The organism is Pallidibacillus thermolactis, from assembly GCF_025660415.1.
In the GTDB taxonomy this organism is placed as follows: Bacteria; Bacillota; Bacilli; order Bacillales; family Caldibacillaceae; genus Pallidibacillus; species Pallidibacillus thermolactis.
Map to the genome: position 1 here is coordinate 1 of NZ_JAOUSE010000005.1, position 115343 is coordinate 115343.

Below are 115343 nucleotides of genomic sequence, written 5' to 3' on the forward strand. Positions count from 1 at the left end.
AACTACTGTTTGTTTAAATTCTTGATTATACCGTTTTTGACTCATGATTCGGACACAACCTTTCGTTAGTTTAATATTAATGACTTAACCAAGTTGTGTCCATAAATCTATACTACATCTAATTATTCTATTTAGAATGTAGATTAATAGTAGAATTGATATGTTTTAGTTTGTTAAGTAATTGAGAAAAACCACCAATCAATTTCCTTCCTTTATCTTAACGGAGACCATGTTATCCCCATACAAAGCAAAGTAGAATAAAAGAATAAAAGTATTTGATCTTGCTTTAGAAGAGTATAAATAGATTTTTTTCAACCTTCATATTCATCTATAAAATAACCTATTCTTTTTTATAAAATCTATATTACCATTATTCCCTTAGCTTAGGCGATTAAACTTTTAGTGAATGATCAGTAATAGCTGTCTGTTCTTCAAAGACGAGTTCATAGGCGAACTTTCGTAAAAATCATCCCATTATTCAGGTGGATTCCTCATTCTCAACTGTTTTGCTAGATATTCCTTCCTTATATGAATAATTGTTTCCCTTATTCTTAAACTCTATTTTAATATTATGCATAACAAGCCCTGTACATTTATTTTGTATTTCAGAAATTATATGTATGAATGTGTAAGCGAATAGGTCTGATTTTATACTTAGACATAAAACTATATACACATATGTCATGGAAGTACTTCTATCATATCGTGTAATTCGTTGATAGATAATAGTGGATTTTTAGAAAACTAGGTTATTATCTAAGGCATGTCTAAAAGTGGATACATATAGATATAGTACAGAATATTAATAGGGTTAAATGGGGGGGAGTGACACGTGGAGATATATTTTCATAAAAGAGGAGAACACCTTTATGTTTAAATGGTTGGGATTGAAAGGAGTTAAAACTAAATATGGAACCCATGGTATTGATAACGAATTTGACATTTTTAACCTCGTTGGGTTTTATTTTATGGCGACCAAGAGGAATGAACGAAGCAATACCAGCAACGATTGGGGCAATGATTATTATATTTATTGGTAGTGTAACCTTCCAAGACTTAGGTGAAATAGTGAGTACAGTGACAGATGCAGCAATCACAATATTAGCAACGATTGTAATGGCAATCGTTTTAGAAAGTTTCGGATTTTTCCATTGGGTTGCTGAGAAACTAGCAGCACTAGCTAAAGGATCTGGGGTTCGTTTGTTTTGGTACGTCAACTTACTCAGTTTTTTAATGACGTTATTTTTTAATAACGATGGGAGTATTTTAATCACAACGCCGATATTAGTTATGTTGTTAAATAATATGGGTTTGAAAAATCACCAAAAAATACCTTATTTACTTTCGGGGGCATTAATCGCTACAGCATCAAGTGCTCCTATTGGGGTTAGCAATATTGTAAACTTAATTGCCCTGAAAATTGTTGATATGGATCTCTATTTACACACAGCTATGATGTTTTTTCCTGCAACTATTGGACTATTGTTTTTGGCTTGGCTGTTATTTTTACGATTTAAAAAGCATCTACCTAAAAAAGTTCCTATCAACGTAACCGGCCTAACACTACCTTCTTACCATCCACTTAAACCTGAAGTGATGCAGCATTCCTCAAATAAAGAACGAACAAAGTTAATGAGAAATATATTAATTTTTGTATTTGCTGTCCGTTGTAGTTTATTTGTAGCTTCCTATTTCAACATCCCCATTTCAATCATGGCCATTATCGGTTCTGTCGTTTTGCTTGGATGGAGATGGGCAAAGTTAAACACCTCTCCGACTGACATGCTGAAAAAAACGCCTTGGTATATTATTCTATTTGCCTTCAGTATGTACGTCATAATATACGGATTAAATAACATTGGCTTAACAGATGTCCTCATTCAAATAATAGAGCCACTTATGTCGGGTAGTTTACTGTTAGCAAGTATTTTAATGGGAAGCTTAATGTCTATCTTATCAAATATATTTAACAATCATCCCGCTTTAATGGTAGGTACACTGACCTTAACAAATATGGATTTGTCACCACTTGAGTTGAAAGTAGCATATTTGGCCAGTGTTATTGGAAGTGACATGGGATCATTATTATTTCCGATCGGGACATTGGCAACATTAATGTGGATGCATATCATTCGAAAGGGTGGGATTAAATTTAGCTGGTGGCATTATATAAAGGTAACGCTAATCATAATCCCGATTGCTACAATTTTTACGTTGGTAGTTTTATACTTCTGGGTTTCTTGGATTTTTACCGGAGCGTTACAATGATTTTCGTAGGATAAAGGAGATGTTGGAATGAAACATGACCTTGTTGATTTGATTGGCAAAGGTCTTGAGATCGAAATATCAGGATCAAAGCTTTGGAAAGGTATCCTTGTTGATGCAGGACAAGATATTCTCGTCATTTTTCATAGTGAAAAAAATGAATTTCTCTATATTCCCTTTTTACATGTTCAACGTATACGAGAATTAAATGAGATAGAAATAGAAAGTTTTCTGGAACCACCTTCTGAAAAACCAATTGAATTAGAATCCGTATCATTTAGAAAAATCTTAATGAATGCTAAGGGGGTATTTGTACAAATATATGTTACTGGCAACAAAGCGATTCATGGCTATTTAACAAGTATTATGAATGATTATTTTGTATTTCATTCACCAGTTTATAAGACGATGTACATTTCAATGAATCATGTAAAATGGTTGATTCCCTACCCTCATAATACGACCCCCTATTCTTTAACAAATCAAAATCAATATTTCACACCTCAAATCGCAACATTATCCAGATCCTTTGATGAACAGTTAAAAAAGTTTATCGGCAAGTTAATTATTCTAGATGGTGGTCACAATAAAGATAAAATTGGCTTATTACAAGATGTCCGAAATAACAAAATAGCTTTAATAACAGCTGAAAGTAACACGATGTACTGGAATTTGACTCATATTAAAACGGTTCAGTTTCCTTAAATAGGTTCTCTATCTCTATTAAAACATGGGCATAAACATATTTTTTACGCAATAGGTGATAGTTTAGTTGTTTTTTTATAAGGCACATATACTGTCAGTACAAGTGCATAAAAAAATTGAAAGGAGTTTCCATATGACGAAAACAGACTTCTTAGAAAATTTAATAGGCAGAGAAGTATATATAAACGGAAATGCAAATAAGAAGGGTCCGGATGCCCTATCAGGTACACTGTTAGATTGTAAAAAGGACTACATGGTTGTTTATACAGATAAAGGTGTCCAATATCTCCGTCGTGATCATATTAAAACAATTGCTGAAAACTTTAGTAACAGTAATAATCAACAGAACAATAGTAATGATGATGTAGAGTTTCTCAAGGCAAATAGCTTCCATGACCTATTAAAAAAATCAAGATATAAATATTGTGTTGTCAGCTCTGGCGGTCCGAACAAAGTCCAAGGCATTTTAGAAGATGCAGATGAAAACTTTGTAAGCATTGTAACTGAGGATGAATATGTACGGCTACCGCTATTCCATGTAAGAAGTATTAATTTTTCAGTACAAAACAATAACAAGAATGATAAAAACAATAAATAATATCAACGTTATTATAAAATGACAGGAGGATGTAAAATGTCGGAAAGAAGTTCAAATGGGAATTCTAAAAAGAAAAAAGTCGAAAAAAATAACTATGCGTCTTTATTGAATCAATATGTGACAATGAATGGAAATGGTCCAGAAAAAATTGAAGGTGTTTTATTAGGGGTAGGCAAAGAACACGTCGCATTAAAGTCTGATAATGGCATCATGTATTATAATTTAAGACACATTAAAAATATTTCGAATAATTTTCAAAACAATTCAAATGATACTACCTATGAATATGAAGTAGAAAGAGTCAATAGTTTTAAAGATGTGCTAAAAAAATTCCGTCATAAATGGGTAAAAATTAATGGTAGTAAAAAAGACGCGATTGAAGGATTCCTTAGTGAGGTTTTCGATGATCATGTAGTGATGATTAACAATGGAGAAGTATTTTATGTATTAATTTATCATATTAAAAATATTACTGAGGCAACAAAAAGCAATGACAATAATAATAACAATAATAATAACACACAACAACAATCCAATCAAAATAAAAATCAATCTAGTGAAAAACAATCTAATCCAAGTAGAAGAGCAGACTTCATCTTCAATAATCGAAATTTATTCAGACTATAAAATAAGCAAAATTTTAAGTTGTTTCCTCATTATAATTAAGAATACAAAAATAAGGCTCTGTATGAAACGTTTAAAGAGTATTCGGTACTCGATTATTATTCAGAGCCTTATATTGATGAATTTTATAGGCGGCATGTATTGTTACAGATCATCGAAAGGGGGGAATACACTTGAAAGATTTTAAGCAGTTTATCGGTAAGAACATGTATTTTAAATTGAACGGTGAAAATTCATTTGTCGGACGACTTGTCGATGCAGGAAATGATGTTGTTGTTATTTTTAATGGAGAAGATTTTGTCTATATATCTTTATATCATGTGCATAATTATCGTGTCTTAACAGATGTAGATTCAGAAATTCAAGAACCAAATTATCGTCCGACTATTCAAGATGAGTTACCGACGATTTCATTAAGGAAAATTGTGACGGCAGCAAAAGGAACTTTCTGTGAAGTTTATGTTGTAGGTAGATATCCAATTCAAGGATATATTAAAAGTATTATGAACGATTACATTGTATTTTACAGTCCAGTATATAAAGATGTCTACATCTCCTTCCGCCATTTAAAATGGTTAATTCCATATAATGCTTCAGAGACACCTTATGGTTTAGACTATGTGAAACTTTCTGCACCTGTACACAATCAGCCGCTATCAAGAACCCTAGAAGATCAGTTAAAGAAATTTATTGGAAAGTTAGTTGTTTTTAACTTTGGTGATCATGAAAATAAGATTGGTCGGTTATGCAGCGTTGAAAATGGACAAATTGAAATTATGAAAGCAAGAATGAGTAATTCTTATTTAAATATAAACCATGTCCAAACAATTCATTTTCCATAGGTTTGGTTTTTTAAATTAAGTGTTCTTTCCATTCCCAAAATTCCATAGAACATTGAAAGATAGATGATGATAAAACGACTGTATAATGAATCGTTAAAAAATAAGAAGGGAAGAATTGTAGACGCGTTCTCCCCTTCTTCTTGATAACTTAGAACTACTTTTAATGCGAAGTTGAAAGATTACTATTTCTTAATCCTAATTATATTATTTTAATAAATTACCACCAAAATCTTCTTCTACGACATTCGCAACGTCCAGTACCTCTGCGTCCAGTTCCGCCTCTGCCAGTCCCTCTTCTACCAGTGCCTCTTCTACCTGTTCCATGGTAGTGGTGATTGTAATGATCGTGGTAGTGATGGCCATGATGACGGTGCCCATGATGATGTCCAGTACCTCTGCGTCCAGTCCCTCTTCTACCTGTTCCATGGTAGTGGTGATTGTAATGATCGTGGTAGTGATGGCCATGATGACGGTGCCCATGATGATGTCCAGTACCTTTTGGCAATAAAAAGACCTCCTTTTTTAATAGAACTTCCTTATTAATAAATAAGGTGGGTTATACTATACGATATGAAATGATTGATTTCGTTGATTATACTCTTGTCCGTAAAGTTAACAATAATTTATTAATAGAACTAGAAATTATTGATCGTCATTGTTTAAAATTTTTAGCATCTTTTCTTGGAATCATTACATCTAGTTCCTTTACGTCCAGAACCCTTTCTACAGCAATTTTGACGTCCGGATCCCTTTCTACAACAACATTTACAATTAGATCCTCTTTTGCAACGACATTTACGTCCAGTGCCTTTCCCCGTACCTTTACCAGTGCCTTTTCCGTGTTTTTTACCAGTACCCTTTCCAGTACCTTTCCCAGTACCTTTACCAGTGCCTTTCCCAGTACCTTTTCCAGTACCCTTTCCGGTGCAAGATCCTTTTTTTCCTGAGAAAATAGTTTGTGTTAATAATGAATCAAGCCCTTTACTCTCTGCCTCTTTTATTAAATCTAGTACATTTGTGCTACTCAATTCCTTTCCCCTCCTTTAGAAACATCATCCTTTACAATAAAGGTACTATATAATATGGAATTGTTTTGTTGGTTGTATAAACTCTTGTCCATTTTTAGAAAAGTTATTATCAATTCTTTTAAACAAGACATAAAATGCAGTAACTATGAATAAAAGGGGAATAGTTGATGACACATGATATTCCTAAACTTAACCTGTTGATTAAAAATAGGCATTTAAGGAGACTGCAAAACGATGTTTGGAATGAAAGACTCCTTCCCTCTAAACTCGTGATAGATCACTATAAGTTTGATAGTGGGGTAACGTATCGGGGAGATCATGTCCGAGCTTTCACAAAAAAATCTTATCGCGTTGGTTTTAAACAATATAATGAAGTTTTTCAAGGTAATGAAATTCATCTAAATGCTGAATATCGTGACCCCTCGCTCATTCGTAATAAGCTGTCCTTCGACTTTTTTCATATAATAGGTGGACGTGCACCAAAAGCTCAACATGTTTTTCTTGAACTAAATGGAAAGTCACAAGGTATTTACTTACTAATTGAATCTGTTGATCGCCATTTTCTAAAGAACCGAAATTTACCTGATGGCCCAATATTTTATGCGACAACAAATAAAGCAACTTTTTCTTTATTTACAGCAGAAAACGAACCAAAAAAGTCACTACTTTCTGGGTATGAGTTAAAAGAAGGCAAAGAGAAGGATTTTGAAGACTTAGAGCAATTTCTGATAACACTCAATACGTATCCTCGAGAAGGATTTGGTCAGGAAATTGCAAGATATGTCGATGTACAAAAATATTTAACTTGGCTTTGTGGCATTGTATGTACACAAAATTTTGATGCTTTTATTCATAACTATGCATTATATAAAAATCGAGACACGGGTTTATATGAAATTATTCCGTGGGATTATGATGCTACATGGGGGAGGGATTGGGATGGTCTAAAAATGGAATATGATTATGTCCCGATAGAGGGATATAATACCTTGACTGCTCGGATACTTGATGTAAAACAATATCGTGAGCAATATCGCGATATGCTTGAAGAAATATTAAAAACGACTTTTACTACTGAGCGACTAGAACCAATCATTACTAATTTAATGAATCAAATAAAACCATATCTTCCATTTGATCCATATATTAATAGATTTTCAAATAAAAAATTAATGCGAGAACGAGACTATATTTTGCAGTTTATTGAAGATAGAAATCAATATCTTCGTGACGGATTAAAGAGTCTAACTTGAAAGGAGGAATAATGTTGAGACCAATTGTAGTAAAAGATACCAAAAAATATGGTAGAGGAGTTTTTGCCACACGTCTAATTAAAAAAGGTGAATTGATAGAAAGTGCACCGGCCATTATTATCCCTATGGAAGAATGGGAGAATATGAAAGATAGCATTCTATCAAACTATGTTTTTCGCTGGAAAAAAGATAAAGCAATCGTACTAGGATACGGTCTATTATATAACCATTCTTATTCCCCAAACGCTTATTATATTACCAATTTCGATCATTATTCAATCGATTTTTATGCAAGAAGAGATATTCATAAAGGGGAGGAGATAAAGGTAAATTATAACGGGGATCCATTAGATCAGACACCAGTATGGTTTGATGTAATTGAATGATTGATTCAAAAGAACAAACTTCATTAAAAAATGGGCCTATTAGCCTTTATGGATAGGCCCTAATCACATTTTTATAGTTTTATTCTTTCGACTGCGTATAATCCATCCAAGTAATAATTTCTGGTGTATATAACAAGGCTGAATTAATTTTCTCTTCTAACGTTAAGTTTTCTTCCTGTCGTAAGTCTTGTTGTTGATCACGTTCTTTTTTGGTTCGTTTTTCCAAAAGTTCTCCACCTTTCTATAAATGTCCTACGATTATTAGTCTTTCGTTTAGGTGGAAAAATAATCACAAAATTTTACGAAATTCATCTATAATGTTCGTTCGAATTTTTTTGGTGCTTTCTTAAAGCGATATAAGTAACGCCAATAAATAAAAAGATCATGATAACTGATAAAGCACTTGCATAAATAGCGGCTTTTGATTCGCCTCCAGGGCCACCATATTCAGAATGGGCAGTATGGGAATCGTGTGAACTAGTATCAGGATGATCTTGATGTTCTCCATGATGAAGTGGTTCATTATCCTCATTTTCCGAATGATTTGCAACAATGATGTCACCTTGATTGTGATGATTTATTGTTAATATCATTTCATCATTTATACGATATGTGTTTTCTTGATCTTTCATTTGAGCAAAAGTCGTCGAATTAGGAGAAACAAGTAAGATTAATGTTAGCAAAAAAAAGAGTGTCATAAATTTTCTCAAGAGTATCTCTCCCTTTATTCATTATTCATCTAACTGTACATATTTTAACATGTTTTCTTCATGGATTTTCTAACATATTTGTGTCCTTTTTCATTGCACAAATGTATATCATTGCATGTTAGAATTGGGGTGATGATAATATAAATGAACTGATCTTTTATTGAGGAGTTGAGAGCAGTTAATCGTTAACCTAAAAGAAAAAATGATTAAAGATATGTGCGGTACGGTCTCTTATAAAAAGATTTTTCCTTAATATCTATTGGACAAACGAAATCCGTACAAATGATTAAAATGGTTGCCAGAGGTACAATTAAAGAGAAGATTTACAACTCACAGAAGCAGATGTATTGAAAAATAAACAAATTAGTAAGCTCTTTAATCCATTAGATATAAATGGCAGGGAGCTTTTGAGGTGTTTCTGCTGGGAGCCTCGAGGTGGTGCCCAAACTTGCCTGCGGAAAGTTAGCGGTGCTACCTGCCAGATTGCATTTGTTTTTTGACACTATATTCATAATGTGTATACGCTTTCAACATTTAATACACTACTTCATTATTATTTTTTATATCCACATTTTTATCAGGGAACAATAGGCTAAATACAATACCAAAAAATGCTGCAATAAAGAACGTTGTAAAACGTGACGTTATGATTTCTTCCAATGGCGTACTAATCCATAGGATGGTGGCTAAAAAACCTGAAATAATCGTGGCGATTACACCTACACCTGAGTATTTTTTCCAGAAGAATGTCATTAAAATTGCTGGGGATAATGTACAACCGATTCCTGCCCATGACCAGCTTACAATGAGATAGACTAAAGAATCTGATACAAGTGCAATAATCATCCCAACAATCCCGAAAAAGGCAACAGATATTCTTGATAACCAGAGCAGTTGTTTTTCCGTAAGTTTTATCCCCATCGCTTTATGTATAATATCTTCAGTAACGGAACTAGTTACGACAAGAATCTGTGAGTTTGCTGTAGTGATAATTGCAGCTAACACTCCGGCTAGAATAATTCCGGCAATCCATGGGGGCATTAATTGTAGGATCATTGTTGGAAGAATGGTTTCAACATCTGCGAAAGATCCTTGATCATACATTGTAATTGCCGCTATACCAATGGAGAATGCACCGGTATAAGCAAGAAATGTCCAAATGGTGGCGACAGTTGTTCCCATATTGGCTTCTTTTTCGTTTTTTAATGCCATAAATCGCGCACTAAGCTGGGGTTGGCCGCCTAAAAATCCAAAAAACCATGAAAAGTTATTGAAAAATAAAACGCCTATCGAAAATCCTGTTAATCCGCCGAACCAAGAGTTAAATTCACTACCAGCCTCGGCTAAAGATTGGCTAACCGATAAATCATTTGTGGCGATATAAATGAAAGCTATAATGGGTAACCCCACTAATGTAATTAACATCATAATACTTTGAATCATATCCGTCCAAACGACAGAGATAAAACCTCCTGCAAAAGCGGTAAAAATAATGACGAACGTGGCAAGGATCACACCTGAAATAAAAGGCAATTCAAAGGTTGTAAATAACAGTTTTCCTGCTCCTGCCATTTGCGCACCGATGTAGAAGATCATCATTCCAGATATTAATAACCCTGCCAACCAACGAATGATCTTGGCTTTATCTCCGAATCGTATAGCTAAATAATCTGGAACTGTTAATACTTTATATTTTTCTTGTTCACGCATAAATCGTTTTGCTAAAAATAGCCAGGAAAAAATGATTCCAACAGCAATTCCAATGGCAACCCATATTCCTGCAAGCCCAGTCGTAAATACGAAACCTGTATATCCTAACAACAACCAGGCTGATTCACCGGTTGCCCTTTCTGAAAATGCCAAAGCCCATCCAGGTAACTTTTTCCCACCTAAAAGAAAGTCTTCTTGGTTCCTAACCTTTTTACTTAGCGTAAATCCAATAATAGAAATTACAACGCAATACAATAAAAATTCAAATAAGATGATATTCATTTCATTCCTCCTTTTATTTTGACTGAACTGTCAACGTATGAGCTCATATAATTCTAGTTTTATATTCAGAATATTCGGATATATAAATTTATTTTTATGTATCTTATCCAGTCTGTCTATAGGCAAAACAAACAAATAATAAGATATATCAATTGTTTGAACGAGGAATTTTCCACTATCTTAAAGGGAAAATTGAGAGGAATCGAAGGTTTTCATATTGTATAATTTGCATAAATATGAAATACAATAAAAATATAATAGACTTTCATAACCGTTATGGTAAGTTTCTAGCTTTTTATTAACTTGTTTGGAAATTTTCGTAATATTTAAGGACAAGATAAAAAAGAAGACAATGGTCAAAAGATTTAATATTAAGACCAGTGATCGTTTCTATTTTTTGGAGTCGGTAAATTAACGTATTGCGATGAATATATAGTTTTTTAGCTGCTTTTGACATATTCATATTCGTATCACAAAAGGTAAGGAAGGTTTTCGCTAATTCTGTAAAGTGATCATCTTCTGTTAAGGACTTTAACCGAATTAATAATTTATTAAAAAAATTCGTTTCTATATAACGAGGAAGGATTTCTAATAAAATTTTCCAGTTATAAAAGCTATAAATTCTAGGTTTAATACCTAATGATTTTCCATAGTTTAAAAGTCTTTCAGCTTCCTGATAGGAGTGATAGATTTCTTCAATCGAATGTCGCCAATTCCCAACGGCAACTGCTAGATTTTTGACTCCTAGTAAATGAGAATGGCTCATCAACTGATTGCTTTGCTTTTCAAAGTGGCTAATAAAGTCTAAATAATCTTCCTCACTTAACAACGGTTTTAATAAGATAATTCTTTCCGCATGAAGAAAAGTAAGAAGTACATTTTCATTACATTGATATGTTGTCTTTATTAACTCTAGTAACTTATTTTTTATTTCTTCAGATTGAACGTTCTGTTCGAGCCACATGGAATCCAATATATCGATGACGATACAACAATACTTAGAATCGAATTTAATGTTAAACATATTACAATACTGTTGAATTCGTTCTCTATTTGGTTGTTCATTTAACAATACGTATTGAGCAAAGGTTTCTAAAGTTTTTTTATGCATATATTTTGTTTGATTTAATACAGTATCTTGCCACTGCATTTCCACATATCGCTTAATTAACTGTGCATAAGGCTTTACTTGATCAGGGGGACCGATTATTCCTAAAACTCCTATTATTTTATGATTAAAATTTAATGGAACAGCAATGCCTGGAAGAACATTATCCATATCTTTAACCCGTTCTTCTTCAAAAACGATCGGTCGATTTTTCTTAATCACTTCTTTTGATGGAGAGTGAATTGTCCCGATTCGTTCTGGAATTGTTGAACCAATAATATTCCCTTCTTCGTCACTTAAACTGATCGGAAAAGGTAAAATATCAGAAGCTGCATTCACTACTTTTTGTGCAAATTGTACAAAAAACTTCATGCCATTTCCTCCTTGTTTCTTTATAAAACCTAACATTATAATACAATGGCATTTTAATTCTGAAAATAAAAAATATTTAATTTTTTAGTCAATTTGTATATAGAAAAATGAACGGAGAATGTTTATAAGTAAAATGAAGGATTCCCTTACTCTTCTTTAAAAAGGAGGTATATTTATTGTACCAAACCGATATTATTATTGTTGGCGGAGGCGTAATAGGTTCTAGTATTGCATATAATTTGTTAAATGATGGTTATTCAGGTGATATTACGATTTTTGAAAAAGATGCAAGCTATGAATATGCATCGACACCTAGAAGTGCTGGAGGTATTAGACAACTGTATACGACACCGATTAATGTACTAATTAGTCGTTATAGTTTAAGAAAATATTTAACGTTTGCAAACGATATGGCAGTAGGTTCGGAAAAAGCCGAAATAGATTTTAAACAGAGAGGGTACTTGTTACTTGGAAATAAGAAGAACATAGAGTTTTTAAAGAAGCAGCATTTGATGCAAAAAGAACTTGGTGTTCCTTCGGAAATTCTCACAAAAGAAGAAATGCAAGATATCATTCCTGAATTGAATGTTGAAGATTTAGAAGGTGGTCTATATTGTAAGGAAGATGGTTATCTAGATCCTTACTCCGTTTTACAAGGTTATGTACGAAAAACGAAACAGCTTGGGGGAAAATATGTATATGAAGAGGTAGATACCATTTTACGTGATGATGAAAAGATCATAGGCGTTCGTTTAAAAAACGGCGATGAGTTCTTTGCCCCCATAGTCATTAATTGTGCTGGGGCCTGGGCTCCGAAATTAAGTAAAAAAATGGGACTACCTATTCCGGTTGTTCCTTTAAAAAGAATGATTACTGTTTTTGATATTGCCGTTCCCTTAAAGAAGAAAACACCTTTAACTGTGGATCCAACAGGTGTGTATTTTCGTCATGAAGGGGAAGCTTTCATTACAGGATTTGCAGAAGAGGTAAAACCAGGAATTGATTTTCATTGGAATCGTTCGCTTTTTGAAGACAAACTATGGCCTATTTTAGCTGACCGTGTCCCAAATTTTGCACAGGCTAAAGTTGTTCGTGGTTGGTCTGGTCTTTATGATCATAATACAAAGGATCAAAATGCGATTATTGGTCAACATCCAGAATTGCGAGGATATTATTTGGCCTGTGGTTTCAGCGGCCATGGCATGCAACAAGCCCCGGCAATTGGGAAAGCGTTATCCGAATTTATTCGTCTAGGTAGATACGAAACGTTGGATTTATCACCATTATCTTTTGAACGATTTGCAAAAAATGAATTAGTTATGGAAGAAGGAGTTTACTAGATTAAAATTATCTTTCCATTAGGAGGAGAGAAAAATTTGTTATTTTTAAATCAGTGGGATATGAAAGAAGCTATGACAATGAAAGAAACTATAGATGCAATCGATCTTGCATATAAGATATATGAATCTAACAATTTTCAAATGCCTACACGGATGCAGGTCATTGAAGGAGAAAACACTTTAGTTTTAATGCCTTGCATGACCTCTAGCGCAATAGGGACTAAACTTGTTACTGTCTTTCCAAAAAATACTTCAGTTCCCACCTTACATAGTTTAGTCATTTTGAACAGTAGTGATACAGGAGAAATTAAGGCGATTCTTGACGGAAGTTTTTTGACAGGATTTCGTACCGGAGCGATTGGCGGATCAGCAGTGCGACATTTAGCAAAGGCAGATGTACAATCGTTAGCTTTAATCGGTACAGGAGTTCAAGGCTTATATCAAGCAATTGCTGTATGTACAGAACGGTCTATAACAGATATTTATTTGTATAACCGTACCAATGAGAAAATACCTCCATTTATTGAGCAATTGAAACAGTGGATTAAATCTTCGGTTAATTTTCATACATGTCAAACTGTTGAAGAAGCTATTGAAAATGCAGAAATTGTTGTGACAGCGACCACATCAGAAAAACCTGTATTGCCTGATAAACAAGAATTATTAATAGGGAAATTGTTTATTGGTATCGGCTCTTTTCAGTCTACGATGCGCGAGTTTCCTGATTCCCTCTATAAAGTAACTAAGCAAATCATTGTTGATAGTGAAGATGCCGTAAAAGAATCTGGTGATATCATTATGCCATTAAAACATGGCTGGATTGATGAAGGTTCTATAATTACGATGTCTCAATATCTATATAAAAAAGGAAAAAGGAACAATGATGGAAATAGTGTTGTATTTAAATCAACTGGTATGGCCCTCTTCGATGTTGTGACGGCAAATATGATTTATCAACGAGCAGTGAAAAAGGGACTTGGTACGAAACTAAATTTGGCATAGTTTTAAAGAGTATAGGTGGGGATGAACTTAACTTTTTGGGGGGAGTTTGATGGATGGTTATCTTTGGGCATCGGAACGGATAAAAACATTACCTCCGTATATATTTTCTGATTTTGAAAGAAAAAAGGTTGAGCTCCAGGCCAAAGGAGTCGACGTTATTGACTTAGGAATTGGTGCGCCCGATTTACCAACACCAGATTTTGTTTCTGATGTATTAAAAGAAGAAGCGAAAAAACCAGAAAATCACCGTTATTCTAGTTACAAAGGTTGCCGAGAGTTTCGACAGGCGGTCAGTGAATTTTATGAAAAAAGGTATGGGGTAAAACTGGATCCGGAAACAGAGGTGCTAACATTAATCGGATCAAAAGAAGGAATTGTTCATCTTATTCAAGCGATGATCAATCCCGGCGAAAAAGTAATTATACCTGACCCTGGTTATCCAGTTTATCAAACAGCGGTTCATTTGGCTGGAGGAGAAAGTATTCCTTTGCCATTAGATGAAAGGAAAGGATTTGTCCCACAATTTGAACGCTTAAAAGAAGCGGATATCAGGGATGCAAAACTCATATTTTTAAACTATCCGAGTAATCCAACTGCTGCTACTGTAGAACTTGATACATTTAAGAAAGCGATTACCTTTGCTGGTGAACATAATATCTTCCTTGCTCATGATGCGGCTTATGACCTTGTTACATTTAACGGATACAAAGCTCCAAGTGTTATGCAAGTGCCGGGTGCAAAAGATATTGCGGTGGAATTTGGTTCTTTATCAAAAAGTTATAACATGACAGGATGGCGAATTGGATATGTAGTTGGTAATAAAGAAGTCGTTCATTTGTTGACGACATTAAAAAGTAATGTAGATACTAGCCAGTTTTTGGCTATTCAAAAGGCTGCAGCTGCAGCATTAAAAAGCGATCATTCTGCTGTACGTCAAAATAATAACATTCTCCAAAAGCGGATGGAAAAATTTTATTCAGCTTTAAAAGATATCGGGTTTCAATTAGAGAAACCACGTGGAACAATCTTTTTATGGGTAAAAGTACCCGATCAGTACACGTCCATGACGTTTACAAACTTCCTTCTAGAAAAAGCTGGAATTATTGTAACTCCGGGAAATGTTTTTGGAAAGGGTGGTGAAGGATATATTAGAATTTCGTTATCGGTTAAAGAGGAGAGAATTGATGAGGCAATCAGAAGATTGAAGAGACTGCAGTTTTAGGGGGAGTGAGATGAACGAAAAAAGGGATCAAGTTGCCAAACAGATAAAACAAATGACCTGTGCTCAAGCTATCGTGGAATGTATGAAACGTGAAGGGATATCAAAAGTTTTTTGTGTACCTGGAGAAAGTTATTTACCACTGTTAGATGCTCTATATGACGAAGAATCAATTGATTTAATTTCATGTCGTCATGAGGGTGGAGCAGCGTTTATGGCTGAAGGATATGCGAAAGCATCGCTTACACCCGGCGTCGTAATGGCTACAAGAGGGGTAGGTGGTAATAATTTAGGAATTGGGATTCATACAGCGTATCAGGATTCGACTCCACTTGTCGTTTTCTTAGGTCAAGTTAGTACAAAGTTTAGAGGAAGAGAAGGTTTTCAAGAAATAGATTTAGATCGATATTTTCAACATATTGCTAAATGGACTGTTGAGATTCATGATCCAGAGCGTATTGTAGAACTTGTTACAAGAGCTTTCCGTATTGCTCGATCTGGAAGACCGGGACCAGTAGTTGTTTCACTTCCTGAAGATGTTCTTCCGGTACATGTAGAGATTCCATTTGGCCCTGTATCTAATATACCGAAGCCGGCTCCTTCTAAACATGAGTTAAACATATTTGCCAAAATGCTTTCTCAGGCTCAAAAACCACTTATTATTGCAGGAGGTGGTGTGAAACAGGCCAAAGCCGAGCACTTGTTACAAACTTTCGCAGAAAAACTTAACCTCCCAGTCCTTGCATCTTTTAGGCGGCATGATGTTTTCTCAAATAACCATCCCCTTTATGTCGGGCACTTAGGTTTAGGAACAGCGAAAGAAATATTAAATACTGTACATGAAGCCGACTTAATTATAGCGATGGGAACAAGGCTATCAGAAGTTACGACACAGGATTATTCCATCATTAACTTTGAGAAAAAGCTGATCCATATTGACATTGATTTTGACACTTTGGGAAAGGTTTTTCCTCCCGATTTAGGGATTGTTGCTGATATGAAGGAAGCTTTACATCTTTTATGTGAGCTAAAAATAGAACCAACATGGAAATCATGGGTTGAATGTAGGAGAAAAGCATACGAGTTTACTAGTAAACTAGAAATAAAGGCAAGTTCTGATATCAATTGTCAGGTAATATCGCTTTTAATGGAAAAATTACCTAGAGATGCTCTATTAACTAATGATGCAGGAAACTTTGCCGGATGGCTTCACAAGTATTATTCCTTCTGTGAAAGACATACTTATATTGGCCCAACTTCTGGGGCAATGGGTTATGGTATGCCGGCAGCTCTTGGTGCCAAGCTAGCTCATCCGGATAAAACAGTCGTTTCTTTATCCGGCGATGGTGGGTTTATGATGACCATTCAAGAGATTGAAACGGCTGTTCGTTACAAAATTCCTATTATCGCTTTAGTTTTCAATAATCAAATGTATGGAACAATTCGAATGCATCAAGAAATTCATTTTCCTGAGCGGGTCATTGCCACTGATCTAGGTCATGTGTCTTTTAAAGATGTCGCTATTCATATGGGTGCAGATGGATATTTGGTTGAGACAGCCGAAGCGTTTGCAAAAGCTTTAGAACTTGCGTTACAAGCAAATACGATATCGGTAATTGAAATCTTAATGGAAAGAGAAAAAATTTCTGTTACGTCTACGATTGAACAATTGAGAAATCAATAATTATTAAAGGGGAGGAGAAATGATGACTACATTATTAAATACAAAAAGTTTAACTAATTATATTAATGGAGAATGGATATCAGTAAATAATACTACTTCAGTTATTAATCCGGCAACCGGAGAAGAAATTGTTCAAGTCTCTTTATCAGATAAGGAACATGTCGATGCAGCTGTTCGTGCTGCTAAAGAAGCACAAAAAAGATGGGCTCATGTACCAGCTCCACAACGTGCAGAAGTTTTATATAAGGTTGGGAATATACTAAAAGAGCGAAAAGAAGAACTATCTCAATTATTAACGATGGAAAACGGAAAAGTTTTAGAAGAAGCACGCGGAGAAGTCCAAGAAGCAATTGATATGGCTTTTTACATGGCAGGTGAAGGTCGTAGGCTATTTGGACAAACGACACCATCTGAGTTAAAAGATAAGTTTGCCATGAGTGTACGAGTGCCCGTTGGTGTTGTTGGGATTATTACACCTTGGAACTTCCCAATTGCTATCGCTTCATGGAAATCTTTCCCTGCTATTGTTGCGGGTAATGCGGTGATATGGAAACCAGCAACAGAAACACCGATTATGGCATATGAGTTAACCAAAATTTTTGAGGAAGCAGGTTTGCCGAAAGGTGTACTCAATTTAGTTTATGGATCGGGCTCTACTGTTGGAAAAGCCATGGTCCATCATCCAGATATCCGAGTCATTTCCTTTACCGGCTCCAATGAGGTTGGAAGACAAGTTGCAGGTGAATGTGGACGCCAACTTAAAAAAGTTTCACTGGAAATGGGGGGGAAAAATGCAGTCATTGTTATGGATGATGCCGATCTTGATCTAGCTGCTGATGGCATTATATGGAGTGCCTTTGGTACAAGTGGTCAGCGCTGTACTGCATGCAGTCGTGTCATCGTCCATGAGAAAGTGAAAGCAGCATTGGAAGAGCGTCTCCTTAAAAAGATGGAAGAACTAACGATTGGAAATGGATTAGATGAATCTGTAAAAGTTGGACCGATTATTAATCGTCAAGGTTTAGAGAAAATAAAAAAATATATTGAAATTGGTAAACAAGAAGGTGCCAAACTGTTGGCCGGCGGTTACGAATTAACAGATGGTCAATATAAAAATGGGTATTACTTTGCACCAACCTTATTCACGGACGCAAAGGTGGATATGCGTATTGCTCAAGAGGAAATCTTTGGTCCTGTTGTTTCTCTCATTCCTGTTAAAAGTTTTGAAGAAGCAATAGAAGCAAATAATAGTGTAACATATGGTTTATCTAGTGGTATCTTTACACAAGATGTCAATCGTGTTTTTAAAGCCCAACGTGATTTAGATACTGGTATTGTATACGTCAATGCTGGCACAATCGGGGCCGAAATTCACTTGCCATTTGGCGGAACGAAAGGAACTGGGAATGGACATCGTGACTCCGGTGTGCAAGCTTTAGATGTGTTCACTGAATGGAGAGCTGTATATGTTGATTTTAGTGGGAAATTACAACGTGCACAAATCGATATTGAAGAATGAAATACGTTTAATTGCTAAATTGAAAAGTATAATGATATCGTCATTCTAAAATGGTAAGAATTCTTCTGCTATCTAGAGGTTCATTTTATTGAAATTCTAGATAGCTTTTTTATGTATATTAGGCCATAGCCTAATTTTAAAGTACAAGTTGATAGGCAACTGTCTAATGAATAAGATATGGTGAACAAAAATGGATTGGAGTGAATAGATTTGTATTATCACTACCCTCATGTATATGACTCCGGTGGATATCAACATGTTCCAAGTTATGTAAATGAAACTTATCCTATCCCATATCAAGGAAATGCGAATTATGATGAGCGGCAAATTGGATTTCCCCAATTATTTCCAGGAATTTTCGGTCCACCACAAGGTCCCCCTAGTTTTGGCCCGCCAGCTGGCCCACCATCTGGTCCACCAACTGGAGCACAGGGAGGCCCACCATCTGGACCGCCACCATCCTTTGTTCCACAACAACAGCAAGCAAGTTTATTTGCGGTTGACCCTGGAAGTATGAGGGGATGTTTATTCCGCTATACGTATGTTTGGTTAAATAATCGTCAGCAATTCTGGTTCTATCCAATCTTCCTTGGCCGACGGTCTGTGGCAGGTTGGCGTTGGACTGGATTTAGATGGGTATACTTTGGCATCGATTTGCGACAAATTCAATCATTTACGTGTTTTTAATGCCTATCGCTTTAGGCCATAAGTAAAAAAATCTCCCTCCAACATTTGGTTGAATCCTGTTGGAGGGAATTTTTTGTGTATAGGACTAATAGGTTTTTAGACAAAAAAGTTGTTTATGAAAATTAAATAAGATTAATGAATAATTCAAAGTTTTAATTTTTTTTAAAGGAAAGGGCAAGAAGAGAAATCTCCACTTGCCCATATTCTTTAAAATTTAATTTTTTCTTGTAGGAAGCTGACAACATCGGCAATTGGTAAACGTGTTTGTTCCATTGTGTCACGGTCACGGACAGTTACCATTTTATCTTCTAAAGAGTCAAAATCAAAAGTAATACAATATGGTGTACCGATTTCATCGTGACGGCGATAACGTTTACCGATCGAACCAGATTCATCATAATCAACATTAAAGTGTTTAGCAAGTTCCGTATAAACTTCACGAGCTTGTTCAGAAAGTTTTTTCGATAATGGTAGAACCGCAGCTTTAAATGGAGCAATTGCTGGATGGAAACGCATCACTGTACGTGTTGTTCCATCTTCCAACTGTTCTTCATCGTAAGCATCAACTAAGAAAGCTAAAGTAACGCGGTCTGCTCCTAAAGAAGGTTCAATACAATATGGAATATATTTCTCATTTGTTTCAGGATCATGATATTTGAAATCTTCACCAGAATATTCCATATGCCGTTTTAAGTCATAATCCGTTCTTGATGCAATACCCCATAGCTCACCCCAACCAAATGGGAATTTATATTCAAAATCAGTTGTGGCATTACTGTAATGGGATAGTTCTTCTTTTTCATGGTCACGTAAGCGTAAGTTTTCTCTCTTCATACCTAGAGAAACAAGGAAATTTTCCGCATATTCTTTCCAGTATTCAAACCATTTCAATTCTTCACCAGGTGTACAGAAAAATTCAAGTTCCATTTGTTCGAATTCGCGTGTACGGAATGTGAAGTTACCTGGTGTAATTTCGTTACGAAAACTTTTACCAATTTGGGCAATACCAAATGGTAATTTTTTCCGCATTGTACGTTGTACATTTTTAAAGTTCACGAAAATACCTTGAGCAGTTTCTGGACGTAAAAAGATTTCGTTCGCACTTGTTTCAGTAACACCTTGGAATGTTTTAAACATTAAATTGAACTGACGAATATTTGTAAAATTGTGGCTACCGCAATCAGGACAAGCAATTTCATGTTCTTTTATAAGTTCTTCCATTTTTTCGAAAGGAAGTCCGTCTACGATTAATTCAATGTCTTTTTCATGTAGAGCTTCTTCAATTAATTTATCCGCACGGTGACGGGCTTTACAATTCTTACAGTCGATCATCGGGTCGTTAAAGTTACTAAGGTGACCAGATGCTTCCCAAGTACGTGGATTCATTAATATTGCTGCATCTAATCCAACGTTGTATGGAGATTCTTGGACGAATTTTTTCCACCATGCTTGTTTAATATTATTTTTAAATTCAACACCAAGTGGACCATAATCCCAAGTGTTGGCTAGTCCGCCATAAATTTCAGATCCAGGGAAAATAAAACCTCTGTGTTTCGCATGCGAAACAATTTGTTCCATTGATACTGCCATTGTCAATGTCTCCTTTATGTTTATTTTTATAATGATTTTCTGATTTTATAAAGGCGATGTGCACCTTTTTTTAAATAAAAGAAAAAACTCCCGACTCTATGCCATGAAAGCATAGGGACGAGAGTTTACCCGCGGTTCCACCCTATTTGCTACAAATGTAGCCACTCTGAAAATAATTGCTCCGGAACGCCTTCCTTAGTGCTCTATACCCTAGCTCGCACCATCCTAGGTTCGCTTTTATAGAGCGCTCTAAGTACTCCTTTCCATCAATGCAATATATATGATTTTCAAATACTATATCCATTTACTTCAAAATATATAACTATAATATACCAAAAATCATAGCCGATACGTGTTGAAATGTCAATTTATAACTTTAAATTTGTAAAACAACAAGGATCTCAATTAAAAATATTGCCTTCTAATTTAAATGTATTCTCAAACAAAGTCTATATGACATTTGTCATCCCCTCCTCCTGACATTTATGTCTACCCATAAAAGGGTATTTATTCTATTGTAAATAAAGAGACTGAGAATATTGAGGAGGTCACAATGAATAAAGATAAGAAAAAGCAAATTCAATTGCGAAAAAGTGTTGCTCCCTTTGCAAAGACTAAAACAAAAAAGAGTATCTTTCAATTAATTAATTCGATTGTACCTTTCATAATGCTATGGTTTTTTGCCTATAAAAGTTTATCTGTTTCTTTTTGGTTAAGTCTTGTTTGTTCTATAATTGCCGCAGGTTTTGTTGTACGAATTTTTATCATTTTTCATGATTGTGCCCATATGTCCTTTTTTAAAAGTGGGAAAGCGAATCGAATTGTTGGGACCCTGACAGGTATTATTACCCACTTTCCTTTTGAAAAATGGAAACGAAGTCATGCTCTTCACCATGCAACGAGTGGAAACTTAGATAAAAGAGGTGACGGTGATATTTGGGTTATGACCATTGAAGAATACAGGGAAGCAGGTTTTTGGTTGCGACTTGGTTACCGACTGTATCGCAATCCGTTTGTTTTATTCGGATTAGGACCACTGTTCTTACTTTTTGGTTCGAATCGCTTTAATCGTAAAGGTGCACCAAAACGGGAGCGTTATAACACCTATCTCATTAATATTTCCATCGTTGCCATTTATGCTTTATTTATTTGGGGTATTGGTTGGCAAACTTTTCTAGCTGTACAATTTCCGATCATGTATTTAGCAGCTGCTGTAGGAATTTGGCTATTTTATATTCAACACACGTTCGAAGATTCTTATTTTGAAAATGAGGATGAATGGGATTATGTGAAAGCAGCTGTCGAAGGAAGTTCATATTATAAATTACCGAAAGTTTTGGAATGGATAACTGGTAATATTGGCTATCACCATGTTCATCATTTAGCACCAAAAATCCCGAATTATTATTTAGAAGAAGCACACGAATCAACACCACCATTACAAAAGGCAACAACGATTACCATTCCCGAAAGTTTTAAATCGATTCGTTTTCGATTATATGACCCAGATAATAAAAAGTTTGTAAGTTTCAAGGAATTTAAATCGATGGAGAGGGAAAGACAAGAAAAGACACAGCTGGGAAGAGTGCAAGTTAGTTTACCAAAAAAATAAGAAGAAAAATTAAATGGTGTTAGGGGGTCCAAAAGTCAATATTTTGACTAAGGACCCCCTTTCATCATATGTTGCAAATTAAATATCATGTGCAACAATATATATGACTTGTTAGATGTACTGAATTTTCTTATACTGACAAAAATGAACTGGAAAATGGGGAGATTTTATGCAAATTGGCTATCAACTAATTCCGAAAAATACGGGTTTGAGTATTTTTATTTGGATTGTGTTTTGTCTATTACCATTCTATTTCATTATTATAAATTCCTCACCATTAGAAATTGTTTTTGGCATTATCACCATCGTTTTATTTTTTGCTGCCTATCAATTAAATTTCATTAAAAAAGGCTGGACCGTTTATGTATCAGTTGCCATTGAAATGGTTATTAATGTCGGCATGACATTATATTTTGGTTATGTTTATTTTTCACTCTTTTTAGCGTTTTTTATTGGGAATATTCAAAATAGAGTTGGTTTTATTACTTTATATATTATTCATCTTGTCACATCCATTACGTCTGTACTAGTTGGTTTTTTTATCCAAACAGAAACATTTCTAACACAAATTCCATTTATTATCATTACGGTTGTCGGCGTTATTTTGCTGCCAATTTCGATGTATAATCGAAATAAACAGGCTCATTTGGAAAGCCAATTGGCAGATGCGAATAAAAAAATTGCTGAGCTTTTAATCATTGAAGAACGGGAACGTATTGCACGTGATTTACATGATACATTAGGACAAAAGCTATCATTAATCCGTTTAAAAAGTGACTTGGCTGAAAAATTAATGACAAAAAACCCAGACCGGGCAACGAAAGAAATTCAAGATATCAATCAAACTGCAAAAACAGCTCTGAATGAAGTTCGTGATCTTGTATCCATGATGAAAAGAACGAGAGTTAAAGAGGAAATCGTTAGAATTAAACATATGTTAGAACTTACAGAAATCGATTATAAAATAATCGGAGATCCAGATTTAAAAGAGGTACCTACTTTTTCAGAACATGTGTTGAGCATGTGTTTAAAAGAAGCAATAACAAATGTCGTGAAACATAGTCAAGCGACAAAATGTGAGATTGTCATTGAGCAGTTAAAAGGCGAAATAAAAATTAAAGTAAAAGATAATGGTATTGGTATTCAAAAAAACTGGAAACAAAGTGATGGAAATGGAATAAAGGGAATGAAAGAACGGTTAGAATTTGTCAATGGTCAATTAGATATTGAATCTAATCCTGGTACTACACTTCAGTTTCAAGTCCCACTTGTAGGTTATCAATGATGATTCGATATGCATAGTAATTAGAGGGGGAGAAAGATGATACGGATTGTATTGGCGGAAGATCAAGGGATGTTACTTGGTGCTCTCGGTGCTCTACTTGATTTGGAAGAGGATATGGAAGTTGTCGGAATGGCGAAAAATGGGGAAGAAGTGTTAAAACTTGTCCATGAAAAAAATCCTGATGTTTGCATTATGGATATTGAAATGCCTGTGCTGAGTGGCTTGGATGCTGCTGAATTGTTAAAAGATCACCCATGCAAAGTTATCATTTTAACTACCTTTGCTCGCGTCGGATATTTTGAAAGGGCAACAAAAGCAAAGGTGAATGGCTATTTATTGAAAGATAGCCCCAGTGAAGAATTGGCTCGTTCCATTCGCCTCATTATGGAAGGAAGAAAAGTGTATGCTCCCGAATTAATTGAAAAAGCGTATGATGAAGAGCCCAATCCTTTGACGGAACGGGAAGAACAAGTGATTAAATTAATTGCTGAAGGGAAAACGACAAAGGAAATTGCAAAAGAATTGTTTATTACAACAGGTACAGTTCGCAATTATGTATCAACGATTCTCGATAAGCTCCATGTAACGAACCGAATTGAAGCCATCAAGAGATTTCGAGAAAAAGGTTGGTTTAAATAACTGCATTGTGATCATATAGACATGCTATAATGAAAGCAAAAGGTGAGGGGAGAGACTATGTATAGTTTTAAAAATGATTATTGTGAAGGTGCCCATCCCAATATTTTGCAAGCGTTAATTGATACGAATTTTATTCAGGAAACTGGATATGGAAAAGACCAATATTCTCTAAAAGCCGTCCAACTAATTAAAAGACATATCGGGCGGGAAGATGTAGATGTGCATTTCATTCCAGGTGGTACACAAACAAATCTAATTGCCATTTCATCATTTTTGCGACCACATGAAGCAGTGATTTCGGCTGATAGCGGTCATATTAATGTCCATGAAACAGGCGCTATTGAAGGAACGGGTCATAAAGTATTGACAATGAATACGAATGATGGCAAATTAACACCAAAGCAGATTCAAAACATATTAAATATACATACTGATGAACATATGGTAAAGCCAAAACTAGTTTACATTTCTAATTCAACTGAATTAGGTACAATTTATAATAAAGAAGAACTTGTTGCTTTAAGAGCAATATGTAAAGAAAATGATTTGTTATTTTATATGGATGGTGCGCGTTTAGGTTCAGCATTATGTTCAAACGATAATGATCTAACTTTAAACGATTTACCAGATTTGTTTGATGCTTTTTATATTGGTGGTACAAAAAATGGAGCTTTAATCGGGGAAGCCCTAGTGATTTGTAATGATTCGTTAAAAAAGGATTTTCGTTATTATATTAAGCAAAAAGGTGCCCTTTTAGCAAAAGGTAGACTTCTTGGAATTCAGTTTATCGAGTTATTTAAGGATAATCTTTTCTTTGAGTTAGCTGAACATGCAAATCGTATGGCAGCAAAGATACAAAAAGGATTGAAAGAGGTCAACGTCGCATTTTTAACTGAGTCACCGACAAATCAAATTTTTCCGATATTGACGAATGAGCAAATTGAAGCATTAAAAAGAAACTATGATTTTGAATTATGGAAAAAGGTTGATGAAAGTCATACTGCGATTCGTTTCGTAACTTCTTGGGCTACTAAAGAAGAAGCGGTGGATCAGCTTATCAAAGATGTGAAAAATCTAATCTAATAATATTTTTCCTAAAGAAGCAGATACTTCATATAAGGAGTATTTGCTTTTTTTATTATTCAAGTAAGTCTGCTTAAAAAGATTCATTTTACACAAGCTAACGGTAAGAGGTGTTATTTTATGAATATTAAAAGACAGATAAACGATACGTATACCGTTGCAGGAACAAATATTGAAGAAGTAAAACGACAAAATATGAACTCTGGTATGTCCTACAATGAAGTGAAATTTTGGTTAGCGATGGCGAATGGTGGGCGTGGGACAAGAATATTTAGCAATATCGATATTGAGGCGATGAGAAGACAATATGCACATGAAAATGAATACAGATAGTTGTCATTTAGTTAGGAGTGATTCATTTATCAAAAAGTTATATTGAAGAAGACTTTCATAATATGCCTAAGTACTATAGAAGATCTGACCGATGGTGGCCAACGGAATAATAATCGAGCAAGATTTTTTGTAGTAAAGAAGTGGGGTGATGAAGTGAAAGATAAAGATTTTGAAAAAATTTATGAACAATATAAAGCTCAAAGCAATATGGAAAGTATGAATAACCACAATATCGATGATGGTAAAGAACAAATTGTTGCCGTCCGTAAAAATGATGATGGGGATCTTATTGCATTTAAAACAAATACGGGCCGAGAATTAGATTACTTAACTGCCTTAGAAGAGGCAAAAGCGGGTAATTTAGCGAATATTGATGTGTTCCACAAGTATGGTAGGGATATTATTCGTAGTGAACCCGATGGGATAAAGGATAACAATTTAGATCAATTACCAGAGTTTTAGTGAAAATTTAAAGCTTAATGGGGCTGTCATGAAGTCAGTCCCTTTTCATATTTTGTGGAAAATTTATCATTTATAATTCGCACATATTGATTGACTCGCAGTTATATTATCCGATATCGTAAAAGACGAAATAGAATTAATTTGGAGGATCATAATGGAAATTGGGATTACGACATTTGCTGAAACGACACCAGATGTCAAAACAGGAAAAACGATTAGCCATGCTGAACGTATTCGTGAAGTCGTAGAAGAAATCGTTTTAGCAGACCAAGTTGGATTGGATGTGTTTGGCGTAGGAGAACATCATCGGAAAGACTATGCCTGCTCGGCTCCGGCTATTTTATTAGCAGCTGCGGCATCAAAAACAAAACGTATCCGATTGACAAGTGCTGTTACTGTTTTATCTTCCGATGACCCTGTGCGTGTCTATCAAGATTTTGCTACCGTTGACGCAATTTCAAATGGTCGCGCGGAGATCATGGCAGGTCGCGGTTCGTTCATTGAATCGTTCCCGTTATTTGGTTATGATTTAAAAGACTATGATGAATTATTTAATGAAAAGTTAGAACTACTATTACAAATTAACGAAAATGAGATCGTGAATTGGCAAGGCAAACATCGCCCAGCGGTTCATAATCGCGGTGTTTATCCACGACCTGTACAGGATAAGTTACCGATTTGGATTGCAAGTGGTGGTACACCTCAATCAGTCGCTCGTGCAGGAATTCTTGGACTTCCTTTAGTGTTAGCGATTATTGGTGGCAGTCCATTACAGTTTGCTCCACTTGTAAATTTATATAAGCGGGCAGGGAAGGAAGCGGGACATGATGTTTCGAAATTGATCGTAGCATCTCATTCCCATGGTTTTGTTGCGGATACAACTGAAGAAGCGGTCGAGAAATTTTTTCCACCGACTCAATATGCAATGAATAAGTTAGGTAGAGAACGTGGTTGGGCACCATATACGAAAGAAACCTTTGATCATGCTTGCAGTTTAGAGGGAGCATTATATTGTGGTGATCCTGAAACGGTTGCTGAAAAAATTATTTTTCTTCGTAAAAATGTGGGGATTGAACGATTTATGCTTCATGTTCCTGTCGGATCCATGCCTCATGAAGATGTTATGCGCTCCATAGAATTGTTAGGAACAGAAGTTGCACCATTCGTCCGGTCTGAAATTGAACGATGGGAAAAGGAAGGAGGTAAACAATAAAGTATTGATAATGGTCTGCTTTGTAAGCAGACTTTTTTAAAACAAAAGTCTAGTCAAAGTTACACATATTAAATGATTACGCTATAAAGTTAAATCAAGGGAGAAAAAGAGATATGTTTCAGGCAGTTTTTAGCAATCAGCATGGAAAAGAAACTGTTTACCAGGAGAATTTAAACGATTAAAACAGCAGCTAGTCTTTCTTATCTTCCAAAAACATGGCATTTCAACAGAGAGCCACACAGTAAGCCACTGTTGCTGAACTTAATTCATTGTTTGTATTGGATATAAATTGCCATTTAATGCCAAGGAAATTTTACCAGTTTCTTCTGAGACGACAAGGACTAGGGCATCGCTGTGTTCTGTAAGACCAATAGCGGCACGGTGCCTTGCTCCGAACTTACTTCCCTCAAAAATTTCTGTTGCCATTGGTAGAAAATTAGCGGCAGAAATAATTTTATTTTGGCGGATCAGTACTGCTCCATCATGTAACGGACTTCCAGGATAAAATATTGATTCCAATAACGCCGGCGTTAGAATTGCCCCAATATCGGTCCCTTTTTGAATAAGCTGATCCAATGGATCTTCACGTTCGATGACAATCAGAGCTCCGATTCGTTGTGCCGACAGTTTCTCCATACAAGTAGCAATTTCCTCAAATTTATCAGTATAATTTGCTAAGTAACATTTTAAATAAAAGGATCCAGCAACCGATTCAATATGATTTAAAGTATCTTTAATCGATTCCAAATTGCAAAGAATACAGTTATCTTCACCATTATTAAGCAAATGAATACTCTGTTTAATTTCGTTTGACAAAAGGTTTAATCCATCTAATACAGCTTGTTTTAATGGAGATTCATTGCAATTAAAGGGTCTCAAATGAAAACACACCTTTATATCTCATTATTATTGTTAGTATATCTATTTCCATTTATTAAATGTGAGGAAATATTTATCAATGGGTGAAGGAGTAAAGAAGAGGAAATCACTCTTTAGAATATACATTGACATTCAGGAAACAAATGTTTAATATATGAGTATATAATCATATAAGAAAAAACAAAGAATAAGGATGAGGTACATGGTTGAAACGCAAAACAACGGTCAATCTGAACATAGTGAATTTAATGATTTAGACGAGGAAACATTATTTATTGTTTCACAAACATTTAAAGCATTAAGTGACCCAACAAGGATTCGAATCTTAAACCTCATATGTAAGAAAGAGTATTCTGTTAATGAAATTGCAGAACATCTTAATCTTCGTCAATCTACGGTTTCACATCAGTTGCGCTTCTTAAAAAACTTACGCTTAGTCAAATATCGTAGAGAAGGGACTACTTTATATTATTCCCATGATGATGAACATGTCATCAACTTATTAAAACAAACGATTGAACATGCTCACCATCACTAGCTTTACGATAAATGAAAAGAAGGAAGAACTGAAAGTTGGATTGGAAATAATATATATTAACTAAACACTTCGGAGGGCATGATTATGGGACATCACCATGGACACCATCATCACGACCATACCCATGGGGCAAATAAAAAGACATTGTTGATGGCCTTTTTTATCATAGTCACATACATGGTCGTTGAGTTTATTGGTGGACTTATTACAAATAGTTTGGCGCTATTATCAGATGCCGGTCATATGTTAAGTGATGCAATATCTCTTGGAATTGCTGTCTTAGCATTTCAATTAAGTGAACGTGCAGCTAATTATGAAAAAACATATGGCTATAAACGCTTTGAAATATTAGCTGCTGCTTTTAACGGTATCACTTTATTAATCATTTCCATTTTTATTATTATTGAAGCTGTACAACGCTTTACCCAGCCACCAGAAATCGCCACGACAGGCATGCTTACAATTAGTACAATAGGTCTATTGGTTAATATTATTGTTGCGGTGGTTATGTTTCGAGGTGGCGATACGGAAGAGAACTTAAATATGCGTGGGGCGTATCTTCATGTTATCAGTGATATGTTAGGCTCAATTGGTGCCATTTTAGCAGCTCTACTCATTATGTTTTTTGGTTGGAGATGGGCAGACCCGATTGCAAGTATTATCGTAGCGGTCCTCATTTTAAGAAGCGGATTTTATGTTACAAAAGATGCATTGCAAATATTAATGGAGGGGACACCCAGAGATATCGATCTTATAGACATAATTCAAACGATTGAAAAGGTACCAGGTATAAAAAGTATTCATGATTTACATGTTTGGACAATTACAAGTGGGCAAATTGCTCTTTCCTGCCATGCTGTAGTAGATATGAATATAACCATTGAAGATGGTCAAAGAATTCTTGATGAAGTTGAACATGAATTAATTCATAAAGGTATTCATCACATTACGATTCAAATGGAAAGTGAAAATCATGATCATCATGATTCTGTACTATGTAACCATCAGGGGTTGTCCAAAAAGTCATGAGCTTTGACTTTTTGGATGCCCCTTTTTGTCATTGCAAAAATATGCAAAAAAGAAGAAACCTCAACAAGAAAACTTGCCCCTACATTCAAACCATATGATAACCGACAAATTCAAGTTATTTATGACATTGAAAAACTATTACCTGAAAACCATCCAGCGCGAGTAGTCGATGAAATGGTGGATCTATATCTGATGAGCAACTCTTTGCTTATTATAAAGGCGGAGGCAGAGTCTCCTATCATCCCTAAAAAACGGAATATACACAGAAAGTTTATTCCTGTCGTGGAATTGAAAAATTGACAAAAGAAAATATTCCAACGATGTGGTTAGCCGCAATGCAAAAAAGCCAGACTTCCGGACAATAAATGAATTTCATGGAGTTCGAATGTAGGATTTTATTGATGAGTTATTTGAAAGCATCATCAAAAATTAATTGATGAGAACTCCATAACTATGTAGAATTCCTTCTTAGATGGAATCAAAATAGAAGCTAGCGCCAATAAGTATACTTTTGTTTGGAAAAAAGCTACTTCGAAGTTTAGGCAAAATTAAAGGAAAAAATCCAGGAAACTTTGAAACATATCTATGAAATTACTAGATTAGAAGAAACAAACCTAAGAGAATTATAGGAAAACGAAGAAGTTACCGAACAGAGTTAGAGCAAGTCGCTAATAAACTTGAAAAAAAGGTCGAACAGCTAACTGAAGAAGTAAATAACGAGACCGATCCTTCTGAACGTAAAAAAACACGCAAAGAGTGTAGCCAGTTAAAGAAGACTCTAAAACAAATAAAAGAAGATTTCATCCCGCGTATGGCTAAATATAAAGAACAACAAGAAACCTTTGGAGATCGAAATAGCTATTCAAAGAAAGATAAAGTTGCCACTTTTATGCGTATGGAAGATGACCATATGAAAAATGAACAGCTTAAACCTAGTTATAATGTACAGATCGGTACAGAGAATCAATTTATTGTGTCTTATATAGCATTCATCAACACCTTACAGACACATGTTGTTTTATACCATATGGAGAAACTGGCAACCAATGCTGAAAACAATAATTGCCGATGCGGGATATGGTAGTGAGGTAAATTACGTCTATACAGTAGGGGAAGATGAAGAAGAACGTTTTGAATTTCTTATTCCTTACGGAACGTATTTAAAAGAACAAACTCGTAAATATAAAAATGACATTATAAATGTGAAGAACTAGAACTGGCAATATATAGAGGAAGATGATATTTTTATCTGTCCAAACGGAAGGAAAGAGAGGTATAAAAATACCTAACAGAAGAAATCAATCGGGGTATGAGCAAAGTTTCAAAATATATGAATGTAAAGATTGTTCAGATTGCCCATTAAAACCACAATGTACAAAGGTAAAAGGGAATCGCCAGATTCACTGGAATCCAATATATGAAGTAATGAAAGCCAAGGAAAAAGCAGCCCTTGTGATTAGAAAGCCGCTATCTACGCACAACGAAAAATTGAGGTAGAAAGCGCGTTCGATCACATCAAGGGCAATCGGTCGTTCCGCAGATTTTTCTACGTGGACTAAATAAGGTTCACGTAGGATTTGGATTAGTGGCATTAGCCCATAACATACTTAAAGTAGCAGGCATACGCCAGCTACTTTCAGAAAAATATAAAAGGTAAGTGGAGAAAAAACAAATTTTCTTACCACTTGTTTTTTTAGGACTTATCAGACCCCCCCTTTTAGTTAAAGAATCTGCACTAGATTACATGGTGAAGGATATCGAGTATCAAAGGTTATCGGTGTGTAAGGGACCGTTAAAAAAGAGAAGGACTAATGTGTATAAAAAATCAAATGTAGCTACTAGACAATCCATTTACAAGTATTTACAACGTTTACATTTATACCGTTAATCTATAGAATTTAGACTTTAGTATATCCCCTAAAAATTCCCCAAAATAGTTTTAAATTTATTAATATTCGTTACAAAAATTATTCTGTGTTATAATTTATATTAATATTTGGAATATTCTATATTAAAATACAACTATATAATACTTAAAAGAAGTAAATGTTATAGCTTGAGTTGTTTATATAGAAATAAGCATATTTATTAGTAATAAACTACAAGATTATGATTATACCAAATAGTTTAATTTAACATTAAGGAAAGTGAGGGATTCAGTTGATAGAAGAAATGACTATAAAATCAAGCAATCAAAATGGATTACAAGTTCATCTATGTAATACAGAGAAATTTAAAACAATAAATATAATGTTGACAATGAAGATTCCTCTCAAAATGGAATTTACTACTGCAAGAGCTTTAATTCCACAGATTTTGGTTAATGGGTCAAAAAATTATCCAAATCGTAGGTTAATAAAACAAAGGCTTGACGAAATGTTTGGAGCAACACTATTTACAGATGTACAAAAAAAAGGAGACAATCATTATATTTCTTTTAGAATGGAGGTTCCAGGAGACCAATATTTGAATATTTCTAATTCATTACTAGAAAAATCTCTCCACTTTTTACATGAAATTGTCTATAAACCAGCATTGGAAAATGGAGCTTTTTATAACTCTATTGTCGAAAAGGAGAAACGTTTCTTAGAACAGCGAATTTATTCAATGTATAATGATAAGATTATATATGCCAATGACCGTTTGATTGAAGAGATGTTTAAAAATGACCCATATGGACTTTCTGCCCTCGGGAGAATAGAGGAGATTCCTTCTCTTAATGCTGCATTCATTTACAGTGTATATAAGGAACTACTTCAAAACGCTAGTCTAGATTTATTTATTGTTGGGGCTTTTAATGTGAAAGAAGTTCAACAAATGATAGTGAAAATTTTTTCCGAAGAATATAATAACAAACCAACTAAAAAAATCCACTTAGATGTGAAAAATGTATCTAATGTGAGGGTTATTCAGGAAAAATTGGATGTAGAGCAAGGGCAACTTCTTTTAGGTTATAGGACTTTTACAACCATACAAGATGATGATTATGAAGCAACATTGGTAGCAAATGCACTTTTTGGTAGATTTCCATCTTCGAAACTATTTGTTAATCTTCGTGAAAAGAAAAGTCTTGCTTATTTTATCCTATCGAGAATAGAAATTAATAAAGGTTTACTAATAACAATGGCAGGTATTGATTTCAAAAATTATGATTATGCAGTTCAAGTCATAAGAGAACAAGAGTATGCAATAAAAGAGGGACACTTTACTGATGCAGAAGTTGAACACGCCAAAGCGATGTTGATTAATTTATTGCTAGAATCACTTGACAACCCTCTAGGGATAATGGATATTACGATACAATCAATAGATAGAGGGTCATCTAATAATATCACTGATCAGATTAAAAGAATTAGTATGATAACAAAAAGCGACGTAATTCGGGTAGCTAATAAATGGGTTCTAGATACTATCTACTTTTTAGATAAAAAGGAGTCTGAGTAAAGTGAAATCTATTCATTATAAAAAAATAGGTGAGACCATTTATTATGAGGAACTTTCCAATGGCCTTGAAGTCTTCATACTTCCTAAGAAAGGTTTTTATAAGACGGTTACCACATTCACTACAAATTATGGTTCAGTTGATAATTTCTTCTCACCTTTAGGGAAAGGAATTCCGATAGAGTTCCCTGCTGGAATAGCTCATTTTTTGGAACATCAAATGTTTGAGAGTGAAAAGGGAGATGTTTTTAGTACCTTCGCAAGACAAGGGGCTTTTGTGAATGCATATACTAATTTTACTCGTACAGCCTATACAGTATCAGCCACATCTAACATAAAGGAAAATATTACTACTCTTTTAGACTTTGTTCAAGATGCATATTTTACAGATGAAACTGTAAAGAAAGAAAAAGGGATAATTGAACAGGAAATTAAAATGTATGAAGATAATTTAGAATGGAGAGCTCGGTTTGAGATTTTAAAAAATATGTATAAGTATCATCCAGTAAGAAATGATATTGCTGGAACAGTCAAATCTATAAATCAAATTACGAAAGAGGATTTATACACTTGTTATCATACTTTTTATCATCCAAAAAATATGTTACTTTTTGTTATTGGACCTGTAGATCCAAAAGATTTAATTGATTCCATAGGCAAAAATCAAGAGCAGAAAACTTTTCAAGGTAATGGAGAAAAAAAGTGCATATTTCCTGATGAGGATAAAAAAGTATATAAAAAATCAGGTGTTATGGAGTTTCCAGTACAAATACCTAAAGTTTTTATCGGGTATAAAAAGCCTAATTCTATAACGCAAGGTCAAGAGTTGCTTAAATATGAGCTGGCTTTAAAAGTATTGCTTGAGCTAATGTTTGGTGATAGTTCTGAAGCTAACGAAAAAATGTACAATTCTGGTCATATAGATGAGTCATTTACTTTTGAATGTACAATTGAGGGAAATTTTGGTTACTCCATAATTAGTGGGGAAAGTAAAGAGCCTCAAGAAGTTATTAATACTGTATATGAAACGGTTTCTAGATTTAAAAGGGATCCGATAAAAAGAGATAATGCACAACGTGTAGTAAATAAGGAAATTGGTTGCTTTTTAAGGTCTATTAATTCGCCTCAATTTATTGCAAATCAATTCACACGTTATCATTTCAATGGGACGAATTTATTTGACGTAATACAAATATTAGAAAAATTAACCGAAAAGGACCTAGAAGAAGTACTACACTTACATTTTTCTGATGAATCAAGTTCGACACTAATCATTAAGTAATGATACTTGTTATTTTTTTATAAATTTTTTTATTTAATGTAGTGTTAAGGTAGTATCCATCTATTAATTTAACATCAATCAATGGAAAAATACTATTTATTCTCTCCTATATTATTTTCATAACCTTGGATGTACAAACAAAAATAAGTAAAAACATAGGCTCTTAGACCTAATAAAAAAAACAAAACGATTCAAAAGCCCCTTTTAAAATGTATTATTCTACATTATTATTCTGAATAGAAAGATAATTTTTGAAAAAATAAATGATTTAACGGGTGTAAGTAGAATACATATATATACTAAGATAATATGTTGGAGTGAGAAAATGTCGTACTTATTAGATGTTCAAAATATTACAAAGCGATATGGCAATAAAGTTGTTTTAAAAAATGTTACATTCAATGTTCCGTCAGGATCAATAGTTGGCTTTATTGGTGATAATGGTGCAGGTAAATCTACCACATTTAAAACAATACTAGGTCTAGTTTCTCAGGATTCAGGTAGAATAAAAATCTTTGGCAAAGAAAATATACATAAACAGCCTAAGATGAAAGAAAAAATTGGAGTAGTGTTCGATGCTATGAATTTACCGGCGCACCTAACAGTCAAACAACTAAATAAAGTTTTTTTGAGAATATTTAATACTTGGAATCAAGATGATTTTTTCCGATTGGTTAATTCTTTTTCTCTCCCCGAAGATAAACAAATATATAAATTTTCTCGTGGGATGTCAATGAAACTTTCTATAGCTGTTGCACTGTCACATAATGCAAAACTACTATTACTAGATGAGGCAACAGGAGGGCTTGATCCCTCATCAAGAGAACAAGTCTTAGGTGAGTTAAAAAGCTTTGTGAGAGAGAGTAGTGGTGGGATATTACTTTCTTCTCATATTATGAGTGATATTGAGAAAATTGCTAGTCATATTGTTTTTATCAAAAATGGTAAAATTTTATTAAATGAGAGAAAAGACAAGATTCTTGAAAAATTTGCAATTGTTGATATCAAAAAGGAACAATTATCTTTACTAAATAGAAATATAGTTGTTGCAAAAAGGGACTATGGTTCTTATTCTAGAATACTTGTATCAAATAAAATGGAATTGCCAAAGGACCTTAGCTCTAAAAAGATTTCAATGGAAGAACTTAGTATCTTACTAACAGGGAGTGAAATTTAAGTGAAAGGTCTATTATTGACAAACTATTACCTAGTTTATCGAAGTATTTTTGCATATGTAGGTCTCGCATTATTGATTGCTGGTGTACTTTTATTTTTTGCAGGGCCTATGATAAGTGGTGTGGCCGCTATGTTAATTATATTATTAATGACTTTGCCTTCACTTGAAGTTATAAAAATAGAGAGTAAGTCTGGTTATGATAAATATGTACTTACCTTACCGGTTAGTAGGTCTAATATTGTCCGAAGTCACTATATTTTTTACTTATCGGTTGTGATTATCGGAGCATTTCTTTCATATATTGTTATTTATACATATGATCTAATTTTTGAAACACAAATAAATGGCATAATTAATATTATTTCTTCTGGTATTTTCGTAGTTCTTTTTGCAGGTGCGCTTATATACCCGTTCCTCTATATCTTTGGTGCAGACAAATCTGATGCATTTGTACTTGGAGGAGGATTTGTAGGTCTATTTGTTTATTATGGAATCAAATTCTTAGTAGAAGATTTAATAGTCAAATTACCGTTATCCATAGATTCGTCTTTATTAGTTCCGATTTTATTTATAGTACTTGGTATTACTGTATTTACTCTCTCATATTTAATTGCTGTAATTATTTATCGAAAGAAAGAATTTTAGATTATGTGATTAGTACATCAAGTAGGTAGAAGATTCATCTATAGTATAATTTCAGATTAATAAATTAATCTGTTATTTCTTGTTGTTAATAGAACTTGTTGTTAATAGAAAAGGAGGGAGACTATGAACGGTAATATGCTTTATCTTCAATATATGAAACCAGGGTCAGAATACTTCAGTAAAATGAAGGTAATAGAAAGAGATACAGAATATGAACTAAAAGGAGTACCTGATACATATACAATTATTTCAGAAGAAGACTCAGTTTGGAAACATTATCAAGTTAAGGGATTAATCCTTCCAGAGCAGGGTTGGAAAATCCACGTAACTGCAACTTTGGAAGAATCACAAAGTTTACTAGAGAGGGTTGCTCATATATGTATTGAACAAAAGGTAACGTTTAAACATCTTAAGGATAGAGATAGTTTTCTTCGAATGAATGCAAAGGACGCTAATCGTGCTTCTTCTGGGAAATTTATAACAATATATCCTATCAATAACAAACATTTTGTTGAATTGTTAGATATTATTTCAGACGCAACCAAGGATTTCAAAAAAGGACCGTATATTCTAAATGATAAGAGATGGAAAGATAGTAATGTATTCTATAGATATGGAGGATTTGGAGCTATATTAAATGAAAATGGAGAGCATTGTATTAGAGATTTGGAAGGAAATTTAATTAAAGATCAAAGAACTCCCTTTTATCATGTTCCAGATTTTGTAAAAGATTTTGATGATTATCTTAATTCTATAAATAAATACGTTGAAAAAGAAAAAATACAGGAAGGAAATTTAGAAAAATACGATATTGAAAATGCAATTAATTATAGTAACGCTGGTGGGGTATATTTAGCGACCAGGAAAAAGGACAAAATGAAAGTTATTATAAAGGAAGCTAGACCAAAAGCTGGTTTAGATGGGGCGGCCCAAGATGCTATAGCAAGACAAAAAATTGAATATGAGGCATTAATAAAACTTAAAGATATACCTGGTGTTGTTGATTTGATTGACTATTTCCAAGAATGGGAACATTGCTTTTTGGTTGAAGAATACATTGAGGGACAAGACTTAAGACAATGGACTGCACAAAATTTCCCTTTTATTGGGACTAGGAATAATATTAAAATATATACAGAAAAAGTTAAAGACATACTATTACAACTTTTCACCTTAATAGATAATATACATAAAAATGGAGTAGCTATGAATGATTTGCAACCCGCAAATGTAATAGTAACAGATGATTTAACTGTTAGGTTAATAGATTTTGAAACTGCTAAGCCTGTATATTCTGAAGAAAGAACTGGTATGGCTACAATTGGGTTTGTTTCACGGGATATCAAAGTGAGTGGTGCAAGAGATTGGTTTGGACTAAAAAGATTAATTAAATATTTAGCACTTCCAGTTACCTCCTCAGAAGACTTGGATGGATATCTGCAGAATAATCACTTTAATTGGATGAGGGAAAATTACGAAGAGTCATTTTTTAACTTTATTGTAAAATTACAAAAGAAATGTGATATGAGAATAAAATCCTACCAAGAGTATACCCCTAGAGAAATTAATCTAAATAATCACTCAAGTAACTATAACATCTCCTTTATTATCGATAAGCTGTTAAGAGGAATTAAAAAAAATTTGACAAATGATGAAAGATTCATAAATGGCGACATACGACAATTCGAGATGAGCGGTGGAAAATTTAACTTTTTGACTGGTGGAAGTGGGGCTGCTTTTACTCTTATTAAAAAACAAATCTGCTCTAAAGAAGTTGATAATTGGATTAATAATTATTTATTAGATAACTTAGATAAAATAGAAGACAATGGATTATTGACAGGAAAGACTGGTATATTGGCTCTACTTTATGAAAGTGGTTATATAGATGTTGTCAATAATGAGCTAATGAATATAAAAGAGAGTATTAATGAGAAAAATATTTCTTTACGCTCAGGTATTGCAGGAGTAGGTTTATTCATGATTAGTTTATATTTAGAAACAAAGGATAAAAAATATTTGGATATATCTGAAAATTTAGATAGATTAATTGACTTAAACAGAATGAATGGTGAGCCGTTAAAAACTAATGACTGGATGGCAGTAGATATAGGAGTAATTGATGGATTAGCTGGTGTATCTTTGTTTTATTCAGCTCTTTATTCAGCTACCAATAATGAGAAATATTTAGAAAAGGCTGAGTCATTTTTAAAGAAAGATTTAGAGAGAACACAGAAAGATGATACATCGGGAGTACTTCAAACACTTGATAATAATAATCGCTTATTGCCATACCTCTCTGGAGGATCTATTGGAATTGCTATATCAATATGGTTCTTAAATCATGTGAGTGGAAAAGACCTTTATAGGGAAGAGATGGACGCAATTTTAAAATTATACAAAACACGTTGCACAATTAGCGGCAGTTTATTTGATGGAGCAGGTAGTTTTCTTTTAATCCCATCAATGATTGAGTCTGGTAAATCGCGTGAAGAAATACTCTCTAGTGTATTAAGTCTACTTAATATATTTTTAATTGAGAAAGATGATTACTATGTCTTTCCAGGGCAATTTTCTTATAGATTGGCAGATGACGTGTACACTGGAAGTTCAGGAATAATTTTAGCATTGATGGCAATTGTTAAGGAAAATCCATTATACTGGTTACCTTTAATCAATGTTGACAAGTTTTTAGAAAGAACAAAAGCTAAGCAACTACTGGAACAGTAACAAAATCTAAATACTTTTTGCTAATCAGCAAGTAAACACTTGCGAATTAAGTACTTATTAAAAGGAGGTGAGGAAAATGAACAAGGTACTTGAATTACAAAAACTGGCCCATGATACAGAAGGAAAAGGTCAAGCAGCAGAAGCAACAATTACTACAACATGGACAGTGACAACAACTACAGGCTTTTGGTCCACATTAAGTCAAAGTTGTTAACTGAATTAACTTGTTATTAAAATTTAATAACTTTAAATTAACAAAACAAAACTCTATAAATGTACAAAAAATTACTTTGGGGCTTAGCTGAAGTGGAGTTCAGCTAAGCGCCTTTTAAACAATTCAATCATATTTTATAAAAAAATTCAACAGAAGGTGTTAGAATAATAGCAATCAAAAGATTATTAGAGATAGCAAAAACTCCCGAGCCGTTTAAGGAAGGGACACATGAGATTTGGCTTGATCAAGAAAGAGCAGATCTAGTCATGAAGTCATATTTTGATGAGAATATCCCTGGGGGTAGCAGGGGAAGTGGTTTTATTAATGAAGCTGTTGATTTTAGCGAATTAAGTACTTATTAAAAGGAGGTGAGGAAAATGAACAAGGTACTTGAATTACAAAAACTGGCCCATGATACAGAAGGAAAAGGTCAAGCAGCAGAAGCAACAATTACTACAACATGGACAGTGACAACAACTACAGGCTTTTGGTCCACATTAAGTCAAAGTTGTTAACTGAATTAACTTGTTATTAAAATTTAATAACTTTAAATTAACAAAACAAAACTCTATAAATGTACAAAAAATTACTTTGGGGCTTAGCTGAAGTGGAGTTCAGCTAAGCGCCTTTTAAACAATTCAATCATATTTTATAAAAAAATTCAACAGAAGGTGTTAGAATAATGGCAATCAAAAGATTATTAGAGATAGCAAAAACTCCCGAGCCGTTTAAGGAAGGGACACATGAGATTTGGCTTGATCAAGAAAGAGCAGATCTAGTCATGAAGTCATATTTTGATGAGAATATCCCTGGGGGTAGCAGGGGAAGTGATTTTATTAATGAAGCTGTTGATTTTATTCATAATGTTGCACCTGTTGAAAAGTACAAGAATATTGTTGATTTAGGCTGTGGCCCAGGCCTATATTCTCAAAGATTAGCAAAGTTAGGATATGAAGTTGTAGGAATTGATTTTAACAAAAATGCTATTGATTTCGCAATTAATGCGGCAAAAGAAGAAAACTTATCAATAGAGTATAGAAATGAAGATTTTACAAGTATCGAACTTGAACAAAAATTTGATATAGCTCTACTAATCTATCAAATTTATGGAGTCTTTGGACCTGAAAAAAGAAAAAAAATACTTCGCAATATCCACAGTGGTTTAAAATCTGAAGGATTATTACTAATGGATGTGTTATCTGAGAAGAGTTATGAGAATTATGAACAAAAATTAATGTGGTGGATAGCGGATAAAGGTAGCCCATTTTCTGATAAGGAACATTTGGTACTATATTCTTCAAAAAAATTCCCTAATAAAGTTACTTTGGCAAGTAATGTAATTGCTTTTGGGGATGGAAAATTAATAAATTATAACTACTGGAATCAACATTTTAGTATTGAAGATTTGGAAAAGGAAGTAAATGAAAGTGGATTTAAACTTGAAAAGGTTTATGCTGATGTTAATGGCGGGGAATATTCAGATGAATTAGATTCCTTTGCAGTATTATTAAGGAAAAAATAAAAACATTCTGCAGCTATGACTGATTGTAAAACTTACTTAATCTGAAACTCTATTTAGTATTCGGTTTAATAATAAAAGAGTAATCTAACATTATTTAATACTGAATCCTAGGTTATTATTTTAATAAGTTATATACTAAAAAGGATTTTACGTAAGCATTATTAGAAAGAAAATTTTTAAAATGAAAAGGATAATTCAAATATGAAAGGTTTATCTTTTAAGCAATTCATTGGTATTATAAATAGGTACAGGCCCTCACGTTTGTTACTTGGATTGGCATTTTTATTAACAATTATTCAAAGTGGTGTTTCGCTTTTCGTTCCATTGATTGCGATGAATCTTGTTGATTTATTAGTAATAGAGGAAATAAATGTATTAATTTTACTTGGTTTAGTTGCACTATTCATGTTTCAAATTGCACTTTCAGCTATCTCATATTATATGATGGTTTTAATTGGCGAGAAAATTATTGTACGATTAAGAGAAGATTTATGGAATAAAGTAATAAGATTTCCAGTAAGATTTTTTGATTCTAATAATTCAGGAGAGATTATGAGTAGAATTACAAATGATACATTTGTAATGAAAAGCTTTTTCGTTGATCAGTTAATACCTTTTATTACTGGTTTAATCTCTATTGTTGGTTCTGTTATTATCCTTTTCCTAATAGATTGGACAATGGCACTAATTTTCCTAATTGTATTTCCACTTGCGTTTTTAATAATAAATCCCCTTGGTAAAAAGATGTATGCTGTTTCAAGAAATTTGCAAAGTGAAACTGCATCATTTCAGGGGAATCTTAATAGGGTATTAAGTGAAATACGATTAGTAAAATTTTCTGTTGCTGAAGATGAGGAATCAATTCGGGGGAGTAACCATGCTAGAAAGCTATATAATTATGGTATACAATCTGGAAAAATCCTAGCAATAGTGTCTCCTGTTATCACATCGACAAATCTTATGGCTTTAATATGTATTTTTGGTTATGGTGGTTACCAAGTTGCAACTGGTGGTATGTCAGCAGGAGCATTAGTAGCGATTGTATTTTATATTTTCCAGATTGTTACCCCATTAACAAATATGGCTCAATTTTTTACTCATGCCCAAAGAACAATGGGAGCAACAGAGCGCATTAAGTCATTGTTAGAAGAAGAATCTGAAGAAGATATTGTAACAAATATTGATAATCTCTCTATAAAAACAGAACCTGGAATTACATTCGCAAATGTTAGATTTTCCTATTCTGCTGAAAAAGAAGTATTAAATAATATATCTTTTTCAGCTATAAAAGGTCAAAAAACGGCAATTGTAGGTGAAAGTGGAGCAGGAAAAACAACGATATTTTCTTTGATAGAGCGATTTTATCAAATAGATAATGGGGATATTCTTTATAATGGAAAATCTATTTATTCATATAACTTAAAGGAGTGGAGAGAAAAAATCTCTTATGTTAGCCAAGATACACCTATTATGGAAGGTAGTATTAGAGATAACTTGTTGTACGGAATAAAGCGAGACATAAGTGAATCAGAAATTATTAAGTCTTTACAGATTTCTGATTTAGAATCCTTTGTTTCTTCTCTCCCCCAAGGCTTAGATACAGAAGTAGGAGAAAAGGGGGTACGTTTATCAGGTGGTCAAAAACAAAGAATAGCTATTGCTAGGGCTATTATAAGAGATCCAGAAATCTTATTATTAGATGAAGCTACAGCTCATTTAGATGGTCAATCCGAATCTCGTGTTCAAGATGCGTTAAATAATTTAATGAAGAATAGAACGACAATCATTATTGCGCATAGGCTTTCAACTGTTAAAGATGCGGATTGCATTGTTGTTTTAGAGAATGGAATAGTGTCAGGATATGGTAAACACTATGAATTGTACCAATCAAATCAATTGTATAAAAAATTAGTTGACCAACAATTAATTTCTAATGAATTAGAGCTTCAGGTGAATAGTTGAGAAATATTTTTAAATAAAAATTATATAATAATGAAAAATTGAAAAGGCTACCGCGATTGATATGCTTCCCTTAAGGTAGACTGATAAAAAATAAAAATCAGCTTACCTCAGGGGGAGTTTTTGTGTCTAACAAATGTTATTCAAATGAAAGGCCGTTTATTCTTACTTGATATCTTCATTGTTTGAGAAGTAAATGTATTCTTCAATTGCTTATAAGAGTTCTTCAAATGTCTCACATTTATGTAAATCGTACTTCTCACATTTGAGTGCTCCCAGAACAATTCCATTGGTCCGTTATCAATACACTTTTCAACTCTTGACAAACTGTGCGTCATTCCTGCCTCATCTATTCTTCGTTAATTACTTCATACTTAAATTTGTGGAAAATTCCCCAATTTTCTTGCCTAGCAAATTGAGGATAGGCAGATATAAAGTTAATTATTATCGAAGCTTGGTCTAGATTAGGATATGCGTCGAATAAAAACCTATCTCCGTACCGAATCGCTGTTAATGCAAGTGGCAATTCACGTCTAAATACTTCATTGCGTTTTGCTATTACATTTAAATCATATTCCCCTTGATCTAAATATATATAAACATAGTAATATAAGAACTTACCACTTTGTTTCCATGTTCCTAATACTTCATCTCTATTAGAATTGATATTTCCCCATACATAATGAAGTCCAATTGTTAAAAAAAGTTCACCTGTAACATCGGAGTGAGTGAGTGTGTAACATCTTGGAAAGATGGGACCCGTAGCAGTAACACCATTGGCGTATGACACAAAGAGTCTCCCTGGATTGAAATTGCTCATGCAATAAACTCCTTTCTGCCAATTATTTATAAATATGCTTATAACTATTTATTTATTCGTAAGTAGTCATAAGTCTCCAATTCTGCACACACACTCCTCTAAAAATATAATTAGAAACTTTCCTACTCATGAGGCATTTGCGACGCTCCCTTTTTTATTTTCAAGTTAAATACATTTTCAATGATTTAAATCTATGTTATAATAAAATCAAAGTTGATATGATGTAGAGATAAGGAGACCAAAAAACGAGTCGAAGTATGCCCTTCGCCTTAGTTTTTTGGTCTTTTTGTTTGTTAACCACTAATTTTTAGGAGGCCAAAACTATGCAGTTTTCAAATAAAAATCGACAAAAAATTATTGATACATTTAAAAATAATGAATTTGATGTTGTTGTTATAGGTGGTGGTATTACTGGGGCAGGAATTGCCCTTGATGCAACAACTCGAGGAATGAAAGTAGCTTTAGTAGAAATGCAGGATTTTGCTGCAGGTACGTCTAGTCGTTCTACGAAACTTGTTCACGGTGGTTTACGTTATTTAAAACAATTCCATGTAAAACAAGTAGCAGAAGTAGGACGAGAGCGAGCCATTGTATATGAAAACGGGCCGCATGTAACAACACCTGAATGGATGTTATTACCATTTTTTAAAGATGGAACTTTCGGGAAATTTTTTACATCAATTGGATTAACTTTGTATGATCGCTTAGCAGGTGTTAAAAAAAGTGAACGAAAAAAAATGTTAACAGCAGAGCAAACATTACAAAAAGCACCGTTAGTAAAAAAAGAAGGTCTTAAAGGTGGCGGCATTTATGTTGAATATCGTACAGATGATGCACGATTAACAATTGAAGTCATGAAAAAAGCTGTTGAAAAGGGTGCAACAGTTCTAAATTATTCAAAAGTAGAAAAATTAGTTTATTCAAACGGGAAAGTCATTGGCGTTGAAGTTATAGATCAAGTAACGGGTGAAACATACAAAATTCGTGCGAAAAAAGTTGTAAATGCAACAGGTCCATGGGTGGATACGATCCGTGAAAAAGATAACTCTAAAAAAGGGAAGGTATTACAATTAACAAAAGGTGTTCATATTGTTATCGACCAATCAAAATTCCCATTAAAACAAGCGGTATATTTTGATACGCCGGATGGACGAATGGTCTTTGCTATTCCACGCGAAGGAAAGGCATATGTCGGTACAACGGATACTTTTTATGATTCAGATCCGATAAATCCGCAAATGACGAAAGAAGATCTGGACTATCTTTTAAAAGCGATTAATTTTATGTTTCCAGATGTAAAAGTATCGGAGAAGGATGTAGAATCAAACTGGGCAGGAGTCCGTCCATTAATTTGGGAAGAAGGAAAAGATCCTTCAGAAATTTCACGTAAGGATGAGATCTGGGAATCTGAATCTGGATTAATGACAATAGCAGGCGGTAAATTAACAGGTTATCGAAAAATGGCTGAAAAAATTGTTGATTTATTAGTTGATAAATTTGAAAAGGAATATGGAAAACAGTTCGGTCCATGTGTGACTAAACACACTCCGATATCTGGAGGAGATGTAGGCGGATCCGCTAAATTTAATGAGTTCATAAATGAAGCTAGTAAAATAGGCCAATCAAGCGGTTTATCAAAAGAAGAAGCAGAAAGTCTCGCATCGAAATATGGCTCGAATGTATATCGGTTATTTGATATTGTGAAAAATAACGCTGATACAGCAAAAGAATTTGAATTGCCTATCACACTTTTTGCAGAATTACAATATGCGTTAACTTATGAAATGGTTGTTACACCTGTAGACTTCTTCCTTCGTAGAACGGGAGCGGTACTATTTAATATTCATCTCGTTAATCAATATAAAGAAAATGTAATCCAATATATGCAATCTTATTTTAATTGGGATCCAGAAATGACAGAGCGTTATCAAAGGGAATTAGAGGAAATATTAAAACAGGCTCAATTTGTAAGTGAACATTAAATACAATAGATTTTCATTTTTGTAGTTCGAAGCCTATACCAATTTGAATGTATTTGGGTAGGCTTTGCTACTTTAATCGCCATACAATTTGTATTCAATCATAGGTCAAAGAATGTGGCACCTTAATCTGTTATTTCTTATAACTCTCCCTATTGGTGTCTTAGGTGTGCTCTTTTCTTCTTTTTATTCTTCGTCTACATTTTTTGTTAAAATAACAATGATATTAAAATGAAAAATTAACTAGATAAATTAGGTGAATAAGATGGATTTTACGAAGCAAACAATTATTCCTGTAATTGGTAATATGAAAGATGTAGATTCAATAATGACGAGTAATTATGAATATTATGCTGTATTAAATGCTCATATTTCTAGACTTAAACCTATTTTTAAACTGGCAAGTCAATATGAGAAAAAGATTTTAATTGATATTGATTTAATTAAAGGTCTAAAGGCTGATGAATTTGCAACTGAATATATTTGTCAAGAATTCAAACCGTATGGAATTATATCTACGAAGCCAGCTGTAATTGAAAGAGCTAAACAAAAAGGTGCTGTCACAATTCAACGTATATTTCTACTCGATACGAATTCGATGGAAAAAAGCAGTAAACTTATCCAAAGAACGGATCCAGATTTTCTAGAACTGTTACCCGGTTTAGTTCCGAAGCTTATCAAGCAATTTTGTCAACAGACTGAAAAGCAAATTATCGCTAGTGGCTTTATTGAGACGGTAGAGGAAGTGGAGCAAGCCATAAATGCTGGTGCAATTACGATTACGACATCAAGTAAAAACTTATGGGAATATTATGAACCGCAAGAATAATAAATTCCTTTTAATTATGGTTGTTTGAAGTAAGAACCCGAATATTTAACAACATATCTACGTTATTAAAGTTAAAATAGAGATTCATGTTGACAGCGTTTTCTCCTTGTGATAAATTCAATTTACAAGTTAATGATGAAGGTTATGTGAAAGAGAATAGGAGATCACAAACTTATCTTTATCGATAGGTTACGTGGTCTCTTTTTTGTATCTATTCGTAAAGGGGTGTATGGTAATGACATTATTTTTAGCAGAATTGGTAGGTACTTCGATCTTAATTATTCTAGGGGTCGGTGTATGTGCCGGAGTAAGTTTAAAAAAATCAAAGTCCAATAATAGTGGATGGGTTGTGATTACTTTTGGATGGGGGCTTGCTGTTGCAATGGGGGCATATGCTGTCGGTCAGTATAGTGGGGCTCATTTGAATCCTGCCTTGACTCTCGCCTTTGCACTATCAGGTGATCTAGCTTGGAATCTTGTACCAACTTATATTATCGCTCAAATAATCGGTGCTTTCATTGGAGCTGTTATTGTATACTTTCAATATTTACCTCATTGGAAAGAAACAAAGGATCAAGTTGCGATTCTTGATACTTTTGCAACAAGTCCAGCCATCCCGCATTTATTCGGTAACTTCATCAGTGAAGTTATAGGAACGTTCGTATTAGTGCTCGGGATTTTCGCAATAGGAGCAAATGAGTTTGCTAATGGTTTAAATCCTTTCATTGTAGGTTTTCTGATTGTTAGTATTGGGATGAGTTTAGGTGGTACAACAGGGTATGCTATTAATCCTGCAAGGGATTTTGGTCCGAGATTAGCACATGCTTTATTACCAATTCCAAATAAAGGTAAGTCAAATTGGGGTTACGCTTGGATTCCGATTGTAGGTCCAATTGTTGGAGCATTATTAGCAAGTGTATTTTATAATTGGGCATTTCAAAGTCAATTTTTAGCCGGCTCATGGTTTGTTTTGATTGGAAGCGCTATTATTTTTGTTGTAATATATGCAATAACAAAAAAGAATTCAGTTGAAAAAAGTGATATTAACATAGTTAAATAAGTATAGTTTTATAATTTAAGCATAGCCATATTATAAATCATAAAAAACGTATAAACGTTATGAAATATGAAAGTAGTAGATAAGTAGTATTATAGAGATGGGAGAGAAATCATAATGGAAAAATTTATGTTAGCGATTGACCAAGGTACAACAAGTTCACGGGCAATTTTATTTAATAAAAAGGGAGAAATCGTTCATATTGCACAAAAAGAGTTTACCCAACATTTCCCGAAACAAGGCTGGGTGGAGCATGATGCCAATGAGATATGGGGATCAGTTCTATCTGTTATTGCTACATGTTTAGCTGAGTCCAATATTAATCCTGAACAAATAGCAGGAATCGGTATTACGAATCAGCGGGAAACAACGGTTGTATGGGATAAAAATACGGGAATGCCTGTTTATCATGCGATTGTTTGGCAATCACGTCAAACAGAAGGAATTTGCCAAGACTTAAAAACGGCTGGTTATGAACAAACAATTAGAGACAAAACGGGATTATTAATCGATCCTTATTTCTCTGGAACGAAGGTAAAATGGATTTTAGACAATGTCGAAGGTGCAAGGGAGAAAGCGGAGAAAGGTGACTTGTTATTTGGTACTATTGACACTTGGTTAATTTGGAAATTCTCTGGTGGTAAAGTTCATGTAACCGATTATTCCAATGCATCACGCACATTAATGTATAATATTCATGAGCTTAAGTGGGACGATGAGCTTTTAGATATATTATCCGTTCCATCATCCATGCTTCCAGAAGTTCGACCATCCTCTGAAATTTATGGATATACAGTTGATTATCATTTTTTTGGACAAAATATTCCAATTGCGGGCGTTGCCGGTGACCAGCAAGCTGCCTTATTTGGTCAGGCATGTTTTCAACCTGGAATGGTAAAAAATACGTATGGAACAGGCTGCTTTATGTTAATGAATACAGGAGAAAAAGCAATCCAATCGGAACACGGTTTGTTAACCACGATTGCTTGGGGAATCGATGGTCGTGTTGAATATGCCTTAGAAGGAAGTATATTCGTTGCTGGGTCTGCCATTCAATGGTTGCGTGATGGATTACGTATGTTTAAACATGCTGGGGAAAGTGAAGAATACGCTACAAGTGTTGAATCAACGGAAGGTGTATATGTAGTCCCAGCTTTTGTAGGTTTAGGTACACCATATTGGGACAGTGAAGCTCGTGGAGCGATTTTCGGACTAACAAGAGGAACGACAAAAGAGCATTTTATTCGTGCAACCCTTGAATCATTAGCGTACCAAACAAAAGATGTATTAAATGTCATGGAGAAAGACGCAAAAATTCCTGTTAAGTCTTTACGGGTTGATGGTGGAGCAGTCGCTAATAACTTTTTAATGCAATTCCAAAGCGATATCTTGAATGTTGCGGTAGAAAGACCTTATGTAAAAGAAACTACTGCCCTCGGTGCAGCATATTTAGCAGGATTAGCTGTAGGTTATTGGGAAAATCAAGACGAAATTGCGAGACAATGGAATCAAGAAAAAGATTTCCAACCAAGTATGACGGAAGAAGTTCGTAACGAGCTTTACAAAGGTTGGAAAAAGGCCGTTAATGCAACAATGGCGTATAAATGATAAAGTTATTTAGTTTATAGTTGAGAAGGAAAGGATGGGTCCCATATAAAGTCTCTTTTGGGCCCACTTTTTTATATATTTATATCGCAACTAAAAAAATAAAAATTTAGCATTGACTTTTGATTGTTGAAATAATATATTATTAATTAATTTATTAAATAATTAGATTTTTAAAGTAATAGATAATTAAATAAAATCTTCTTATCAAGAGAGGTGGAGGGACTGGCCCAATGAAACCTCGGCAACGGGCATTTTTGTACCGTGCCAAATCCTGCAAGGTTTTTACCTTGGAAGATAGGAAGAGGTCTTATAATTATGATGCATTTAAACCTCTTCTTATTTCAGAAGAGGTTTTTTTAATTTAAAAAACATCAGTATTTGTACAACGTTTCCCATAACGAAATAGAGAAATCGATTAGTAAAAAATTTAGAACTTATTCATTTGTATAAAGGAGGATTATCCGTGATTGAGTTCATTAATCTTGAGAAGGAATATAAAAGTAAGGATAAGACAGTTCATGCTTTAAAAAATATTAATCTTAAAATTAACAAAGGAGAAATATTTGGAATTGTTGGGTATAGTGGTGCAGGGAAAAGCTCCCTACTCCGATGTGTAAATTATCTTGAGCCTCCTACATCTGGTCAAGTAATTGTAGATGGACAGGACTTAACTCAATTAACTGAAAAACAAATTAGAGAAGTAAAACGAAACATAGGTATGGTTTTTCAACATTTTAATTTGTTAAATTCAAAGACAGTTTATGCTAATGTAGCAATGCCACTTATTCTAGCTAAAAAACCGAAAGAAAGAATACGTGAAAGGGTTATTGAGTTACTGGAGTTTGTTGGTTTAGCAGATAATCTTAATGATTATCCTGATCAATTGTCAGGTGGACAAAAGCAACGTGTCGGTATTGCAAGAGCTTTAGCTACACAACCATCTATTTTACTCTGTGATGAAGCCACATCAGCACTGGATCCTCAGACAACAAGTTCCATTCTTCAATTATTGAAAAAAATTAATGAAGAATACAAAATTACGATCTTAATGATCACCCATGAAATGTCAGTTGTAAGTGAAATATGTGACCGAGTCGCAGTGATGGAATCAGGAAAGATCATAGAAGTAGGTACTGTATTTGAAGTATTTTCAAAACCAAAGACAGAAACTGCAAGGAAATTTGTAAGTACAGTAATGAATGATCAATTTCCTCCATCAATCAAAGAAATTTTAAAAGAGGGAAATCGTTCGAAAAGTATTTACCAAATCCGTTTCTTTGGTCAGCAAACAGAAAGCCCCCTTATTTCACAAGTGGCCAAAAAATTCAATGTCGATATAACGATCTTGTTTGGTAATGTTACAGAATTACAAGGGCAATCTTTTGGTAACTTGATCATTGAATTTATTGGTGATGATATAGAGATTCAACGAGCTATCAATTATTTGAATCATCAGCAAATACATCTAAAGGAAGTGACAAGTCATGCTAGTTAATGGAGAGCAAATTATTGAGGCATTAGTTGAGACGATACAAATGGTTAGTCTATCTTTATTATTCTCTGTTTTACTAGGATTGCCTCTAGGGATTTTCCTTTTTGTTACACGTAAAGGTCAAATATTAGAGAATATCCCAATATTTACTGTGCTTAATGGAATTATTAATATTTTTCGTTCGATCCCATTCATTATTTTATTGGTCGCTATCATACCGCTTACTAGATTAATCGTGGGTACTTCTATTGGTACTTCTGCAGCAATTGTTCCACTTGTCTTTTATGCTGGTCCTTACATTGCAAGATTAGTTGAAAGTTCACTTTTAGAAATAGACCCGGGGGTACTTGAAGCTGCAAAAGCGATGGGAGCAACTCCATTACAGACTATATTTCGATTTCTACTTCCAGAAGCACTAAGTTCATTAGTCGTAAATATAACAATTGCTACTATTGGTTTGATTGGAGCTTCCGCAATGGCAGGTACAGTTGGCGGAGGTGGAATTGGTGATTTGGCAATTACCTATGGTTATCAACGGTTTGACACTGTCACAATGGTGATAACAGTTCTCATTTTAATTATTATGGTGCAAGGAATTCAATCCTTAGGAAACATATTGTCAAGAAAAATTAGAAGAAGATAATGACAGAATTGGAGGAAACATATATGAAAAAAATACTAGTTGGTATATTCATTTTATTCATTGTTTTATTTACAGTTGCTTGCTCATCCGATGATGAGACGAAAAAAGTAAAAGTAGGAATTAGTGGGACTGACACGAGACAATGGGATTATGTAGCTGAAAAGGCAGCTAAAGAAGGAATTGAAATTGAAATTGTATCATTTAATGATTATGTTCAGCCTAATACTGCCCTTGCTGAAGGGGAATTAGACGCGAATGCTTTTCAAACCATTGCTTATTTCAACCAATTTATTGATGAACATAATTTAGATTTAGTACCAATTGCAACAACAGTTCTTGCTCCTATGGGACTTTATTCAGAAAAATATGAAGATGTAAAAGATATACCTGAAAATAGTACGATTGCGATTCCAAATGATGTATCAAATGGGGGAAGGGCGTTACTATTGTTAGAAGAAGCTGGGCTCATCAAATTAAGAGATGGGTATGATGGTAATTTAACAAATCTTGAGACCGATATTGTTGATAATCCTTTAAACTTAAAACTTGAACAAATGGTCGCTGCACAAACACCAAGGGTACTTCCAGATGTTGCTGCCTCTATCATCAATAATGGAATTGCCATTGATGCTGGATTTAACCCTGTTAAGGATTCCATTTATCTTGAAAGTGAAACAGCAATTAACTATTTAAATATTATTGCTGTACGTGCGGAAGATAAAGATAATCCAACTTTAAAAAGAATTGCAGAGTTATTCCAAGAAGAAGACACCGCTACATTTATTAAAAAAGAATACGATGGAGCATTAATTCCAACTTTTGTTCCGTTAGATAAAATAGGATGGTAAAAATCTATTACAGAGAAACAATGAAATAAAAGGGGTGGTCTCAGTGAAAGCAGTAAAAACAAGTTTAGTAGAAAAAATAAAAGAAAATATTGAAAAAAATAAAGAGCTTTATATTTCTACAAGCCATAAAATCCATAAAAACCCAGAAATTGGAAACCAAGAATTTTTTGCATCTAGTTTATTAACGGAATTACTAGAAAATGAAGGTTTCTCAGTCACAAAGGGAGTAGCAGGACACGATACAGCTTTTATTGCAAAGAAAACATCAAATAAAGCAGGTCCTACTATAGCATTTTTAGCAGAATATGATGCCTTACCTGGTCTTGGTCATGCTTGTGGTCATAATATTATAGGGACGATGAGTACAGCAGCTGCAATTGCATTAAGTAAAGTTCTTGAAGAAGTAGGTGGGGAGGCAATTGTATTAGGAACGCCTGCAGAAGAAGGTGGACCGAATGGTAGTGCGAAGGGAAGTTTTGTAAAGCATGGATTAGTCGAAGGGATCGATGCGGCATTGATGATTCATCCGAGTGGTAAAACTAGTTTAACGTCGCCATCTCTTGCAGTTGATCCTCTTGACTTTGAATTTTTTGGGAAATCTAGTCACGCTGCATCTGCACCACATGAAGGGATAAATGCACTTGATGCAGTTATTCAATTGTTTAATGGAATTAATGCACTTAGACAACATGTAACAGATGATGTCCGTATTCATGGAATCATAACCCATGGCGGTGATGCACCAAATATTATACCTGAATATGCAAAAGCTCGATTTTTTATACGAGCTTCCACAAGAAATCGTTTGAATGGAGTAACAAAACGTGTTAAAGCCATTGCAGAAGCTGCGGCATTGGCAACTGGTGCGAAAGTAAAAATTACAGCTTTTCAAAATGAAGTTGATAATTTGTTATTAAATGATCGCTTTAATAGAGTTTTTCAAGAAGTTATTGAAGAACTTGGGGAGACGGTTCATGATCTAAAACAAGGTATAGGTTCGACTGATGCAGGTAATATTAGTCAAGTTGTTCCGACCATTCACCCATATATAAAGATTGGGCCAGATGATCTTGTGGCTCATACAGATGAATTTAGAGAAGCAGCAGTATCTGAAAGAGGCGATTATGCTCTTATTACAGGTGCCAAAGCTCTTGCTTTAACAGCTTTACGTTTAATATATGAACCAAATATTTTGGCTGAAATAAAAGCTGAATTTCAACAAAGAAAAGAGCTAGAAAACTTTCATTAAAATTTTATTAAGGAATCTGTCTTCATTAAAAAGGATGGATTCTTTTTTTTTGTTAAGATCAATCCCTTTTTGAACTATGATATGATATAGAAGAAGTTTTTATATAATAAAAGAAAATTTTAAATATATATCGAGAGGATGACTCCCATGATTTTAAAAACAAAAACGAAAACCTATCATTTATTGGAACGAACCTATATTATGGGAATCTTAAATGTAACGCCAGATTCATTTTCCGATGGTGGAAAATATACAAGTCTTGAAAAAGCTTTAAGTCATGCGATGAATATGGAAAAAGATGGTGCAGATATTATTGATATCGGTGGTGAATCAACAAGACCAGGTCACACCCCGCTTTCAACGGAGGAAGAAATCGAGCGGGTCGTGCCTGTTATACAAGCTGTTCGAGACAAAATAAGTATCCCAATATCGGTAGATACATATAAAGCAGAGACTGCGCGAGCCGCATTGGAAGCAGGTGCAGACATGATAAATGATATTTGGGGTGCAAAAAAAGATCCTGAAATTGCAAATGTGGCGGCCGAATATGATGTTCCGATTATTCTAATGCATAATCGCAAAGAGGAAGAGGCTCATTATTCGAACATTATTGATGATATGAAAAGAGATTTAGAGGAAAGTATTGATATTGCCTTAACGGCAGGAGTTAGGAAAGAAAATATCATTCTTGATCCAGGTTTAGGATTTGCTAAATCAATGGAAGAACATTTGTATGTTATGAATCATTTGGAAGAGTTTCATACTTTAGGTTATCCGATTTTACTTGCTACTTCCCGTAAACGATTCATTGGTCATGTGCTTGATTTGCCACCGGATGAACGAGATATTGGAACGGGGGCAACAACTTGTCTTGGAATTACGAAAGGAATTCAGATGATGCGGGTTCATAATGTTAAGTTAAATGTTGAGTTAGCGCGGATGATGGATGCGATGTTAAGAGCGAAATAAAGAGAAGTTTTAAGGGGATGATATGAAAAAGTATCAAGAACATCCTTTCTCAGTGATTTAAAAGACAAAAATAAAATCGGAAAGGGGATAGTTACTCGTCCCCTTTTTCTATTCCCTCGTTTTGTTTTAATCTCTCATCTATATCCTTACTCGGATCAATATGAATGACCATATCAATGCCAAGTTCTAGTTTAATTTTTTCCTCCAGCTGATGGATTAAACTGTGTGCTTCTTCGACACTGATATGTGCTGGAACAACGACATGCATAGAAGCAAATTGTTTCCCTGGACCATAATCATGAATACGTAAATCATGACAATTGGAAACAATATGGCTTTTCGCAATAATATTTTCTATTTTTTCAAATATTACCGGTTCCGGTGATGGTCCTAAAAGGAAGTAAACCGAATCCTTTGCTGTAATAAATCCTGTATAAATAATTAATAGAGAAATGATAAATCCAATGATCCCATCAATTGGTAAGTTCACATACACTCCAATGATAATGCCAAGGATAACACCTGAGGTAGCAATCACATCATTTAAGCTGTCTTTTGCAGCTGCCATATTGAGTCCAGAGTTGATCGTTTTTCCAATATATCGATTATAGGAATACATCCAAACCTTAATTAGTATTGAAATCACAAGAATAACAATGGCAATTAAGTTAAATTCGATAGGTTCCGGGTTGAAAATCTTTTTAAATGAACTTCCTAACAATTGCCAACCTACGGCAAAAATAAGAAATGCTACTACCAGTGAGGCAATATATTCATATCGACCGTGCCCAAAAGGATGCTCCTTATCTGGTGGTCGGTTACTAAGTTTTGCGCCTATAATAGTAATTATAGATGTGGCCGAGTCTGTTAAATTGTTGAAAGCATCTGAAATGATAGCAATACTGTTGACGATTAGTCCAATAATCAACTTTATAGTAAATAATAGTACATTACAAATAATTCCAAGGATTCCCGAGAGAACACCGTATTTTTCCCTGACAGAAACGTTTGCTGTATTTTCATGGTTCGGAATCAAATGTTTAATTAAAAATTTAATCATAGATTTCAATTCACTCTTTCCAAGTCAATCAAATTACTTCATAGTTTATTTTATTTTAACAATTGGGATTTGTGTGGGTCTATCGCAACAATATTGGCATAAACCAAAATTCTTTCTATTCTATATCATTAAACAACAAAACTTCTCTTCTTGTTAATCTACTTTACAGTCATTATTCTTTTGGTTAACCTTAGTCTATGTCTCACCCCAAGAATGTTATAAGGAAGATTTCGCAAATAGTATGTTCAAATTCATAAAATTTTATTTTTGGTCGATCGAAAGATGTATAAGATGTATAAGCTGTAAAATTAATATAATGTTCAATTTTAATTAAGGAAAAATATACATTTTGCAGTACGCTTATATTAGGAACCTTTTATCTATTACATCTTGAATTATGAAAAAGGTGAATATTGTCATCAAAGAGAAAGGTGGAGTAATTGTTGAAAAAGAAGATTTGGATTTTTATAGGGCTATTTGTCATCGTATTCATTGTTGGCGGGGGCCTCTTACTATATAGTTGGGGAGTATTTGCTACTTCTTTTAAAAAAGCGAATAATGATACGTTAGTAACAAAGCAGCAAACATTACCTATCCCACCATTATTAGAAGATAAAAATCCAGCCCCAAACAAGGCGGAATTTGAAATTACGGCACGAGATGGGACAATGGAGTTTTTTGAAGGAATAATTACAAACACAAGAGGGTATAATGGTAATTTTTTAGGTCCTGTTATCCGTGTACGCACGGGTGAAGAAGTATCTGTAAAAGTAACGAATGAATTAGATGAATCAACGACCTTACATTGGCATGGGCTAGAAGTAGACGGAGAAAATGATGGTGGTCCTCATAATGAAATAAAACCAGGCGAGACTTGGAATCCAATGTTTACAATTAATCAGCCTGCTGCAACACTTTGGTATCATCCACATCAAATGCATAAAACTGGAAAACAAGTATATGAAGGTATGGCCGGCTTATTTTACATTGAAGATGAGGTATCTGATTCTCTAAAAATTCCTAAAGAGTACGGAGTAAATGATGTGCCATTAATAATACAAGACCGTCGCTTTGATGGAGATGGTCAGCTTGATTATGAATTAGGTATGAAAGACTCGATTGTCGGGTTTGAAGGCCATACGATTCTTGTAAATGGTGCCGTAAATCCATTTGTAGAAGCTCCACAAGGAATGATGCGCTTACGTATTTTAAATGGGTCTAATGGAAGAATTTATAATTTAAAGTTTAGTAACGGCCAAGAATTTTACCAAATCGCTAGTGACGGTGGCTTTCTTGAAAAACCGGTTCGAATGGATAGTTTAACCGTTGGATCAGGTGAACGGGCCGAAATTTTAGTTGATTTTTCAAAAGTTGCAATGGGAGAAACCGTTGAGCTACAGGACCAAGGAATATCTTTTATGTCTTTTGTAGTAAACCAAGCAAGTGACAAAGTATATTCAATTCCGGAAAAATTGACGACCATTGAAAAAATTGATGAAAGAAAAGCTACCACGAAAAGAGAATTTAATTTTCAAGGAACGGGTAGTAGTGTGAGTATTAATGGAGTTCAAATGGATATGGATCGTATTGATGAAGAAGTAAACCTAGGTTCAACTGAAATTTGGGAAGTAGGTAATTTTACAGGACAAACCCATCCTTTCCATGCTCATGGTGTCCAATTTCAAATTCTTGATCGTAATGGTAATCCACCGCCTGATAATGAAGCTGGATGGAAAGACACTTTTCTTGTTAAACCTGGTGAAAATGTAAGAGTGATTGCTACGTTTAAGCATGAAGGAATCTTTATGTATCACTGTCATATTTTAGAGCATGAAGATGCAGGCATGATGGGACAATTTTTAGTAGAGCCCTGAGAGAATCAAAAATCTTGAATTCATGTGACTATCCTATTACTATAAATAAGATAAGGCTTACAGTTTTTTGGAATTTCGAACTTAAGTCTGTAAGCAATGTATTCTATGGTATATTATAATAAGTATGGTTTTTTATTATGATATGATGTGAATTTGGGAGGGAAAAATAAATGGCTTTTGTTATTACAGCACCTTGTAAAAATGAACTGGCAGCCGAGTGTGTTGAAGTATGTCCAGTCGATTGTATAGAAAAGGGAGAAGATCAATATTTTATTGACCCTGCTATCTGTATAGATTGTGGTGCATGTCAAGCAGTCTGCCCGGTTGAGGCAATCTATTATGAAGAAGATCTTCGTCCAGAAGAAGAAGTTTATTTAGAAAAAGCAAAAGAATTTTTCAGTAATCGTTAATTCAATTATAGTAAGGAAAGGAATAGCAATGATGTGCTATTCCTTTTTTGATATTTAAACAACTATATGTTTATAAATTATAAATTCATTGCAATGAAGGTCGAATTATGATATATTTATCTCGAATTAGAAATAACTGAAACAGAATTAATTTGGAGGAACTTATAATGAAAGAGTTAAAAGGATTGCATCATGTAACTGCGATTACAAGCAGTGCAGAAAAGATATATGAATTTTTTACGTATGTGTTAGGTATGCGTCTCGTAAAAAAAACGGTGAACCAAGATGATATCCAAACCTATCATCTCTACTTTACAGATGATGTTGGTGCACCTGGGACAGATATGACATTTTTTGATTTTCCTGGAATTCCGAAAGGTGACCATGGAACAAATGAAATATTTAAAACTTCATTTCGTGTTCCAAATGATGCTGCTTTGGAATATTGGCAAAAACGTTTTAACCGTTTAGGTGTTAAAAATTTTGGTATAAAAGAGCAGTTTGGTAAAAAATCGTTATCATTTGTTGATTTTGATGATCAGAACTATCAATTAATTTCTGATGAAAACAATAAAGGGGTTCCTTCTGGCACGCCTTGGAAAAAAGGTCCAATCCCAGAAGAATTTGCAATTACTGGTCTTGGGCCAATCGTTGTTCGAGTGTCTTATTTGGATTATTTCAAACAAGTTTTAGAGTCGGTTTTCGGCTTTCGACAAGTTGGAAAAGAAGGGGATCTTTATAATTTTGAAGTCGGCGAAGGAGGAAATGGAGCCCAAGTATGGTTAGAACATAATACAACTTTACCTCCAGGCAGACAAGGTTTTGGTACGGTTCACCACGCTGCTTTCCGAGTTGATGAAAAAAAGATTTAGAAGAATGGGATAAACATTTAAGAGAGTATCGTTTTGGTACTTCTGGATTTGTAGAAAGATATTATTTCGGTTCCTTATATACCCGGGTTTCACCAGAAATACTATTTGAACTTGCAACCGATGGTCCAGGTTTTATGGGCGATGAGTCGTATGAAACATTGGGGGAAAAATTGTCGTTGCCACCATTTTTTGAATCTAAACGAGCAGAAATTGAAAAACTAGTTCGCCATTTCGATACAGTACGTAGCAATAAAGTTTTTGAAAAAGAGTATGAATAAATACTTACGCCATTCTCATTGAGAGAATGGTGATTTTTTTTGTAAGAATATGAAGGATGCGAGTTACACTGATTAGCAGTAACTCTATCGTAGGATTTTCATAAATATAATTCTTTAGTTTGCTAATACAGTAAATTTATTTATTGACTAAGATTAATAGAAATGTTACTATGTGAATGTAACACAAATATTTTAGTTTGTTAAAGAATTAAACAATGAAAGTTCGTTCGATAGAATCAAACGATTAAATAATTCAAAGTAGGTGACCTAGACATGAAACGGTTAACAAAAATTTTTCTTCTCTTCATTGTAATTCTAACCCTTGGAGCATGTTCCACGGATTCTTCTAGTACGGATAGCAATGATCAATTAATAATTGGGATAGATGATGCCTTTGCACCGATGGGATTTCGTGATGAAAATAATAATATCGTTGGTTTTGATATTGATTTAGCGAAAGCGGTTGGTGAACAAATGGATACAAAAGTTGTCTTTCAACCGATAGATTGGGGTTCAAAGGAAACAGAACTACAAAGCGGAAGAATCGATTTAATTTGGAACGGTTATACAGTAACGGAAGAACGGAAACAAAAGGTTCTTTTTACTGAGCCATATCTAGCCAATGCACAAGTCATTGTGACTTTAAAAGATTCAGAAATTAATAGTTTAAATGATTTGGCTGGTAAATCGGTCGGATTACAAGCCCAGTCTTCAGCAAGTAATGCATTAAACAATTCTGAAATTGCTTCAGAAATAAAAGATATCACGGAATTTAAAACAAATGTTCTAGCTTTACAAGATCTAGATAATGGGAGAATCGATGCAGTAGTTATTGATGAGGTAGTCATTGATTATTATATGACATTGAAACCAGATACTTATAAAGTTTTAGAAGAATCTTTAGCTCCCGAATTATATGCAGTTGGTGTAAAAAAAGGAAACAATGAATTATTAGAAAAAGTACAAAAAGCAATGGATGAAATTATTAAAAACGGAACTGCAGCAGAAATATCTGAAAAGTGGTTTGGCGAAAACAAAATATTGAATTAATACCAAATGGAAAGGGAATAATTAGGGCTGTCGTTGGACAGCCATTTTATCGTTATAAATCGCATTTAAGATGACTTTGTTTAGCATGAAACATGCTGGAATAAGGAGGATTTGTATGTCAATCGATTATTTTGAAATGATAATCATGCCAATGTTGGAAGGAGCTAAGATTACATTATTACTATTTGCTATTGTCATTTTGTTATCGATACCGATTGGCTTTGTTCTGACATTGGCTGTTCGAAGCCGGATAAAACCTCTATCTTGGTTAGTCCAAGGTTTTATATATGTCATGCGGGGAACACCTTTACTTTTACAACTATTATTTATTTGTTTCGGGTTACCATTAATACCGGTGATCGGGGAATACTTAGTGTTAGATCGCTTTGTAGCGGCATGTGTTGGTTTTGTTTTGAACTATTCGGCTTATTTCGCTGAGATTTTCCGTGGAGGCCTTCTAGCAATTGATAACGGACAATATGAAGCAGCCAAAGTGTTAGGTTTCAATCGTTGGCAAACGATGACAAAAATTATTATTCCTCAAATGATCCGTGTATCATTACCAACGGTATCCAATGAGTCTATTACATTAGTAAAAGATACATCTTTACTATACGCTGTAGCGGTACCCGAATTGTTGCATTTTGCGCAAACTGCCGTTAACAGAGATGCGACAATTGTACCCTATTTTGTAGCTGGTTTTATATATTTAATGATTACGCTTGCTTTGACTTGGGTTTTAAAACGAATCGAACGAAAATATCGATTCGAATAAAGGAGGGATCGACGTGTCTATTATTAAGGTAGAGAATTTGCAAAAATCATATGGGAAATTAGACGTATTAAAGCAAATCAGTTTTCAAGTAGAACGTAAAGAAGTAGTTGCCATTATCGGGCCATCTGGTTCAGGTAAAAGCACATTATTAAGAAGTATTGCTAATTTAGAAACAATCGATGATGGCAATATAGCCATTGACGGTGAATATTTAGTGAAAAATGGGCAATATGCAAAACAGAAGGATATTCAAAAAATTTTAAGTAAAATGGGCATGGTGTTCCAACATTTTCATTTATTTCCTCATTTAACAGTTAAGGATAATTTAGAGTTAGCACCGAAACTTGTAAAAAAAGAAGGTGCAAGTGTAGTTGAAAGGAGAAGAAGAGAGTTACTTGAAAAGGTAGGTTTAGCGGACCGTGCCGATGCTTATCCAGCTAAGCTTTCCGGTGGGCAAAAACAACGGGTTGCCATTGCGAGAGCGCTCATGATGAATCCGGATATTTTAATGTTTGATGAACCGACGTCTGCATTAGATCCAGAATTAACTGGTGAAGTTTTAAATGTAATGAAGGATTTAGCTGAGGAACAAATGACAATGGTTGTTGTTACTCATGAAATGGGGTTTGCTCGTGAAGTTGCCGATCGTATTATCTTTATGGACAAGGGTGAAATTGTTGAATCTGGTTCACCTGAAGAAATATTTGAAAATCCGAAAACGGAACGGACGAAGACATTTTTAATGAGGGTACAAAAATAGTATTTGTTATGTAAATATTATGATCAGTGATTCTATATGTATGTACTAATATTGACAAAATTGATTCCTTTACTTGATCGATTATTGTGCTATATTTAGGAAAACCCCTAAATATAGCTTTTTTATATCCATTCTTATATAACGTGGAATAGATTAAAAAAGTGAAGGTTTCTAAATAAGTGAAAGAGATTCATGTATAAAAATGTCAATAGATAAAATCATATAAATATGGAATTTTTCTAAGTAAAAGGAGAATGAAAATGACCCAGTTTTATAAAAAGTCCGTTCAAGAGACATTAGAAGAATTAGGGGTTACGGATCAAGGTCTAACGAATGAAAAAGTAAAAAAAAGAAGACAACAATATGGTTTTAACGAATTAGAGGAAGCGAAAAAGAAAAGCACAGTCCAAGTGTTTTTTGAACAATTTAAAGATTTTCTAGTCATTATTTTATTAGTTGCAGCACTTATTTCAGCTTTTATTGGAGAGTTTGAAAGTTCAATCGTTATCCTTGTTGTTTTAATATTAAATGCGATTTTAGGCACAATCCAACACGTAAAGGCTGAGCAATCTTTAAATAGTTTAAAAGCGTTATCTTCCCCTTCTGCGAAAGTATTACGGGATGGTAAAAAAATTGAAATTCCATCAAGGGAAGTTATTGTGGGTGATATTTTATTCTTAGAAGCAGGCGACTATGTTAGTGCGGACGGACGTGTTCTTGAAAGTGCCAGTTTACAAATAAACGAGAGTTCTCTTACAGGTGAATCGGAGAGTGTGAATAAAACCATTGAGGCGATTCCAGAAGAAGTTGGTATAGGTGATCGAACAAATATGGCATTTTCCGGTAGTTTTGTTACTTATGGAAGAGGAACAATAGTTGTCACCGATATTGGTATGCAAACGGAAATCGGAAAAATTGCCAATTTACTAGGTAGTGCTAAAGAAAAGAAAACACCGTTACAAGTAAGTCTCGATAATTTTGGTAAGAAACTTGCCATTATTGTTATTCTCATCGCTATTATTATTTTTGCTTTAGATATGTTTCGTGGACGAGAGCTTGTCGATTCATTTATGTTTGCTGTTTCACTAGCTGTTGCAGCGATCCCTGAGGCATTAAGCTCTATCGTTACAATTGTACTTGCCTTTGGCACGCAGAAACTTGCAAAGGAAAATGCGATTATTCGAAAGCTTCATTCGGTTGAAAGTTTAGGTAGTGTATCGGTTATCTGCTCCGATAAAACAGGAACATTGACTCAAAATAAAATGACTATTCAGAAATTATATATCGATAATAAAATCATTGATAAAAATAATTGGGATGCTGACAATGATTTTGGTAAAAAGTTTGTGACGATGTCTATTTTATGTAATGATGCCATAACCGAAGATGGGAAGGAAATTGGAGACCCAACGGAAGTGGCTATGGTTAATTTAGCAGAAAAAATCGGACTTGATGATGAGCTTGATTTACGAAAACAATATCCAAGGTTAGCGGAAGTGCCTTTTGATTCAGACCGTAAATTAATGAGTACGGTACATAAAATTAATGATGAGACTCGAATGATTACAAAAGGTGCACCAGATGTCTTATTAAGTCGTGTTGTAAAGATGGCCACATCTAATGGAATAAGAGATTTAACGGATGAGGATCGTCATAAAATTTTACAAGCAAACCTTGAATTTTCTAAAGATGGTCTTCGAGTGTTAGCTCTTGGTTATAAAATCCTTCCTGATCATCACAACGTATCAACAGATGATGAATCAGATTTAATTTTTGTCGGTTTACTTGCCATGATGGACCCACCTAGACCTGAGTCGAAAGAGGCTGTAGAGAAGGCGAAGGCAGCCGGTATTACACCGGTTATGATTACTGGAGATCATAAGGTAACAGCTTCTGCCATTGCAAAGCAAATTGGTATTTTATCTGAAGGTGGAGAAGCGGTGGAAGGTGCAGAAGTTGAGCAAATGAGTGACGAAGAATTACGAAGACGTGTCAAAAATATTTCCGTATACGCAAGAGTATCGCCAGAACATAAAATTCGCATCGTTCGTGCTTGGCAAGATACTGGCCACCTTGTTGCGATGACTGGTGACGGTGTCAATGATGCACCAGCTTTAAAACAATCAGATATTGGTATTGCAATGGGAATAACGGGTACCGAAGTTGCTAAAGATGCAGCTTCCATGGTTTTAACCGATGATAACTTCTCTACAATTGTTAAGGCAATTTCTAACGGCCGCAGTATTTATGCCAATATTAAAAATGCAATTAAATTTTTACTTTCTGGGAATACGGCGGCGATAATAGCAGTACTATTTGCATCATTAGGCGGCTTTCCAGTCCCATTTGCACCGGTACAACTATTGTTCATTAACTTGTTGACGGATAGCTTACCGGCAATCGGCATTGGCTTAGAGCCAATGGATGAAAGTTTAATGAAACAAAAACCACGTAATATTAATGAACCTTTATTAAATAAAAAATTTATGGCACAGGTCGTTATTGGTGGTGTAATTATTTCAATTAGTGTTATTGCAGCTTTTTTAATCGGTCTACAAGTAGATGATGGTGGTTTAACTGCCATGACAATGGCCTTTACTACTCTTTGCTTTTCTCGGCTTTTGCATAGTTTCAATTGTCGAACAAATCGATCGATTATTAAAACAGGTATATTTAAGAATAAATTTGTTTGGGGTGCAGTCTTTATCGGTGTCTTGCTGCTGGCCTTTGTTGTATTGACTCCAGGTGTAATGGGAGTTTTTGAAGTTGTGCCATTAGAGGCAACCTATTATTGGACGATTTTCGGTTTATCTTTATTCCCATTGATTAGCATCCAAATTTATAAATTAATTATTGAAAGATAAATACTCGTTCATAACTAACTTTTATCAGTTTTGCTTCTATTGAATTAGTTTGTGCATAACTTTTGGCAATTTATTATACCGTTTCAGACAGGTGTATTGTTAAAAAGTCCTACCTTGAGTTACATAGGTAGGTCTTTTCATTTCATGAAATTGACAAAGTTGTTAAAAACTTTATGCTTTAGAAGGTTCCTTTCGCTTTCCTTTTTATCATATTTTTGGTTTAATTAGAATAAATTGAATCTAAAAGTTTATTTTTAATGGGATATGATTATATATAGATTTTCAAAAAAGGATGATGATGTTGGATAACTTTTTAATGAATAGTTTTCCAGAAAATATAAAAAAAGAAATTGAGCAAATCCAAAAATTAATCCTTCCTCTTGCAAAGAAAACCTCGAAATATATGTTTTGGACGTTTCCGCTGATCGGCATTGCGGTTATTAATTTAGTCGTTCTACTCTTCTTTACGCCAAAGGATACGAATGTATATATTTTGTTATTTGTATTTGCCATTGTCGGTGCGGTGGGCTTTGCTTTATTAAAAGAAGCAAAAATTAACCGCAAAGAAATTCGAAACATCGGTCTTCGTTATATTATAGAGAGAATTAATAAAAGTTCGATTATGACAGATGAACGGAAAAAACATTATATCCGTATTGTTAATGATAAACCTATTTTGGCGATGGAAAATTTTGTTAAATTCCTTCAAGAGGAAGATCGAATGAAGCGAATGCGTTATTTTAATCAATTTAAAACAGATGAAGAATAAATGATTCTAAAATGAAACTCCGAATATAAGATTAGGGAGTTTCTTTATTTATGTCACATCGATTATGATTTAAAGAATAGAGTCAATTTTATGTGTTTTTAAGAAATATTTTCCTTTATTATATTCAGCAGTTCTTCTGGTTTCTCCGCATATATATACTTTTTGTTTAAAAGCGCATGAGGCTGGCAGGTGCATTCTTCACAGTAGTCCAAACAATCCATTTCCTTCGTGATTATTCCTTTTTCATCTATTATTTCCTCTAATTCTTCAATCATCTCGTCATCGAAAAATAAATTTAGATTATTCGTACATACTTGTAATTTTGCCGTTTTTTTCCGGATTGAAAATAGTCCCATTACCTATCACCGACCTTTGATTTTATAAAAAAATTATTTGATTCCTAAAACCGTTTTGTTCTTTTCCATTGGTGTATTTATTCTTTATTATACTATTTTTTGTAATGTTTTTTATAATGTTATGTTTCTGACTTTTTACACTGGTAAAAGATGATAATTCAATGTTTATATAATTATTAAAACTAGCAAATTATATATGAACGAATGATAAAATAAATATATATCGTGTGTTTAATCTCTAACTTTTAAAAAAATGAATTTAGTGCCGATAAATAATATACAGTTAATACATGAGAAAGCCGTTTTTTAATATAGCTACTGGAGGATTTGGGAAATGGAACATAGCAAGGAAGGAATTTTGTTACAAAGCGGGACTAATGAATTAGAAGTTATTTTGTTTCATATCGGTAGTCAAACTTATGCGATTAATGTCTTGAAGGTCCGTGAAATTATTATGCCGGCACCGATTACAAAAGTTCCGAACTCACATGAAGCGGTAGAGGGAATCATTAATTTACGCGGTGAACTAATTGCCGTTGTCAACTTGGCCAAAATGATTAATGCTCCGTCTAGTATTCATGATTCGGACCGTTTTATCGTTGCCGAATTAAATCAAACGAAAATTGCCTTTCGTGTTCATGGAATTGATCGCATTAGCCGTATATCATGGGAACAAATAGAAAAGCCGAACGATTTAACGATTAGTGACCAACCATATGCTACCGGGGTTATTAAGTTGGATGAAAGAGAAATGTCGATTTTATTGGATATAGAAAAAATAGTCGTAGAGATTAATCCAGCATTAGGTGGAAGTGCCGAGAGTATCAAAATGCTTGGTCATCGTGAACGTTCAACTAAAAAAATTGTTGTAGCAGAAGACTCAGGAGTTTTACGAGCTTTATTAAAGGATACCTTAACAGGGGCTGGCTATGACAACGTCACCTTTTTTCAAAATGGTAAAGAGGCTTGGGAATACTTAGAAAACTATGCGGAAGATGAAACCGTTCGTCCGACAGATAAGGTTCATTTACTTCTAACAGATATTGAGATGCCACAGATGGATGGACATCACTTAACATATCGAGTGAAAAACCATCCGAAATTAAAAGATATACCTGTCATTATTTTCTCTTCTTTAATCACAGAAGACTTATATCATAAAGGGGAATCGGTAGGAGCAAGTGCGCAAATTAGTAAACCTGATTTAGTAAATTTAGTAAAAGAAATCGATAAGTTTATTTTATAACTTTAGAAATTTAGATACTCATATTTCTATTGATTACAATAATTAGGGTTGTCCTTGATCTTCCGTTCGGACAACCCTTTTTTAATGGTTATGTTTGTGTTGGATTATTTGTTTCAAGTTCCCTCTTATAATTTCGGTGGAGTTTTATAAGACGGACAATATTTAGGGCGATTGTTTTACATACAGCGTATACAGGTACACCAAGAATCATACCGAGCACACCTGCGAGATTGCCAGCTACTAATAAGATGATGATAATGGTTGCTGGATGGGTGTCTAATCGTTTACCAATCACAAGTGGTGAAATGAGACTACTTTCAATTTGTTGAGCTATAACAGCAACAACAATCACTAACCCTACCATGATAGGGGAATCAAACATCGCCACAATCACAGCAGGTGCAGCCCCAAGAATCGGTCCAAGATAAGGAATAATATTGGTAACGGCTACGGCAATAGCTAAGATAAGTGCATAGTCCAAGCCGATAATTAAATAACCAATGTAAGATAACGTTCCGACACAAAGGGAAACAATCATTTGCCCTTGAATATAGGCAGCTAATGTGTCTGTTGTATTTTTTAGAATTGATAAGCCTTCTTTACGATAGGATGAAGGAATAAATTTTACAATTGCATTTGGCAATTTATGTCCATCTTTTAATAAAAAGAACAAAAGAAATGGAACTGTAACGATCACGATTGCGGTATTGGCAATGACACCAAAAATACCAGAAATACTACTCGTTATCGTAGAAGGAATGGCTGATAAATAGCTTGTTAATGTATCTATGACTTGGTCTATATCGACATATTGTTGGGTTTGTACCCAGTGAAATGCTTCTGAACGTAAAAATTGTTCAAAAAAGAACTGAATTTCATCAATATAGAAAGGGATATTGTTAATTAATTCTTTAATTTGTCGTGTAAGGATTGGGACGACAGTTGCAATAACAAAAACAAGCAGTCCAATGAATAGAAGGTAAAGTATGATAATACCTAATGTACGTGGGATCTTTAACTTATTTTGGGCAAGAGAAACGAGTGGATTAAATAAAAAGTAAAGAAACCCAGAAATTAATATAGGGAAAAACAAGGTTGACATAAACACAACAACGGGATCAAATAAAAATGATATTTTTGTCAGTATGTAGATAATCGCTACGATTAGTAAAATTTCTAACGTCCAGAATTGTAATTTTGACTTGAACAATACCGTTTACTCCTTCCCGATTTTCAATCTAACTTAATAGTAATGAAAAAATGTTTAGATTTCCACATTTTTATAAATTTGTATAGGAAAAGATAAAGAAAATAAGAACATGTAAATTAAAACTGATATTCATTCAGAAATTACCGATATTTTTTCGCATTAAAAAAAGGGGCTAAAATTGGCCCCTATTATTGCAAGTGTTGGTTGTGATATGGAAACTGGTTCGTATATCCTTGGAACTGTTGGTAAGATTGTTGTAATTTTTGCGTTTCTGCTGCCTCAAAGCTGTACCAACCTTTTTTAAACATGAGTTCGAACAGTTCACGTTGACAATTTTGTGTTTCGTTGTAAATCGACAAAATATCTTGATATAGAGAACGGTGACTCGCCTCATTTAATGCAGTGCTATAAGCATCAGTCATATATTTTTCTGTTGCGAGCATATCATTGGTAAAATCTCGATCATTCATTTGCGGAGTCTTTTCTATTTGGACAGCTGGATTTTGGATTTTATTTTGCTGGTTTTGTTGATTCATTCTTTTACCCCACCTTTATTCATATTTTTTTATTGTGTCTTGCCCATAGGCTGATTGTTTTGTTTATTTAAATGACGAAGAATTTGATTATAGTGCTTTTGATGCATCATCCCTACTTTATCTAATGCTGCTTTAATTTCTTGATCTTGGCATTGTTGAGCATAAAAATGAGCCTTTTTCATCGCTAGTAAATTCCAAGAAAGCATATCCGTTAAATATAAGGAATCTTTTACTGTGACAACTTCTGGTGGTGTCATCATGATCGGTTGCTGATTTTGATGGATAGGTTGTTGTTCCATTTTTAACCTCCTAAATGTAACTTTTTTGTCAAATATAGGTTTCCAATTAAACGAAATTCTATGTAAAAATATAAAATTTTCGTTTGTGTTATGTTTGCGACTATGATATTCTCATTGTTCAGTTTTTTACTTTTTTGTAATCGTTTTCATATCCATACTATCAAATTCATGATAAAATAATTTTTGAGAATACCTTTTGGAAAATTCTCTTAATTCAGCCTACTAAAGGGGGATGCAACATGGAGAATTTGATGCGGAATTGCTTTTTATTTTTATCCAAAAATAAAACAATAACAAAATTGGCCAAAAAATATGGGTTGCGACTGGGTGCATCACGATTTGTTGCTGGTGAGTCGGTTGATCAGGCTGTTCAAATTATAAAGAATATGAATAAGAAAGGGTTAGTGGTCACAGTTGATTATTTAGGGGAATTTGTAAATAGTGAAAATGAGGCACTCAACATGACAAATCAAACAATTAAGACAATTGAGGCTATAGGAAAGGAAAACTTAGATGCACAAGTTTCATTAAAATTAACGTCGCTAGGTTTGGATATTTCAGAAGAACTAGTAATGACTAATTTTAGACGGATTATTAATAAAGCAAGAGAATATCAAGTTTTTGTGACGATTGATATGGAAGACTATGAACGCTGTGAAAAGACATTAGAAATCTATAAAACTTTTAAAAAAGAATATGAACATCTTGGTACCGTTATTCAAGCATATTTATACAGAGCTGAAAAAGATATAAAAGAGTTGGATGCGTATGATGCAAGTCTACGCCTAGTAAAGGGTGCCTATAAAGAATCATCGGAAGTAGCCTTTCCAGATAAAAAAGATGTTGATGAAAATTTCAAGAAATTGATTCGTTTACACTTGGAAAACGGTAATTTTACTGCCATTGCTACCCACGATGATGCGATCATTGAGTATACAAAACAATTGGTAAAGGAATTAAATATACCGAAAGATCAATATGAATTTCAAATGCTTTATGGGATTCGTACCGATAGACAGTTTGAACTCATTCAAGAGGGATATCCAATGCGTGTATACGTACCTTATGGGACAGACTGGTATGGTTATTACATGAGAAGACTTGCGGAACGGCCAGCAAATGTGTGGTTTGTTGTTAAAAATATGTTTAAAAAGTAAAAAAAGGGGGATTCATCATTTCCCCCATTTATATAAATTAATTTGTATCTGTTCTTTCTGGTGTAATAGCAATATTTTTTATTTTTCATAAAATATAGTAAAAACAGAAACATTTTTATTGCATTGTTCTTAAAATTCTTATATATTTGTTTATGTAGAGTCAGATGGATTATTTTTTTAACATAAAATGAATGAGTATTCATTCAAGACGGCAAAGGGGGAAGAATTTTGACACTACAGATTCGAAAAGCGGCTGTGATCGGATCAGGTGTTATGGGGTCTGGCATTGCTGCACATTTAGCAAATATTGGAATACAAACTTTACTACTTGATATTGTCCCTAATCAATTAACTAAGGAAGAAGAATCTCAAGGTCTGACACTTTCAGACCGAAAAGTTCGCAATCGGATTGCTGATGCTGGTAGGCAAAAACTTTTAAAACAAAAACCTGCGCCACTAACTGCAAAAGAAAATATCGCATTAATAGAAACTGGAAATTTAGAAGATGACATAGAAAAATTAAAAGAAGCTGACTGGATCATTGAGGTTGTTACTGAAAGACTTGATATAAAAAGATCCGTATTTGAAAAAGTAGATCAATTCCGTAGACCAGGTTCTATCGTTAGCTCTAATACATCCGGAATTTCTGTAAATGCAATGGCTGAAGGTCGTTCGGAAGATTTTAAAAAGCACTTTTTAGGCACTCACTTTTTCAACCCACCACGATATTTGAAACTTTTGGAAGTGATACCAACAAAAGATACGGATCCAGAAGTTGTTTCTTTTATGCAAAAATTTGGCGAGGATGTGCTCGGTAAAGGTGTTGTTCTTGCGAAAGATACACCAAACTTTATTGCTAACCGCATAGGAACATATGGATTGTTAATCACACTACGTGAAGTTTTACAAAATGGTTATTCAATTGGTGAAGTTGATTCTGTTACGGGTCCAATCATTGGTCGTCCAAAAAGTGCCACATTCCGTACTTTAGATGTTGTTGGTCTTGATACATTTGTTCATGTAGCAAATAATGTTCGTGAACAGGTGGAAGGAGAAGAAAAAGAAGTATTTACTGTTCCTGAATTTTTACAAAAGATGTTGGACAAAGGATGGCTCGGCTCAAAAACGGGTCAAGGTTTTTACTTGAAAAAAGGAAAAGAAATTTTAGAGTTAAATCCTACTACATTAGAATATGAGCCACGAAAGAAAATGAAAACCTCATCCATCGAACTTGCTAAACAACAAAAAGGAACCAGTGCGAAATTAAAAACTTTAATTTATGCGAAGGATCGTACAGGTCAACTATTATGGAATGTGTTTGCACCAACATTAATATACAGTGCGTCACTATTAAATGAAATTGCCGATGATATCGTTTCTATAGACAATGCAATGAAGTGGGGCTTTGGTTGGGAACAAGGACCATTTGAAGCTTGGGATGCAATTGGCCTAGAAGCATCAATTGAACGAATGGAAAAAGACGGTCTTACCGTACCAGATTGGGTAAAAGAAATGGTAAGCTCAGGGTTTACTTCATTTTACAAAGAAGAAGATGGAACAATGTATTTTTATGACAGCGGTGAATATAAACCGGTCCAACAAAATGAAAAATACATCAATTTACAATTATTGAAAAAACAAAATCGAATTATTCAGAAAAATTCAGGCGCAAGTCTCATTGATATTGGTGACGATGTTGCCTTGCTAGAATTTCACTCGCCAAACAATGCTATTGGTTTAGATATTATACAAATGATTAATAAAGCGATCGATGAAGTTGAGAAAAACTATAAAGGGGTAGTTATTGCTAATCAAGGTAAAAACTTCTGTGTAGGAGCAAATATTGCACTTATGCTTATGGAAGCTCAAGATGGTAACTTTGATGAACTAGATTTTGTTATTCGACAGTTCCAACAAGCAATGATGAAAATTAAATATAGCGTAAAACCAGTAGTCGTTGCACCTCACCAAATGGCTCTTGGTGGTGGAGCAGAGGTTATTTTACCTGCGGCTAGAGTTCAAGCTTCACCGGAAAGTTATATAGGTCTAGTTGAAGTAGGTGTCGGATTAATCCCTGGTGGTGGCGGAACAAAAGAACTGTATATTAAACATTTAAATAGCCTTCCGAAAGGGGTCAAAATTGATTTACAAAATGTAGCGAATAAAGTTTTTGAAACAGTAGCGATGGCAAAAGTTTCGACTTCAGCTGCTGAAGCAAGAGAAAATGGATTCTTGAATAATTTAGACCGCATTAGTAAAAATCCAGACCATCGCATTCATGATGCAAAGCAATGGATTATTGACCTTCATGACAGTGGATATGTACCACCAATCCGGAGGAAAGTACCAGTTGTCGGTGAAACTGGTTATGCAACATTACTTTTAGCTGCTCAAGGGATGCATTTGTCTGGTTATATTTCGGATTATGATCTTCATATTGCGAAGAAATTAGCATATGTATTAGCTGGTGGGAAGTTACCTTATGGAACAGAAGTCGATGAACAATATCTATTAGATTTAGAAAGAGAAGCCTTTATTAGCTTAATTGGTGAAGTAAAAACACAACAAAGAATGCAACATATGCTTATGAAAGGAAAACCATTGCGGAATTGATAGACATTTCTGTTGACAGTGTGATGAGATTTCCAATCGAGGTATTTTCGAAGTGCTTTCGCGGACATAACCTCTAAGATCTAGCGTAAATTGTCCACGATAGGAGATATTGTAAATAAAACAGAGAGAAAAACGACGTGAAATGTCTACGATAGACGATATCGCGGACAAAATAGAGAGAAAGACAGGAAGAAATGTCCGCGATAGGCATTCTCGCGGACACAATAAGAGAAAATCAGTATAAATGTCGAAAGGAATGGCCTTAATAAAAGACATGAGTATAAAAATACCTACAGAACGCAACGACAAGTAACCAAAAACAATTGCAATTTACAAACAAAGGGGGAGCTAAAATGAGAGAAACGGTTATCGTCTCCGGTGCACGTACCCCTGTTGGACGTGCGAAAAAGGGTACACTTGCCCATGTTCGACCGGATGACTTAGGTGCACTAGTAGTGAAAGAAACGTTAAAACGAGCAGATAATTACGATGGGCCGATCGATGACCTTATAATGGGGTGTGCTATGCCTGAAGCAGAACAAGGATTAAATATTGCAAGAAATATAGGTGCTCTAGCTGGCGTACCATATACGACACCTGCTATTACGATAAACCGTTTTTGTTCATCAGGACTTCAATCAATCGCTTACGGTGCTGAAAAAATTATGCTCGGCGGTGCTGAAGCAGTACTTGCAGGTGGCGTAGAGTCTATGAGTCTGGTTCCGATGACGGGAAATGTTATTCGTCCAAATGCAACATTGGTAGAAACCGCACCAGAATACTACATGAGTATGGGTCATACAGCGGAACAAGTCGCAAATAAATACGGTATTTCTCGTGAAGAACAGGATGCTTTTGCTGTTCGCAGTCACCAAAGAGCAGCGGCAGCAATTGAAAATGAAAAGTTTAAAGAAGAAATCGTTCCAGTTGAAGTCACGCTCCGTTCGATTGATAAAAATAATAAACTAGTAGAAAAACAAGTTGTGTTTGATACTGATGAAGGGGTTAGACCAAATACAACGATGGAAATATTAGCAAACTTGCGACCTGCCTTTGCTGCTAAAGGATCGGTTACAGCCGGGAATTCTTCTCAAATGAGTGACGGTGCAGCAAGTGTGCTATTAATGGACCGTGAAAAAGCGGAGGCTGAAGGATTGAAACCTTTAGCAAAATTCCGTTCCTTTGCTGTTGGTGGTGTTCCGCCGGAAGTAATGGGAATTGGTCCAATTGTAGCTGTACCAAAAGCTTTAGAATTAGCTGGATTAGAATTATCTGATATTGGTTTATTTGAACTTAATGAAGCTTTTGCTTCCCAGTCCATTCAAGTTATTCGAGAATTAGGTCTGGATGAAGAAATTGTGAATGTTAACGGAGGCGCTATTGCCCTTGGTCATCCACTTGGATGTACAGGAGCAAAATTAACGTTATCGTTAATCCATGAGATGCGTAGAAGAGATGTTCAATTTGGTGTTGTGACTATGTGTATCGGTGGTGGCATGGGGGCTGCCGGTGTATTTGAATTATTATAAATTCTTAATTATTAACATATACAATATCTACCTTCAGCTCTATACACTCAAACACTCACGCAGTAGAAAAAATGTATTTTTTGGCTTTTTCTATAGTGGAGAAAGCCTGCCATTATCAACTAATTGCTTACGAACAAAGTAAAAATGAATAAGGGGGAAGTTTGTAAATGACAAAATCTATCGATCAAGTAGTAAAAGGTGGAAGTTTTATAATTGATGAAATTCTTCCAGAGCAGGTGTATACACCGGAAGATTTCACTGAAGAACATAAAATGATCGCAAAAACGACAGAAGAATTCGTTGAAAATGAAGTTTTACCTGTTATTGATCATTTAGAAAACCATGAATTTGAACATTCGGTTCGGTTACTAAAAAAAGCTGGTGAACTTGGCTTACTAGGAACAGATGTACCTGAAGAATACGGGGGTTTTGGACTAGATAAAATTACTTCTGCTTTAATTGGTGAAAAAATGGCACGTGCCGGTGGTTTTTCAATTACCCATGGTGCTCATGTTGGTATCGGCTCTTTACCAATCGTATTATTTGGAAATGAAGAACAAAAGAAAAAATATTTACCAAAATTAGCTACAGGTGAATTGTTGGCTGCATATGCATTAACTGAGCCTGGTTCCGGTTCTGATGCGCTAGGTGCAAAAACAACAGCAAAGCTTAATGCAGAAGGAACTCATTATATTTTAAACGGGGAAAAACAATGGATTACAAACGCAGGTTTTGCGGATGTATTTGTCGTATATGCGAAAGTGGATGGAGATAAATTTACTGCTTTTATCGTTGAACGCGACTTTCCAGGAGTTTCTACAGGTGCAGAAGAAAAGAAAATGGGAATCAAGAGTTCTTCAACTCGAACATTAATTTTAGAAGATGTACCTGTACCGGTTGAAAATGTACTTGGTGAAATTGGAAAAGGTCATAAAATTGCTTTTAATATTTTAAACATCGGCCGTTATAAATTAGGTGTAGGTGCTGTAGGTGGCGCAAAAACTGCCTTTGAATTAACAGTTAAATATGCAAATGAACGAAAACAATTTAATACACCTATTTCCAGTTTCAATTTAACAAAAGAAAAACTTGCGACACTCGCTTCCGAAATTTATGCAGCTGAAAGTGCTGTGTATCGTACGGTAGGACTGTTCGAGGAAAGAATGAGCCATTTAACTGAGGAACAGCAAAAAGATGGAAAAGAAATCGCTGCAGCTATTGCTGAATATGCCATTGAATGCTCGTTGAATAAATTTTTCAACACGGAAGTATTAGATCATGTTGTTGATGAAGGTGTTCAAATTCATGGTGGTTACGGTTTTATGCAAGAGTATGAAATAGAACGTGCATACCGTGATTCACGCATTAATCGTATCTTCGAAGGGACCAACGAAATCAACCGTTTACTCGTGCCAGGTACTTTCGTGAAAAAAGCTTTTAAAGGTGAATTGCCTTTACTTGAAAAAGCTCAAAGTCTCCAAGAAGAAATTATGATGTTAATGCCTGAAGAACCAGGTGACGAGCCACTAGCACAAGAAAAATATTTAGTACGAAATGCTAAGAAAGTTGCTCTAATGACAGCTGGATTGGCTTTACAAAAATATGGTCAAGAACTTGAAAAAGAACAAGAAATATTAGTAAACTTTGCTGATATCGTTTCTAACATATATGCAATGGAATCTGTTGTTTTACGTACTGAAAAAGCTGTTCATCGTGATGGTTTAGAAAATAGCAAACAGAAGTTACTTTATACTGAAATCTTCTGTCAAGAAGCATTCAACCGCATTGAGAATGATGCTAAAGAAACGGTTGTTGCGATTGCAAGTGGCGATAATCTGCGTATGACATTATCTGCTTTACGTAAATTAACTCGCCATACGCCAATCAATGTAATTGCGAAAAAGCGTGAGGCCGCTGCAACAATTATTGACAAGGAAAAATATGTTGTGTAACGACATCAAAATTGAAAAAGGTTAGCAATAAGAAACCCGAGAAAGATTATTTGACGATTCTCGGGTTTCTTTTATTTCGGGAATAGGAATTGTGAAAAAATAAAAGGATCGATTCATACGTTACTTAAAATTTAGAATTTACACTTATTCGTGATATAATAAATAGTAATTTAAGGAATTTCTATTATTGGTGGTGAATGTAATGTCGCTTACATTTTATTGGTATCCTAAATGTGGCACATGCCGAAAAGCAAAAAACTGGTTAGATGAACATCAAATTGAATATGAAGCTGTTCATATTATAGATAATCCGCCTTCAAAAGAACAGTTAGAAGATTTATACAAAAAAAGCGGTTTAGAATTGAAAAAGTTTTTTAATACAAGTGGTAAAAAATATCGTGAACTCGGTTTGAAGGACCGTGTAAAAACAGCAAGTGAGGAAGAGTTACTTGAGTTACTTGCCTCGGATGGTTATTTGATAAAACGGCCAATTGTTACGGATGGTCATAAAGTTACCGTTGGTTTTAAAGAAGAAGAATTTGCAAAAAATTGGTCCTAACACTTTTACATAATGATTGTCAGAAAGAGATCACATCTTGTATGATGGACTTGATACATATTTTCTTGGAGGGATGAACATGGCTTCGCCAAAGGAATTACGTTATTCTGAAGAACATGAATGGGTAAAAGTTGAAGGAAACATCGTGCGTGTCGGTATCACTGACTTTGCACAATCCGAACTAGGAGATATCGTTTTCGTAGAACTACCAGAAGTAGGTACTGAGTTAAAAGTGAATGAACCTTTTGGAAGTGTAGAATCGGTTAAAACAGTTTCTGAATTATATGCACCGGTTAGCGGTAAAGTTGTTGCTGTTAATGAAGAGTTAAATGATAGCCCAGAACTTGTCAATGAATCACCTTATGAAAAGGCGTGGATGATTGAACTTGAGGCAAATGATTTAAGTGAAGTGGATCATCTTTTATCTTCGGAAGGTTATGATAAATTAATTAGTGAATAATAAAGAAAAGGACTGATATATTTTTTATTTTATAAGTCCATATAAAAACGTCTGATTGGTCAGGCGTTTTTATTTTACTCGCATATAATAACATTAGAACAAATGAATCATTTTCGTTGAATCTCTCAATATTTTGCATTTATTGCATAGTTTATTAAGAAATAACGTTTTAATTATACTACAAATAAACAGGTGATAATTATGATTCGTTATGTTGAGAAGGTAATTATTGTGGAAGGCAAAACGGATAAGAAAAAAGTACAATCAGTTGTGAATGAACCAGTAGAAATCATTTGTACCAATGGCACATTAAGTTTAAGTCGATTAGATGAGCTTATCGATTGTCTTTATGACAAGGAAGTGTTTATACTTGTAGATGCTGATAATTCAGGAGAAAAATTGCGAAAACAATTTAAACGGGAGCTTCCTGAGGCAAAGCATTTATATATTGACCGTATGTATCGCGAAGTAGCAACTGCACCGGATAAACATATTGCTTCCGTTTTATTACAGGCAAATATACACGTTCACACAAAATATTTAATTAATAATATAAATTGTTAACATATTATCGTATTATTTTTAGAGTCGGGAATAAAGGATGAACATCATGGAACAATGGACGAAGGAATTGTTTTTTGAACATTTAAATTCTGGAAAAAAGGGTGCGTTTTATTTATACACTCCGATGTGCGGCACTTGTCAATTGGCAGGAAAGATGTTAGAGATTGTAAGCAATACAATGCCGGATTTCCTTATTGGCAAAGCGGATTTAAATTACTTGCCAGAACTTGCGAAATCCTTTCAAGTAGAAAGTGTGCCGTGCCTTTTAATCTTTTATGAAGGTGAAATTAAAGAAAAAATATATGCCTTCCATTCTGTTACTTATATTTATGAAAAGTTAAATGTAAAAAGTTAAACGAATCATCATTTCAAAAAAAGGATTTCCTACCTAAACGCAGAAAAAGATAACAAACTGGTTAGGAGGAATCCGATGATTGATACCGCTCGACTAAAAAAGACCTTGGTGAACCATAAATTTCGTGCCCTCTTATTTCCAAACGAATCAACATATTTGAAAATAAAAACAAAAGATCAGCTGTTTACTATCCAATTGTCAAAAGAATGTATTGAAATTATTGATAATTGGGAAGGAACATCGGATGTAGTGTTATCAGGGGATTCAACAGTATTAAATGAAATTTTATATGGACATATGAAATTACAAGATGCTAAAGAATTAAATTCTATTATCGTTGAGGGGAGCTTCCGTCATCAACTCATGATGGAAGCGATCCTTTGGTTTAACCAAAAACTACCATTAACAAGTCAATGATTTTAAAAAGGGCGGTGGTTTCTTATTGAAAAAATGAATAAAAAATGACGGAATATTAAAATTTATCAAACTGTAAAAACGTGTAAAAAATTGTTGACGTCTAAATAAATAGGTGCTACAATTCTAAACATAATCAATAATTGAATAGTTAGGTCTTGCTCTTATCAAGAGAGGTGGAGGGATGTGCCCTATGAAACCCGGCAACCGTCAATACAATGGTATTGAAATGGTGCCAAGTCACACAAAGCAATTTTTTGCTTTGAAAGATAAGAGAAAGGACATACGATATATATTCGCGTGCCTTTCTACTTATCTTAGTAGAAAGGTATTTTTTATTTTATTCATTCTAATCTTTTACTCAATGAAAATTGTATTTTTACATGTTGACTTTGTTGTTTTAGAGAAATAAAAGTAAGGACATCAGAGAAGGAAGGAGGAGCATGATGATCTCCTTAAACAATGTAACAAAAGTGTTTAAGACAAAATCCGGCATGATTACTGCGGTAGATAATGTAAAAATAAATATAAAAGAAGGAGAAATATTCGGAATTATCGGGTATTCTGGTGCGGGTAAGAGCACGTTAGTCCGGATGTTTAATGGTTTAGAAAGGCCAACAAAAGGGACCATTACAATTGACGGGAAAGAAATTTCAAAGATAAGAGGTGCCGAATTACGAAAGGCACGACAAGAGATTGGAATGATATTCCAACACTTTAACTTACTATGGTCACGTACGGTTCGAGATAATATTTCGTTTCCGTTGGAAATCGCTGGTGTTCCTAAGGCGAAAAGGAAAAAACGTGTTGAAGAGTTAATAAAATTAGTAGGACTTGAAGGGAGAGAAGACGCTTATCCCTCTCAATTAAGTGGAGGTCAAAAACAAAGAGTCGGAATTGCCAGAGCTTTAGCAAATAATCCGAAAGTTTTACTTTGTGATGAAGCCACATCAGCACTTGATCCGGAAACAACGGATTCTATCCTTGATTTGCTTCTTGACATTAATAAAAAAATGGGACTTACGATCATTCTCATTACCCATGAAATGCATGTCATTCGTAAGATTGCTCATCGTGTTGCAGTAATGGAGAATGGTAAAGTTGTTGAAGTAGCGCCAGTGATGGAGATTTTCAAAAACCCAAAAACTGACATAACTAAACGCTTTGTACAACAAATTACGGATGAAGAAGAAACGATGGAGGCTGTACAACATCTTCTTGAGAAATATTCTACAGGTAAGATCGTAAAATTGACATTTATCGGGGAAACTGCGGAGCAACCCATTATTTCAGAACTTATAAAAGAACAATCGATCTCTATTAATATTCTTCAAGGTAAAATTTCTCAAACACGTACTGGATCTTATGGAACATTACTTATCCAGTTAGTAGGAGATACCGAACATATTGATAAGGCAATCGAACAGTTAAAAAAACAACAAGTTGGAGTGGAGGTGATTAGTCATGATTGAGGCCCTCTTTCCAAATGTTGAAATGGATAAGTTTTGGGAAAAAACATATGAAACTCTCTATATGACGGGAATCTCACTTGTTTTTATTTTTATATTCGGTATATTACTAGGTTTACTATTGTTTTTAACTTCTAAAGGGAATATTTGGCATAATCAGTTTATTAATTGGATGATTGCGGCTGTTGTGAATATATTCCGCGCTATTCCTTTTGTCATTTTAATCATTTTACTAATTCCATTTACGAAAGGCATTATGGGTACAATGATTGGACCGAATGCAGCTTTGCCTGCATTAATTATTGGTTCTGCACCATTTTATGCGCGAATGGTGGAAATTGGACTTAGAGAAGTCAATAAAGGGGTTATTGAAGCAGCCCAAGCGATGGGAGCAAGAACAAGTACAATTATTTTTAAAGTATTACTTCCGGAATCAATGCCTGCGATTGTATCTGGTTTAACCGTAACCGCAATAGCATTAGTTGGTTATACAGCCATTGCTGGAATTATTGGAGCAGGTGGATTAGGGAATTATGCTCACCAATATGGATTTGTCCGTGGAAATAACGACGTGACGCTATTTGGGACAATTGCAATCTTAATTATTGTATTTATCATCCAATTTATTGGAGACTTTATAACAAAGAGATTAGATAAAAGATAAGAGGGGGAAATTCAAATGAAAAAACTATTAACATTAATATTTACAGCTTTTTTAACTGTTACGTTGGCTGCGTGTGGTGGAGACGAAGGGAATACGAGTGAATCAAGTGATGGAGAGTCTAAAAAAATAGTTGTTGGAGCAACAGCAGTTCCACATGCTGAAATTTTAGAACAAGCAGCACCTATTTTGAAGGAGAAAGGTATTGAATTAGAAATTACAGAGTTCTCCGGTTACGAATTAATTAACCAAGCCCTTGTTGAAGGGGATTTAGATGCGAACTTTTTCCAACATATTCCGTACTTAGAGCTTGAAAAAGAAGAAAAAGGTTATGATATTGTAAATGCCGGTGGTATCCATATTGAGCCAATCGGTATTTATTCAAAAAAATATGATAAATTAGAAGATGTTGAAGATGGTGCAACTGTATTAATTAGTAGTAATAAACCGGATCATGGAAGAATATTGGCCTTATTTGAAAAAGAAGGGTTAATTAAATTAGCAGATGGTGTGGAAAAAGGATCTGCAACATTAGATGATATTGTCGAAAATCCAAAAAACTTAAAATTTGATTTTGAATATGCACCAGAAATCCTTCCGCAAGTTTACAATCAAGGTGAAGGCGACCTAGTTGTCATTAATTCTAACTATGCATTAGAGTTTGATATTAATCCAATAGAAGACAGTCTTGCAATCGAAGAAGGCAGTCAGGATAATCCTTATGTAAACATCATTGCTGTGAATGCTGGTGATGAGGATAAAGAAGAAATTAAGACGTTAGTTGAAGTACTTCAATCAAAAGAGATTCAAGACTTTATTTTAGAAAATTATGACGGTGCAGTTGTGCCTGCAAGCGAATAATTTTCTCAAAAAGTGGTAAATTAAAAATCAATGTTGAAATTTGTAATTGAAAATTATTAAGTGTAAAATGGAAGGGACTAGGAATTTACCTAGTCCCTTATTCATTGCAAGTAACGATAAAAAGCTCTTGTACAGAAATATGTGTTTATATATAACTGACAAATATATGTTTTTTCAAAAAATAGTAAATGGGAAACAACTTTTAAAAATATTTATCATTTACTTTTCAAATTCTCAATTCAATTATATAGAAATCTTTTGAGAATCCTAATTTTTCAAGTTTCACAAGAGTTGATAATACTTTTTATTTGTTATAAGATAATAATGATAATAATTTGAGAATGAGTAATATTCATATACATAAAAAATGGAGGTATACAAAATGGCTGGATCAACTTTAGTTTTAAAAGATCTTCATGTATCAATTGAAGATAAAGAAATCTTAAAAGGTGTAAATTTAGAAATTAAACCGGGCGAATTTCACGCGATTATGGGTCCGAACGGTGCAGGTAAGTCTACTTTAGCATCTGCTATTATGGGACACCCAGCTTATGAAGTGACAAGCGGAAGCGTTACATTAGATGGTCAAGATGTACTTGAAATGGAAGTAGATGAAAGAGCAAAAGCAGGTCTGTTCCTAGCGATGCAATATCCAAGTGAAATTAGCGGTGTAACAAATGCTGATTTTATACGTTCATCGATTAATGCACGACGTGAGGAAGGAAACGAAATCCCATTAATGCAATTTATTAAAAAATTAGATAAGACGATGGAATATTTAGAAATGGATTTAAATATGGCGCAACGCTATGTGAACGAAGGATTCTCCGGTGGTGAGAAAAAACGTAACGAAATTTTACAATTAATGATGCTTGAGCCATCCATCGCAATTTTAGATGAAATCGACTCAGGTCTTGACATTGATGCGTTGAAAGTTGTTGCAAAAGGAATTAACTCCATGCGCAGTGAAGACTTCTCATGCTTAATGATTACACACTATCAACGTTTATTAAACTATATTACTCCTGATTACGTACATGTTATGATGAATGGCCGAATTGTTAAATCTGGTGGACCAGAATTAGCAAAACGTCTTGAAGAAGAAGGATATGAATGGATTAAAGAAGAGCTCGGCATTAAAGATGAAGCGGAATTAAACGCCTAAATACGTAATGTAAGGAGGATAATCATGACAACTGATACACAACATTCATTGGAAAGAAGCTACATCGAGTCTTACTCGAAAGCAAACAATGAACCAGAATGGTTTACAAATTTTCGGTTGAGTGCATTAGAGAAAATGGATACGTTAGAAATGCCAAAACCGGATAAGACGAAAATTGACAGATGGAATTTTACTAGTTTTAAACAACATACAGTAACAAACCAAGCGTATAATTCTGTAGATGAATTGCCTGAAGAAGTAAAGGCTTTACTAGATTTAGAAGGAGAAGTGACAAACTTATATGTTCAACGGAACCAAACGCCGGCTTTATTAAAAGTTTCTGAAACATTAAAAGAAAAAGGTGTTATTTTCACTGATCTTCTAACAGCAGTTAAAGAACATCCAGAGCTAGTACAAAAATATTTGATGACTGAAGCTGTAAAAGTTGATGAACATAAATTAGCAGCATTCCATGCAGCTCTTGTCAATGGTGGAGTGTTCTTATATGTTCCGAAAAACGTACAAGTTGAAGAGCCAGTTCAAGCTATTTTTGTTCAAGACAATGCAGATGCGCCATTAATCAACCATGTCTTAATCGTAGCTGATACAAATAGTTCGGTCACATACGTTGAAAACTATTTATCCATTGACGTAGAAACAGAAGGTGTCGCTAATATTATTGCAGAAGTTGTAGTTAACGAAGGTGCCAATGTTAAATTCGGTGCGGTTGATACGTTAGCAAGTGGGATTACAACTTATGTGAATCGAAGAGGTTATACGGAAAAAGATGCGCGCTTAGAATGGTCTTTAGGTTTAATGAACGACGGAGATACGATCTCTGAAAATATTACAAACTTATACGGCGATGGTTCAGTTGGTGATGCTAAAACTGTTGTTGCTGGTACAGGTAAACAGACGGAAAACTTCACTACAGCGGTCATCAACCATGGTAAAAAATCCGAAGGTTACATTTTAAAACACGGGATTGCGAAAGAGAACTCCACAATTATCTTTAACGGAATCGGTAAAATTGAACATGGTGCAAGTGGAGCAAATGCACAACAGGAATCTCGAGCATTGATGTTAAGTGAAAAAGCACGTGCAGATGCAAATCCAATCCTTCTCATAGATGAAGATGATGTGCAAGCAGGACATGCTGCATCCATTGGACGTGTTGATCCGATTCAATTATATTACTTACAATCAAGAGGAATTCCAAAGGATGAAGCAGAACGCTTAATTATTCATGGTTTCCTAGCACCGGTTGTTACTCAATTGCCAATTGAAGGTGTTAAAAAACAATTAACTGAGGTAATTGAAAGGAAAATCCGCTAATGGATATGAAGAACATTCGTAGCCAATTTCCAATTTTAGATCAAGAGGTTAATGGTCGTCCACTTGTCTATTTGGATAGTGCAGCTACTTCCCAAAAACCGTTGTCCGTTATTGAATCAGTGGAAAGGTATTATAGAGAGTACAATTCGAACGTCCATCGAGGTGTACACACGTTAGGGACGAAAGCAACGGATGGATTCGAGGGAGCCCGCGATAAGGTACGAAAATTTATTAATGCTGCTTCACGAGAAGAAGTGATTTTTTCGAGAGGAACAACAACTTCCCTTAATATTGTTGCGACTAGTTATGGGCGTGCTTTCTGTAAAGAAGGCGATGAAATTGTCATTTCATATATGGAACATCATAGTAATTTAATACCGTGGCAACAAGTTGCAAAGGTCACAGGGGCAACTTTAAAATATATTCCACTTCAAAAAGATGGGACATTAAATTTAGAAGATGTTGAAAAAACAATTACAGACCGGACAAAAATTGTTGCTATTACTCACGTTTCTAATGTACTTGGAACAATTAATCCGATTAAAGAGATTGCTAAAATCGCACATGCAAAAGGTGCTGTCATTGTAGTTGACGGTGCCCAGGCTGCGCCACATATTAAAGTTGATGTACAAGATTTAGATGTAGATTTCTATGCGTTTTCTTCCCATAAAATGTGTGGACCAACAGGAATTGGTGTTTTATATGGGAAAAAAGATTTGCTAGAGCAAATGGAACCAGTCGAATTTGGTGGGGAAATGATTGATTTTGTGAATCTTTATGATTCAACATGGAAGGAATTGCCATGGAAATTCGAAGCAGGAACTCCATCAATTGCTCAAGCTATAGGTTTAGGAGCTGCTATTGATTTTCTTGAAGAAATTGGAATGGATAACATTCATCAACATGAATATGATCTAGTAGAATATGCTTTGAAAAAGTTGTCTGAAATTGAGGGCGTTACTATTTTCGGTCCTCTTGATGCCTCGAAAAAAGGTGGTGTTGTAACCTTTAATATTGATGGTGTGCATCCTCATGATGTTTCAACGGCACTTGATATGGAAGGGATTGCTATCCGTGCAGGTCATCACTGTGCACAACCATTAATGAAGGTTTTAAATCAGACAGCAACTGCAAGAGCAAGCTTTTATCTCTATAATACAAAAGAAGATATTGATGCTTTAGCAGATGGACTTGTAAAAGCAAAGGAGTTCTTCAGCAATGTCTTTTAATCAATTAGATAGCTTATACCGACAAGTAATCATGGATCATTTTAAAAACCCGCGTAATAAAGGTGTATTAAAAGATAGTAGTTTAATAATCGATATGAATAATCCAACTTGTGGAGACCGGATTCGTTTAACAATGAAAGAGGAAGACGGTATTATTAAAGATGTTATGTTTGAAGGAGAAGGATGTTCTATCTCGATGTCATCAGCATCTATGATGACAAGTTTAGTTAAAGGTAAAGATGTCGAAACTGCTCTAAAACTTGCTGCTATTTTTTCAGAAATGATCCAAGGGAGAGAATACGACGCTTCTATTGACTTAGGCGATATTGAAGCTCTTCAAGGAGTATCGAAATTTCCAGCACGCATAAAATGTGCAACTCTAGCTTGGAAAGCCCTTGAAAAAGGTCTTCAACAAAATGGCAACGATGAAGAGAATTAAGACGTGTTACTATAAATTTAATTTTTAGAAAGAATGGAGGAAGGAAAATGGCTAAAAAAGCACCGGAAATTGGCGAATACCAGTACGGGTTTCGTGAACGTGACATATCTGTTTTTAAAACTGAAAAAGGCTTAACGAGAGAAGTCGTTGAAAAAATTTCTGAAATGAAAAACGAGCCCGAATGGATGCTGAAATATCGCTTGAAAGCTTTAGACCATTTCTATAAAAGACCCATGCCTACTTGGGGTGGAGACTTATCTGAATTAAACTTTGATGATATTACGTACTATGTAAAACCGACTGAGGAACAAGGACGTTCTTGGGATGAGGTTCCTGAAGAAATTAAACGTACATTTGATAAATTAGGTATCCCAGAAGCGGAACAAAAATATTTAGCTGGGGTATCTGCCCAGTATGAATCGGAAGTTGTTTATCACAACATGAGAGAAGAGTTAGAAAAACAAGGCATTGTCTTTAAAGATACAGATTCTGCTCTTCAAGAAAATGAAGATATCTTTAAAGAATACTTCGGCACCGTTGTGCCATATAGTGATAATAAGTTTGCGGCATTGAACTCAGCAGTTTGGTCTGGAGGTTCATTCATTTATGTTCCTAAAGGTGTAAAAGTCGAAACACCTCTTCAAGCTTATTTCCGTATTAATACGGAAAAAATGGGACAATTTGAACGTACATTAATTGTGGTTGATGAAGGAGCTTCTGTAAACTATGTAGAAGGATGTACTGCTCCGATTTACACAACAAGCTCACTCCATGCTGCAGTTGTTGAAATCGTTGTTAAAAAAGATGCTTACTGCCGTTATACTACGATCCAAAACTGGTCAAATAACGTATACAACCTAGTTACAAAACGTGCTGTTTGTGAAGAAAACGCGACAATGGAATGGATCGACGGTAACTTAGGTTCAAAAGTAACCATGAAATACCCATCTGTTATGTTAAAAGGAGAAGGTGCACGTGGGTACACATTGTCAATTGCCTTTGCTGGTAAAGGACAATTCCAAGATACAGGATCAAAAATGTATCATTTAGCACCTAACACTTCCTCAACCATTATCTCGAAGTCAATTTCACAACATGGCGGTAAAGTTTCTTATCGTGGTCTTACTCATTTCGGACGTAAATCAGACGGTTCACGTTCAAAAATTGAGTGTGATACGTTAATTTTAGACAATGAATCATTCTCTGATACGATTCCATATAATGAAGTATTAAACAATAATATTTCATTAGAGCATGAAGCAAAAGTATCCAAAGTATCTGAAGAACAATTATTCTACTTAATGAGTCGTGGTCTATCTGAAGAAGAAGCAGCGGAAATGATTGTAATGGGCTTTATTGAACCATTTACAAGAGAGTTACCAATGGAATATGCCGTTGAGATGAACCGATTAATCAGTTTCAATATGGAAGGTTCTATCGGATAATCAATTATTTATATTACATTTATAATAGGTTGTCTGTATAATGTTTGTTATACAGGCAACCTTTTTTTGTTTATCCATATATATCGTTCGTGTTTTATGTGAGTTTTGTCCCTTTTATCAGTTGTTAGGAAATAATTTTAATCAAATCACAAACAATAGGTAGAAAAATTTAATGGATATGATATACTATACTTTATTAAAAGGATAAAGGATAGGAAGAGGCGATTATAAAGTGGATAGAGTATACAATTTTTCAGCTGGACCTGCACAGCTTCCGTTATCGGTATTAGAAAAAGCGCAAAAAGAATTTCTTTCATTTGAACAATCTGGAATGTCTGTAATGGAATTGAGTCATCGTTCAAAGTTATTCGAGACAATTTTAGAACAAACAGAACAGTTACTTCGTGAGGTTATGGAAATTCCAGACAATTATAAAGTTTTATTTGTTCAAGGCGGTGCATCTTTACAATTTTCAATGGTTCCCCTTAATCTTTTGGTCAAGGGTGGGCATGCTTATTATGTTCACACTGGTTCTTGGTCGAAAAAAGCGTTAAATGAAGCGAAAAAAGTGGGAAAAACACAGGTGCTTGCATCTTCAGAAGATCAAGATTTTACGTATATCCCGACAATTGATGTGAGTATTTTAGATGAGAATACAAAATATGTCCATATAACCACAAATAATACGATTGAAGGAACAAAATTTACTGATATCCCAAACACAGGGGAGGTTCCTTTAGTTGCCGACATGTCATCAAATATATTATCTGAACAAATTGATGTTTCAAAATTCGGGATTATATATGCAGGGGCACAAAAAAATTTAGGAATTGCAGGATTGACCATTGTTATTATTCGTGAGGATTTAATCGGCCATGCTCCAAGTGATTTACCGACAATGTTAAATTATTCGACATATGCCAACAATCGCTCTCTTTACAACACACCACCTACATTTGCAATCTATATGACGAAATTAGTTCTCGAATGGTTAAAGGAACAAGGTGGAGTAAAACAAATTGAACAACAAAATCGTGAAAAAGCTAGTTTACTATATAACTATATTGATGAATCTCACATGTTTTTCTCAAAAGTAAAACGTGAAGATCGCTCTTTGATGAACATTCCTTTTCTAACGAAATCAGATGAACTGAATGAAATATTTATAAAAGAAGCTGCGAATGTCGGACTCGTCACGTTAAAAGGTCATCGCTCCGTAGGTGGAATGCGGGCTAGTCTTTATAATGCGATGCCGATTGAAGGTGTAAAGGCTTTAGTCCAATTTATGCAAGAGTTTGAGAACAAAAACGGGTAAGGAGAGGAAAATCAATGTACACGATCAAAACATATAACGAAATTGCACAAAAGGGCTTAGATGTTTTTACAAATGACTATAAAATTAATACAGGGGAAAATCCAGATGCTATTCTTTTAAGAAGCTATAATTTACATGATGAGTTGATTCCATCATCGGTGAAAGCTATTGCTCGTGCTGGTGCGGGTGTAAATAATATTCCAGTCGATCGTTTAACAGAAGAAGGGGTCGTTGTCTTTAATACACCAGGAGCGAATGCGAATGCAGTAAAAGAATTAGTTATTATGAGTCTAATTGCCTCTTCTCGAAATTTATTTTCTGCAATACAATGGACGAAAACGCTAGCCGGAGGCGGTGAGCAGGTACCAAGTTTAGTAGAAGCTGGTAAAAAACAATTTGTTGGAACTGAAATTACAGAAAAAAAACTCGGAGTAATCGGTACAGGTTCTATTGGAGTATTAGTCGCCAATGATGCATCCTCCCTTGGTATGGATGTGATGGCTTATGATCCTTATATTTCCGTCAATGCAGCTTGGCAGTTATCTAGAAATGTGAAACGCGCAATGACAATGGAAGAAATTTTTAGAGAATGTGATTATATTACTGTACATGTACCTTTAACAGAGGAAACGAAAGGAATTTTAAATAGAGACAGTTTTGAAATCATGAAAGAGAATGTGCATATTCTTAACTTTTCCCGTGGTGAATTAGTTGTTGAAGATGACTTAGAAATTGCCTTGAAAGAAGGGAAAATAAAAACGTATATAACAGATTTCCCAACAGATCGGATTTTACAAATGGAAGGTGCTATTGCGTTACCACATTTAGGTGCTTCTACGAAAGAAGCTGAAGAAAATTGTGCGGTAATGGCAGCGAAAGAAATTAGGGAATACCTTGAAACAGGAAATATTCGCAATTCCGTTAACTTCCCAAATACGGTCATGCCGTATATAGGTAAAAAACGGTTTACCGTCATTCATAAAAATATACCAAATATGGTCGGACAAATGACAGGGTTGTTAGCAAATCATCAAATTAACATTGCCAATATGTCCAATCGTAGTAAAGGTGCTTGGGCGTATACAATAATTGATGTTGATAATGGAATTCCTGTTGAAGTCGTACGTAATATTGAAGAGAATATATTAAAAATTGATGGTGTTAAACGAGTGCGAGTAATTGGTTAAATTGCTGAATTCCATTGGCTTCAAATGTTTTATTAAGCGTCTAAAAACGGATGAACACGTTTTTAGGCGTTTTTCTTGTTTAGCAAATAAAAAGTAGGATCGCCTCGTCTAATTTATTATTTCTATCTATGCTAAAATAGAGAGAGATGATATATAATGTAAGATAAATGAAATTTAATGATGAGTTAGGGGTTCGATTATGATTTATATCGGTTTGACTGGATGGGGAGATCATGATTCATTGTATACACGACCAAATACGAAAAATAAACTATCGGTTTACGCATCTCATTTCCCTGTCGTCGAAGTCGATACTGCCTTTTATGCGATTCAACCTGAATCTAATGGTGAAAAATGGGTTCGTGAAACACCAGATTCTTTTCAATTTATTGTTAAAGCATATCAAGGAATGACCGGCCATTTGCAGCGAGACATTCCTTTCGATTCATGGGATGAAATGTTCAAGAAATATAAAGAATCGCTACAACCGTATATTCGGGCAAATAAATTAGCAATGGTATTGTTTCAATTTCCGCCTTTTTTTACATGTACACCAAAAGCGATTCGCTATTTACGTTGGTGTAAACAACAAATGGAAGATATTCCTTGTGCCTTGGAGTTTCGACATCAATCATGGTTTGCTCCGTCCGTCCGCAAAGAAACATTGCAATTTATGAAAGAAGAAAACTGGATCCATAGCATTTGTGATGAACCTCAAGCGGGTTCCACATCTGTACCATTAGTTTTAAAAGCAACTAGAAAAGATAAAACATTAATTCGCATGCATGGACGAAATATTCATGGATGGAATAACCAAGGCCAAAAAAATTGGCGCGATGTGCGCTACTTATATCGATATAATGACCAAGAGCTAAGTGAGTGGATTCGTTATTTATCCGAACTACAAAAACATACAAATACGATTTATATGTTATTTAATAATAATTCAGGCGGAGATGCTGCAAATAATGCAAAACGTATGATTGAACTTTTAGGAATTGAATATAAAGGACTTGCCCCTAGGCAATTAAGTTTATTTTAAATGCAACCGACATTTTATTGGATGTTGTGATTTTGAAATTGAGGGAAGATATGAATGATAGAAAAAATTGTTATTTACCACACAAATGATATACATAGTCATTTTGACACTTGGCCAAATATTAAACATGAAGTGATCAGAAAACGTAAGATTCATCAAGAAAATGATGAATCCATGTTTTTATTTGATATCGGAGATCATATTGACCGGTTTCATCCATATACAGAAGCATACCTTGGGAAAGGAAACATTCGTTTATTAAATGAGTGCAATTTTGATGCTGTTACAATTGGAAATAATGAAGGAATAACACTGGCTCAGGACGATCTATTAAGTTTGTATAATGAGGCCCATTTTGATGTAGTTTTAGCAAACTTATACTTTAAAAACGGTATGAGACCGGAATGGGCAAAACCATATCAAATCTATGAAACGAATAACGGTGTAACAATCGGGGTTATCGGTGTCACTGTAAACTTTACAAACTTTTATGAACCATTGGGTTGGAATGTGACCGATCCGTTTATGGAATTAGAACGTCTTGTTCCAGAAGTTCGAGCTCAAAGTGATATTTTAGTTGTATTATCCCATCTCGGGTTATCTGAAGATGAGCGGATGGCAAAATTATTTCCACAAATAGATGTTATTTTAGGTGCACATACTCATCATGTATTGGAAAATGGGCAATTAGTAGAAAATACATTGTTATGTTGTACTGGAAAATACGGAATGAATCTTGGCAAAGTAGAATTACAATATGACCTAGAGAAGCATAAAATAATTTCGAAGCATGCCACTTTAATTCCAGCTCATGAATTGCAAGCTGTAGAAACAAGTTTTGCAGAAGTTTTATATGAAAAGGGAAAGCAAAAATTATTAAATCCAGTAGCCTTTTTACCAGAAAAATTAGAAAGGGACTGGTTTAATGATTCACCTTTGAATGAGTTATTGGCAAGTACTCTAACTGAGTGGTGTAAAGCTGATTGTTCTTTTCTCAATGCTGGGGTTTTGCTAGATGATTTACAAGCTGGCATCGTTACAGAATACGACATTCACCGCATCTGTCCACATCCATTAAATCCATGTACTGTTGAATTGTCTGGAGCAGAACTAAAAGAATTACTTGTTCAAACTGTTGATGATCAATATATGACATTACAATTTAAAGGATTTGGTTTTCGTGGTGAAATCTTTGGTAAGATTATTTATGATCAAATTTCCATCACTGGGGAAGGTTCAAATATCCAAATCGAAATTCGTGATGAGATGTTGGACATGGACCGAATATATAAAGTAGCAACACTCGATATGTTTACTTTTGGACGTTTTTATCCATCGTTAACGCGTGCAAAGAAGCGATTCTTTTTACCAGAGTTTTTACGAGATTTATTAAAACACTCCTTATCTAAACATTATCCTTTGGATCTATAATTAGACATTTGTCATAACACGTCAAAACCCCTTTTTCATAATGTAATATAAGAAAGGGGCGGACGATAGATGATGAATGTTAAACCTATAAAAATTGAAGATCGTACGTTTATTGCCGTCGAAGTTAAATTACCGAAAACAAATTTACTCGCTGTTATGAGTGATAAAGGATATATAATGTGTGGAGCTTTAGATGTTCAGTTATTAAATGATAAACTAAAGGATCGAAAAATTATTGCAGGCAGAGCAGTGGGTGTTCGAACGATTGATGAACTTTTAAATGCACCACTGGAGTCAGTCACTTTAGAAGCAGAAAATTACGGGATTAAAAAAGGTATGATTGGTAAAGAAGCTTTATTACGCATGTAATATGTAAATAAATAGCATTTAATATAGTAAATCCCTCCAAACGAGCATACATTTTATTTGTAAGGGGGGATTTTTTTTCATGGTCAAGTTTCGACGTTACCCAAAGGGATATTTTTTTAAAAAGCTTAATCCTATGTTTGGCAAGTCAAATATTAGCTATAAACAGAAAAAGTATAAGCGGAAAGAAGGAAAACCTCTTCCATTTAAATATGTACTATTATTATCATTCGTTTTCTTTCTTATCTCTAGTTCCATCGGTTTATGGGTTGTTAATAAAGGTATTCGCCCAACTTTAGAAGCTTATGCTAAATCTTATTCCATCAATTTAGCAACTTCGTTAATGGAGCGGGCAGTAAACGAAGAACTTGGTGCGGGTTTAAGTTTAGATGAGATTATTACCGTCGTACCAACTGGTGTAGGTAATGGTACACTGACTGCTTTTGATACCCAAAAAATATTAGAAGTGTCAAATAGTATTACTAGTAATATTTTAAATAATATTAATCGAGTCGAAGATGGACACACTTCAACAAAAATTGTTTCAGAAGATGGTGAAGTTGTAGAAATTCAACCAAGTTCTGAAAAAGGAATTCACTTTCGTGTCCCCTTTGGACGTATAACGGATAATGTAATACTCGCCAATCTCGGTCCGGATATTTCCATTGAATTTCAAGCAATTGGTGATGTGAAAACAGATTATGAAGCGGTTGTGAAAAATAATTCCATTAATAGTTCTTGGTATGAGATTTGGCTACATATTGAGGTTGGTGTGCAAATGCTTGTTCCTTTTAATTCTGAAGTCCAGTATATTCCTAAGAGTATTTTACTTGCATCTGGTGAAGTGAAAGGAGAGGTACCACAGTTTTATAGTAATGGTCAGCTTTATCCATCAATCGTTGTTCCACAAGATGAGAAGAATAGTCAATCTAGTGAGGAATAGTATGTTGATTGAAAGACTGAACGTAGAAAAAGGAGATGGATTTTGAAAAAACTGTGTTCATAGACGGGATGAACGCAGAAAAAGTCGATTGATTCTGGAAAACTGTGTTCATAGCCGGGATGAACGCAGAAAAATGGAGTTCGATTCCGAAAAACTGTGTTCATAGAAGGAATGAACGCAGAAAAATGGAGTTAGATTCCGAAAAACTGTATTCATAGCCGGGATGAACGCAGAAAAATGGAGTTTGATTCCGAAAAACTGTGTTCATAGCCGGGATGAACGCAGAAAAAAGTCGATTGATTCTGGAAAACTGTGTTCATAGACGGGATGAACGCAGAAAAATGGAGTTTGATTCCGAAAAACTGTGTTCATAGAAGGAATGAACGCAGAAAAATGGAGTTTGATTCCGAAAAACTGTATTCATAGCCGGGATGAACGCAGAAAAATGGAGTTTGATTCCGAAAAACTGTGTTCATAGCCGGGATGAAAACAGAAAAAGCACATATATTTAAAAGCGGTGGTGAACTGTAACATCTGTTAGACATAAAATCAAGGGGATATGACGCCAATGATTTGCATGATAGTAAACAAAAAAGGGAGTCTAAATTGACTCCCTATAGTCTTTTTAAATTACGCGCCACCTAAATATGCCTCTTTCACGAGTGCACTTGTCTGTAGTTCCTTTGCATCTCCTGATAACACTACACTACCTGTTTCTATGACATAGGCTCGGTGTGCGATAGACAAAGCCATATTGGCATTTTGCTCAACGAGTAGGATCGTAGTTCCTTCTTTATTAATCATTTCAATGATATTAAAAATTTGTTTTACAAGTAAGGGGGCAAGACCCATGGAAGGTTCGTCAAGCAACAATAACTTTGGTTTTGCCATAAGACCACGTCCAATTGCAAGCATCTGTTGCTCACCACCGGACAACGTTCCAGCTGATTGCTTTCTTCTTTCATATAGCCTTGGAAACAACTCAAAAACATGTTCTATATCTTTTTGAATGGCCTTTTTATCTCTACGTAAAAAGGCACCGAGCTCTAAATTTTCTGTCACAGACATGGTTGGAAACACACGACGACCTTCAGGTACATGGGAGATCCCAGCTTTGACGATGGCTTGAACTTTTCTTTTTACGATCGATTTCCCTTCATATTCAATAGTTCCATTTTTCGGTCGTATCAGACCAGATAATGTTTTTAATAGTGTACTTTTTCCAGCACCGTTTGCACCGATTAGTGTAACAATTTCTCCTTCCTTTACTTCTAATGAAACGTCTTTCAATGCATGAATAGCATCGTAATAAACATTAATATTTTCTACTTTAAGCATGTTCTTCACCTACTTCTTCCCCTAGATAAGCCTCAATCACCTTCGGATGATTTCGAACTTCTTCAGGGGTGCCCTCTGCTATCAGTAAACCGTGATCCAAAACAGATATACGTTCACAAATGCCCATCACAAGTTTCATATCGTGTTCAATTAAAAGGATCGTTAAATCAAATTGTTCTCGGATAAAGGCCATTAAATCCATTAACTCTGTCGTTTCTTTTGGGTTCATTCCAGCTGCTGGTTCATCTAACAATAGTAGTTTTGGTCCCGTTGATAGCGCACGGGCTATTTCTAATCTCCTTTGCATACCATAAGGTAAATTTTTAGCTTTTTCATCTTTTAAATGATCTAAACGGAAAATTTTTAAAAACTCAATTGACTTTTCTTTCATCTCTTTTTCATTGGAAAAGTGAGGAGGTAATCGTAAGATAGAACTTAATAATGAATTTTTTGCTAGCGTATGATAGCCAATACGAACGTTATCTAATACGGAAAGGTCTGCAAATAAACGGATATTTTGGAATGTCCTACTAATTCCTCTTCTCGTTATTTTATAAGGGGGTAAACCGTTTAGTTTTTTACCATCAAATATAATTTCTCCTTCTGTCGGTACATAAACACCAGTAAGCATGTTAAAGACAGTTGTTTTCCCCGCACCGTTTGGACCAATGAGGCCGACTAATTCTCCTTTATGTAAAGTAAGATTAAATTCTGATACAGCCTTTAGCCCTCCAAACTGAATGCCAAGATGATTGACTTTTAGCAACGGTTTAACTTCCAATGTTTTCAAATTGTTGCCCCCCTTTTCCAGGCTTTTTCTTCAAGAATAGGTCGGTAATTTCTTTTGAACCCATTAAACCTTTAGGTCGATAAAGCATGATGATGATTAAAACTAAACTATATAAAACCATGCGGATTTCTGGAAAGTTTTGAAAATAAGTAGACACAAGTGTCAATAAAGCGGCTGAAATGATGGCACCAGACATGCTTCCAAGACCGCCTAATACAACATAAATTAAAATATCAAAGGACTTTAAAACACCAAAATTAACAGGTTGTAAAAAATAAAAGTTATGGGAATATAAACCACCAGCTATACCGGCAAAAAATGAGCCAATGATAAATGCAAGTACTTTATAATATGTTGTGTTAATTCCCATGGCATCAGCTGCAATTTCATCTTCACGAATAGCAATGCAAGCTCGGCCGTGTCTGGAATTTGTAAAATTTGATATGACGATAATGGTGAGCATTAAAAAAATGAAGGAATATTGCCAAGTTGTCATTTTGGTAACAACCATGCCGCTAGCTCCACCGACATACTCCCAGTTTAAAAGTATGATTCTTATGATTTCAGCAAATCCGAGAGTAGCAATAGCTAAGTAATCGCCTCGTAACCTTAATGAAGGCATACCTACGACAAAACCAGCGATTGCGGCAATGATACCACTTAAAATGAGTGCTACAGGAAAGGGAACAGCGAAATTCATCGTTAAAATAGCGGAAAAGTAGGCTCCGATTGCTAAAAAACCAGCATGACCAATGGATAGTTGTCCAGTAATACCGATAATTAAGTGTAGACTAACGGCTAAAATAATATTTATCGCTAAGGTGATTAGTAAATTTTCATAAAAGGGATCAATTCTCCCGTTTGCGATTAAAAATTCACCGATTCCGTATATGATGAGTGCTGATACGAAAAAAATCCAAAAGTGACGACTTTTCATGCTTAATCACCTACACTTTCTCCCGAGTATTTTTGCCAAATATTCCGGAAGGTTTAAAAATTAATATAAGGATAAGAATGATAAAAGCTGCAGCATCTCTCCAGTTAGAAAAACCAATCGCACTTACAGCCGTTTCTACGATTCCGAGAATAAAACCTCCAATCATTGCTCCTGGAATAATTCCAATACCACCTAATACAGCAGCAACGAAAGCTTTAATTCCCGGCAAAAGTCCCATAAGAGGGTCAATACTTGTATAATACATACCAAATATTACGCCTGCGGCACCTGCTAACGCCGATCCGATGGCAAATGTGGCTGATATCGTATTATCAACATTTATTCCCATTAATCTAGCAGCATCCATATCTAACGAAACAGCACGCATGGCTTTTCCAATTTTAGTACGGTGAACAATGAATTGTAAAAATATCATTAATATAATGGTTATGAGTAATATAAAAAGTGCTTGTGAACTGAAGGTAACCCCAAAAATTTCAATTTTTTGTTTTGATACAACTTCTGGATAAGCTTCCGGTGTAGCTCCTCTAAAATAAATCATGACATATTGAATAAAAAGTGAAACACCGATAGCGGTTATTAAAGCAGCAATCCTTGTTGATGAACGAAGACGTCGATATGCAACGCGTTCTATAAGCATACCGAGAATCGAACAAACAACCATGGCTAAAATTAGTGCCGGTATAAAGCTTAAATTTAAAATGGTAATGGCATAAAAACCGGTAAATGCACCGATCATAAAGACTTCTCCATGAGCAAAATTAAGTAGTTTGATAATTCCGTATACCATTGTGTAACCAAGTGCAATGAGTGCATAGATACTTCCTAAAGAAATGCCATTTACTAATTGCTGTATCCATTCCAAGTTTCTCACTCCTTTTCTCTGGTGAATTTTATATGTTCCTTATGAGATGAAAAAGGGAGGAAAGCACCTCCCATGTTTTTATGGATCAACTTTTGTACGGAAAGTTTGTTCTCCATCTTTATATTCTAATATTGTGGCTGACTTGACCGGATTATGTTTTTCATCTATTGTAATCGTACCTGTTACGAGTTCAAGGTTTTCTGTTTCTTCTAATGCTTTTTTTATGGCTTCAGGATCTGTATTTCCTGCACGTTCAATCGCATCCGCTAAGAAATAAACTGTATCATATCCTAAAGCATTAAAAGAGTCTGGAGACTTGCCATACTTTTCTTCAAAGTTTTTAACAAAGTCTTGAATTTTCGAATCAGGGTCTTGAGAGGAATAATGGTTTGTGATAAAAGTGTTATTTAAATTTTCTGCACCTGCAAGTTCAACAAGTTTTGGAGAATCCCAGCCGTCAGCACCCATTAGTGGTACGGTTATGTCTAATTCCCGGGCTTGCTTAACGATTAATCCAACTTCTTCGTAATAACCAGGTATAAATATAAATTCCGGATTGGCTGATTTAATATTGGTTAATGTTGAACGGAAATCCGTATCACCAGCCACATAAGATTCTTCAGCTACAATTGTACCTCCACCAGCTTCGAAAGTTTCTCTAAAGGCATCTGCTAATCCTTTCGCATAGTCACTGGCATTATCATTATAAATTGCAGCGGTTTTAACTCCTAGTTCATCTAAAGCAAAGTTTGCAGCTACAGTACCTTGAAATGGATCGATGTATGAGGTCCGGAAAACATATTCATTGATTGAACCATCTTCATTTTCTGTCACATTTGGTGCTGTACCTGACGGTGTAAGTAGAAGTGTTTTTGTATCATTGGCGATTTGGACTTGGGCAATTGTGTTCCCACTTGTAGCAGAACCAATAATGGCAAGTACTTTATCTTGACTTGTTAGACGTGTTGCAATCGCTACTGCTTCTTGCGTTTCAGATTTATTATCTTGTTTAATGACTTCAATTTTTTTACCTAAAATTCCACCATTTGTGTTGATTTCCTCAATTGCAAACTCAGCACCCTCAGCGTCAGACGAACCATAAGAAGCAACAGGACCTGACAATTCGAAATTCAAACCGATTTTGATTGTATCACTGTCACCAGAATCTGATCCTGAGTCTGAGCCAGATGAACTATTTCCCCCTCCTGTCGTACTTCCGCCACACGCTGCTAACATTCCTACTAGGAAAATAGACATTAGGAGTAGTAAAAGTTTCTTTCTCATACTTATCCCCCTTCTTTTTAAAATGTTTGAACCTTCTGATAATTTATTTTAGTATTATAAAATGTTCAGAAGGTATAAAAAATAAAAATAATAGAATTCAAAGATATTTTAAAACAAAAACACTGTTTCGTCCATATTTATATTTTTAAAAATTAGAAATATTTTTATATATAAAATATTTTTACAAAATAAAACAAAAAATTCTACAGTTATGTCAAAAACTGTAGAATTTATAAATACAGGGTATCAATTGTTTATTTTTTCTTTCTAGTTTCACGTTCCCATTTTTTTAGATGTGGAAATGGGTCAAAAGACCATTCTGTTCTTCCGTTATATTTATACATGCCGTAATGTAAATGAGGTGGAAATTTACCAGAAGTTCCCGGTGGTCCATAGCCAGAGGCTCCCACACTACCAATTAACTCTCCTGGTTTTACAATTTTTCCGAGGTATAAATCCTTAGCAAATCCATTTAAATGGGCGAAGTAGTGATAAGTGTTATTTACATCTCGTATACCGATACGCCATCCACCGTATTTATTCCATCCTTTCATTTCTACAATTCCATAACAAGTAGAATATACATTCACACCGTAGCCAGCAAAGATATCTGTTCCTTCATGAATTCTGCGACCACCCCAGCCTCTAGCATCTCCCCAAGTATTTCGATAGCTGTAATTTGCATGAAGTGGTAAAGGGAAATGACGTTCATCGAGGTCAACGGTTTGAAAATGGCCGTAAATTTTGGCGTAATTGGTGATCAGAAAGACGGCCTTGTCCTTTTTGTAATAGTCCCATAATCCGATTTTGATACTATCAAGATCGGTTCCATAATCTAATAAATAATTTGCAAATGAAAAAAGGACGTCGATATCATTTGTTGGCTCTGCTTTATTATCACCATCACCATCACGTCCCATTCCACCAAAAAATTGAATGCTTGCTGGGTTTGTATCCTCTTGATTTGGATTTAAAGGACCATTCCATTTTTCTGGTGGAAAATAAATACCTGTTAATCCGTTTGGTTCAGGTAAATCTTTGCGTACATAGCGAAGATTTCTTTCGTATTGATCGATTGCTGCAATATAATTCCAAGGAATATTCGTTACCTTTTCTATAAATTGGTAAAGCTCCATCCGCTTTTGATATATTTCTTTTTGGTCCATTTCAGCTGCTGATTGAGCAGGAAAAAGGATTAGGAAAACAAATAAAACACATGCACTATGTAACAATCGTCGCAATGGTTTTGTACCTCCTTTAAGAGAAAGAAAACAAATGCACATTATGAAAAAATGCAGAATCTTATATTTAAAATTAAGAATGTAAGTAAAGTTTTCAAATCTGTCATCTATAGTCTGTGATATATTGTAAAAAACATAATTATTATATTTTGGAAAAAAACTTTTAGTTGATAAACTTACATATTAATGCTTGAATGTGTAAAATAAGATATAATCTCATTAACCATAGTTTTTATATTGAGTTGGAAAAAAGAAAAGGTGATACAAGTGGTTTGTATTCAAAATAATTGTTATGAATTAATCGAAGAAAATAAAAATGGCTTTAACGAACAAGCCTTTCGGGAGCGTTTCACGGATATATTGGCTCGTTATGACTATATCGTTGGGGATTGGGGATACGGTCAACTAAGATTAAAGGGATTTTTTGATGATCAAAATCAAAAGGCAACATATGATACGAAAATTAGTACACTATCCGAATATTTATACGAATACTGTAATTTTGGTTGCTCCTATTTTGTGTTAAAAAAAGTGAATAAGTAACTGGAAATGGATATGTAGGGTGGGAGAGACTCACCCTTTTCGTTTATGGAAAGGAACATACTAGTAATAAAGCGATTACAAAAAAGGCGCTACTCTACTAAAATTATGGTATGATTAAATAAGAATTACAAAACACACGAACAGCATTGAGAGGAGAGAGACTTCATGTATTTTGTTGATCGGGCAAAAATCGAGGAAACTTTAGTCTTTTTAGATAAGAATATTGACATTTTTATGCAATTAAATGATTTAGATCATACTTTCCAAAAAGCAACCCTCGAACGTGTTGCGCATATGATGTTAGATTCTGTGTTGGATGTAGGGAATATGATGATTGATGGGTTTATTATGCGAGATCCGGGTAGTTTTGATGATATAATTGATATTTTATTGGATGAAAAGGTAATTACGGAAGAAATGGCAGAAAGTTTTATGAAAGTGATTCCATATCGAAAGAGTCTTGTTCAATATTATACAAATATTGATCATAAGAAAGTCTATACTACTTTTAAAGAGAATCTTACTGCTTTTTCTCAATATCCAGATAAAGTCCGGACATATTTAGAGAAGGAACTTGGACCAGTATCTGCCTTCAAAGCATAGACTTATATAGAAAGCGGCGGGATAAAATGAGGAAGTATAAAGGTTATTTGATTGACCTCGATGGGACGATGTATCGTGGATCAGAAAAAATCGAAGAAGCAGGCAATTTTATTCGTGAGTTAATCCGGTTAGAGATCCCTTTTTTGTTTGTTACGAATAATTCCACACGCACACCGGAACAGGTTGCGGGTAAACTACAAAGTTTTGATATCCCTGCTCTACCAGAACAAATTTTTACGTCGAGCATAGCAACTGCCAATTATATTTACGAATTGGATAAGGATGCGCGGATCTTTTATATTGGTGAGGAAGGTTTACAAGTTGCCCTTAATGAAAAGGGCTTTCGTTTTGCAAAGGAAGATGCGGATATTGTTGTAATTGGATTAGATACGAAAGTGACCTATGAAAAATTAGCAATTGCTTGTATTGCCATTCGAAATGGTGCGAAATTTCTTTCAACAAATGGGGATCTTGCTATTCCAACAGAACGTGGCTTAGTACCTGGAAATGGTGCTTTTACACAACTGATTCAATTTTCAACAAGAGTGGAACCAACGATCATTGGAAAACCTGAAACAATTATTATGGATCAGGCTCTAAAAGTGTTGGGCACAAAAAGAGAAGAAACCGTTATGGTTGGCGACAACTATGATACAGATATTTTAGCGGGGATTCGTGCAGGCTTGGATACATTAATTGTCCATACGGGTGTTACCACAAAGGAAATGATAAAACATTATGAAAAACAACCGACATACTCCATTGATAATTTGGCAGAATGGCCTTTTTTATAATGGCCTGTATTTGAGAATCTAAGAAACGGAGATGTTGTTCACGTTTATATTTAAGTGGCGATCCAGTAATGGAATCGCCACTTAAATTTTATTCTGTATTTGCTACGCGGTGGGCAAGTCGACTTGCAGCTGCAGCTGCAATCGCTCCAACAATATCATCTAAAAAGGTATTTACTTTTCCACTCGATTTATCATTTAAGTATTTTAAAATTCCAGGTTTAATTTTGTCAATATATCCATAATTTGTAAACCCGATTGAACCGTAAACATTGACGATCGAAAACGCCAGAATTTCATCTACTCCATATAATCCTTCATCGGTTTGAATAATGGAAAGGAGAGGTTCTTCTAATTGTCCATTTTCTGCTAATTTGTCAATTTGAATACCCGTAATAACTGCATTTTGCACTTCGCGTTTTGCTAGTACCCCATTTACATGTTCAAGACAATCTTCAATTTTTAGTTCGGGATGATAATCTTTTTGTAAAAAATAAACTAACTTCGCGATGTCCATTATTTTAACACCACGTTCTTCTAAAAGTTTCTTTGATAATTCATCAATGTCAGGAAATATAATTTTGTTTTCTTCTGTCATTTTTTTCACCTTTTTCTTTTTATCGCTATTTCAGGTTTTGTGGTTTTTCATATACTTGTTGGTTCATCTTTTATAATTATAAAAAATTAAAATGCACTTATCTGCTAATGTCAAGTCCAATAAAAATAAAAATAGTCTGTCCATCAGGATAATCATGTCATTGCAATCATAGTATTAATTATAACGTATAATTCCTTATTTTCTAAACATTAATAGGGAGCGAAGATTATGATGAATACGATTCAAGATTTATTTCAAATACATCCACAACAAATGTTACGAATTGGTGATTATGATGCAGTTTATGATGGATATTATTTATATGTGATTGTCCAAGTTTCTGAAAATGAAAAGGATGAATTGCCCGAACGTCATGAAATAACCAAGTTTTTACGTGGTTCAGGTGTCCGATTTGTTCCCGCATTTTTCCCTGCAAAGGATGGCAGCTTTGTTCAGCAATGGGACAAAGGATATTTCTTGTTATTATTCCTCGATCAATGGAAAAATACTCCGTTCAAATCTTTACCTAAATCATTAGCTAATTTCCACCTTAAGGGCATGTCTTTTCAGAGTGAGATAAAGAGTTTAAAACGTCTTGGTGATTGGCATCAATTGTGGGAAGGAAAAATAACACAGTTGAAGTCATTTTGGGAGCAAGTTGTAACGAACCGTCCTGCTAATGAGTTTGAACGGTTATTTGTCGAATCCTTTCCATATTTTGCTGGTTTAACTGAAAATGCGATTCAATATTTTGTTGATACAAGAATGGATGTTCAACCAGGAATTTATGATATAGGGACAGTAACCCATGAACAATTCACAAATGAGACGTGGAGTGGAGAAATTATTTGGAGAAACCCATTCGATTGGGTTATTGACCATATTAGCAGAGATTTAGCCGAATGGACACGTGCCTATTATCTTGAATATAATCGTTTAAATTATATTCCATACATCCAGTCATTTTTTCAACAATATGAAGAAAAAATGCCTCTTTCACCATTTGCGTGGCGGTTAATTTATTCACGGCTCATTTTACCTACCCACTATTTTTCAGCTGTGGAATCATACTTTTTTAGTACAAAAAGATTGTCAAATAAAAGAATGATTCAATATTTAAGAAGAATATTGGATAACGTTGATGACTATGAATTGTTTTTAAAACGCTTTTTTGAAATTACTGGCGTACCTACTCGCTCAGGACAGATTCCACAACTGGACTGGTTGAAAAACAAGTAAATAAAGCCTTCTAATATATATTCTTAATATAATTTGATAAAATAGTATTTGAAATAAAAGGGGTAGGAGCGAAGGAATGTTATGGCAAACAAACCTTATATATACGTTACAAGGAAATTACCAGAATCTGTGATTTCAAGACTCAATAATTTTGCTGAAGTTGGTATGTGGAATCGTGAAGAAACACCAGTTCCGCGGAATATTTTGTTAAACGAAGCAAAGAAAGCGGATGCATTATTAACAATGTTGTCTGAAAAAGTGGATACCGAATTGTTTGAAGTTAGCACAAATTTAAAAGTTGTTGCAAATTTAGCGGTTGGTTTTGATAATATTGATGTGGAAGAGGCAACAAAAAGAAAAATTGTTGTATGTAACACACCAGATGTATTAACCGATACGACAGCGGATTTGGCCTTTTCTTTATTATTAATGACGGGTAGACGTTTAGTTGAGGCGGTGGATGTCGTTCGAAATGGGGAGTGGAAAAGTTGGAGCCCATACTTTTTGGCTGGATCGGATATTCATCATAAAACACTAGGTATCGTCGGAATGGGAAGTATCGGTGAAGCGGTTGCAAAGCGAGCTTTAGGGTTTGATATGCAAGTACTTTATCATAATCGTAATCGTAAACCGGAAACGGAGACAAAACTCGGTGTAGAATATGCCTCCTTTAATAAATTAATTGAACAATCTGACTATGTTCTTGTCTTAACTCCGTTGACAAAAGAAACGAAAGGTATGTTTACAAAAGATGTTTTTAAAAAGATGAAAAAATCTGCGTTCTTTATTAATGTAGCAAGGGGACCAATTGCAGTAGAGTCTGATTTAATTTGGGCATTAAAAGAAGGAGAAATTGCCGGAGCTGGTTTAGATGTATTTGATCAAGAACCAATCAGCCAAGACCATCCGTTATTACAACTCGACAATGTTGTTGCTTTACCACATATCGGAAGTGCCAGTGTGGAAACTCGAACAGCTATGATGAAACTTTGTTGTGATAATATTTTAGCCGTATTAAATAATGAGAAACCAAAAACGCCGGTAAATAAAGATCTTTTTCAAAAGATTTAAGAAAAGGAATTATAAGAAGTGTATTTACGAAAAATTTATTGGAAAAGATAGGGTGATCGTAAAATTTCATCGCTTTTTTCCAAGGGCTTGTCCATTCTTATAGGGAAATATAATTCTCGCTTTTCCATATAAAAAACATGCATGTTTTGAAAGCAAGACATGCATGTTTTAATTATATATCTCATCTATATTCTTCACAGTGATCTTTTTCAACCATTTAAATCTATGACCATAAAGCCTTCTAACCCTTCAATCGTATCTATTAGGCTTTTATTGAGTATTTCACCAACAATATTTAAAGTGGTTTAGAACACTTGCTCAACTTCTACAACACCTGGAACTTCTTCAAACAAGGCACGTTCGATTCCAGCTTTTAACGTAATTGTTGAACTTGGGCAAGTTTGACAAGCACCTAGTAAGCGAAGTTTGACAACGCCATCTTCAACATCGATAAGTTCACAGTCTCCGCCGTCCCGTAAGAGGAATGGACGTAATTTCTCTAATACTTCCTCAACTTGTTCCTTAATATCTGCCATCAAGAGCACTCCTTTCATATTTCCATTATAATAAGGAAAATATAAAAAATCCATTAAGTTTCCTAAACAAATTTATACCTATTTATCATTTTATTATTTCAACAGTTTTTTGTAAAATAAAAATAATATTAAGGGAAGGGGGAATGGTGTGTTGGCCATTCATGAACCTGCGGTCATAACAATATATGGGGCCGAACAAATTTGTGCTAGTTGTGTAAATTTACCATCTTCAAAAGATACGTTCGAATGGTTAGAGGCAGCAGTGAAAAGGAAATTCCCTGATCAAACCGTCATAATGGATTATGTCGATATTATGAATCCACCAAAGGAGGCCAAGAAACAACAGTTTGCGAAAAAAGTCCTTGAAGAAGATATGTTTTATCCGGTAGTATTAATTGGCGATAAAGTTGTTGCTGAAGGAAATCCTCGCTTAAAAACAATTTTTAAAGAATTAGAAAGATACGGTTATCAAAGTATAGATCACACAAAAAATGAATAAAATTTTTCTTTTCCAATCTCATCATATAACAAAATTGAAAATAAAAAGGAGCCAACATCGTTAGCTCCTTTTGGTGTTAACTATTTTGGACTTTATACATCCATAAGACACCGGATTTTAATAAGCGAGGCACTTTCCCGGTCAGCGACTTATCAGCTACAAGTCCAAAACCATGTTTTTTTCCGAGTGAACCAAGGGTACCTTTCAGTTTGATTGTTGGAAGTGTTTTTGGTAGTGGCTCATTATTCCAACGCATTTGCAGTACTTTAACAATTTGATCTCCTTGTGCTTCAGCCAGTTGTGCAGTCGGTGCATAAGGGAGATGAGCACAATCACCGACTACGTAAACATTTTCGTAACCAGGTATATTATGATATGGAGTTAAGTACACACATCCTTTTTTATCTTTTTTCACTGGTAAATCTCGGACTACTTTATTTGCACGGATACCAGCAGTCCAAACAATGGCATCAAATTGTAATGGTTCACCATGGTTGTATAGGATACCTTCTTCTACTTTTGTAATATTCGATTCGTTTACAACGGTTATTCCTCGTTCTTCAAACCATTTTTGAACATAGTTACCGATTTTAACAGATAATGAGGATAGGACCATTTTTCCGCGGTCAAATAAACTAATATTTAAATCTGGTCTTGATTCGTACAGTTCACTGGCAATTTCCACTCCACTAAGGCCAGCGCCGATTATAGCGACCTTTGAGCCTTTTGGTAAATTACTTAAAGCATTATATGTCTTTCTTGTCGCTTCAATCGATTGAATACCGTATGTATATTGATCGGCACCTGGTACATTATGGTAATTGTTTTCACAACCAAGTCCGATAATGAGATCATCGTATGAAAGATCTTCATGATCTTTAAGGACTACTTTTTGATTATCTAAGTCAATTCCAGTTACCCAATCGTTGATAAACTTTAAAGGTGAATGATTGGGAAAAGTCAGCCGAATTTCCACATCTGGTACAGTTCCTGCCGCTAATGCATAAAATTCCGTCTTAAAGCAATGATAAGGAACTTTATCTACTAAATAGATTTCAACATCTTTCGGCACTTTGTTCGGTAGTAAACGTTGTAAAATGCGCATACCACCGTAGCCGCCCCCCAGTATGACAAGCTTTCTCATTTGTGAATCTTCCCCTTTTTGTTTTGTAAGTAACAATGTGTCGTTTTACTAATATTATTTTAATAAAAAGGAAAACCTGATCTATTCCCAATTATCATTATATTTGAATTGTAAAAAAATAACAATATAATGCATGTACTGCCAAGCGTAAAAAATTAATTCAGGCAGTACCATTGAATATCATAAATATTACGTTTATACTAAAAATATATTGCCAGAGTATTTTTTGGTTAAAAGGAGGTAAGGAAGATGGAAGCTGTACTCCAATTGACAGAGGCTGCAGCCTTTCAAGTGAAAGATATGATGAAACAAGCAGAAGAATCAGATAGTTATTTACGTGTTGCTGTCAATGGCGGTGGATGTAGTGGTTTGTCTTATGGCATGACTTTAGATCAAACGGTCCAGGAAGATGATATTGTCTTTGAACAACACGGCATTAAAGTTGTTGTAGATAAAACGAGTGCTCCTATTTTAAAAGGAACAAAAATTGATTATAAACAATCCTTACTTGGTGGCGGGTTTACGATTGATAATCCAAATGCTATTGCTACTTGTGGTTGCGGTTCTTCATTCCGTACTGCAAATGTGGCAGGAACACCAGGTGAATGCTAATCATTAGATTAAAAGGAACCCTAGAAAGGTATAACATTCTAGGGTTCCTTTTATTTGTATATCTGTTCCGTTTTAAGCTATTCAAATAATGAAGTACTATGTTTAGGTTGCAGTCGTGCAGTAGGGTCAATGTATGCTTTCGCATTGCTGACCGCTGTTGGAGCTTCACCGAAACCAGTCGCAATTAACTTTACTTTTCCTTCGTAGGTTGTAATATCACCAGCGGCATAAACGCCTGGGATATTCGTTTCCATCTTGGAATTGACAACGATCGAATTCCGTTCAATTTCTAAGCCCCATTCTTTAATAGGTCCTAATGAAGACACAAAACCGTAGTTCACGATTACTTCATCGACATCAATTGTTTCCGTTTCTTCTCCTTTGGTAGTTTGTAAGACTACTTGTTTAATATTTTCTCCATTACCAATGAGTTCAACTGGTACATAAGGTGTTTTAATGTCCACATCCGATTGTTTTAACATTTCGACACTATGTTCGTGGGCACGGAATTTATCGCGGCGATGAACAATTGTTACCTTTTGTGCAATCGGTTCCAACATTAAAGCCCAATCAACAGCAGAGTCACCACCACCGAAAATCACAACGTTTTTATCTTTAAAATATTGCATATTATCCACAAAATAGTGGAGGTTTTTTCCTTCATATTCACGAGCGTTTTCTAAATCTAATCGACGTGGTTGGAATGCCCCGACTCCTGCCGTAATAATGACGGCTTTAGAATAATGGATTTCTTTATCTGTAGTTAATTTAATTGTACCGTCTTCCAATTTTTCTAGTTTTTGAACAGCTTGCTCTAGACAAATGGTTGGTTCAAATAATTTAATTTGTTCTTTTAAATTTTCAACAAGATCCCGCGCGCGTACCTTTGGAAAACCTGCAACATCATATATATATTTTTCCGGATATAAAGTGGCTAATTGACCACCCAATTGTGGAAGACTTTCAATAATTTTAACAGAAGCATTCCGCATACCACCGTAAAAAGCAGTAAATAATCCGGTAGGACCACCACCGATTACTGTTATATCATATATTTGTGTATCTTCTTTCAAAGCGATCCCTCCATTGAATTCATCATCTTATTTTACCATAAAACCTTTTATAGGAAAAAGTGTATAATCAGAGGATTCGATAAATATCATCAAATATCTACGTTTGAACATTGAAGAAGTATTCTATTTTAAACGTAAAAGAGGAACAATAAAGTACCCTTCTTTTTCTTTTCGTTTAAATAAACCTACCGAACATTCAATATAAAATAGGTTTTCTTTTTTAAATTTAATAGTATCAATATATAATGAGACTAGAAAATTGACCTATTATTTAAAATTTTAGTAAAATAATTACAAAGATTTGGAAAGGATGACGATGGGGATGCAATTTACGATCATTCATTTAATGATTTCAATTGTCTTGTTTTTTGTATTATTCTTCGGTATTGCCTTTATTTTGAACATGTTACTGCGCATGACTTGGTTTATGGCATTTATTTATCCGATCGTCGTATTGTTTATTGTAAATAAAATACAATTACTCGATTATGTTCACTCTACGGGAAAATCTTTCCAACGTCTATGGACAGATCTTACAACATTGGCTGTTGCTGATATTATTATCTTATTTAGTGGATTATTAGGGACAATTGCTGCTGGTTTTACGATGAAGACTTTACGAAAAAAAGGATATAGAATGTTTTAAAATCTAAACTAGCTAAATCATAGTAAAAAGAGCATTATATTTTTAATATAGAAAATTCTATATTTTACAAAAATTACTCCTTCCGATGAATAATTTTTCCTTAATTGGGAAAGTAATAGAATCGGGAGGAGTGAAAATATGGCAACAATCAAAACTTGGACAAAACGTATTGTCATGATTATCTTATTTACCATTGCTTTATTTGTTACTTATCAAACGGTAACAGGTGTGCATGCACAAGGAATCAGTGGAGGAAAGCCCGAATTAAAGGGGACTACAAATCGTACAGGAAAAATTGCCAATTCACTACATTCGTATAAATCATTGGAAATTGGGTATAAATCTTTAAAAATAAAAGAAAAAGAAACAACGAAAATTTCATCAAGTGAAGAAATCCAAGGTAGGGTTCCGAAACTAGAAGATGCTTTTGATTGGGAAAAAGCATATCCGAGGAAAACAGTGGTTGCAACAGGTTATACAGCAGGATTTGAATCAACTGGTAAAAATCCTGGTGATCCTTCTTATGGAATTACATACTCAGGTATACAAGTGAAGCGAGATTTATTTTCAACCATTGCCGCGGATATTAATGTGTTTCCCATTGGGACGATATTATTTATACCTGATTATGGTTTTGGTGTTGTAGCAGATACGGGTTCAGCTATTAAAGGAAATAAAATTGATTTGTATTTTGAAACTGTGGAAGATGTTTATAATGAGTGGGGGAAACGAACTGTTGATGTTTACGTAGTTAAAATGGGTGACGGAAATATTACAAGTGAAGAATTAGAAAGCCTTAATCAAATGGAAACAATGCAAGTTTTTAGAAATCAATATACGTCAAAAGTAAAAAAATAAACAATCCCTATTATTGTCCTTGAGTAAAATATCAAGGACTTTTTATTTTAACAATGAACAAGATTGTGTGTTTTATGGTAGCTTCTATTATAATGGAAGAGGGGGGGTTCAATGTTTTCAGTAACCAATGAATTTGATATTTATAAAAAAGAAGAATTTGTTGTCCTGGGGGTGTTTGATGAAGAGGATAAGTTTGGTCCATGGTTACATGAGAGTGATCAATTACTACAAGAGCAACTAGTAGAATTAGTAAAATCTGGGGATATATCTACAAAAAGAAAAGCCATTTCTGTTGTTCATACATTAGGATTGATAGGACCTAAACGATTATTGTTCGTCGGATTAGGAGAAAAGGAAAAACTAACACAGGATCAATTGCGAGAAACTTTTGGGAAAGTTTTTCAAAAGATACAAAATTATCAAGTTTCATCGGCTTCCGTATACCTTGACTCCTTTCTTTTTGAAAAAGTTCAAAGAGATGACATTTCAGAACTTTTGGGTGAGGCTTATTCCCTAGCTTTATATTCTTTTGAAGGGTATAAACAAAAGGAAGAATCGGAGAAAAAACGGTTAGAGAACTTAACTATTATAACGGAAAAAGAGTGTGTAGCAGTTGAAGAAGGCTTAAATATTGGTTATATTTATGGCCGTGCTACAAATTCAGCAAGGACGCTAGTGAATACACCGAGTAACAAATTAACAGCATCTGACCTTGCAAACTATGCGAAAGGTTTAGCAGATAAATATGGCTTTGATGTCGAGATTTTAGAGAAAGAAGATATGATTAATTTAGGTATGGGTGCAATTTTAGCTGTTAATCAAGGGTCAGACAACCCACCGAAACTCATTGTATTAAAGTACAAAGGTAAACCCGAATGGAAAGATGTCATTGGTTTAGTTGGTAAAGGAATTACATATGATACCGGTGGATATTCATTAAAACCGAAAGCCGGAATGGTAGGCATGAGCACAGATATGGGTGGAGCAGCTGCTGTTTTAGGTGCTATGGAAATTATCGGTGAATTAAAACCTGAACAAAATGTAATGGCGGTAATCCCATCTACCGATAATATGGTTGGAAGTAAAGCATTCAAACCAGACGATGTCATTACAACATTAAGCGGGAAAACTATAGAAGTTACAAATACAGATGCAGAAGGTCGACTTGTTTTAGCTGATGCCATTACTTACGCTAAACAAAAAGGAGCAAATTATATAATTGATGTAGCGACATTAACCGGTGGAGTCATCGTTGCCCTTGGTACGGATAAAACCGGTGCAATGACAAATAATGAGGAATTAATGGAAAAAGTACTTGAAGCCTCTGTTGAAACGGGAGAGATGATTTGGCGTTTGCCAATTACAGAAAAAGATAAGGAAAGGGTACGAAGCAGTAAAGTAGCTGATCTTGATAATTCACCATCACCATCCAGTGAAGGTCATGCAATTATGGGAGGAGCTTTTATTGGTGAATTTGCCGAAGACACTCCGTGGGTACATTTAGACATAGCCGGAACTTCAACGATAGAAACGAAGCATGATTTAGGTCCTTCTGGAGCAACGGGTGTTATGACGCGTACGCTTGCATTAGTTGTTGAACGGTTTTAAGTTTTAAAAAAGAGGGGCCAATAAGTTTTGGGCCCCTTCTATGATTAAAAGTTGAAAAAGTCATACCCATTGATCAGCCTATTGATTATCCCTTCTAATATCGTATTAAAACCAATGATTTGAATGATAGCAAAAATTGCTATTGCAATGAACATGCTATAGAAAATATCAATTTTAGAATTTGTTTTGAAGCTTAAAATAGTGAGTGAAATTGATAAGATAAAGATGCCTTGAATCATTGTTGTTATGAAAAAGATAATGTTTGGTGAGTCTAAAAATGTGACGAAAAAGAAAATAATAAATAATAGGGTAGGAATTGTAGCATAAGATCCTGCACGGACGAGAACATCTTGAAAGCGAATATCGGCATGGTTTATAAGTTTAACAATACTAAATATAACAATAAGGACAAGTACAGAAAAAATGCCCAAATATAATAAACCTTTAAAGAAGACATTCCAAAATGAAAGGCCAAGAACTTTGTCGGCTCCAAAAAAACGAAGTCCTGATATTTCCATAATTCTGCTAAAATAGTTGGCGATACTTAATGAGAAAATCATGATAGATAGAATAAGTGTGATTAAACCATTAATCCAGTAGTTTCCATTCACTTTACTAGCATATTCAACAGGATTTTTTAATGAGTTTGCAAAAAAACTAAAATATTGTATCTTTTTTCTTTCCTTAACATAATACCCATTAGGGTGATCTTGATATTGGTAGTACGTCTCACCATAAGGTTGTTGAACATTTTGTTGGTTCAGATGATATGGATGTTGATTATGACTTTGTTCTGATGGTGATTGTTGATGAGAATTAGCTGGGTGTGTAGCAGCCACTTCTTCCCGTTGTAATGGATTTCCACATTTTGTACAAAACTTTCCCGCTTCATGTTCACTTCCACAAACGTGACATTTCACTTTTTGATCGACTCTCCTTCTTCAGAACTTGAAATAATAGGTTTTATGGTCACATTTATTAGCAATATAACGGCTAATCAAAAAAGAACAAGTATGATGGAAGCTACTAATACTGTTGAAAATATTAACACAATTACAGTTTTATGTATATCAAATACAAATTATGAGTGTTTGTTAATACAATTTTAAATTTTGAGGTTTAATATTTTAAATTCAGGTAGACAATCAAGAATCTTTGTGATATATTAAACTCTGTTAAAAATTTTTCATGTGTGTAAATAATTACTTGCGGGTGTAGTTTAGTGGTAAAACCATAGCCACGAGCGAAACTTCGCTGAGTAAACGACGAGTTGCCTCGACGCATCCAACTTCATTGATTATACATGTAGAGGAAGAGGTATGTAAGGCTGCTCATTAACAAATCCAGGCTATTCTTATGTTCATAATTAAATATGCGGGTGTAGTTTAGTGGTAAAACCACAGCCTTCCAAGCTGTTGTCGTGAGTTCGATTCTCATCACCCGCTCCATACATACTAGCCAACGCAGTATTTCGTTTCTAGGAGAACGAAGTATTGCGTTTTTCTATGTATGTTAAAATTCATTTATTGAAGATCTTTATGGCATCATTAGATGGAACTGATCGGTAATATAAGTGTGCACACAAAAATAAAACAAATTAGACTTCTCACATTTACGTATGTAGTTTTTGATCTTGGATATATTTTAATAAAGGAAGAACAGGGATAAGAGGAGGGCAGTCATTGTGAATTTTGACCAATTAAAACAAGCAATCATTGAATATAGTAAGGAAATTGGTATCGATAAAATCGGATTTACGACTGCTGATCCGTTTACAACATTAAAAATGCGTTTAATCAAACAACAAGAATTGAACTATCAATCTGGTTTTGAAGAGTCTGACATTGAAAAAAGAACAAATCCTGCTCTCCTTCTTGATGGTGCTGCTTCAATTATTTCGATCGCGGTTGCCTACCCAACTCGGATGAAAGAAAAGCGTAAAGGGAAAAAAGGAGCTCGTCGTGGCTTATTTGCAAGAGCTTCTTGGGGTGAAGATTACCATACAGTTTTAAGAGAACGACTACAAAAACTTGAAGAATTTATAAAATCAAAATATCCAGAAGCTCGGCTAAAGTCAATGGTTGATACGGGTGAACTTTCCGATCGAGCCGTTGCTGAACGAGCGGGGATTGGTTGGAGCGGCAAAAACTGTGCCATCATTACTCCAGAATTTGGTTCCTTTGTTTATCTTGGGGAAATGATTACAAATATTCCTTTTGAACCAGATCAACCGATTGAAGACTTATGTGGTGACTGTAACAAATGTTTGAAAGCTTGCCCAACTGGGGCACTGGTTCAAGGAGGACAAATAAATGCAAAAATATGCATTTCTTATTTAACACAAACCAAGGATTTTTTACCAGAACAGTATCGTTCCATTATCGGAAATCGTTTGTACGGTTGTGATACATGTCAAATCGTATGTCCATATAATAAAGGAGTAGATTTTCATTTCCATGAAGAATTAGAACCGGAACCTGAGATTGCTAAGCCTTTATTAACACCATTACTATCGATTAGTAATCGTGAGTTTAAAGAAAAATTTGGTAGAACAGCCGGTGCATGGCGTGGGAAAAAACCAATCCAGCGCAATGCCATTATCGCACTTGGTCATTTTAAAGAAGAATCAGCAATTGATGATTTACAAAAGGTATTAAAGGACGATCCGCGCCCGGTTATTCGTGGAACAGCCGCTTGGGCTCTTGGGAAAATAGGTACTGAAAAGGCAAGGCAAGTTTTACGTAGTGCGCGTAAAAAAGAAAAAGATAAAGATGTATTAAATGAAATTGAACATGCTTTAGCTGATTAAGCAATTCAAATTTGGCCATGTTCACACCCCTTTTTTCTTAACATACAAATAATAAAAAGGGGTGTTGTGCTATATGGATCGTCAAATTAAAGAAATTTTAGAAAGTAAAGTACAACAATGTGTTCGAAACGATGTTGAGCTTTCTGAAAAAATGAAAAGAAAAAAAGCGAGTTTATTGAGTCGGGATGCTGAAATCATTAAAGCAAAAGCGACTGGTAAAATTATTGAGCAGGTGGAGAGAGAAGATTACTCTGATATATATTATCAAGCACACTTTCAATATTTAATTAAACAACATAAACGTTTCTATATCGAAGAAGAAGTTGAAAAAAGAAAAGCCTCATTTTATAAAAATTCACTTATTTCAGATGATGAAGTGACTGACAACCTTCACTCTCAATCGCCTGATCTAGAACTTGTCACCGATGAATCGAGGGATATGGAAACAAGGACACCTTATCGTTATGATCGAAGAAAAGCCGTTCAATATGCTGAACGTTGGTGGAATGATTACAATCCTGCTTACAAGAAATTTACCGATGATTGTACAAATTATATTTCTCAATGTTTGCATGCTGGGGGAGCACCAATGCGAGGTTTTCCGAACAGAAACAGTGGATGGTGGTATAATAATAATAATTGGAGTTATAGTTGGTCTGTTGCACATGCATTAAATTTGTATTTAGGAACATCTAAAACAGGATTAAGAGCAAAAGAAGTAGAAGATCCTCGCGAGTTACAACTAGGTGATGTTATTTGTTATGACTTTGAAGGTGATGGCAGGTTCAATCATAATACGATTGTGACTGGCAAAGATGCATACGGTTATCCGTTAGTCAACGCCCATACGTACAATAGTCGGATGCGATACTGGGCATATGAGGATTCCTCTGCCTATACCCCAAATATTCAATATAAATTTTATA

At 34.6% G+C, this 115343-nt stretch carries 111 protein-coding genes, 1 tRNA gene, 1 pseudogene, 2 riboswitches and 1 other annotated feature (1 of these 116 running past the window's edge); of the genes and pseudogenes, 88 read left to right on the top strand and 25 right to left on the bottom strand.

All coding sequences use genetic code 11. The features are described from left to right. Positions 1 to 918: 918 nt before the first annotated feature. The 5 genes from OEV82_RS02965 (at position 919) to OEV82_RS02985 (ending at position 5034) form a co-directional block, all read left to right on the top strand. Entirely contained in the window at positions 919 to 2268 is a 1350-nt protein-coding gene (locus OEV82_RS02965; protein ID WP_407672735.1) for an arsenic transporter, read from the top strand. A 27-nt stretch (positions 2269 to 2295) separates the two neighbouring features. Continuing rightward, positions 2296 to 2970 (top strand): DUF2642 domain-containing protein, encoded by a 675-nt coding sequence (locus tag OEV82_RS02970; RefSeq protein WP_263060960.1) that lies wholly within the window; start codon positions 2296 to 2298, stop codon positions 2968 to 2970. A 133-nt stretch (positions 2971 to 3103) separates the two neighbouring features. Further along, positions 3104 to 3568, top strand: a complete 465-nt coding sequence (locus OEV82_RS02975) for a hypothetical protein (RefSeq protein ID WP_263060961.1) — start codon at positions 3104 to 3106, stop codon at positions 3566 to 3568. Between the two features lie 36 nt (positions 3569 to 3604). Beyond that, on the top strand, positions 3605 to 4195 hold the full coding sequence (locus OEV82_RS02980; RefSeq protein ID WP_173660633.1) for a hypothetical protein: 591 nt from the start codon (positions 3605 to 3607) through the stop codon (positions 4193 to 4195). Between the two features lie 170 nt (positions 4196 to 4365). Next, positions 4366 to 5034 (top strand): DUF2642 domain-containing protein, encoded by a 669-nt coding sequence (locus OEV82_RS02985; protein ID WP_263060963.1) that lies wholly within the window; start codon positions 4366 to 4368, stop codon positions 5032 to 5034. Between the two features lie 217 nt (positions 5035 to 5251). On the opposite strand, the gene OEV82_RS02990 is transcribed toward OEV82_RS02985, so the two are convergent. Then, on the bottom strand, positions 5252 to 5539 hold the full coding sequence (locus OEV82_RS02990; RefSeq protein WP_263060964.1) for a hypothetical protein: 288 nt from the start codon (positions 5537 to 5539) through the stop codon (positions 5252 to 5254). 163 nt (positions 5540 to 5702) lie between these two features. Further along, positions 5703 to 6062 carry a hypothetical protein gene (locus OEV82_RS02995; RefSeq protein ID WP_263060965.1) on the bottom strand — a complete coding sequence of 120 codons (360 nt, stop codon included), beginning with the start codon at positions 6060 to 6062 and terminating at the stop codon, positions 5703 to 5705. Positions 6063 to 6229: 167 nt separating this feature from the next. Between OEV82_RS02995 and OEV82_RS03000 the strand changes: the two genes are divergently transcribed. After that, positions 6230 to 7315, top strand: a complete 1086-nt coding sequence (locus OEV82_RS03000; protein ID WP_263060966.1) for a CotH kinase family protein — start codon at positions 6230 to 6232, stop codon at positions 7313 to 7315. Positions 7316 to 7329: 14 nt separating this feature from the next. Then, complete coding sequence (locus OEV82_RS03005) at positions 7330 to 7701, top strand: SET domain-containing protein (protein ID WP_263114915.1); 372 nt, start codon at positions 7330 to 7332, stop codon at positions 7699 to 7701. 79 nt (positions 7702 to 7780) lie between these two features. Here the strand turns inward: OEV82_RS03005 and OEV82_RS03010 are convergent, their stop codons facing one another. From OEV82_RS03010 to OEV82_RS03025, 4 genes are all read right to left on the bottom strand, one after another. Next, positions 7781 to 7927 (bottom strand): hypothetical protein, encoded by a 147-nt coding sequence (locus OEV82_RS03010; protein ID WP_173658950.1) that lies wholly within the window; start codon positions 7925 to 7927, stop codon positions 7781 to 7783. A gap of 82 nt (positions 7928 to 8009) precedes the next feature. Continuing rightward, the gene (locus OEV82_RS03015; protein ID WP_263060968.1) at positions 8010 to 8411 is read right to left on the bottom strand and encodes a hypothetical protein; all 402 of its coding nucleotides are present in this window, start codon (positions 8409 to 8411) and stop codon (positions 8010 to 8012) included. 534 nt (positions 8412 to 8945) lie between these two features. Further along, positions 8946 to 10403, bottom strand: coding sequence for a sodium/proline symporter (locus OEV82_RS03020; RefSeq protein ID WP_263060969.1), 1458 nt, complete (start codon positions 10401 to 10403; stop codon positions 8946 to 8948). Between the two features lie 298 nt (positions 10404 to 10701). Further along, the gene (locus OEV82_RS03025) at positions 10702 to 11883 is read right to left on the bottom strand and encodes a CdaR family transcriptional regulator (protein WP_263060970.1); all 1182 of its coding nucleotides are present in this window, start codon (positions 11881 to 11883) and stop codon (positions 10702 to 10704) included. 176 nt (positions 11884 to 12059) lie between these two features. On the opposite strand from OEV82_RS03025, the gene OEV82_RS03030 reads away from it, so the two are divergent. The 6 genes from OEV82_RS03030 to OEV82_RS03055 all read left to right on the top strand — a co-directional run bounded on the left by OEV82_RS03030 (position 12060) and on the right by OEV82_RS03055 (position 19334). Continuing rightward, complete coding sequence (locus tag OEV82_RS03030) at positions 12060 to 13223, top strand: NAD(P)/FAD-dependent oxidoreductase (protein ID WP_263060971.1); 1164 nt, start codon at positions 12060 to 12062, stop codon at positions 13221 to 13223. Between the two features lie 36 nt (positions 13224 to 13259). Further along, the gene (locus OEV82_RS03035; RefSeq protein WP_263060972.1) at positions 13260 to 14225 is read left to right on the top strand and encodes an ornithine cyclodeaminase family protein; all 966 of its coding nucleotides are present in this window, start codon (positions 13260 to 13262) and stop codon (positions 14223 to 14225) included. A 49-nt stretch (positions 14226 to 14274) separates the two neighbouring features. Next, positions 14275 to 15447 carry an LL-diaminopimelate aminotransferase gene (locus OEV82_RS03040; protein WP_263060973.1) on the top strand — a complete coding sequence of 391 codons (1173 nt, stop codon included), beginning with the start codon at positions 14275 to 14277 and terminating at the stop codon, positions 15445 to 15447. A 10-nt stretch (positions 15448 to 15457) separates the two neighbouring features. Next, entirely contained in the window at positions 15458 to 17128 is a 1671-nt protein-coding gene (locus tag OEV82_RS03045) for a thiamine pyrophosphate-dependent enzyme (RefSeq protein ID WP_263060974.1), read from the top strand. Between the two features lie 22 nt (positions 17129 to 17150). Next, on the top strand, positions 17151 to 18647 hold the full coding sequence (locus OEV82_RS03050) for an aldehyde dehydrogenase family protein (RefSeq protein ID WP_263060975.1): 1497 nt from the start codon (positions 17151 to 17153) through the stop codon (positions 18645 to 18647). Positions 18648 to 18857: 210 nt separating this feature from the next. Next, entirely contained in the window at positions 18858 to 19334 is a 477-nt protein-coding gene (locus tag OEV82_RS03055; RefSeq protein ID WP_407672730.1) for a hypothetical protein, read from the top strand. 207 nt (positions 19335 to 19541) lie between these two features. On the opposite strand, the gene OEV82_RS03060 is transcribed toward OEV82_RS03055, so the two are convergent. Then, complete coding sequence (locus OEV82_RS03060) at positions 19542 to 20924, bottom strand: glycine--tRNA ligase (protein ID WP_263060976.1); 1383 nt, start codon at positions 20922 to 20924, stop codon at positions 19542 to 19544. A 110-nt stretch (positions 20925 to 21034) separates the two neighbouring features. Beyond that, positions 21035 to 21203: a binding site (T-box leader), on the bottom strand. Between the two features lie 274 nt (positions 21204 to 21477). On the opposite strand from OEV82_RS03060, the gene OEV82_RS03065 reads away from it, so the two are divergent. The 7 genes from OEV82_RS03065 to OEV82_RS03095 all read left to right on the top strand — a co-directional run bounded on the left by OEV82_RS03065 (position 21478) and on the right by OEV82_RS03095 (position 27551). Further along, a complete protein-coding gene (locus tag OEV82_RS03065) occupies positions 21478 to 22536 on the top strand; it encodes a fatty acid desaturase (protein ID WP_263060977.1) in 1059 nt (352 codons plus the stop codon). A 169-nt stretch (positions 22537 to 22705) separates the two neighbouring features. After that, positions 22706 to 23821, top strand: coding sequence for a sensor histidine kinase (locus OEV82_RS03070; protein WP_263060978.1), 1116 nt, complete (start codon positions 22706 to 22708; stop codon positions 23819 to 23821). 36 nt (positions 23822 to 23857) lie between these two features. Continuing rightward, complete coding sequence (locus tag OEV82_RS03075; RefSeq protein ID WP_263060979.1) at positions 23858 to 24460, top strand: response regulator transcription factor; 603 nt, start codon at positions 23858 to 23860, stop codon at positions 24458 to 24460. A 57-nt stretch (positions 24461 to 24517) separates the two neighbouring features. Continuing rightward, the gene (locus OEV82_RS03080) at positions 24518 to 25543 is read left to right on the top strand and encodes a threonine aldolase family protein (RefSeq protein WP_263060980.1); all 1026 of its coding nucleotides are present in this window, start codon (positions 24518 to 24520) and stop codon (positions 25541 to 25543) included. 120 nt (positions 25544 to 25663) lie between these two features. Further along, entirely contained in the window at positions 25664 to 25876 is a 213-nt protein-coding gene (locus OEV82_RS03085; protein WP_263060981.1) for a gamma-type small acid-soluble spore protein, read from the top strand. A gap of 153 nt (positions 25877 to 26029) precedes the next feature. Continuing rightward, positions 26030 to 26338 carry a DUF3892 domain-containing protein gene (locus tag OEV82_RS03090; protein ID WP_407672732.1) on the top strand — a complete coding sequence of 103 codons (309 nt, stop codon included), beginning with the start codon at positions 26030 to 26032 and terminating at the stop codon, positions 26336 to 26338. A gap of 154 nt (positions 26339 to 26492) precedes the next feature. Beyond that, entirely contained in the window at positions 26493 to 27551 is a 1059-nt protein-coding gene (locus tag OEV82_RS03095; RefSeq protein ID WP_263060982.1) for an LLM class flavin-dependent oxidoreductase, read from the top strand. A 261-nt stretch (positions 27552 to 27812) separates the two neighbouring features. Here OEV82_RS03095 and cdaS read toward each other — a convergent pair whose 3' ends face one another. Further along, entirely contained in the window at positions 27813 to 28430 is a 618-nt protein-coding gene (cdaS, locus tag OEV82_RS03100) for a sporulation-specific diadenylate cyclase CdaS (RefSeq protein ID WP_263060983.1), read from the bottom strand. Positions 28431 to 28632: 202 nt separating this feature from the next. On the opposite strand from cdaS, the gene OEV82_RS03105 reads away from it, so the two are divergent. The 14 genes from OEV82_RS03105 (at position 28633) to OEV82_RS03165 (ending at position 42970) form a co-directional block, all read left to right on the top strand. Continuing rightward, positions 28633 to 28968 (top strand): ArsR/SmtB family transcription factor, encoded by a 336-nt coding sequence (locus OEV82_RS03105; RefSeq protein ID WP_173661632.1) that lies wholly within the window; start codon positions 28633 to 28635, stop codon positions 28966 to 28968. Positions 28969 to 29052: 84 nt separating this feature from the next. Continuing rightward, complete coding sequence (locus tag OEV82_RS03110; protein ID WP_263060984.1) at positions 29053 to 29997, top strand: cation diffusion facilitator family transporter; 945 nt, start codon at positions 29053 to 29055, stop codon at positions 29995 to 29997. Positions 29998 to 30808: 811 nt separating this feature from the next. Continuing rightward, the gene (locus tag OEV82_RS03115) at positions 30809 to 31081 is read left to right on the top strand and encodes a hypothetical protein (protein ID WP_263060985.1); all 273 of its coding nucleotides are present in this window, start codon (positions 30809 to 30811) and stop codon (positions 31079 to 31081) included. Beyond that, on the top strand, positions 31044 to 31211 hold the full coding sequence (locus OEV82_RS03120; protein WP_263060986.1) for a hypothetical protein: 168 nt from the start codon (positions 31044 to 31046) through the stop codon (positions 31209 to 31211). The genes OEV82_RS03115 and OEV82_RS03120 overlap by 38 nt, the downstream gene beginning before the upstream one ends. Before the next feature lie 22 nt (positions 31212 to 31233). Continuing rightward, positions 31234 to 31494: a transposase gene (locus OEV82_RS16130; protein ID WP_407672733.1), complete on the top strand. Its 261-nt coding sequence runs from the start codon at positions 31234 to 31236 to the stop codon at positions 31492 to 31494. A gap of 663 nt (positions 31495 to 32157) precedes the next feature. Next, positions 32158 to 33441, top strand: a complete 1284-nt coding sequence (gene yfmF, locus OEV82_RS03125; protein ID WP_263060987.1) for an EF-P 5-aminopentanol modification-associated protein YfmF — start codon at positions 32158 to 32160, stop codon at positions 33439 to 33441. Between the two features lies 1 nt (position 33442). Beyond that, positions 33443 to 34720, top strand: coding sequence for an EF-P 5-aminopentanol modification-associated protein YfmH (yfmH, locus tag OEV82_RS03130; protein ID WP_263060988.1), 1278 nt, complete (start codon positions 33443 to 33445; stop codon positions 34718 to 34720). 325 nt (positions 34721 to 35045) lie between these two features. Then, entirely contained in the window at positions 35046 to 35897 is an 852-nt protein-coding gene (locus OEV82_RS03135; protein WP_263060989.1) for an ABC transporter ATP-binding protein, read from the top strand. Next, the gene (locus OEV82_RS03140; RefSeq protein WP_263060990.1) at positions 35898 to 36542 is read left to right on the top strand and encodes an ABC-2 transporter permease; all 645 of its coding nucleotides are present in this window, start codon (positions 35898 to 35900) and stop codon (positions 36540 to 36542) included. It abuts the gene before it with no gap. A 123-nt stretch (positions 36543 to 36665) separates the two neighbouring features. Continuing rightward, the gene (gene lanKC / locus OEV82_RS03145; protein ID WP_263060991.1) at positions 36666 to 39272 is read left to right on the top strand and encodes a class III lanthionine synthetase LanKC; all 2607 of its coding nucleotides are present in this window, start codon (positions 36666 to 36668) and stop codon (positions 39270 to 39272) included. Between the two features lie 76 nt (positions 39273 to 39348). After that, entirely contained in the window at positions 39349 to 39486 is a 138-nt protein-coding gene (locus OEV82_RS03150; RefSeq protein ID WP_263060992.1) for a class III lanthipeptide, read from the top strand. A 377-nt stretch (positions 39487 to 39863) separates the two neighbouring features. Beyond that, positions 39864 to 40001, top strand: coding sequence for a class III lanthipeptide (locus OEV82_RS03155; RefSeq protein ID WP_263060992.1), 138 nt, complete (start codon positions 39864 to 39866; stop codon positions 39999 to 40001). Positions 40002 to 40168: 167 nt separating this feature from the next. After that, positions 40169 to 41008: a class I SAM-dependent methyltransferase gene (locus OEV82_RS03160; protein ID WP_263060993.1), complete on the top strand. Its 840-nt coding sequence runs from the start codon at positions 40169 to 40171 to the stop codon at positions 41006 to 41008. 201 nt (positions 41009 to 41209) lie between these two features. Next, positions 41210 to 42970: an ABC transporter ATP-binding protein gene (locus OEV82_RS03165; RefSeq protein WP_263060994.1), complete on the top strand. Its 1761-nt coding sequence runs from the start codon at positions 41210 to 41212 to the stop codon at positions 42968 to 42970. Between the two features lie 346 nt (positions 42971 to 43316). Here OEV82_RS03165 and OEV82_RS03170 read toward each other — a convergent pair whose 3' ends face one another. Next, positions 43317 to 43787: a staygreen family protein gene (locus OEV82_RS03170; RefSeq protein WP_173662486.1), complete on the bottom strand. Its 471-nt coding sequence runs from the start codon at positions 43785 to 43787 to the stop codon at positions 43317 to 43319. A 323-nt stretch (positions 43788 to 44110) separates the two neighbouring features. Between OEV82_RS03170 and OEV82_RS03175 the strand changes: the two genes are divergently transcribed. From OEV82_RS03175 to folP, 9 genes are all read left to right on the top strand, one after another. Next, positions 44111 to 45769, top strand: a complete 1659-nt coding sequence (locus OEV82_RS03175) for a glycerol-3-phosphate dehydrogenase/oxidase (protein ID WP_263060995.1) — start codon at positions 44111 to 44113, stop codon at positions 45767 to 45769. A gap of 262 nt (positions 45770 to 46031) precedes the next feature. After that, a complete protein-coding gene (locus OEV82_RS03180; protein ID WP_263060996.1) occupies positions 46032 to 46595 on the top strand; it encodes a glycerol-3-phosphate responsive antiterminator in 564 nt (187 codons plus the stop codon). Between the two features lie 235 nt (positions 46596 to 46830). After that, positions 46831 to 47655 carry an MIP/aquaporin family protein gene (locus OEV82_RS03185; RefSeq protein WP_173659815.1) on the top strand — a complete coding sequence of 275 codons (825 nt, stop codon included), beginning with the start codon at positions 46831 to 46833 and terminating at the stop codon, positions 47653 to 47655. Between the two features lie 114 nt (positions 47656 to 47769). Further along, positions 47770 to 49260: a glycerol kinase GlpK gene (gene glpK, locus OEV82_RS03190; protein WP_263060997.1), complete on the top strand. Its 1491-nt coding sequence runs from the start codon at positions 47770 to 47772 to the stop codon at positions 49258 to 49260. Between the two features lie 198 nt (positions 49261 to 49458). Next, positions 49459 to 49561: riboswitch (SAM riboswitch) on the top strand. Positions 49562 to 49723: 162 nt separating this feature from the next. Next, the gene (locus OEV82_RS03195; protein ID WP_263060998.1) at positions 49724 to 50755 is read left to right on the top strand and encodes a methionine ABC transporter ATP-binding protein; all 1032 of its coding nucleotides are present in this window, start codon (positions 49724 to 49726) and stop codon (positions 50753 to 50755) included. Beyond that, positions 50745 to 51395 carry a methionine ABC transporter permease gene (locus OEV82_RS03200; RefSeq protein ID WP_173659184.1) on the top strand — a complete coding sequence of 217 codons (651 nt, stop codon included), beginning with the start codon at positions 50745 to 50747 and terminating at the stop codon, positions 51393 to 51395. The genes OEV82_RS03195 and OEV82_RS03200 overlap by 11 nt, the downstream gene beginning before the upstream one ends. 23 nt (positions 51396 to 51418) lie before the next feature. Further along, positions 51419 to 52243 (top strand): MetQ/NlpA family ABC transporter substrate-binding protein, encoded by an 825-nt coding sequence (locus OEV82_RS03205; RefSeq protein WP_263060999.1) that lies wholly within the window; start codon positions 51419 to 51421, stop codon positions 52241 to 52243. Between the two features lie 34 nt (positions 52244 to 52277). Then, entirely contained in the window at positions 52278 to 53492 is a 1215-nt protein-coding gene (locus tag OEV82_RS03210) for a M20 family metallopeptidase (RefSeq protein ID WP_377701046.1), read from the top strand. A gap of 147 nt (positions 53493 to 53639) precedes the next feature. Further along, positions 53640 to 54461: a dihydropteroate synthase gene (gene folP, locus OEV82_RS03215; protein WP_263061002.1), complete on the top strand. Its 822-nt coding sequence runs from the start codon at positions 53640 to 53642 to the stop codon at positions 54459 to 54461. A 91-nt stretch (positions 54462 to 54552) separates the two neighbouring features. Here the strand turns inward: folP and OEV82_RS03220 are convergent, their stop codons facing one another. Further along, positions 54553 to 55521, bottom strand: coding sequence for a cation diffusion facilitator family transporter (locus OEV82_RS03220; RefSeq protein WP_263061041.1), 969 nt, complete (start codon positions 55519 to 55521; stop codon positions 54553 to 54555). 443 nt (positions 55522 to 55964) lie between these two features. Between OEV82_RS03220 and OEV82_RS03225 the strand changes: the two genes are divergently transcribed. The 8 genes and pseudogenes from OEV82_RS03225 to OEV82_RS03260 all read left to right on the top strand — a co-directional run bounded on the left by OEV82_RS03225 (position 55965) and on the right by OEV82_RS03260 (position 65173). After that, positions 55965 to 57395, top strand: coding sequence for a multicopper oxidase family protein (locus tag OEV82_RS03225; protein ID WP_317630482.1), 1431 nt, complete (start codon positions 55965 to 55967; stop codon positions 57393 to 57395). Between the two features lie 170 nt (positions 57396 to 57565). Then, positions 57566 to 57805, top strand: coding sequence for an indolepyruvate ferredoxin oxidoreductase subunit alpha (locus OEV82_RS03230; RefSeq protein ID WP_173659961.1), 240 nt, complete (start codon positions 57566 to 57568; stop codon positions 57803 to 57805). A gap of 167 nt (positions 57806 to 57972) precedes the next feature. Beyond that, positions 57973 to 58955: pseudogene (locus OEV82_RS03235) on the top strand (ring-cleaving dioxygenase). A 273-nt stretch (positions 58956 to 59228) separates the two neighbouring features. Continuing rightward, on the top strand, positions 59229 to 60005 hold the full coding sequence (locus OEV82_RS03240; protein WP_173659965.1) for an amino acid ABC transporter substrate-binding protein: 777 nt from the start codon (positions 59229 to 59231) through the stop codon (positions 60003 to 60005). A 115-nt stretch (positions 60006 to 60120) separates the two neighbouring features. Further along, positions 60121 to 60780, top strand: a complete 660-nt coding sequence (locus OEV82_RS03245; protein ID WP_263061005.1) for an amino acid ABC transporter permease — start codon at positions 60121 to 60123, stop codon at positions 60778 to 60780. A 13-nt stretch (positions 60781 to 60793) separates the two neighbouring features. Then, positions 60794 to 61540: an amino acid ABC transporter ATP-binding protein gene (locus tag OEV82_RS03250; RefSeq protein ID WP_317634297.1), complete on the top strand. Its 747-nt coding sequence runs from the start codon at positions 60794 to 60796 to the stop codon at positions 61538 to 61540. A gap of 260 nt (positions 61541 to 61800) precedes the next feature. Continuing rightward, entirely contained in the window at positions 61801 to 64404 is a 2604-nt protein-coding gene (locus OEV82_RS03255) for a calcium-translocating P-type ATPase, PMCA-type (RefSeq protein WP_263061007.1), read from the top strand. A gap of 301 nt (positions 64405 to 64705) precedes the next feature. After that, on the top strand, positions 64706 to 65173 hold the full coding sequence (locus tag OEV82_RS03260; protein WP_263061008.1) for a YwnF family protein: 468 nt from the start codon (positions 64706 to 64708) through the stop codon (positions 65171 to 65173). A 98-nt stretch (positions 65174 to 65271) separates the two neighbouring features. On the opposite strand, the gene OEV82_RS03265 is transcribed toward OEV82_RS03260, so the two are convergent. Further along, the gene (locus tag OEV82_RS03265) at positions 65272 to 65529 is read right to left on the bottom strand and encodes a DUF1450 domain-containing protein (RefSeq protein ID WP_263061009.1); all 258 of its coding nucleotides are present in this window, start codon (positions 65527 to 65529) and stop codon (positions 65272 to 65274) included. Between the two features lie 334 nt (positions 65530 to 65863). On the opposite strand from OEV82_RS03265, the gene OEV82_RS03270 reads away from it, so the two are divergent. Next, positions 65864 to 66775, top strand: a complete 912-nt coding sequence (locus tag OEV82_RS03270; protein WP_263061010.1) for a chemotaxis protein — start codon at positions 65864 to 65866, stop codon at positions 66773 to 66775. A gap of 88 nt (positions 66776 to 66863) precedes the next feature. Here OEV82_RS03270 and OEV82_RS03275 read toward each other — a convergent pair whose 3' ends face one another. The 3 genes from OEV82_RS03275 to OEV82_RS03285 all read right to left on the bottom strand — a co-directional run bounded on the left by OEV82_RS03275 (position 66864) and on the right by OEV82_RS03285 (position 68820). After that, positions 66864 to 67985 carry an AI-2E family transporter gene (locus tag OEV82_RS03275; RefSeq protein WP_173659977.1) on the bottom strand — a complete coding sequence of 374 codons (1122 nt, stop codon included), beginning with the start codon at positions 67983 to 67985 and terminating at the stop codon, positions 66864 to 66866. Between the two features lie 188 nt (positions 67986 to 68173). Then, entirely contained in the window at positions 68174 to 68521 is a 348-nt protein-coding gene (locus OEV82_RS03280; protein WP_263061011.1) for a spore coat protein, read from the bottom strand. 29 nt (positions 68522 to 68550) lie between these two features. Continuing rightward, positions 68551 to 68820 (bottom strand): hypothetical protein, encoded by a 270-nt coding sequence (locus OEV82_RS03285; RefSeq protein WP_263061012.1) that lies wholly within the window; start codon positions 68818 to 68820, stop codon positions 68551 to 68553. Positions 68821 to 69059: 239 nt separating this feature from the next. Here OEV82_RS03285 and OEV82_RS03290 point away from each other — a divergent pair, with 239 nt between their 5' ends. The 23 genes from OEV82_RS03290 (at position 69060) to yunB (ending at position 93311) form a co-directional block, all read left to right on the top strand. After that, on the top strand, positions 69060 to 69977 hold the full coding sequence (locus OEV82_RS03290; protein WP_173659983.1) for a proline dehydrogenase family protein: 918 nt from the start codon (positions 69060 to 69062) through the stop codon (positions 69975 to 69977). A 228-nt stretch (positions 69978 to 70205) separates the two neighbouring features. Further along, complete coding sequence (locus OEV82_RS03295; protein ID WP_263061013.1) at positions 70206 to 72590, top strand: 3-hydroxyacyl-CoA dehydrogenase/enoyl-CoA hydratase family protein; 2385 nt, start codon at positions 70206 to 70208, stop codon at positions 72588 to 72590. Between the two features lie 353 nt (positions 72591 to 72943). Continuing rightward, complete coding sequence (locus OEV82_RS03300) at positions 72944 to 74119, top strand: acetyl-CoA C-acetyltransferase (protein ID WP_263061014.1); 1176 nt, start codon at positions 72944 to 72946, stop codon at positions 74117 to 74119. 167 nt (positions 74120 to 74286) lie between these two features. After that, a complete protein-coding gene (locus tag OEV82_RS03305) occupies positions 74287 to 76071 on the top strand; it encodes an acyl-CoA dehydrogenase family protein (protein WP_173659989.1) in 1785 nt (594 codons plus the stop codon). A 202-nt stretch (positions 76072 to 76273) separates the two neighbouring features. Continuing rightward, positions 76274 to 76630, top strand: coding sequence for an arsenate reductase family protein (locus tag OEV82_RS03310; protein WP_173659991.1), 357 nt, complete (start codon positions 76274 to 76276; stop codon positions 76628 to 76630). A 79-nt stretch (positions 76631 to 76709) separates the two neighbouring features. After that, positions 76710 to 77090 carry a glycine cleavage system protein GcvH gene (gcvH, locus tag OEV82_RS03315; RefSeq protein WP_263061015.1) on the top strand — a complete coding sequence of 127 codons (381 nt, stop codon included), beginning with the start codon at positions 76710 to 76712 and terminating at the stop codon, positions 77088 to 77090. A 201-nt stretch (positions 77091 to 77291) separates the two neighbouring features. Next, positions 77292 to 77654: a toprim domain-containing protein gene (locus OEV82_RS03320; RefSeq protein ID WP_173659994.1), complete on the top strand. Its 363-nt coding sequence runs from the start codon at positions 77292 to 77294 to the stop codon at positions 77652 to 77654. A gap of 46 nt (positions 77655 to 77700) precedes the next feature. After that, entirely contained in the window at positions 77701 to 78009 is a 309-nt protein-coding gene (locus OEV82_RS03325) for a thioredoxin family protein (RefSeq protein ID WP_173659996.1), read from the top strand. Between the two features lie 75 nt (positions 78010 to 78084). Then, a complete protein-coding gene (locus OEV82_RS03330; RefSeq protein WP_173659998.1) occupies positions 78085 to 78426 on the top strand; it encodes a hypothetical protein in 342 nt (113 codons plus the stop codon). 158 nt (positions 78427 to 78584) lie between these two features. Beyond that, positions 78585 to 78699, top strand: a riboswitch (SAM riboswitch). Positions 78700 to 78869: 170 nt separating this feature from the next. After that, positions 78870 to 79895 carry a methionine ABC transporter ATP-binding protein gene (locus OEV82_RS03335; protein ID WP_263061016.1) on the top strand — a complete coding sequence of 342 codons (1026 nt, stop codon included), beginning with the start codon at positions 78870 to 78872 and terminating at the stop codon, positions 79893 to 79895. Beyond that, positions 79888 to 80556 (top strand): methionine ABC transporter permease, encoded by a 669-nt coding sequence (locus tag OEV82_RS03340; RefSeq protein WP_173660000.1) that lies wholly within the window; start codon positions 79888 to 79890, stop codon positions 80554 to 80556. Before OEV82_RS03335 ends, OEV82_RS03340 begins: the two co-directional genes overlap by 8 nt. A 15-nt stretch (positions 80557 to 80571) precedes the next feature. Continuing rightward, positions 80572 to 81414 (top strand): MetQ/NlpA family ABC transporter substrate-binding protein, encoded by an 843-nt coding sequence (locus OEV82_RS03345; RefSeq protein ID WP_263061017.1) that lies wholly within the window; start codon positions 80572 to 80574, stop codon positions 81412 to 81414. Positions 81415 to 81796: 382 nt separating this feature from the next. Further along, entirely contained in the window at positions 81797 to 82579 is a 783-nt protein-coding gene (sufC, locus tag OEV82_RS03350; protein WP_263061018.1) for a Fe-S cluster assembly ATPase SufC, read from the top strand. Between the two features lie 24 nt (positions 82580 to 82603). Further along, a complete protein-coding gene (sufD, locus tag OEV82_RS03355) occupies positions 82604 to 83914 on the top strand; it encodes a Fe-S cluster assembly protein SufD (RefSeq protein ID WP_263061020.1) in 1311 nt (436 codons plus the stop codon). After that, a complete protein-coding gene (locus OEV82_RS03360; RefSeq protein ID WP_263061021.1) occupies positions 83914 to 85143 on the top strand; it encodes a cysteine desulfurase in 1230 nt (409 codons plus the stop codon). The genes sufD and OEV82_RS03360 overlap by 1 nt, the downstream gene beginning before the upstream one ends. Continuing rightward, positions 85133 to 85582, top strand: coding sequence for a Fe-S cluster assembly sulfur transfer protein SufU (gene sufU, locus OEV82_RS03365; RefSeq protein WP_173657792.1), 450 nt, complete (start codon positions 85133 to 85135; stop codon positions 85580 to 85582). Before OEV82_RS03360 ends, sufU begins: the two co-directional genes overlap by 11 nt. A gap of 47 nt (positions 85583 to 85629) precedes the next feature. Continuing rightward, the gene (gene sufB / locus OEV82_RS03370) at positions 85630 to 87027 is read left to right on the top strand and encodes a Fe-S cluster assembly protein SufB (RefSeq protein ID WP_173657793.1); all 1398 of its coding nucleotides are present in this window, start codon (positions 85630 to 85632) and stop codon (positions 87025 to 87027) included. A 232-nt stretch (positions 87028 to 87259) separates the two neighbouring features. Next, positions 87260 to 88342 carry a 3-phosphoserine/phosphohydroxythreonine transaminase gene (gene serC, locus OEV82_RS03375; RefSeq protein WP_263061022.1) on the top strand — a complete coding sequence of 361 codons (1083 nt, stop codon included), beginning with the start codon at positions 87260 to 87262 and terminating at the stop codon, positions 88340 to 88342. 14 nt (positions 88343 to 88356) lie between these two features. Beyond that, a complete protein-coding gene (locus OEV82_RS03380; protein ID WP_263061023.1) occupies positions 88357 to 89529 on the top strand; it encodes a phosphoglycerate dehydrogenase in 1173 nt (390 codons plus the stop codon). A 199-nt stretch (positions 89530 to 89728) separates the two neighbouring features. Next, entirely contained in the window at positions 89729 to 90571 is an 843-nt protein-coding gene (locus OEV82_RS03385; protein ID WP_263061024.1) for a DUF72 domain-containing protein, read from the top strand. Positions 90572 to 90625: 54 nt separating this feature from the next. Next, complete coding sequence (locus OEV82_RS03390) at positions 90626 to 92002, top strand: bifunctional metallophosphatase/5'-nucleotidase (RefSeq protein WP_263061025.1); 1377 nt, start codon at positions 90626 to 90628, stop codon at positions 92000 to 92002. A 69-nt stretch (positions 92003 to 92071) separates the two neighbouring features. After that, positions 92072 to 92371 (top strand): YunC family protein, encoded by a 300-nt coding sequence (locus OEV82_RS03395; RefSeq protein ID WP_263061026.1) that lies wholly within the window; start codon positions 92072 to 92074, stop codon positions 92369 to 92371. A 79-nt stretch (positions 92372 to 92450) separates the two neighbouring features. Then, positions 92451 to 93311, top strand: coding sequence for a sporulation protein YunB (yunB, locus tag OEV82_RS03400; protein WP_263061027.1), 861 nt, complete (start codon positions 92451 to 92453; stop codon positions 93309 to 93311). Between the two features lie 630 nt (positions 93312 to 93941). On the opposite strand, the gene OEV82_RS03405 is transcribed toward yunB, so the two are convergent. The 6 genes from OEV82_RS03405 to OEV82_RS03430 form a co-directional block, all read right to left on the bottom strand. After that, a complete protein-coding gene (locus OEV82_RS03405) occupies positions 93942 to 94649 on the bottom strand; it encodes an ABC transporter ATP-binding protein (RefSeq protein ID WP_173658071.1) in 708 nt (235 codons plus the stop codon). Beyond that, positions 94642 to 95430 (bottom strand): ABC transporter ATP-binding protein, encoded by a 789-nt coding sequence (locus tag OEV82_RS03410; protein ID WP_263061042.1) that lies wholly within the window; start codon positions 95428 to 95430, stop codon positions 94642 to 94644. The genes OEV82_RS03405 and OEV82_RS03410 overlap by 8 nt, the downstream gene beginning before the upstream one ends. Next, on the bottom strand, positions 95420 to 96376 hold the full coding sequence (locus OEV82_RS03415) for a branched-chain amino acid ABC transporter permease (protein ID WP_263061028.1): 957 nt from the start codon (positions 96374 to 96376) through the stop codon (positions 95420 to 95422). The genes OEV82_RS03410 and OEV82_RS03415 overlap by 11 nt, the downstream gene beginning before the upstream one ends. 10 nt (positions 96377 to 96386) lie before the next feature. Then, positions 96387 to 97262 carry a branched-chain amino acid ABC transporter permease gene (locus OEV82_RS03420; protein ID WP_173661638.1) on the bottom strand — a complete coding sequence of 292 codons (876 nt, stop codon included), beginning with the start codon at positions 97260 to 97262 and terminating at the stop codon, positions 96387 to 96389. A 78-nt stretch (positions 97263 to 97340) separates the two neighbouring features. Beyond that, entirely contained in the window at positions 97341 to 98546 is a 1206-nt protein-coding gene (locus tag OEV82_RS03425) for an ABC transporter substrate-binding protein (RefSeq protein ID WP_263061029.1), read from the bottom strand. Between the two features lie 254 nt (positions 98547 to 98800). Next, complete coding sequence (locus OEV82_RS03430; RefSeq protein ID WP_263114970.1) at positions 98801 to 99787, bottom strand: M23 family metallopeptidase; 987 nt, start codon at positions 99785 to 99787, stop codon at positions 98801 to 98803. 267 nt (positions 99788 to 100054) lie between these two features. On the opposite strand from OEV82_RS03430, the gene OEV82_RS03435 reads away from it, so the two are divergent. The 3 genes from OEV82_RS03435 (at position 100055) to OEV82_RS03445 (ending at position 101727) form a co-directional block, all read left to right on the top strand. After that, entirely contained in the window at positions 100055 to 100330 is a 276-nt protein-coding gene (locus OEV82_RS03435) for a YutD family protein (protein ID WP_173661655.1), read from the top strand. A 165-nt stretch (positions 100331 to 100495) separates the two neighbouring features. Beyond that, positions 100496 to 100933: a DUF86 domain-containing protein gene (locus OEV82_RS03440; RefSeq protein WP_173661644.1), complete on the top strand. Its 438-nt coding sequence runs from the start codon at positions 100496 to 100498 to the stop codon at positions 100931 to 100933. 26 nt (positions 100934 to 100959) lie between these two features. Beyond that, positions 100960 to 101727 carry a TIGR01457 family HAD-type hydrolase gene (locus OEV82_RS03445; protein WP_263061030.1) on the top strand — a complete coding sequence of 256 codons (768 nt, stop codon included), beginning with the start codon at positions 100960 to 100962 and terminating at the stop codon, positions 101725 to 101727. Positions 101728 to 101815: 88 nt separating this feature from the next. Here the strand turns inward: OEV82_RS03445 and OEV82_RS03450 are convergent, their stop codons facing one another. Next, positions 101816 to 102322 (bottom strand): phosphatidylglycerophosphatase A family protein, encoded by a 507-nt coding sequence (locus tag OEV82_RS03450; protein WP_263061031.1) that lies wholly within the window; start codon positions 102320 to 102322, stop codon positions 101816 to 101818. A 228-nt stretch (positions 102323 to 102550) separates the two neighbouring features. Here OEV82_RS03450 and yutH point away from each other — a divergent pair, with 228 nt between their 5' ends. Both yutH and OEV82_RS03460 read left to right on the top strand, forming a co-directional pair. Next, positions 102551 to 103561: a spore coat putative kinase YutH gene (yutH, locus tag OEV82_RS03455; RefSeq protein ID WP_263061032.1), complete on the top strand. Its 1011-nt coding sequence runs from the start codon at positions 102551 to 102553 to the stop codon at positions 103559 to 103561. 81 nt (positions 103562 to 103642) lie between these two features. Beyond that, positions 103643 to 104632 carry a 2-hydroxyacid dehydrogenase gene (locus OEV82_RS03460; RefSeq protein WP_263061033.1) on the top strand — a complete coding sequence of 330 codons (990 nt, stop codon included), beginning with the start codon at positions 103643 to 103645 and terminating at the stop codon, positions 104630 to 104632. 305 nt (positions 104633 to 104937) lie between these two features. Here the strand turns inward: OEV82_RS03460 and OEV82_RS03465 are convergent, their stop codons facing one another. Then, positions 104938 to 105222, bottom strand: coding sequence for a NifU family protein (locus OEV82_RS03465; protein ID WP_173661653.1), 285 nt, complete (start codon positions 105220 to 105222; stop codon positions 104938 to 104940). A 103-nt stretch (positions 105223 to 105325) separates the two neighbouring features. Between OEV82_RS03465 and OEV82_RS03470 the strand changes: the two genes are divergently transcribed. Continuing rightward, positions 105326 to 105667 carry a YuzD family protein gene (locus tag OEV82_RS03470; RefSeq protein ID WP_263061045.1) on the top strand — a complete coding sequence of 114 codons (342 nt, stop codon included), beginning with the start codon at positions 105326 to 105328 and terminating at the stop codon, positions 105665 to 105667. Between the two features lie 76 nt (positions 105668 to 105743). On the opposite strand, the gene OEV82_RS03475 is transcribed toward OEV82_RS03470, so the two are convergent. Continuing rightward, the gene (locus tag OEV82_RS03475; RefSeq protein ID WP_173658638.1) at positions 105744 to 106811 is read right to left on the bottom strand and encodes an NAD(P)/FAD-dependent oxidoreductase; all 1068 of its coding nucleotides are present in this window, start codon (positions 106809 to 106811) and stop codon (positions 105744 to 105746) included. 249 nt (positions 106812 to 107060) lie between these two features. Between OEV82_RS03475 and erpA the strand changes: the two genes are divergently transcribed. After that, positions 107061 to 107423, top strand: a complete 363-nt coding sequence (gene erpA / locus OEV82_RS03480; RefSeq protein ID WP_173658637.1) for an iron-sulfur cluster insertion protein ErpA — start codon at positions 107061 to 107063, stop codon at positions 107421 to 107423. Positions 107424 to 107500: 77 nt separating this feature from the next. Here the strand turns inward: erpA and OEV82_RS03485 are convergent, their stop codons facing one another. After that, positions 107501 to 108496: an NAD(P)/FAD-dependent oxidoreductase gene (locus OEV82_RS03485; RefSeq protein ID WP_173658636.1), complete on the bottom strand. Its 996-nt coding sequence runs from the start codon at positions 108494 to 108496 to the stop codon at positions 107501 to 107503. A gap of 322 nt (positions 108497 to 108818) precedes the next feature. Between OEV82_RS03485 and OEV82_RS03490 the strand changes: the two genes are divergently transcribed. From OEV82_RS03490 to OEV82_RS03500, 3 genes are all read left to right on the top strand, one after another. Beyond that, positions 108819 to 109142, top strand: a complete 324-nt coding sequence (locus OEV82_RS03490; protein ID WP_263061046.1) for a YuiB family protein — start codon at positions 108819 to 108821, stop codon at positions 109140 to 109142. A 138-nt stretch (positions 109143 to 109280) separates the two neighbouring features. Then, the gene (locus tag OEV82_RS03495; RefSeq protein WP_263061034.1) at positions 109281 to 110000 is read left to right on the top strand and encodes a 3D domain-containing protein; all 720 of its coding nucleotides are present in this window, start codon (positions 109281 to 109283) and stop codon (positions 109998 to 110000) included. Positions 110001 to 110111: 111 nt separating this feature from the next. After that, on the top strand, positions 110112 to 111608 hold the full coding sequence (locus OEV82_RS03500; protein ID WP_263061035.1) for a leucyl aminopeptidase: 1497 nt from the start codon (positions 110112 to 110114) through the stop codon (positions 111606 to 111608). Between the two features lie 44 nt (positions 111609 to 111652). Here the strand turns inward: OEV82_RS03500 and OEV82_RS03505 are convergent, their stop codons facing one another. Then, positions 111653 to 112528 (bottom strand): DUF6574 domain-containing protein, encoded by an 876-nt coding sequence (locus tag OEV82_RS03505; RefSeq protein WP_173658633.1) that lies wholly within the window; start codon positions 112526 to 112528, stop codon positions 111653 to 111655. A 454-nt stretch (positions 112529 to 112982) separates the two neighbouring features. Here OEV82_RS03505 and OEV82_RS03510 point away from each other — a divergent pair. From OEV82_RS03510 to OEV82_RS03520, 3 genes are all read left to right on the top strand, one after another. Further along, positions 112983 to 113056, top strand: a tRNA-Gly gene (locus OEV82_RS03510). 236 nt (positions 113057 to 113292) lie between these two features. Continuing rightward, on the top strand, positions 113293 to 114417 hold the full coding sequence (gene queG, locus OEV82_RS03515; RefSeq protein ID WP_263061036.1) for a tRNA epoxyqueuosine(34) reductase QueG: 1125 nt from the start codon (positions 113293 to 113295) through the stop codon (positions 114415 to 114417). 73 nt (positions 114418 to 114490) lie between these two features. Next, a protein-coding gene (locus tag OEV82_RS03520; protein ID WP_173658649.1) for an amidase domain-containing protein crosses the window boundary here: on the top strand, positions 114491 to 115343 show its 5' portion. It continues 20 nt past the right edge of the window; 853 of the gene's 873 nt are visible here — the first part of the coding sequence; the start codon lies at positions 114491 to 114493; its stop codon lies beyond the right edge, outside the window.

What these genes read in the sequence shown, in the direction of transcription:
- OEV82_RS03390 (WP_263061025.1), top strand. Translation starts at nt 90,626, where the DNA reads ATGATAGAAAAAATTGTTATTTACCACACAAATGATATACATAGTCAT.
- OEV82_RS03040 (WP_263060973.1), top strand. Translation starts at nt 14,275, where the DNA reads ATGGATGGTTATCTTTGGGCATCGGAACGGATAAAAACATTACCTCCG.
- OEV82_RS03360 (WP_263061021.1), top strand. Translation starts at nt 83,914, where the DNA reads ATGGATATGAAGAACATTCGTAGCCAATTTCCAATTTTAGATCAAGAG.
- OEV82_RS03230 (WP_173659961.1), top strand. Translation starts at nt 57,566, where the DNA reads ATGGCTTTTGTTATTACAGCACCTTGTAAAAATGAACTGGCAGCCGAG.
- OEV82_RS02970 (WP_263060960.1), top strand. Translation starts at nt 2,296, where the DNA reads ATGAAACATGACCTTGTTGATTTGATTGGCAAAGGTCTTGAGATCGAA.
- OEV82_RS03265 (WP_263061009.1), bottom strand. Translation starts at nt 65,529, where the DNA reads ATGGGACTATTTTCAATCCGGAAAAAAACGGCAAAATTACAAGTATGT.
- yutH (WP_263061032.1), top strand. Translation starts at nt 102,551, where the DNA reads ATGATGAATACGATTCAAGATTTATTTCAAATACATCCACAACAAATG.
- OEV82_RS03065 (WP_263060977.1), top strand. Translation starts at nt 21,478, where the DNA reads ATGAATAAAGATAAGAAAAAGCAAATTCAATTGCGAAAAAGTGTTGCT.
- OEV82_RS03220 (WP_263061041.1), bottom strand. Translation starts at nt 55,521, where the DNA reads ATGATTAAATTTTTAATTAAACATTTGATTCCGAACCATGAAAATACA.
- OEV82_RS03200 (WP_173659184.1), top strand. Translation starts at nt 50,745, where the DNA reads ATGCTAGTTAATGGAGAGCAAATTATTGAGGCATTAGTTGAGACGATA.
- OEV82_RS03075 (WP_263060979.1), top strand. Translation starts at nt 23,858, where the DNA reads ATGATACGGATTGTATTGGCGGAAGATCAAGGGATGTTACTTGGTGCT.
- OEV82_RS03500 (WP_263061035.1), top strand. Translation starts at nt 110,112, where the DNA reads ATGTTTTCAGTAACCAATGAATTTGATATTTATAAAAAAGAAGAATTT.
- OEV82_RS03340 (WP_173660000.1), top strand. Translation starts at nt 79,888, where the DNA reads ATGATTGAGGCCCTCTTTCCAAATGTTGAAATGGATAAGTTTTGGGAA.
- OEV82_RS03080 (WP_263060980.1), top strand. Translation starts at nt 24,518, where the DNA reads ATGTATAGTTTTAAAAATGATTATTGTGAAGGTGCCCATCCCAATATT.
- OEV82_RS03155 (WP_263060992.1), top strand. Translation starts at nt 39,864, where the DNA reads ATGAACAAGGTACTTGAATTACAAAAACTGGCCCATGATACAGAAGGA.
- OEV82_RS03025 (WP_263060970.1), bottom strand. Translation starts at nt 11,883, where the DNA reads ATGAAGTTTTTTGTACAATTTGCACAAAAAGTAGTGAATGCAGCTTCT.
- OEV82_RS03335 (WP_263061016.1), top strand. Translation starts at nt 78,870, where the DNA reads ATGATCTCCTTAAACAATGTAACAAAAGTGTTTAAGACAAAATCCGGC.
- gcvH (WP_263061015.1), top strand. Translation starts at nt 76,710, where the DNA reads ATGGCTTCGCCAAAGGAATTACGTTATTCTGAAGAACATGAATGGGTA.
- OEV82_RS03070 (WP_263060978.1), top strand. Translation starts at nt 22,706, where the DNA reads ATGCAAATTGGCTATCAACTAATTCCGAAAAATACGGGTTTGAGTATT.
- OEV82_RS03490 (WP_263061046.1), top strand. Translation starts at nt 108,819, where the DNA reads ATGCAATTTACGATCATTCATTTAATGATTTCAATTGTCTTGTTTTTT.
- OEV82_RS03270 (WP_263061010.1), top strand. Translation starts at nt 65,864, where the DNA reads ATGGAACATAGCAAGGAAGGAATTTTGTTACAAAGCGGGACTAATGAA.
- OEV82_RS03445 (WP_263061030.1), top strand. Translation starts at nt 100,960, where the DNA reads ATGAGGAAGTATAAAGGTTATTTGATTGACCTCGATGGGACGATGTAT.
- OEV82_RS03325 (WP_173659996.1), top strand. Translation starts at nt 77,701, where the DNA reads ATGGAACAATGGACGAAGGAATTGTTTTTTGAACATTTAAATTCTGGA.
- OEV82_RS03475 (WP_173658638.1), bottom strand. Translation starts at nt 106,811, where the DNA reads ATGAGAAAGCTTGTCATACTGGGGGGCGGCTACGGTGGTATGCGCATT.
- OEV82_RS03120 (WP_263060986.1), top strand. Translation starts at nt 31,044, where the DNA reads ATGCTGAAAACAATAATTGCCGATGCGGGATATGGTAGTGAGGTAAAT.
- lanKC (WP_263060991.1), top strand. Translation starts at nt 36,666, where the DNA reads ATGAACGGTAATATGCTTTATCTTCAATATATGAAACCAGGGTCAGAA.
- sufU (WP_173657792.1), top strand. Translation starts at nt 85,133, where the DNA reads ATGTCTTTTAATCAATTAGATAGCTTATACCGACAAGTAATCATGGAT.
- OEV82_RS03395 (WP_263061026.1), top strand. Translation starts at nt 92,072, where the DNA reads ATGATGAATGTTAAACCTATAAAAATTGAAGATCGTACGTTTATTGCC.
- folP (WP_263061002.1), top strand. Translation starts at nt 53,640, where the DNA reads ATGATTTTAAAAACAAAAACGAAAACCTATCATTTATTGGAACGAACC.
- OEV82_RS03255 (WP_263061007.1), top strand. Translation starts at nt 61,801, where the DNA reads ATGACCCAGTTTTATAAAAAGTCCGTTCAAGAGACATTAGAAGAATTA.
- OEV82_RS03170 (WP_173662486.1), bottom strand. Translation starts at nt 43,787, where the DNA reads ATGAGCAATTTCAATCCAGGGAGACTCTTTGTGTCATACGCCAATGGT.
- OEV82_RS03175 (WP_263060995.1), top strand. Translation starts at nt 44,111, where the DNA reads ATGCAGTTTTCAAATAAAAATCGACAAAAAATTATTGATACATTTAAA.
- OEV82_RS03415 (WP_263061028.1), bottom strand. Translation starts at nt 96,376, where the DNA reads ATGAAAAGTCGTCACTTTTGGATTTTTTTCGTATCAGCACTCATCATA.
- OEV82_RS03240 (WP_173659965.1), top strand. Translation starts at nt 59,229, where the DNA reads ATGAAACGGTTAACAAAAATTTTTCTTCTCTTCATTGTAATTCTAACC.
- erpA (WP_173658637.1), top strand. Translation starts at nt 107,061, where the DNA reads ATGGAAGCTGTACTCCAATTGACAGAGGCTGCAGCCTTTCAAGTGAAA.
- OEV82_RS03280 (WP_263061011.1), bottom strand. Translation starts at nt 68,521, where the DNA reads ATGAATCAACAAAACCAGCAAAATAAAATCCAAAATCCAGCTGTCCAA.
- OEV82_RS03305 (WP_173659989.1), top strand. Translation starts at nt 74,287, where the DNA reads ATGACAAAATCTATCGATCAAGTAGTAAAAGGTGGAAGTTTTATAATT.
- OEV82_RS03310 (WP_173659991.1), top strand. Translation starts at nt 76,274, where the DNA reads ATGTCGCTTACATTTTATTGGTATCCTAAATGTGGCACATGCCGAAAA.
- glpK (WP_263060997.1), top strand. Translation starts at nt 47,770, where the DNA reads ATGGAAAAATTTATGTTAGCGATTGACCAAGGTACAACAAGTTCACGG.
- OEV82_RS03330 (WP_173659998.1), top strand. Translation starts at nt 78,085, where the DNA reads ATGATTGATACCGCTCGACTAAAAAAGACCTTGGTGAACCATAAATTT.
- OEV82_RS16130 (WP_407672733.1), top strand. Translation starts at nt 31,234, where the DNA reads ATGATATTTTTATCTGTCCAAACGGAAGGAAAGAGAGGTATAAAAATA.
- OEV82_RS03465 (WP_173661653.1), bottom strand. Translation starts at nt 105,222, where the DNA reads ATGGATTTTTTATATTTTCCTTATTATAATGGAAATATGAAAGGAGTG.
- OEV82_RS03425 (WP_263061029.1), bottom strand. Translation starts at nt 98,546, where the DNA reads ATGAGAAAGAAACTTTTACTACTCCTAATGTCTATTTTCCTAGTAGGA.
- OEV82_RS03290 (WP_173659983.1), top strand. Translation starts at nt 69,060, where the DNA reads ATGGAGAATTTGATGCGGAATTGCTTTTTATTTTTATCCAAAAATAAA.
- OEV82_RS03105 (WP_173661632.1), top strand. Translation starts at nt 28,633, where the DNA reads ATGGTTGAAACGCAAAACAACGGTCAATCTGAACATAGTGAATTTAAT.
- OEV82_RS03320 (WP_173659994.1), top strand. Translation starts at nt 77,292, where the DNA reads ATGATTCGTTATGTTGAGAAGGTAATTATTGTGGAAGGCAAAACGGAT.
- OEV82_RS03450 (WP_263061031.1), bottom strand. Translation starts at nt 102,322, where the DNA reads ATGACAGAAGAAAACAAAATTATATTTCCTGACATTGATGAATTATCA.
- OEV82_RS02965 (WP_407672735.1), top strand. Translation starts at nt 919, where the DNA reads ATGGTATTGATAACGAATTTGACATTTTTAACCTCGTTGGGTTTTATT.
- OEV82_RS03085 (WP_263060981.1), top strand. Translation starts at nt 25,664, where the DNA reads ATGAATATTAAAAGACAGATAAACGATACGTATACCGTTGCAGGAACA.
- OEV82_RS02980 (WP_173660633.1), top strand. Translation starts at nt 3,605, where the DNA reads ATGTCGGAAAGAAGTTCAAATGGGAATTCTAAAAAGAAAAAAGTCGAA.
- sufB (WP_173657793.1), top strand. Translation starts at nt 85,630, where the DNA reads ATGGCTAAAAAAGCACCGGAAATTGGCGAATACCAGTACGGGTTTCGT.
- OEV82_RS03165 (WP_263060994.1), top strand. Translation starts at nt 41,210, where the DNA reads ATGAAAGGTTTATCTTTTAAGCAATTCATTGGTATTATAAATAGGTAC.
- yunB (WP_263061027.1), top strand. Translation starts at nt 92,451, where the DNA reads ATGGTCAAGTTTCGACGTTACCCAAAGGGATATTTTTTTAAAAAGCTT.
- OEV82_RS02975 (WP_263060961.1), top strand. Translation starts at nt 3,104, where the DNA reads ATGACGAAAACAGACTTCTTAGAAAATTTAATAGGCAGAGAAGTATAT.
- OEV82_RS03440 (WP_173661644.1), top strand. Translation starts at nt 100,496, where the DNA reads ATGTATTTTGTTGATCGGGCAAAAATCGAGGAAACTTTAGTCTTTTTA.
- sufC (WP_263061018.1), top strand. Translation starts at nt 81,797, where the DNA reads ATGGCTGGATCAACTTTAGTTTTAAAAGATCTTCATGTATCAATTGAA.
- OEV82_RS03385 (WP_263061024.1), top strand. Translation starts at nt 89,729, where the DNA reads ATGATTTATATCGGTTTGACTGGATGGGGAGATCATGATTCATTGTAT.
- OEV82_RS03060 (WP_263060976.1), bottom strand. Translation starts at nt 20,924, where the DNA reads ATGGCAGTATCAATGGAACAAATTGTTTCGCATGCGAAACACAGAGGT.
- OEV82_RS03495 (WP_263061034.1), top strand. Translation starts at nt 109,281, where the DNA reads ATGGCAACAATCAAAACTTGGACAAAACGTATTGTCATGATTATCTTA.
- OEV82_RS03160 (WP_263060993.1), top strand. Translation starts at nt 40,169, where the DNA reads ATGGCAATCAAAAGATTATTAGAGATAGCAAAAACTCCCGAGCCGTTT.
- OEV82_RS03285 (WP_263061012.1), bottom strand. Translation starts at nt 68,820, where the DNA reads ATGGAACAACAACCTATCCATCAAAATCAGCAACCGATCATGATGACA.
- OEV82_RS03405 (WP_173658071.1), bottom strand. Translation starts at nt 94,649, where the DNA reads ATGCTTAAAGTAGAAAATATTAATGTTTATTACGATGCTATTCATGCA.
- OEV82_RS03185 (WP_173659815.1), top strand. Translation starts at nt 46,831, where the DNA reads ATGACATTATTTTTAGCAGAATTGGTAGGTACTTCGATCTTAATTATT.
- OEV82_RS03150 (WP_263060992.1), top strand. Translation starts at nt 39,349, where the DNA reads ATGAACAAGGTACTTGAATTACAAAAACTGGCCCATGATACAGAAGGA.
- OEV82_RS03460 (WP_263061033.1), top strand. Translation starts at nt 103,643, where the DNA reads ATGGCAAACAAACCTTATATATACGTTACAAGGAAATTACCAGAATCT.
- OEV82_RS03020 (WP_263060969.1), bottom strand. Translation starts at nt 10,403, where the DNA reads ATGAATATCATCTTATTTGAATTTTTATTGTATTGCGTTGTAATTTCT.
- OEV82_RS03345 (WP_263061017.1), top strand. Translation starts at nt 80,572, where the DNA reads ATGAAAAAACTATTAACATTAATATTTACAGCTTTTTTAACTGTTACG.
- OEV82_RS03135 (WP_263060989.1), top strand. Translation starts at nt 35,046, where the DNA reads ATGTCGTACTTATTAGATGTTCAAAATATTACAAAGCGATATGGCAAT.
- OEV82_RS03205 (WP_263060999.1), top strand. Translation starts at nt 51,419, where the DNA reads ATGAAAAAAATACTAGTTGGTATATTCATTTTATTCATTGTTTTATTT.
- OEV82_RS03380 (WP_263061023.1), top strand. Translation starts at nt 88,357, where the DNA reads ATGTACACGATCAAAACATATAACGAAATTGCACAAAAGGGCTTAGAT.
- sufD (WP_263061020.1), top strand. Translation starts at nt 82,604, where the DNA reads ATGACAACTGATACACAACATTCATTGGAAAGAAGCTACATCGAGTCT.
- OEV82_RS03045 (WP_263060974.1), top strand. Translation starts at nt 15,458, where the DNA reads ATGAACGAAAAAAGGGATCAAGTTGCCAAACAGATAAAACAAATGACC.
- OEV82_RS03095 (WP_263060982.1), top strand. Translation starts at nt 26,493, where the DNA reads ATGGAAATTGGGATTACGACATTTGCTGAAACGACACCAGATGTCAAA.
- OEV82_RS03110 (WP_263060984.1), top strand. Translation starts at nt 29,053, where the DNA reads ATGGGACATCACCATGGACACCATCATCACGACCATACCCATGGGGCA.
- OEV82_RS03115 (WP_263060985.1), top strand. Translation starts at nt 30,809, where the DNA reads ATGGCTAAATATAAAGAACAACAAGAAACCTTTGGAGATCGAAATAGC.
- OEV82_RS03245 (WP_263061005.1), top strand. Translation starts at nt 60,121, where the DNA reads ATGTCAATCGATTATTTTGAAATGATAATCATGCCAATGTTGGAAGGA.
- OEV82_RS03180 (WP_263060996.1), top strand. Translation starts at nt 46,032, where the DNA reads ATGGATTTTACGAAGCAAACAATTATTCCTGTAATTGGTAATATGAAA.
- OEV82_RS03050 (WP_263060975.1), top strand. Translation starts at nt 17,151, where the DNA reads ATGACTACATTATTAAATACAAAAAGTTTAACTAATTATATTAATGGA.
- OEV82_RS03000 (WP_263060966.1), top strand. Translation starts at nt 6,230, where the DNA reads ATGACACATGATATTCCTAAACTTAACCTGTTGATTAAAAATAGGCAT.
- OEV82_RS03300 (WP_263061014.1), top strand. Translation starts at nt 72,944, where the DNA reads ATGAGAGAAACGGTTATCGTCTCCGGTGCACGTACCCCTGTTGGACGT.